Below are 115,343 nucleotides of genomic sequence, written 5' to 3'. Positions count from 1 at the left end.
GATGAATACAGTACGGCATCGCGAAGTAAAACGTATGAGCGAATGGCAATAAATACGTTGCAAGCGACGATTGCACAACTTGGTGGAACCTTACTTATTCGTTCAGGAAATCCATTAACTATCATAAAGAACATCATACATGACTTACATATTGCAGCAATCTATACACATGAGAGATATGATCCATCTGGTCGACACCTTATGAAAAAAATGGAGGAAGAACTATCTATTCCCGTATTCTTTCTTCAAGGTAGGTTGCTTACAACGCCTGGAACGATAATGACAAATCAAGAGACACCATACAAAGTCTTTACATCATTTTGGAAAAAGGTTCAACAGACTTCCATTTTACCACCACAAAAAAAACCTACACATATGGAGTGGTTCCATGGAGACGTAGATAAACCGTTTAAAGATCACGGTCTAACCTACTTTCAACCAGGTGAACAACAAGCATTGAAAAAATGGCGCCAATTTCTGTATGACAATATAGTAGATTATGAAACATATCGTGACTTTCCTGCAATTGATGCCACATCTATGCTTTCTGCTTATGTAGCGAATGGAGAAATTAGTGTCCGATTATTGTGGTATGAAGCAATAGAAGTTCTTCGAATTGATGACATAGAAGCGAATGACAAGCATACACATAAAAAGAAAAGCATCGAAACATTTTTAAAACAACTAGTATGGCGAGAATTTGCTTATCATCAATTATACTTTTTCCCTGAAATTATCCAGCAGCCATTACAAGCTAAATTTCGCCAGTTTGAATGGCTCCCAACGGATTCGTCATTATTTACACAATGGAAAGAAGGACAAACAGGTTATCCTATAGTGGACGCAGGCATGAGGGAATTAAAACAAACAGGCTATATGCACAATCGTGTGCGAATGATTACGGCATCCTTTCTTGTGAAACATTTGCTTATCCATTGGCGAGAAGGACAAGACTATTTTGAGAAACAATTAATTGACCATGACATCGCGAATAACACAATGGGATGGCAATGGGTTGCAGGAACTGGCTTTGATGCTTCTCCATTTTTTCGTATTTTCCATCCAGTTAAACAAGCAGAAAAATTCGATTCTGATGGTACATACATGAAAAAATGGGTTCCTGAACTACGCGATTTAGAAACAACCTATATCGCTAAGCCTTGGGAAGCACCCTCACATATACTAGCTCATGCACATATTCAGTTAGGTATCGATTATCCATATCCTATCGTCGAACATAATACTGCAAGAGAGCGCGCACTATTAGCGTTCGACAAATTAAAAACAAAGAAAAAGGAGTGATAATAGATGAGGATTTTTTGGACAAATGTCGTTGCACTTCTATTTGTCATAATGATGAATGCATTGGCAAATATTCTTCCAATCAATGGGATGACAACAGGAGAAATCTCTAATCAACTGGATATATACTTTACACCTGCAAGTTATGTTTTTAGTATATGGGGATTGATTTACTTTCTATTAGCAATTTGGGTGTTTGGTCAATTACCTAGAACAAGGAGAGATTTAGCGGTTTATTCAAGTTGTAGTGAGCTATTTTGGATTAGTTGTATTTTAAATATAGCATGGCTTCTAGCTTGGCACTATCAGTTTTTCCTCTTTAGTACAATCATTATGGTTTGTTTGCTGATTACAATGATCTTGTTATACAATTGTGCCAAAAAGGCCGAAGTATCACGTATCGATTCATTACCTTTTTCTATTTATTTAGGTTGGATATGTGTGGCAACATTCGCGAATATAAGCTATTACCTTGTTTATATTGGCAATAGCGAATTTCAGCTATATTGGACGATCGCATTCCTTATCCTTGCTACATGTATAGCACTTTATTTTCTATGGAAAAGAAAAGACATCTTCCTTACACTCGTATTCGTTTGGGCATTTATAGGAATTGGTGTGAAAAATGCTGGAGCACACCCGTCTATATCCATTAGTGCATATGCTTGCGCAGTGATACTAGCATTTTTCATTGGTATTGCATTGTTTCAAAAGAAAACCTAATTTGAAAGTATCCTCCTATAATGACTGATTCACTTCATTTAGGAGGATACCTGTCTCGTACTTACTTCACGGTTCTATTATCTTCTTTCCATCAAATTAATACCGATTCCCATACAGAGAACCCCCATTAAAAATAGGATAGATAAAGGTTGTGTAATATCAGCAATATCTTTTCCATAAATAGTAATCGACTTTAGTGCATCCATGGCATGTGTCATTGGAATCACTTTGGATAATGCTAAAACAATGGGGTTGTCGACAATTTCTATTGGCCAATATGCACCACCAAGCATAGCCATACTAACTGCTACAATCGGAACAATTGCATTTAATTGTGATGACTTATTCACAAGACCAATTAATAGCATTCCTAAAGAAACAATCGCAAATGTATACACACAGCAAATTGCCAATATCCCTAGCCAATTATCTCCTAAATGAAACTGAAAGAACCATTGAAAAGCTAAAAATACGAGAACGATTTGAACAATTCCAATAAAGAAAGCAAAATTTAGATAACCTAAGTAAATTTGCCATTTACGTAAAGGAGACAAAATCAATCGATCCCAACTACCTCTTTGTTTCTCCTCTGCCACCTCACTCAAGCTAAATACAATGGTATAAATCGCAAAGAATAATGTCATTCCAAACAATGCTTGTAATTTATTATCAAATAAGAAGATATCCCCTTCTACTTTACCTACATGTGACTCTACTTCAATCAATGGATTTTCTAGAGACTTCTCTACTTTTTGCCTCATCGCTTCATCGCCAGTCGCTGTTACTAAATCTTGAATCCGTATTTCTTCTCTATACATAGACTGAAGGTATTGGTCCAAAATTGCTTGATTCGGGTCTTCAGTACCAACAAGAAATGTATAGGACGACTGGTCTAAATATATAGCAAAACTGGTAATACCTAATGCCACTTGTTCTTTTGCTTTCTCCTTTTTTGTTTCTGTGAAACTAAATCCTTCTAGCTCGTTTAATTCATTTATGATGTCTTGCTTTTCCTCATCAGAAAAAACATTTGAAAAATAGGCAGATATAGGTGTTTCCGCTTGGTTACTAATTCCTCCAATGAAAATAACAAATACTGTAGTCATTGCTAACATCGATATGACCATAAAAGGCTTTCTGCGCAGTCGTTGCCATTGTAATAAGAAAATATTAATCATGCTGCCACCCTCCTATTCGGGAAAAGAACTACACTTAGAATAAAGATGAAGACAGTGATCCAACTTAGACGAATTACATATGGAACAATATCTGCAAAGGGAAGCCCTTGGCTCGCTAACATGTATGCACGTAATGTCATACCATTTGGTGTCCATGAACCAATCATTTGAATCACTTCTGGAAATGTGGTAATTGGTGTAAAACTACCGCCAAGTAATGCCAACACACTGACAATCCCACTTGTAAATGAACTAGACACAGCTTGAGATCTAAGTCTTAATGTTAATGCAATTAACAAACAGGCAATTGCACTTATTGCAAGGGCATAAAAGAATGTAATCAGTTCCATAATCCCGATTGTTTGCCAAGATATTGGTTGGAATGATTGCATAATGAGAGAAGAAAGCACAAATAGAACATTTACTTGAAAAAAAACTAACATGATAACAGCAAATAACTTCCCAATTAAAAATTGTAACGGATGTCTCCCTGACAAAATAATACGATCTAATACGTGTTGTGTTTGTTCAGAATAGGATTTTGCAGCCATTGTTGATGCGATAAAAAAGGCAAACATTACCGCCATACCAATTGAATAGTATTCCATAGAACTAACTGGCTCACCATTTGTAATTGTTTCTGTTTCTCTTTTAATCACTTCGTCACTTGTTGGACGTATCTCTGTAGACTGTGATTCCTTTGCAATTGCCGTCTCTAAATTAATAGATTGTGCAATCTGAGATAAAATATTTTCAACAATCGAGCTATCAAATACGGCATGTTCCCCCTTTTTGATAAGGAGATTTGCTGAATCTGCTTCTTGTAATAGGACATGTTTTAATGTTGTATATGTGAATCCTTCTGGTATCGTTATAATTGCATCTATTTCCTTTGCTGCGAGCTTTTCATCAGCAGTTTCCTTGTCTGTCAGTTCTACTGCAACAATTTCTGTTAAATCTTCTGTTAAAATCGTATGAATAATCGATGGAATCGCAATTTGATTACTTGCTTCTATTATTTGTTCCTTAGCAATCGTTGGAATCTCCTGCTCCTCCAAATAAGATACAAATTGCGCTTTTCCTTCATTAGAATTATCCTCTTCTACTAAAGCCACTTCTAACTCTCTTGTTGATTCGCCCCCTCCCAATACTCCTTTAAGTGCAAAACCTAAGATGAGCATAAGTATAAATGGCATAAGGAAAATAACCAAGAGCTCTGTGCGGTCTCTTAATAATAGTTTGATATCTTTCAAGAAAAAGTTGACCATACACACTCACCCCTAATCTCTCAATTTTCTACCAGTCAAATGTAAAAATACATCTTCCAATGATGGTACATGAATGGAAACAGACTGGATTGCTGCTTGGTGCTTTTCTGCCAGATGGAAAATGGTTGTTAATTGATTGGACTGTTTAGGAACAATTAACTTCAATCCTTTTTCTGTTTCAGTTACTTTTAACACATGTTCTCCAGCTCTTAATGCATCTTCAAAAGCACTAGATGATTCTTCAAGAACTAAATCGATTGTTTCTTCACTCGATAAGATACTAACAAGCTCATCTTTCGTACCTGTAGCAATGATTTTTCCATTGTCCATGATATAAATTCGATCACAAAGTTTTTCTACTTCTTCCATGTAATGAGATGTGTATAGAACAGTCATCCCCTTTTCTTCATTTAGCCGTTTGACCATCTCTAAAATATAATGACGTGATTGTGGATCAATCCCAACTGTCGGTTCATCCATAATAATAATGTCAGGCTCATGTAATAAAGCAACAGCAATATTAATACGTCGCTGCATACCTCCTGAATAATTTTTAACCAATTCTTTTTGTCGATCTTTCAAACCAACAATCTCTAACACTTCTTGTACTCTTGACTCTAAATGTTTCCCTTTTAAGCGATAGATTTTGCCAAAAAACTTCACGTTCTCATATGCGGATAATTCCTTGTATAAGGCAATTTCTTGTGGCACCATTCCTAATGTTGGCCTAATTATATGTGGATTTTTGATAATATCTTGTCCTTCCCAAAACACTTTGCCACTACTTGGTTTAAGTAGTGTTGCAATCATGGAAATTAATGTAGACTTCCCTGCCCCGTTCGGACCTAATAACCCAACAGATTCTCCCTCTTTCAAATAAATATTCACTTCGTCTACTGCTACTTTATTTTTATATACTTTACGTAAGCTTTCTGTTTCTAACATTTGCACACACCCTTTCTCATCTTTATCCTTCTTTATTGTATAAAAAAAAGAGCAGTATCCATACTGCCTTTAGTCATTCCTTATCAAATAAACAGTGACTAGAGTCATTTATATTTTGTACAATTAGAAAATATTGCATTTCCCCCTCTATACATATCCATTATGAATTGCATAGATGGCTAATTGGGTACGATCTCTTAATTGTAGTTTATCTAATAAACTACTAATATGGTTTTTTACTGTACCAATAGATAATGCTAATCCCTCTGCAATTTCTTTATTACTTTTTCCTTCTCCAAGTAAACATAAAATGTCGCGCTCTCTTTTGGTCAAGAAGATAGTTGTCTCTTTACTATATGTTTTTTTCTTTTCATTTAATAAATGTGGCACGACTTTTCTAGCTACCTCACCTGGCAATTGCAATCCACCTTTTAGACAATCTTTAATTGCGCGAATAAGCTCATCTTTATTGGCATCTTTCAGTAGATAACCGTGCACACCTATTTTTAATGCTTCAATCGCATAATCTTCATCATTAAATGTTGTAAGGATTAACACTTTCATATCTGGATACCGTTCTAATAATTGTTGTGCTGTTTTGATTCCATCAAGTTCTGGCATCCGAATATCTAATATCGCTAAATCGAAATAATACTTTTCTCTTAGTTGTAATGCTTCTTTCCCATTTGTTGCCTCACCTGTCACAACTAAATCTGGATCTGTTTCTAGCATCATTTTTATACCTTGTCTAACAATCACTTGGTCTTCTGCAAGTAAAATAGAAACCATTTTCTCTCACTCCTTAAGTGGAAAAGATCCACGTACTACAAAATTATGCTGATATATAAAGATATCTAATTCTCCTCCTATTTGTTGCAATCGATCTCTCATTGATTGAATGCCAAAGCCTTCTCGCCATTCGACATCTTCTGTAAGTGGATTCGTAACTTCAAATCGAAATGTCGCAGAACCAGGTGCTTCTAACAAAACAGTAGCTTCTTTTCCCGCGCTATGTCTCATGATATTCGTTAACGATTCTTGGATTGCTCTATATACAACAGTAGCTTGGTCTGGACTTAAAGTAATCGACAAGGCATTTTGGCGCATGGAAAAGGTAATAGAAATATATTGTTCTGCTTCGAGTTTCCGTATTAATTGAATGATTGCCGCAATACCTGTTACAGAATCTTCCTTTAGTGCTTTAACAGCTTTTCTCGTTTCTTGTAAGCTTTCTTGTGCCAATACTTTTACTTGATTCCATTCTTCCCTGCCATCTTTCAAATGTAAAATTTCTATTTGCATTAATAAGTTCGTTAATGTATGACCAACTCGATCATGAATCTCTCTACCTATATGTAGTCGTTCTTGTTGTCTTGTTAACTGATCATGTGTGATGGTATCACGTTTTAATTTTTTATATGTATGTAATAATGCTTGGTATCGTTGTTCTATGTCAGATAAATGGTGGAAATACTTATAATATTCATAGATTGCTATAATGAGAATCGTTGCAAGCAATAAGTAAAAAGATACGAGTGTAATAGATAGGAATTCCATTTGTGTTAAAAAACTCGCTAGCAACACAGCAATGGTGAAGGTATATGTAAATCTTCCTGAAGTCCATTTGAAACATGATACAAGTAACAGAAGGAACATCAACAACACAAATGGGTTCATCCAATCATGTGAAGAAAACAAGAACGCGAGTGTAATGCTAATTAACTGTATACATAATAAATAAATAGCTGCTGATTTCGCAACAGACATAAAAAAGAATGCAACGAAAAATAGTGCCATCATACTAAATAAATATGCACTAGTTTCTGAACCACCAGCTAACTCTACTGTAATGGCAGATAACCAAACAAGAATCCATAATAATAGAGATACCCAAATATTCGATTTCATTTCGTTCTCCTCCTTAGTTATAATATACCATAACGGGAAGTAGAGTTATTTTTATTTTGAAGCAAGGGGAAAATTAAACATTGTTTGGTTCCTTTATCTCAGTTGATTTGCTCCAGTCGCTACGTTTCTAAACGGGTGTTTTCGCTTTTGTATCATCCAGCTCCAACACCCAGAAACTAGGCGACTTCACAAATCGCCCTACGATAAGTCATCATCGACTCGTTCCTCGTCGTGATTCCTTTATCTCAGTTGATTTGCTCCAGTCGCTACGTTTCTAAACGGGTGTTTTCGCTTTTGTATATTTTTTAATAATTCCGACTATTTTACTGTTGACTTTTCCAATAAATAGATATATCATAACATTAATTGTTTATATAAGGAATTCTTATCCAGAGAGGTGGAGGGGCAGGCCCTGGGAAACCTCGGCAACAGGTCAAGTAATGGGCACTGTGCCAAATCCTGCGGAACAGCATACACTACTGTTACCGGAAGATAAGAAGTGAACGTCAGTTGAACTTCTTATCAAAAAGATAAGAGGTTTTTTCGTATAATGATAGAATTTTAGAAAGGGGAAAAGGTATGTCAACATCTGTAATTACGTATGACCATTACGAAGAAAGTCATTGGAATGAGTATATACCAGAAGAAGCTGACTCTCATAAAGGTGCATTGATGATACTTGAATCTGCATACCAAGCATACGGTGATGCTTTGATTTATGCTTGTAGCTTTGGTGCAGAAAGTATGGTCTTAATCGATTTGATTTCCAAAGTTAAAAAAGATGCAAAACTCGTATTCTTAGATACTGGTTTACATTTCCAAGAAACATATGATTTAATTGACCGTGTGAAAGAAAAGTATCCACTTTTACAAATTGAATTAAAACAACCTAGTTTGACACTAGAGGAACAAGCAGCTCAACATGGTTCAGCATTGTGGAAAAGAAATCCAGATCAGTGTTGCTATATTCGAAAAATCAAGCCATTAGAAGAAGTGTTGTACAGTGCAACGGCTTGGATTTCTGGATTACGTCGAGAACAATCAACAAGTCGAGCAAACACAAAGTTCTACAACAAAGATGAACGATTTAAATCTATCAAAGTCTGTCCATTAATATACTGGACATTAGAAGATGTATGGAATTACATTCGCGAAAATGACTTACCATACAACACATTACACGACCAAAATTACCCGAGCATCGGCTGTATCCCGTGTACGTCACCAGTGAATCCAAATAGTGATGAACGCGCAGGAAGATGGGCAAATTCCCAAAAAACTGAATGTGGCTTGCATACAACAGGATGAGTTTCGATTATTTTTTTACCTAATTCAAAGTAAAACAATAGGTTTAATAAATATAATAGGTTTAATTACAAATTAATGAAATAGAGGTGAGCATGTTGACATTACAAGTTGTCAATAGTCCATTTGATCAAAAGCAAACGGACATATTAAATCAAGTATTACCAACATTAACAAACGCTCAAAAAAACTGGCTCGCAGGCTACTTAGCAGCATCTCAAGCAGTTGAAACACCACCACAACAAGTGCCACAAGCAACTGTCACAAAGCAGCCAACACGTACTATCACCATATTATTTGGCTCAGAAACCGGAAATAGCCAACGTGTCGCTGAACAGCTTTCTAGTACCTTGAAAGATAAAAACTTTACTGTTCAATTATCAAGTATGGATGATTTTAAACCAAAGAAAATCAAAGACGTAGAAGATTTGTTTATTGTCACAGCAACACACGGCGAAGGAGATCCACCAGATAATGCAATTCAATTCCATGAGTTCCTTTTAGGTAGAAAGGCACCTAAGTTAGATGGGGTTAGATATTCTGTTTTAGCACTTGGAGATGAGTCGTATGAACACTTCTGCCAAACAGGGAAAGATTTTGATAAACGATTAGAAGAATTAGGAGCAACACGCCTTTACGACAGAATAGACTGTGACGTTGATTACGAAGAATTAGCTGAAGAATGGATTAAAGGTATCGTTGGAACAATTCAAGAAGACAATGCTAGCGCTGTTGCAGATGTAACAGCAGTAACGGCATCTTCCATTGAACAACCTATTTATTCAAAAGCCAATCCATTTTCAGCAGAAGTATTAGAAAACATTAATCTTAGTGGTCAAGGCTCGAACAAAGAAACGAGACATATTGAGCTATTACTAGAAGGATCGAATTTCACATATGAACCAGGTGATTGTCTAGCAATCTATCCGAAAAATGATCCTGCATTAGTAAAAGCGGTAATTGAAAAATTAAATTGGAATCCTGAACAAACTGTTCCAATTAATAAACAAGGAGAAATCCGCTCCATCCAAGAAGCACTTACTTCTATTTTTGAGATTACAAGATTAACAAAAGGTTTATTAGATAAAGCTGCTGGGTTCTTTAAAAACAATGATTTACTAAAACTTATTGCAGATAATGATCAAATTAAACAATATATTGATGGACGTGACTTACTCGATTTGATTGAGGATTATCCACCAGCAGATTTAGACCCAACAACCATGATTGATTGGTTGCGAAAAATTCCTGCACGTCAATATTCTATCTCAAGTAGCAACAAAGCAAATCCTGACGAAGTGCATTTAACTGTTGCTACAGTCCGCTACAATAGTTGTGGTCGAGATCGTGCTGGTGTCTGCTCTGGTGAAATCGCAGACAGAATAAAACCTGGTGATGTTGTAGATGTCTATGTACACAAGAATCCGAATTTCAAATTTCCATTTGATGAACAAACTCCTGTCATCATGATTGGCCCTGGTACTGGTGTCGCACCATTTAGAGGCTATATTGAGGAACGAGAAGAATTAGATTTAAAAGGAGATACATGGTTATTTTTCGGTGACCAACATTTCAGATCTGATTTCTTATACCAAGTAGATTGGCAAAATTGGTTGAAAAAAGGCTATCTTTCTAAATTGGATGTTGCATTTTCAAGAGATACAGAAGAAAAAGTCTACGTACAACATCGCATGGAAGAACGTGGTAAAGAACTATTTGAGTGGATAGAACGTGGTGCACATATCTATGTATGTGGAGATGAGAAGCGAATGGCGAAAGATGTGCATCAGACATTAATCCAAATTGTTCAAGACCATGCGAATGTAAGTAGAGAAGATGCAGAAGCATATGTAAATCAATTAAAACAACAGAAACGATACCAACGAGACGTGTATTGATGAGGGGGATATAGAAATGTCGAATAAGGAGCAAAAATTAGATCCAATCGAACAACTCAAAGAAGATAGTCGTTTTTTACGAGGAACGATTAAAGAAGGATTAAATGACCCAATTACAGCAGCTATCTCAGATGACGATACAAAACTACTAAAATTCCATGGTAGTTACCAACAAGATGACCGTGATATTCGTGAGGAGCGTAGAAAACAAAAGCTAGAACCCGCCTATGCATTTATGTTACGTGTAGCAATTCCAGGTGGGGTTGCGACACCAAAACAATGGCTAAGTGTTGATCAGTTATCACAAAAGTACGGTGATAATACAATTAAACTAACGACACGCCAAGCGTTCCAACTTCACGGTATTTTGAAATGGAATTTAAAAGAAACCATCAAAACAATTAATGAAGAAGCAATGACAACTATCGCTGCTTGCGGAGATGTAAATCGAAATGTGATGTGTAACCCAAATCCATATCAATCGGACGTGCATCAAGAAATACAAGACTGGGCACAAAAAATCAGTGATTATTTATCACCAAAAACAGGCGCTTATCACGAGATTTGGTTAGACAGAGAGAAAATCGTTGATTCTAAAGTAGAAGATGAACCTATTTACGGAAAAACATATTTACCAAGAAAATTCAAAATAGGGATTGCGGCACCACCTTCCAATGATATTGATGTATTTTCACAGGATTTAGGTTTTATTGCAATCATCGAAAATAATGAAGTAATTGGGTTTAATGTCGTAGTCGGTGGAGGTATGGGTTCCACACACGGGAATACCAACACGTATCCACAATTAGCTAAACTTGCGGGTTATTGCAAAAAAGAAGACGTCATTCAAGTTGCAGAAAAAGTTGTCACAATTCAACGTGATTACGGAAATAGATCTGATCGCAAAAATGCCCGATTCAAATATACGATTGACCGGTATGGATTAGATTGGTTCAAAGAAGAACTATCAAATAGACTAGGGTTTGCCTTAGATGATGCGAAACCATATCACTTTGACCATAATGGAGATCGCTATGGTTGGATCAAAGGTGGAAACAGATGGCACTTCACATTATATGTAGAGAACGGAAGAGTAAAAGACACGGAAGAATACAAGTTAATGACTGCATTACGCGAGATTGCTTCTATTCACACAGGGGATTTCCGTCTCACACCAAATCAGAATTTAGTCATCGCAAATGTCACGACACAAAAGAAAAAGAAAATTCAAGAAATTATTGATATCTATGGATTAACTGACGGTAAACACTATTCCGGGCTTAGAAGAAATTCGATCGCATGTGTGGCATTACCTACATGTGGACTAGCGATGGCTGAATCTGAACGATACCTCCCTTCTTTAATCGATAAACTCGATGAAATTCTAATTCAAGAAGGCATTCGTGAAGAGGAAATTGTCATACGTATGTCTGGTTGTCCAAATGGCTGTGCTCGTCCAGCTCTTGCTGAGATTGCCTTTATCGGTAAAGCACCAGGCAAATATAATTTGTATTTAGGCGGAAGCTTCATTGGTGATCGGTTAAATCAATTATATCGCGAAAATATTGGAGAAGATGAGATACTTGCAACATTACAAGAAATCATTCATGCATATGCTAATGAAAGAGAAGCAAATGAAAAGTTTGGTGATTTCGTTGTTCGTAAAGGTTATGTAGATGCAGTTTATGATGGTCGCAATTTCCATAGAGAAACGAAAGGAGTTTTATAATGTCTGTTATCACGGATCAAAAAATAGAGACAATTGTCGCACATGGTGGAGAATTAGTAAACCGAGAATTAAAAGGAGAGCAAAGAGAAAAAGCTCTAGCACAAGCAAAGAATTATCCATCCCTTACCATTGATGCATGGGGTGTTTCAGACTTAGAATTAATTGCAATTGGTGGGTTTAGTCCATTAACAGGCTTCCTCGGCGAAAAAGATTATAAAGAAGTTGTCGAGAATGTCCATCTTGCTGACGGCACTGTGTGGAGTATACCAATCACACTTAGTGTTACAGAAGTGCAAGCAGATGCGTTAACAATTGGCCAACCTATCGCATTATACGGTCAAGATGGTATTCTTTACGGCATTTTAGATTTACAAGAGAAATATCGTTATGATAAGCACAAAGAAGCACAATATGTCTATGGTACTACAGATGATAGCCACCCTGGTGTGAAGAAATTGTATGAAAAAGGCGACATTTATTTAGCAGGTCCGATACAATTGGTTAATCGCCCATCGCACCAAGGATTCGAGAAATTTTATTTAGATCCGATTGAAACACGACAATTATTCCAAGACTTAGGTTGGAAAACAATTGTTGGATTCCAGACAAGAAATCCTGTCCATCGCGCACATGAATATATTCAAAAGTGCGCACTAGAATCTGTTGATGGACTATTACTAAATCCATTAGTTGGGGAAACAAAATCAGATGATATCCCTGCAGATATTCGTATGGAGAGCTACCAAGCAATATTGAAACACTATTTTCCTGAGAATAGAACTAGACTTGTGATTTATCCTGCTGCAATGCGTTATGCAGGGCCACGTGAATCCATTCTACATGCGATTGTCCGCAAAAATTATGGGTGTACACACTTTATCGTGGGCCGTGACCATGCAGGTGTAGGCGATTTTTATGGCACATACGAGGCACAAGAGCTTATTTCTAAATACGAAGAAGAGTTAGGTATTACTATATTTAAATTTGAACATGCATTTTATTGCAACAAATGCGAGAACATGGCTTCGCAAAAAACGTGTCCACATGATAAATCAGAGCATGTACATTTAAGTGGAACGAAAGTACGTGAGAAATTACGCAATGGTGAGGCATTGCCACGTCAATTCTCTCGTCCAGAGGTTGCAGAAATATTAATTAGAGGATTACAAAGAGGTGCAGGTGAATGACAAAAGCAACAAACATTGTTTGGCATGACTCTGTTATAACCAAACAAGATCGCACGGAATTAAATGGACATAAAAGCCCTGTGTTATGGTTTACTGGATTGTCTGGTTCAGGTAAATCTACAATCACAGTGGAATTAGAGAAAGCTTTATTTCAAAAAGGCGTCCGAACATATCGATTAGATGGAGACAATATCCGTCACGGATTAAATAATAATTTAGGATTTAGTCCTGATGACCGTAAAGAAAATATCCGCAGAATTGGAGAAGTTGCAAAATTAATGAGTGACGCTGGACTTTTAACACTCACTGCATTTATTTCTCCATATAAAGAAGACAGAGAGCAAGTCCGTGACATTTTAAATGATGGGAATTTTGTGGAAATATATGTAAAATGTAGCTTAGAAGGCTGTGAAGCACGCGATCCTAAAGGGTTATATCAAAAGGCAAGAGCTGGTGAAATTAAGGGATTTACGGGTATCGATGCACCATATGAAGAACCAAGTAATCCTGAATTGATTATTGATACTGAACAACTATCTGTCGAAGAAGCTGTTAGTACAATTATTCATTATTTAAAAGTAAATAATCATATCTCAGAATAGATAGATACTCTAGAAACAAATTAGTGCCATACTATATTTGTTTCTAGAGTATTTTTTTTAGTAAATTAATTATATAAGAAAAGATTAAATATACTCTTATTCGGCAAAACTGTATGTAATTGAACTATGTGAGAGGGTTATTCAATGAACACACCAAAATTATCTTCCATTCAATTACTATTTCTTGTAATTATTTTCGAAGTTGGTAGTACAACATTATTTGCACTAGGTATTGGTGCAAAACAAGATGCTTGGATTGTTATTCTTTTCGCCTACATTGTTGGAGTCTTATTACTGTTATGCTACACCCAGATTCCAAGATATTATAATCAGAAGGACTTCGGCTATATTTTAACAGATATTATAGGTAAGCCATTTGCTATCGTACTATTATTTCTTTATAGCATGTACTTTCTTAGCCAATCCACACATAACTTTTATGAATTTGGTGCACTCATTAAATTAACCGCACTTCCATACACACCATTGTGGTTTATTTTGTATGCGTTTATCTTTGTTGTAATATACATCCTTCGTCTTGGATTTGAAGTATTAGCACGGACTGTTGAGATTTTTTTACCATTTTTTATTTTTTTCAATTTGTTAATCTATTCGTTTAATTTTTTTACCGGTGAATTAGACATGAGCAATTTACTACCTATATTAGGCGATGGAATAGTTCCGATACTCCATCAATTACCGACTGTTATTGCATTTCCATTTGGGGAGAGCGTAGTATTTCTTATGCTCTGGCACTATGTGACATACCAAAGGGACATGCGCAAAATATCAATCATCGGTATGACAATCGCTGCAATATTATTACTACTATCTATCATTATTATTATTGGTGTATTAGGTCCAAGATTTGCATCTCAAACGGATATTCCTTTTTTAGAAATATTATTATCGATACATGTAGGATTGATTTTCACCAATTTAGACAGTATCGGTGTGTTTATTTTATTCATTGGAGGATTCTATAAAACTGCAATCCATGTGTACGTATCTTCGCTTTTATTAAGTTGGATTTTCAAAAAGGTATCAAAAAATACACTTATTGTCATCATAGGTTTATTCCTACCGATCATTTCCTTACTCCGATTTGATAATTTGGATGATCAACGTTGGAAAGGGGTTGAGTCAGGAGTCTATGTTATTTTAATTTATACGTTGATTCCTACTCTCATCCTATTATTACTCGTGATAAAAAATAGAAAACAAAGGAATGAGCAAACATGAGTTTTGATTTTCAAGTACTAAAAGAAGATTACTTATTAGCTTTTCTCCTTATTGGTGGATTAAGTTATATTGTTATTTTATTATTCTTCATCATTGTGTACGTATTTCGAAAATCATAACGAATAGAGCCAAACCCTATAGGCTTGGCTCTAATGTACCACGAACTAGACCAGTATTTTCTATCTCACACACTACTTCTATCTCAAATTTTACATCTGAAAATACTTTTTCCCAATTATCTTTCACTTCATTCCATTTCTGTGGCTCATATTTACGTAACAAATCACCAAACCCTAAAAAGTCTGTTTGAAATTCTGATTGTGCTTTATTGAATAGTTCTTTCAATCGTTTTTCAATTTCTGACTCTGCTAATTTTTGAACTTTGAGAACTAACTTTTGAATATCGCGATGTGCTTTGAAATGATATGTTTTTTGTTGCTCCGCAAGTTCCATGTGTTGCCTTAATGTCACTTTAAATACAATTTCCCCATTATTCGTTATCTTAGGTATAACGGTTCTTTGATTTTTTATAATATTTAAAGAAATAGGAACACCTTTATCCTCTACGATTAAAGAGCCTAAATCACTATTCTCCAATCGATCTTCAAACCAATTATAACTTGTCGTCTCTTCATCATTCAAAAATCCGACTAATTCGTCTTTTTTAAAAATAGAACTACCTTTCAACTTTATTGTTGAATAGTTTTCTCCTGTCATTTGATTAAGTTCTAACACTCCTATGACAGGATTATTACCTTGTTGAATTGCTTCCTTGTAAAATTTCAATAAATTACTTGCGACAGCATCTGGACCAGCGTCTTGAAATAAATTATAAAAAAAGTTAGCAGGAATCATAGATATTCCTGATTGTGCACTTTCCATTAACTCCTTCGCTTTTGTTCCCTTTGCAATACCTATCCACACATAACTTCTTACTTGTTGATCACGTTGAAAAGATTCGAAAAGTGTTAAAATCCCTTTTTTTGCAACTTCTTCACTAATAATGATAATTTTGTTATGTGCATAAAAGCTACGTCTATCAATACTTTGGTCGACATTTCTGAGCAATTCTGTTATAGACTTACCTGTTGCCGATACTGTCACATATGGATCACCATTCTCCGTTGTGACTGGACTCTGTGCGGAAGGTCTTATAAATTGTGATGTTAACACATATTCACCTGAGTCAGGGTCAATATCGATTGCAAATGCTGTAACAAGTCCAATTTCCGTAAGTTCTTGTAAATCCCAACATCCTGTTAAAATGAATAACATACAAAGAGATAGTAATTTTCTCATCGCCTATCCCCTTCCTCTATAACGAGCTAAACTTTTAACAAGAGATCTAGGATGATGATATAGTGAACTAGACAATCTTAACGGATAATCTTTCCATTCACTGATGATAATTGGCGCAATTGGTGTCATATATGGTACCCCAAATGACTTTAATGAACATGCATGTGCAATAATAATTAGCGCACCTAACAATAGACCATATAAACCTAACGTACCACCTAGAATCAATAGAAAAAAACGCAAAATAACTATTGTATTACTTAGTGCTGTTACTACAAAACCAGTAATTGCGGTGAGTGCAACAACTATAACCATTGGTGCTCCAACTAATCCTGCCTGTACAGCAGATTCTCCAATAACTAATGCCCCAACAATACTTATCGCAGAACCTATTGGGCGTGGCATCCGTACACCAGCTTCTCGCAACAATTGAAAAATGAAAATCATGAGAATTGCTTCTAATAAAATCGGAAATGGTACCTTCTCCTCCGCCGCTGCCATAGTAGTAAGTAATAGTGTTGGAACCATTTCTTGATGGAAAGTAGATGCTGCAACAAAAATACCTGGTGTAAATAGTGTCAAAAATAGTGCAATCAATCGAAGTATCCTTACAAAAGATGCGATAAATTTATTGGAATAGTAGTCTTCAGGCACTTGTAATGATTCGACAAACAGATGGGGAACTGTTAGAACAAATGGCGTGTTATTACATAAAATAGCGACACGACCTTCTAGAATTTTCGCACATACCTTATCTGCTTTCTCACTATTTGCTACAGTAGAAAAAATAGAATTCGGATGATCTTCAATAAATTGTTCAATATAGCCAGATTCTAAAATACTATCTGTATCAATATGATTTAATCGTCTTCTCACTTCTGCAACTACTTCTTGACTGGCGACATTATGCATATAACCGATTCTTACCGTTGTTTGTGTTAACTTGCCTATTGTAAAATCTTCAAATAAAAGATCTTGATGATTAATTCTTCTTCTAATTAAAGAAGTATTTGTTGTTAAGACTTCATTAAATCCTTCTCTAGATCCACGTACTGTAGACTCCGTATCTGGTTCCTCTACACTTCTTGTCTCAAATTGGATGGTATTGACCAATATCATTTGATTACAATGATCCACTATTAGTGCAGTTAACCCTGCTAGAATTCCTTTTACTGCTTCATCAAATGTATCTACTATTTTTAAATTAGATGTGGTTAGTACTTCATTCTGAATATAAGAAAACATATCATTTATCTTCTCACTATTTATTTTTAATAATGGTGTCATTACTTGTAAATTAATGTTCTCTTCACTAACCATTCCATCAACAAATATTAATGTAGCTAGAACAGGAGATGCTGTTGGAATCAAGAACTCTCTTGATTTAATATCAGAACTTTGGTGGAAAATCTCTTCTAATTTTTCTTTGTTTTCTTGTACGGAAAAATGTACATTTCCGTAAGCATTACTTGTTGTTTGCTTTTGTCCAGAAGAAACCGTACGTTTTTTCCATTTCATTATATCCCTCATTCTTTTCTTAGATAATGGTAGTATGGATAAATGAAGGAAATACATACTTATTTTTGACTAAATTGAATCAAATTCTGGAAAGATGGAAAAAGAGCGCAGTTCTCTTACTACGCGGGAGATTGGCAGACCAACCACATTATAATAATCTCCAACCATTTCCTTCACAAACATCGCTCCAAGACTTTGGATTCCATATCCTCCTGCTTTATCGTATGGCTCCTTTGTAGTTACATATCTATCAATTTCTTCATCTGATAACTCCCAAAACGACACTTCTGTACATTCGACAAATGCTCGTTCATGTGCGCTATTACGAATATATACTCCTGTATAGACATGATGTGTGTGACCACTCAGACTTCTTATCATGTCTTTTGCCTCTGTCTTGTTAGAAGGCTTCTCAAAAATGGTCTGATTGTAGCTAACAACCGTATCTGCAGCTAAAATGACTTCTTTCTCATTGTCTAGTGAAATCTTTTTATTTTTCATTTTTGCAAGCTCACTTACTTTTTCTATTGGATTATTACCCGTTACAATCGACTCATCTAGATCTGGAATACGAATATGATAGGATAGTTGTGCTAGTCTTAATAATGCTTGTCTTCTTGGGGATGATGAAGCCAAAATCAACTTATTTTCCATGTTTATATTCTCCTTCTATTTTACCATTTTCGCTAAATCATTACTTTCTTTAACAAAATTAAAGAATTATTCGATATAGTGTGTACATTACGTTTTATTTGTTCTATATTTAGAATATACACTATTTAAAAAAAGGTTGAGATTCCTATGAAAATAAAGTCGCATAAATCAAAAATATTTTTACTTTTTTCTAATCAAAAAGGACTTACTTTAGTCGAATTACTTGCATCTATTGTCATACTTTCTATTATTATTGTCACATTCACTACTTTTTTTATTCAATCTGCGAAAACAACTTCTATGTCTAGCGATATCACGGATGCAACCTATGTTGCTCAAACAGAAATGGAAGAGATCTATCATCTGAGTACAACCACAACATATGACGACACAATACAACAATTAAATCAAAAATACGAACAATGTGCCAATGATGTAACAAATCTATGTACAACAATCGATGGATATCATGTACAAGTGACTTTTTATGATAGTGCAGATGTGATAGACACAGCGACAACTTTACTCAAAAATGTACTGATACAAGTTCATAATAGTTCGAATAAATTGGAAGCACAAATGGAAACAAAATTACTTTGGGACAAGTAGAAGGTGACAAAATGTATAAGAATGAAAAAGGAATTACATTAGTCGAATTACTCGCAGTCCTCGCAATCATGTCTGTCGTGATTGCTCTAATTAGCTCTGTCCATTTATTTGGTCAAAGACAATACATAGATCAATCCGAGACAATCGAGCATCAGAGTGAAGTGAGAGTTGCAGTGTCTCAAATAACAAAAGATATACGAAAAGTTAATAGTGATGCTGTTAATATAGGAACGAACCAATTTGTAATTGGAGATAATGCATATACATTAGAGGCTACGAAAATAAAAAGAAATGACACGATTATTAGTGAAGAAATTAGTGATTTTTCTATGTCCTTCGATGAGGATAAAGGGAGAATTGACCTAACTATTACTAGCTTAGCTGATAATAAGGGAAATCAACATTCGATAAGCACTTCCATTTACTTAAGAGAGTAGGTGATATGAATGAACAAAATGAATAATGAAAAAGGTGCTGCGTTATTATTGGTCCTTCTTGCATTGACTGTGCTTAGTTTGCTCGGGTTAGCTATCGCTGGTACAAGCCTTGCTAACATTAACTTAACAACAGTCGATCGTGAGCAACAAGCAACCTATTATATTGCAGAAGGTGGATTAACATTAGCATTAGCAGAAATCGAAGAACTAGTTATGAATATTGATACTACTTCTGAACAAGCTTTTTATACAGAATTAGAAAACCAAATACAACTTTTAAACAATATAGAGTATGCAAGCTTTGAAAAAAACTTCGATGAACAACCTATAGCCAAAATAAACATACAAAAACTTTCAGCAGAAGACAAAGGTACTTACTTAATTGAAGCAAAAGGAGAAATTGGTAAGCTATCTTATACACTAAATACAACGAAGCAAATCACATGGACTGGTCATGATTCTACTCTTCCACCCATTTATGATAATGCTTTATTATTTGTTAAAGAAAGTGTGCATATAAGTGGTGGAACTTTTCTAACTGGAGATATATACCTTGATTCAACTAAACCTAATACTTTTGTGATAGGTGAAAGTGGCGGTGTTAAAAATGGCTCCATTTACGTTCCACAAGAGGGCATTAATAATGTATTAAGTTATCCAGTTGGACAATACGGAGAGCCTCTTCCTCCTATTAAAGAAATGGAAAAAAGTTTTTATTGGGAGAAATATGATCAGTTAATAGAGAGTTTCCCCTCATTCCCATCTGCTCCATTTGCTGAGAATGAAACAATTGGAGATCAATATAATCGGTATAAAATTATAGAAAACCACAACTTTGAAGCTACTAGTTGGCAAGCTCAAAATTATGTATTGAGTCTTGATAATGATATTGCCTTCAATAATTTCAATGTAGGTCAGAATATTTATATTGATACAAATAATCAAGATAGGAATATTATCGTAAATAATATGAATCTTTCAAATACTCACATTACCATTCTTGGTAGTGGAACAGTGAACTTTTATGTGGAAAATAAATTAAATTTTTCTAATGCTTATTCAACTATCAATAATAATGGTGATATATCTAAAGTGAACTTTTATGTAAAAGGTGAAAATAATGAAGTGAATATTAGCCAAGCTACACAAGTATATGGATCTATTTTTGCAAAAAATGCGAACTTCAATTTTAATTCTGGTGGAGGATTTCAAGGGTTTATTGTTACTGGAGGAAATACAGTAAATTTCACGGATGGTACTTACTCCAATCTATTCTTAATCGCTCCGAATGCAGATGTGAATTTAGCCAGTGGAGCTAATATTAAGGGTACTCTTGTCATTAATAAATTTAATGGATTTAATGGCGGTACATTAACATACCAAGAGAAAGATTTATCCAAATTCCCTTTTTAAAACCTTTACAGGAACTATTTATGCATAATTAATTATCATATCTATCAATGGGAGGTAAATCATGGCACTCAGACAAAAGAAAAAATTAGGTGATGTCTTAAAAGAACATAAGCTCATCACAGAAGAAGAAATTTTAACCGCATTACAAAACAAACAGACCAAACAAAAACTTGGAGATGCGCTTGTAGAGCAAGGATTTATTACAGAAAAGCAACTAATGGAAGTATTAGAAATTCATTTATCAATCCAAAGTGTTTCCTTATATAACTTCCCTGTTAATGTTCAATTAGTTGAGATTGTAGATAAACAATTTGCACGAGATAACATTCTCATACCAATTCAGAAGCACGAAAATATTTTGACAGTTGCGATGAATGATCCATTAGATTATTATGCGATTGACTTTTTGGAACTATCTACAGGATTTATTATCAAGCCTGTCATTGCAACGAAAGACGATATACTTCAAGCAATAAATAAATACTACGATTTAGATAGTAATTTTGATCAAACGGATTCTGTTGATGAGGAAGCACCAGCCATTCGTGTGTTAGACCAAATTCTTCAAACAGGTGTGACACTAAAAGCAAGTGATATTCATATTGATCCATTTGAAACGAAAGTCTCTGTCAGATATAGAGTCGATGGTACGTTACGAACTGAAAAAACGTTACCTAAAAATATGTTGAATGCACTAGTTGCTCGTGTGAAAATATTGTCTAATTTGAATATAACAGAGACTCGTCTACCACAAGATGGTCGGATTCGTGTCATGATTGATGCCAAACCTGTTGATTTACGTATTTCGACATTACCCGCATCATTCGGGGAGAAAATCGTTATTCGTATATTAGATTTAACTAATATTTTTAAAACACTAAAAGAACTTGATTTCTCTGACGATACATTAAATAAGTATGCACAAGTCATCAAAAAGCCTTCTGGACTTATCTTACTAACAGGTCCTACAGGCTCCGGTAAATCGACCACATTATATGGTTCGATTAATGAGTTGAATACAGAAGACGTGAACATTATTACAATCGAAGACCCTGTCGAATATCAATTAGAAGGGATTAACCAAGTACAAGTAAATAGTACTGTTGGACTTACCTTTGCTGCAGGGTTACGCTCTATTTTGAGACAAGATCCTAACATCATTATGGTCGGAGAAATTCGAGATAGGGAAACAGCAGAAATCGCCATCCGTGCCTCCTTAACTGGTCACTTAGTATTTAGTACGCTACACACAAATAGCGCGATTGCTGCTATTCCAAGATTGTTTGACATGCAAGTCGAGCCATACTTAGTCGTTTCTGCATTATCTGCTATTATGGCACAACGTCTAGTAAAGAAAATATGTCCAGATTGTAAACAAGAACGCCCTGTCACCTCTTTAGAACAAGACATCTTATCACGACACGGGATTACTGTAGACCATCTTTATGAAGGTGTAGGCTGTAGTTCTTGCCGTCAAACCGGCTACAGAGGTCGAATCGCCATTCATGAGTTATTAATCGTTGATGATATGATTAAAAAAATGATGATGAATAATCAAGATATCTCTCTTATTCGCGATTATTTAAAAGAGAACAAGATGTGTTTCTTATTAGATGATGGCCTGCAAAAAGTAGCGAATGGTATCACAACAATTGAAGAAGTGTTGCGTGTTGCAACAGAAGAATAGGTAGGTTTGATTCAAATGATGCATATTGAACAATTACTCACACAAGCATTTGACCAAAAAGCGTCAGATATTCATTTAACAGTCGGTTCTGCTCCCATCTTCCGGATTGATGGGCAATTAAAGCCATTTGGTAGCACACTACTCATGCCAGAAGATACCGAAAGTATGGCAAAAGTAATTTTAAACGAGACAATGTGGACAAAGCTTCACAATGATAGAGAAGTAGATTTATCTTATAGTATCAAAGGTGTATCAAGATTTCGAATGAACATTTTTTTTCAAAGAAATTGTATTTCACTCGCTATAAGAACGATTCCGACATCGATTCCAACAATTGATCAACTGGACCTACCTGATGTTACGAAGACAATTGCCACATTACAACAAGGGTTAGTCTTAGTAACAGGCCCTACAGGTTCCGGTAAAAGTACAACACTTGCTGCGATGATTGACTATATGAACAAAACAATGAATCGTCACATTATTACGCTAGAAGATCCAATTGAATATTTACACCAACATAATCAATCTATTATAGATCAGAGAGAAGTAGGGTTCGACACAACTAATTTCCAAAATGGCTTAAGAGCATGTTTGCGACAAGACCCTGATGTGATATTAGTTGGAGAAATGCGTGACTTAGAAACCATCTCTACTGCAATCACAGCAGCAGAAACAGGACACCTTGTTTTGGGAACATTGCATACAACGAGTGCATCTACAACGATGAACCGTATTATCGATGTTTTCCCGTCACATCAAAAAGACCAAATTCGTGTGCAATTAGCAAGTGTATTAGAAGCAATTATCTCACAGCGACTGTTCCCACTTGCCAACCAACCAGGGAGAGTTGCTGCAACAGAAATATTACTGAATACACCTGCAGTCAAAAACTTAATTCGAAGTGAAAAAATGCACCAAATCCCTAACATTATGCAAACATCTCGAGAACAAGGTATGCACACAATGTCAATGGATATAAAGAATTTATTAAAAAAGGGCTATATCACAGATAAACACGCTGCTCCATATGTAATGGAGTCGCTCTAAATGAACGGTGGTGAACGAAATGAAGTATTTCACTTATCAAGCAAAAACAATGGAAGGTAAAGTGAAAAAAGGAAAAATCACTAGTGAGAATGAAGGAGATGCATTACGTCAGCTAAAAGCAACTGGATTAACTGTTTTTGCAATACGTGAGCTTAACCCATTCTTATACAAAGAAATATATATCGGTAATCCAATTAAAAACAAAGACTTTGTGATTTTTTTACGCCAATTCGCAACATTGATTGATGCTGGGATTACGCTTGTGGAATCTGTTGCTGTATTAGAAGAGCAGACAGAAAGTAAACCACTAAAAAAAGCACTGCAACAAATTAAAGCATCGTTAGAGGAAGGTGTTCCTTTGTCCGTTGCTTTAGAAGAATTCCCCAAACTTTTCCCTGAATTATTAGTAAGTATGGTTCACGCAGGAGAAGTAAGTGGTAATTTGGACGAAATTATTGATCGGATGGCAACATATTATGAGAAGCAATATATTTTGAAACAAAAAATCAAAACAGCCCTCACTTATCCGATTGTAATTGGAATTGTTGCTGTTGTGATTACTATTTTCTTACTAGCTGTTATTGTGCCAATATTTACAGATATGTTTCTCTCATTTGGACAAGACATCCCCGCATATACACAGATGGTGTTAAACATTAGTAGTTTTGTACAAACCTATTGGTGGGTACTTGTTCTTGCCGTTCTACTCCTAATTGTCATTTATAAAGTACTAGAAAGAAATGAAGAGACTGCTTACTACTTAGATGTCGCCAAATTAAAAATACCAATACTAGGTAAATTTATTCAGAAATCTCTATTAGCTAGAATGACACAAACATTAAGTTCACTTATTAATAGTTCTGTTCCCATTTTGCAAGCTGTTAGTATTACGGAACGTGTACTCTCAAACCGTGTTATCAAGCGAACATTGCATGAGAGTAAAGAAGCGTTAGAACGTGGGGAATCACTTGCTAAACCGATGAGTGAACACTGGGTATTCCCAAGACTTATCACACAGATGATTACAGTCGGAGAAAGAACAGGTGCTGTTGACGAAATGTTAAAGAAAGTGTCTCAATTTTATGAACAAGAATTAGAAGAAGCATCTGATAAATTAAAATCACTCATTGAACCAATCATGATAATATTCCTATCTTTTGTAGTTGGTGGGATTGTCTTATCTATCGTTATCCCTATGTTCAGCCTTTTTGAAAGTATATAATTTAAGAAAAATCAGTCAGTAAATATTTACTAGATTATGGTATAAAAATCACAAAAAATAATAGACACAATCGATTTTTATAGTATAATAGTAGTTAAGTAAATATGTGTATAGGAGCGATGAGAGTTTATCTGTATATGGGCACTTGGATAAACTAGAGCGAGTAGTGCAACCGACTGACAACATAGAATAACTTCTTTGCTGTGAGTCTTTTTTTATGAAAAAATAATAAAAAGGAGGAATAAAAATGACTCAAAAATTTAAGAAACTATTAAAGAACGAAAAAGGTTTTACACTAGTAGAATTACTAGCAGTTATCGTAATCTTAGGTATTATTTTGGCAATTGCGATCCCGGCGATTGGGAATATTATTGAAAATTCCAAAACAAGTGCTACTGAAGCAGAAAATGAGCTAATTCTTGATGCAGCTAGATTGGCGGATATTGATGAAGCTGTAGGTGATGATGATGAGATTACTGTTGGTGAATTAATAGATGGTGGGTATCTTACTGACAAAGAGTTAACATCAGAGGACAGTAGAAAAATAGTTAAAGATGAAAATGGTAACTTTACATTTGAATAAAAACTATTAAGTAGAATTTTAAGGATATATAGTTAATATTAACTACATCTACACTAGCAAGCCCATAACTAAATAAGAATAACAAGAATCCGAACAAACTAGATAAAGCGGAGGTAAAATACGTAGACTCCTGTGGGAACAGCACGAGCCGAAGATCCACTGTGTGAAGTGTTTTTCTTCACACAGTTAGCTGAGGCCGTGCCCACGGAAAGCGAAGTATTTTACCGAAGCGGTGTATATACTCAGACTATCATGTTCGGATTTTTTCTATCTAGTCACTAGCTTGCTTTAAACCATATATAGGAGATTAAAATGGAATTATATTATCAAATCATTTTCTTTATTTTCGGTAGTGTATTCGGTTCTTTTTTTAATGTTGTTGGGATTCGTGTGCCTGAAAGTAAGTTATTTGCATCGAATAGATCACAATGCCCCAAATGCGGAAAACAATTGCACTGGTACGAACTCGTTCCAATTGTTTCGTATGTCATACAACTAGGTCGTTGCAAAGGATGTCGCACGAAAATATCTCCCATTTACCCATCGATAGAACTATTTACAGCAATCCTATTTTCGCTTAGTTACACACACTTCGGATGGAGCATAGAACTAATTATTGCATTATTACTAGTGTCCCTTTCGTCGATTCTAATTGTGACAGACCTTCGTTATATGCTAATTCCAAATAAAATCCTACTATTCTTTTTGCCATTTTTTATTGTTTTACGAATCCTATCGCCACTTGATCCATGGTGGTCCTCCCTTATTGGTGCAATCATCGGCTTTGTGCTTATCTCACTGATTATTCTAGTAAGTAAAGGCGGAATGGGTGGAGGCGATTTGAAGTTATTCGTCTTAGTCGGTTTTATTGTAGGATATGAGCAGTTACTACTAGTATTTTTACTATCTACGTTACTTGGTACATTGTTCTCAGGCGTTTTATTACTAACGAAAAAGGTGAATAGAAAAAGCGCTATTCCATTCGGCCCATACATTTGTATCGCAACACTTATCACATATTTTTACGGTACGGATATCATTAACTGGTATATTACTTCATTTTTCTAAGGATGATTTCAATGAATTTTCTAAAAAAAGATCGCATTAATCTCGTTATCCATGAATCTACTATTAGGTATCTGATTCACTCTGGAACAACGATTGTTGACTATGGTGAGCTACCATTAGAACAAGGTATCATAGATGATGGTGTAATTGTTAAGCAAGATGCATTACAGAATCAGTTACTTACACTTGTTCAACAAAAAAAATGGAAAAACAAACATGTCGCGATATGTGTTCCAGATGCTTTTGTTACCATCCGTGAGGAAAAAATCCCTGCACAACTAAATCGTGAAGAAACAAAACAATATATTTTACTAGAAGCAAGAGATAACATTCGCTTACCTATCCAAAATCCATTAATTGATTTTGCAGATTTAGAAGAAGGGCCTGAGGATGGCTTTAGGAAAGTACTGTTATTTGCCTTTCCTAAAGACAAATTACAAAGCTATGTTGATGTATTTGAACATGTTCATTTAAAAGTAGCTATCGCTGATGTATCCTTCTTATCACATTATCGTGTATTCCATCAACTTCAATTAACAAAGGAACATCAACACCTTTTACTTATTCAATGGGGAATGCATCATTTAGTATTAACAGTATTCAATAAAGAGATACCAATATTTAACCGTCATATTCATATTGGCCATCAACGTCAAGCAATGGATTCAGATGCGTTATTACAAGAGTCGATTGAAGATCAATTATTAACCATCGACCGTTTTATTGATTTTTATCGCTACTCTATTATGAATGATACCGCACAAGTCACAGACGTACTTTTGGTCGGGGATCATCCAAAACGCCAAACATTGCAACAAATAATCCAAGAACGATTGAATATCCCGATACATCAATTATCCTTACCTAATGATTTAGCGTCCTATTATAGTGATGTATACGGCCTAACTCTTCGAAAAAAAATGTAATGAAGGGGACTACCTCATGATTGAGATTAATTTTACGGAGAAGAAAAAAACAGATGTCTCTATCTATCTCATTATTGCGATTGCACTCGTCGTTAGCCTTGGGATTGGTTTCTTCTTTTATGCCTACCAATCGATAATGGAATCAAAAAGTGAGACATTATTAGCAGAAAAAACAACAAATGATCGTACATTAGAAGATTTAAATCACTATCTTGTAACAGACCAACAAATAAAAACATTAGAAAAACAAATTGAGCAGTTACGAACCAATGTATTTCCTACTACTTTCATTTTACAGGATACAAAAGCAAGCTTGCCAAACGAAAATAGTACATTATTGTCTTTTAACTTTAAAAAGACGGAAGGCATTACAATGGAACTACAGCTAGAATCGTATCAACATATTGCGGAATTTAGCCGTGCACTGACAAATAAAGCATATATCGAACAATTGCAATTAGATGAAGTGATACGAAGTGGAGAGAACTATGTTGCAACCTTTTCATTTAAACTAGTAGAAGATTCTTTACCGGAAGAAGTTGATATGAAATGACGATTACATGGTCACATAAAAAAACATTTATCTTAGTTGTTAGTCTACTTCTTATTAGTGTTGTAGCTATTTCACTTTTTTATCAACAAATCTATCCTGAAAAGCAAAATCTCGATGAGTTGAAGCGTGAAGTCAAACAGCAACAAGCCATGATTGATGCCATTCACGCTCGAAAAGATGAGATCACTGAAGAAAGTGAAAAAGCGAGTATATTACAACACCAATTACCACTTGATAACGGAATTAGTGAATTACTTACACAATTACAAAAAGTAGAAGAAGTGACTGGAACGACGATTATTCAAGTACAAGAAGAAAAGCAAGATAGTGCAACAGAAACATCTGATGGCATTGAAGAGACAAAATATACGATGCAATTAGCTGCAGACGATTACACAATGATGCATGACTTCTTAACTAAACTATCGACAATGGAGAGAATTGTGGAAATAAGTAGTCTCACTTTCCAGCAACAAAATGATGAGGCTACACGTCCTGTCGAAATTGGCATTACAACATATCGTCAACCAAATATGAATATACATCTATTAAAAGAACCCACGGCAAATTAATTTTTTCGTGGGTTCTTACTCTTATATATAGAAGGATTACTTTATAATTCTGATACATGTACTTCTTGCAGCAATGACTCCACTTCTTCTTTTATACATAAAGTTTCTGAAAATGCTGTTGCACTACCACTTGCAATTGCATATGTGGCCGCATGCACACCATTATTTGTTTCATGCCATTTGTACAGAAATCCTGCAACAGCTGAATCCCCTGCACCTACAGAATGGACGACTTCTCCTTTTGGTGCGGTTAATTTATAGGACGCTTCCCCATTTACGTAAATAGCTCCATCCCCTGCCATCGAGATAAGCACATGTGCAATATGGTATTCTTCTTGCAAACGTTTAGCTAAACGAATAATATCCTTTTCGGTTTCAACCTTTTCCTGAAATAATTCAGCTAATTCATGATGATTTGGTTTCACAAAGAATGGTCCTGCTTTAATTGCCTCTGCTAATGCTAGTCCACTTGTATCTAGAAAAACTTTGACATTGTGTTCGTGTAACATTTTTACTAGTGTACGATACGTATCTGTTTGTAATGATTGTGGTAAACTACCTGCTAATACGACAATATCTCCATCTTGTAGTTTTTTTAGCATTTCTGTAAATTGCTCGTAGTGAGCATTTGTAATTGTAGGAGATTTCCCGTTTACTTCTGTTTCGATCTCGTTCGCTTTCCACTTCACATTAATTCGTGTATCTTCTTCTAATTCAATAAAGTGATGAGTAATTTTCTCCTCATTCAGAAAATCCGTCACGAACTTACCTGTAAATCCGCCCGCAAACCCTAATGCATCAGACGCGAGACCTAGGCGACGTAACACTCTTGATACATTAATTCCTTTACCGCCTGCTTCTTTATAATCGTATTTGCTTCTATTTACCTCACCTTGATGAAATTGATCTAATTGAACAACATAGTCCACCGCCGGATTGAATGTCACTGTATAAATCATTCTGTAACCACCTTTACTGTTGTTTTTTCGCGTAATTTATTTACTTGTTCCTCTGCTATTCCACTAGATGTAATGATTGCAGCTGCATCCAGTGATGCTACGTGTGCAAATGTCACTTCTCCTACTTTTGTATCATCGATTAACACATATGATGTTTGCGTTTGATTCATTGCTTGTTTTTTTACATTTGCCTCTTCTGGATCTGGAGTAGTAAATCCACGGGCAATACTTATTCCATTCATCCCAAGAAAACATTTATCAAATTGGTATTCTTTCAATGCATCCACAGCTTTTGTACCTACTAATGCTTGCGTACCTTGCTTTGCCTTCCCTGCTAGTACATATGTCTCCACACCATATTCCATCAATAACTGGACATGTGGAATCCCATTTGTTACGACAATGGTTGCTTTATCTTCTAAATATGGAATCATATGCATCGTTGTTGTACCTGCATCGAGAAAAATCGCGTCCCCATCATCGATTAAAGATGCTGCATATTTTGCAATTTGTTCTTTTTCTTTACTAAATTGGACTGCTTTTTCTAATAATGTAGGTTCTTCTTTCTTTTTCTTTAAGAGAGATGCCCCACCATGTACTCGTTTAATCATTTGTTTATTTTCTAATTCCGTCAAATCTCGCCTAATCGTTGATTCAGAGGCTTTTGTTATCTGACACAATTGTTGGACTGTAACCATTTCTCTTTCCTTCAATAATTGGATAATTAACTGTTGGCGCTCAAGTGTTAACATAGCTTCCCACCTTACATATGATCACTTGTACTCAATATATAACTAAACGCAATCAAAGTCAATCATTTTCAATCATAAACAATCAATAATGCCCATATCAATTCTAAGCCAATTCTGCTATGATAGTACTAAGAAAAGTTTGCTCAAAACTTCACCAACTAGCGCCAAACATATAGGAAGAAGGGTATGTAATGAAATATAGTTATGTATTTTTTAGCATTGTTTTTTTACTTCATATTATAAATACCGTATTCCCTAGCAATATTATGACATTTTCACTTGGCATCCTTGCATGTCTCGTGTTTGTTTATAGTTTTATTTATGCAAATAAATTGTTTAAACTATTAGGTGCTTCTTTTTTCCTAATTGGCTTCACATTATTTTGGACGACAGACCTTACCTTTATGCAACTTATTCCAATGTTTGCAGATAATCTCTCTATGTTGACATTGTTAGCTGTGTTACCTTGGATGAACAGTGCAGTTACTGCAGCTCGGTTCGATAAATTGATGCAAAATTTATTAAGAGGAAATGTCCAACATTTAGGTGCATTATACCAACGTAGTACAACGGCAATGATGGCATTAACAGCTTTTTTGAATGTATCCTCTGCAACAATTGCCCAAGATGTCTTAGTCGATAATTTAAAACCAATCCATAAAAAGTTGGCAAATAAATTTATTATGATGATTACATTACGTGGATACTCCCTTGCATTACCATGGAGCCCATTAGAAGTGTTGCTAGCAATGGCTATTTTTATTACAGGAGTGAATTATGGTACATTGCTACCATGGATGATTTTCATTACGATTATTATGTATATACTTGATAACGTTTGGGGGAGATGGTATTTCAAAAAGATACCTTACCCCGTGCAAACAGACGTTCATGTTTCTCATAAACCGATAAAGAAAAAGCTTGTTCAGCTCATTAGTGGGTTAGTCGGCTTCCTTTTGTGTGTCATTTTAGCAGGATTATTTTTTGAGATGGAATTTATTTTTATTGTTACGATTCTCGTCTTCCCATTTGCAACAATCTGGGCTTTTTTATTAAAACGATTGCGTAGTTATTGGACGATTGGTTGGAACAAATGGCGCAATAGCATGAACGGAATGCATAACTTTAATGTATTATTTGTCACATTAGCAATATTCACTGGCTGTCTGAATGCATCTCCAGCACTACAATTTATTCAAAAGCCGATACTATATGTCGCAGATTACCCATTTTTAATTTTAATGATGATTCAATTGCTATTCATGGTGATGAGTATGTTCGGAGTACATCCTATTGCTACAATGGGAGTGCTAAGTGGCATTAGTGCAATGCTTATTGATATCCTTAATCCATTAAGTCTTGCGATTGTTCTTGTCATTGCAGGTGTTTCGACAGTACCTGTTGGGACATATGGGCTTGTTGTTACGATTACATCTATGAGTCTACGTCAAAGTCCATATTTAATTACTTATTACAACTTACTGTACTCCTTTGTGTTTGGCTTTGTTGGTATTCTGATTGCATACCTTCTACTCTAAGCATAGTTGATAGCCTCTAAATAATGAATATGTTAAGATAAGTGACGAGGAGTGATGATAATGTATCGAAAAATAGAAGATTTTATAATAGAATGGGACGTTGCTGCAGCCGGTACATTGAGAGTACTAGAAGCAATGACAGATGAAAAACTAAATCAAGCGATTGTCGAAGGCCACAGCACTTTAGGTTGGTTAGGGTGGCATCTAGCTACAGCTCCTGCCTTTTTTGGCGGATTAGTAGGTTTAACATTACAATCAGGTAACCCAAAAGATGTTCCAACAAGCGCTAATAGCATTGTTGAAGCATATCGCCAAATTGCTGAAGATGTCAAAACAGAGGCATCTAAGCTTTCTGAAGCAGAATTAGTGGCAGAAATCGATAGCTTTAAAGGGAAAACGACACGTGGCGCTTTATTACGTGCATTAATTGACCATCAAACACACCACCGTGGTCAAATGACTGTATTATTACGCCAAGCAGGGTTAGAAGTTCCTGGTGTGATGGGGCCAACAAAAGAAGAGAGTAACTAATTTTTCTAATTGGTTTTTCGCTTTGTATTTGGTATAATCCATTTTATATGTTTAAAGCAGTTCGCAACCATCCTGCTTTATCAAAACTAGGAGGAAATAATATGTCAGAAAATTACTATTTGCCACGTTCCGGTCCTATGCCTCGACCGAATAGTGTAGAAGAAGCAAGACAAGTATTAAAACAAGAAGCATTCGACGCTCCAAATGTACAAAATATTACATTCCGTGCATTGGAGTTTACTGCTGTGTGCCCTAAAACAGGTCAACCAGATTTCGGGAAAGTGGAAATTTCTTATACACCGCAAAATAAATGCATTGAATCCAAATCGCTAAAATTCTATTTATGGTCATTCCGTGATCATGGTGCATTTTGCGAATCATTAGCTGCACAGATTGCTGATGATATCATGTGGGCAATTGAAGCGGCAACAGTCAAAGTGACCGTTTACCAAACAGCGCGTGGTGGAATCGAGTTAACAACAGAAGCAATCAGAGAATTTAGTTAATACACAAAATGCATCCCGATATGGTACGGGATGCATTTTATTGTGGATTTATTTATTACTTTCTTCGAATTCTTTCATAAACTGTACCAGTGCTTTCACACCATCGACAGGCATTGCGTTATAAATACTTGCACGCATTCCACCTACAGATCTGTGTCCTTTTAATGTTTCAAGCCCTTTTTCTTTCGCTTCTTTCACAAATTGAGCATCTAAATCATATCCAGGAATAGTAAATGGAATATTCATGATAGAACGACTATCTTCTCTTACTGGTGAAGAATAGAAATCTGATTGATCAATAAAGTCATAAAGAAGTGCCGCTTTTTCTTCATTTTGTTTTTGGATTGCTTTTATTCCACCTAATTCTTTAATCCATTCGAAGACTAATTTAGCCATGTAAATTCCGTAAGTAGGCGGTGTATTATAAAGTGATCCACTATCACTATGTGTTTTGTAGTCTAACATTGTCGGGCAAATGTCTTTTGCATTTCCAATTAAATCTTCACGAATAATTACGACAGTTAAGCCTGCTGGGCCAATATTCTTTTGGGCACCTGCATAAATAATACCAAATTTAGATACATCTATATCTTCAGATAAAATATTAGAAGACATATCTGCAACTAATGGTACACTTCCTGTGTCAGGTATTTCACGGAAACTAGTACCTTCTATTGTGTTATTTGTCGTAATATGCACATAATCTGCTTCTTTATCAATCATACTTTGATCGATTTTAGGGATAAATGTGAAATTCTCGTCTTCAGATGATGCAATCACATTTACTTGACCATATTTCTTTGCTTCTTTCATTGCCTTTTTGGACCAAGAACCTGTGTTCACATAATCTGCTTTTCCATTTTTCATGATGTTTAATGGAACCATCGCAAATTGTTGAGAAGCGCCACCTTGAACAAATAATACTTTATAATTCTCTGGAATATTCATGATTTCACGAAGTAGTTGTTCTGCTTCTTCAATAATTTCTGTGAATAAACCTGATCTGTGGCTCAGTTCCATCACGGACATGCCTGAATTACGGTAATCTGGTAATTCTGCTTGTGCCTTTTCTAGTACTGCTAATGGTAACATTGATGGTCCAGCTGAGAAATTGTATACTCTTTTCATGTAAAACCACACTCCTAAAAGAATTTTAAACAGAAATAGGTAAGGAAAAATCCTTACCTTTGCCCAGGCGAGCGGCTTCGAAACTATGTGCTCCCCTACGGTTATCCGTATCTCGCCAGTTACACATAGCTTTTTAACTTTGTGATAATTTTAACAATATTTTGATTTGTTTTCAATCCTTAAATGTGAAAAGTTTTGTTAACATTTTGAACTTTTCTTTTCTAATCTGAGTAATATGCTTTTCTATCGAATAAAATGTTATGATAGAATCATAACGTACAATTTTTTTAATTGAAGGATGAACAGAATGAAAACAATTATCTTTGATGTGGACGACACATTATATGATCAACTCTCACCATTTAAACAAGCAATTGCCACACACTTAGATGGCTTCATTGCAGAAGAAGATATTCTTCCATTATATTTATCAAGTAGAAAATATAGTGATGAAGTATTTGAAAAACATATGTCTGGTGAAATAACTGCACTAGACTTACAAATTTACCGAATAATGAACGCATGTGCAGATTTCCAAATTCCTTTGACAAAAGAGGATGCTATCTCATTTCAACAAACATATTATAACAAGCAACAGGAAATTCAATTGTTCCCAGAGGTGGAAGAATTATTTCATTTCTTATACGAGAAAAAATTTCAATTGGCCATACTAACAAATGGGGAAGATGCACATCAGGCGAGAAAAATAAAACAGTTACAACTTGAAAAGTGGATTCCTACACAACATATTTTTGTATCTGGTGCTATTGGTTATTCCAAGCCTGATCCTCGTGTCTTTCAACATATTGAAGACAGGTTAGCTATATCTAAAGAAGAGACCATTTATATTGGAGATTCTTATGAGAATGATATTGTCGGTGCAAAGCAAGTTGGTTGGAAAGCGATTTGGTTTAATCACAGACAACGTGAGATTGAGGGAAAAACAGTAGATGCAGATTATACAATTCATAAAGCATCTGATCTCCTTTCCATCTTTATATAAATGAGTATCTTGTTACAAATAGATTAAAAATTTTAATAATGAGCGTATTCATTATTCTTTGGAGTGACTTATATTGAACACAAAAAGAGTATTGCCTGTTCTTTTTGCAGTAATGTTTATGGTAATGGTTGGATTCGGGATCATTATACCTGTCTTACCTTTTTATGCGGAAGAATTAGGCGCATCACCAACAGAATTGGGTCTTTTAATGGCTACATATTCTATTATGCAATTTATTTTTTCTCCATTATGGGGTGGCGTATCTGATCGAATCGGTCGTAAACCTGTTTTATTAATAGGGATTGCTGGATTATCTTTATCATTTTTCATGATGGCATTTGCCTCAAGTTTATGGATGCTATTTGCTGCTAGAATTATCGGTGGTATGTTATCAGCAGCTAACATGCCTACTGTAACAGCATATGTAGCAGATGTAACAAGTGAAGAAAACCGTAGCAAAGGAATGGGCGTAGTTGGTGCAGCTGTAGGTCTTGGGTTCATTTTCGGTCCTGCAATTGGTGGTGTATTTTCTGAACAGGACTTAGCTATTCCATTCTTATTAGCTGGAGCTTCTTCGATTTTAACTTTCTTTTTAGTGATATTTGTATTGAAAGAAACAGTTAACCTACAAGAAAATGTATCAACAGCTAAGACAAAACGACCTTCTCTTATAAATGGGGTAAAAGGAAAATCAGCACCTCTCTTCATTTTACAAGGCTTTGTCTCGATTTCATTAGCTGGCCTTGAAGCTACATTCGCTTATTTCGCATTTGCGAAAGCTTCTTTAGGTACAGTAGAACTCGGATATATATTTATGATTATGGGATTCGCTGGTGCCATCGTACAAGGTGGATTAGTCGGTAAAATGACTAAAAAATTTGGTGAAGGTAATGTAATAAAAATTGGAATTATTACATCTATTATCGGATTTGGATTGATTCTATTTGTACAAAATTTCTTAACTGCGGCTATTTTTCTATCTGTGTTTGGTATTGGAAATGGACTGATACGACCAAGTGTATCTTCATTACTTACGAAACAAGCAACATCTGGCTACGGTCAAGTAACAGGCCTTCTCTCTTCTTTTGACTCATTAGGGAGAATTATTGGTCCCCCATTAGGTGGGCTACTATATGGGCTTGCAATTTATTTGCCGTATGTATCTGGGATGATTCTGTCCGCATTTGCTCTAATCGTTTACTTTTATTATGAAACAAAAGTGAAACATACTCATTTAAAAGTGTAGCTAATTAACTGTTTCATTATTTATATTGATATAAAAGCTCAAATACTTACTCCATATTTGTATTTGAGCTTTTTGTGATTCTCACTTATTTCATCCAAGCTTCCACTTCTGCTAAAGTTTCTAGCTCATCTATCCGATCAATGATACCTTCTAATGTGACAATGTCTTGCTTTTTAATCTTCACTTCCAGTTCCTTATGAATAGGGGCTATAAATTTTGTGATTAAACGAATCGCTGTATTGGCTAAGGCCTCTTGTTTTCCTTCTAGTTTGCCTTCTAGTTTGCCTTCTAGCTTCCCTTCTCTTATTCCTTCCATTATTCCTTCCTTCTTCCCTATCTCTCTACCTTCTTCACGCAAAATATCAGCTAAAGTCATCACTATTTCGCTCCCTTCGTTATATGTTTGTTCTATATACTGTATCATATCATGGAATGTTGTTTTTGTAAGCTGCTGGTCTACTTGAAATACATAGCGCAATAACGTCTCTAGATAGCGTAATCCTGTTTCTTGATCTTCAAGTTGTTGTAAATAATAAATGGCTCTTTTCAGAGTATTGGTCACATCTGTTTTATGACTATTGGAAATATCTCGCCATAATGTGAGGATGATTTTTAATTGAGCAATACCTTTCAATTCTGCGTCTTTATATGCGGAGACATCTATTAGTATATACTCAAAATCAGGAACATATGCCCACAGTTCTTGTGGCATGTCATCTGCATTTTCGATATGTTCACTTAAAGTAATCGGTGCACGCCATTTGTGCTTACTGTGGAAAAATACGACAGGTAAAACGAGCGGAACTTTACTAGCTTCAGACTGATTGTTTTTCCAGATTTCCAACATATACTGTAATAATTGAAAAATCACGGTTGGAGAAGGATAACTTTTGTGCTCGAGTAATAAGTACAAATAGCCAATACTCCCATTTATCTCTACTCGAAACAATAAATCTGAAAAAAACTCCTCCAATTCTTTTGTAATAAAACTGTCCTTTTGTGGTTCTAATGTGTTGGAATTGACGTATGCAGCAATGTCAGGTGGCAAATAATGTTCAATAAATGATTTCGTCACTTCGATGTTGGAAAACGTTTCTTTGAAGAATTTGTCGTGCGGATTGTGGACAGACATGTGGATTCACCTATTTCGTTATGGTATGATGCGATATACGAATGTATGTTCTACACATACTATACAACATCCCTCAAAATCTGTATAGCTATTTCCAGTAACTTTACATTAAGTTTACAAATCCAAAATGAGATTGTAGAGAATTCAATGCATCAGCGAAGATAAAGAAATCACGGTGAGGTACGGACCGATGATGATTTATACCAAAACTCCCTGTATACACATTCAGCAAGTCTATTTTTGTCGGAGCTGATGTCTAGTTTCTGCGCACCTATGCTAGACAATACAAAAAAGCCATACTAGCTACTAAAAAACTGTAACGAGTATGACTTTGCCTCAATCTAATTGATATGGCGTTTCTTGATACACATAATAATTTAACCAATTAGAAATAAGCATGTTAGAATGTGTTCGCCAACGTAGTCTAGGTGTTTGAGTTGGGTCGTCATTCGGATAGTAATTCACAGGTATTATCGGATTCAATCCTGCTGCTGTATCTCTATCAAACTCTTTTTGTAATGTAAATGCATCGTATTCCGGATGACCTGTTACAAAGATTTGTTTCCCATCTGTAGAAGCTACTAAATAAATGCCTGCTTCTTCAGATTCACTTAATATTTTAAGTCTTGGTTCTTTTTCGATATCTGTCTTTTTGATATCTGCTTCTCTAGAATGTGGCACAACAAATTCCTCATCAAATCCGCTCAACAATTTTTCTCTCGGGTCTGATAATGTATGTGTGAAAATACCAGATAATTTCTCATCCATTAAGTATTTGTCAATACCATAATGATAGTATAAGCCTGCCATTGCACCCCAACAAATGTGTAAAGTTGAAGTTACATTTGTCTTACTCCATTCCATTATTTCAGATAGTTCAGACCAATAATTCACGTCCTCATAAGCTAACTTTTCAATTGGTGCGCCAGTAATAATCAATCCATCATATTTATTTGCTTTTACATCCGTAATAGACTTATAAAATTGCTCTAAATGCTCTGCCGGTGTATTTTTAGATACATGTGTACTTGTATGCAATAACCCAACATCAATCTGGAGTGGACTATTTCCTAATATACGTAAAAGATGCGTTTCTGTTTGTTGCTTTAATGGCATTAAATTTAATATTAGTATTTTTAATGGTCTTATATCTTGCGTAAATGCACGACTTTCGTCCATCACAAATATATTTTCTTCTTGTAATTTATTTTTAGCTGGTAATAAATCTGGAATTTTAATAGGCATATGACGAAACTCCTTTATATAAAGTTCTTGATGTGTATATTTTATTTAGATTCAATAAGAACTATTTTACTCATTTCTGTTAAGAAAATAAAGAAAAAGTTACTCAATTCTAAACTTTCTGACTTTTATAGTTAGAAAATATCTAAATTTGATATCACTCACATGTACATCATTACTAATCCAAAGTAGGAAAAAGTGCCTTCATAAATAAAGGCACTTCCTAATATATCATGTCATCCATTTAGGTGGTGTATTTTTTCCCCAGTAAATGTCTGCAATCGTATAATGTTCTTCAAAATTATCTTTCGCTAAATGATAGTGAAATTGAAAATAGTATCCTTCTTTTGGGCGTTTCACTTGCTTCACATGAAATGTAGCAATGTCACTTTTTTCTTTCACATCATATAGATTAAATATTCGCTCGCCATAGCCTGATGCAGGATTCTCTGCGACAACTAAATATTGGCTTCGTTCTAAACCAAAATCTTCGTACATTTGATTCAATACTAATTCTAAGTTTGGCATCACAATCGTATCTAATTCCTCATCCATTCGATCTGCAATACGTTGTCCTAACTTTTCCATTATTTGATATTTTGCTTGATCTGTTAATACTTCCAGATATAATTCTTCATTACTGTCAACGATGGAGCTCTCTTCGACATACTCAACTTCTACTTGTGATGTATTCTCATTTAATACATTATCATCAGGAGAGAATTCGCCTTTGTCTGTGTCGTTTATATCCGCATCTAAATAAATTGGAGGCACATATAAACCCAATGTAAGTATTGTAACTAATACTACGGTTATTTTTTTCATCCACCATTTCATTTTAATCGAGCTCCCTTACATCATCTTATTAAAATTTTACCATTTATAAGTTATTTGTCTATACGTACAAGTAGATTTCTTTAAATTTTACACAATTGTAATTTTTACACTACATTTTTTCTAAGTTTTCGTCGAACAAATTGCTTCTAGCATGAATAATTATTAGATTTCTTCAAATAGTAAATATAGCGAAGTTTCGATTGGAGTGAGAGTAGATTAAATGAAACAACAACATCTTGATCAACTAGAACAATATGAGAAGGATTTTGATCATGCCATCGCAGAGAATATTACTAAAGATGTCGCATATTATCGTACATTATTATCTAATATCGTTATGATTGGTGCCCCAAATGAGGATTGGGTATTGATAGATACTAGCCTAAAAAGATATCATAAAAGAATTATTCATGCCTGTGAAACAAGATATGGCACAAAAGCTCCTAAAGCAATTATCCTAACACATGGACACTTTGACCATGCTGGTTCTGCAAAAAAACTTGCAGATTATTGGAATGTCCCTATCTTCATTCATGAAAGGGAAATGGATTATGTAACAGGTAAACAATCTTATCCACCTGGAGATCCAACAGTCGGTGGTGGATTCATATCATTGTTATCAGCTATATTTCCAACAAAACCAGAGCATTTAGAAAAAATGGTACAGCCATTACCTAAGAATGGAGAAGTGCCGTATTTACAAGATTGGAAGTATATAGAAACACCCGGGCACACAAAAGGACACATCAGTCTATATCGCAAGAAAGATGGCATATTAATTGCAGGTGACGCCATATCTACTGAAAAGCCCGAGTCTTCTTGGTCTGTTATATTTCCATTACAACATGTGTACGGACCACCAGCTTACTTCACAGAAGATTGGCATATTGCAGAAGAATCTGTACGAAAATTAGCCCAATTACAACCAAACATGATTATTGCGGGACATGGTCTACCTATGAAAGGAACAGTAATGCAAGAGGAATTAGAGAAATTAACATCAAATTTTATGGAATTAGCTCTACCTAAACACAAAAGAGGGCACTAATTAATCATTTAGTGCCCTCTCTTTGTATTTGTCTAAGTTTATTCTATATTTTCAGGTTGTTTATATCTTACGAAGAAAGAAACAATCAATCCAACTAATGTAAGAATCGATAACCACAGAAATGCGGTATTTGAACCAACTATACCTGGGAAAGCCTCTCCGCTTTTCTCAGCAATAGATTCCGATGTTGTTAATACAGTTACTAATACAGCTGTTCCTATCGATGCAGACACGTTTTTTAAAGTGTTATCCATTGCTGCACCGTGTGCGATTAATCGATTCGGTAATTGGTTCAATCCTGCTGTCGCAATTGGCATCATAACCATGGACATACCGAACATTCGAATCGCAAATACAATGGTCATGTACGTAGTAGTTGTTTGGTCATCTAAGTTAGAAAACATAAATGTTCCAATTGTCATTAAAACAAGACCTGGTATTACTAACCACTTTGCCCCTACCTTATCAAAGATTCTTCCTGTAATTGGGGACATTAACCCTGTAATGAGTGCACCTGGTAAGATAACTAGTCCTGCATCTACAGGTGTAAAATCACGAGCATCTTGCATGTATAGTGGTATTAACGTTTCTACAGCGATAAGACCCATAAAGGAAATCATCCCTATAACGATAGTAAAAGGGAAAATGGAATATTTGAATACTCGGAATTCTAACATCGGATGCTCTAATTTCAATTGTCTTATAATAAATAGAATTAACGATAATAATCCAATCGCTAATACTGCAATCGTAATAGGTGAATCGAAACCTACATTCCCCGCACTTGTAAAGCCATATAGTAAGCCACCAAAACCAAATGATGAAAGAATGATGGAAAGGACATCCACTTTTGGTTTAGATACTTCAGTAACGTTTTTCATTACAAAATACGCAATAACGATATCAATAATGGCAATAGGTAAGATGATAAGAAATAACACTCTCCAAGAATATAATTCCGTTATCCAACCAGATAATGTTGGACCAATTGCTGGTGCAAATGAAATGACTAAACCAACTAATCCCATCACACTTCCACGTTTATTGACAGGGAATATCATTAAGAATACTGTCTGCATTAATGGTAGCATTACCCCTGCTCCTGCAGATTGAATGGCTCTCCCTGCTAACAATATAGCGAAGTTTGGCGCTAATGCCGCAACCAATGTTCCTAATGCAAATATACTCATTGCTGTAATAAATAATTGCCTTGTAGTAAAACGATCAATCAAAAATGCACTAATAGGTATCATAATACCATTGATTAACATAAATATTGTCGTCAACCATTGTGCTGAATTTGGAGTAATCCCCATCTCATCCATAATTGGCGGAATGGCTGTAATCATCAATGTCTGATTTAAAATAGCAATAAAAGCTCCTGCTAGTAATAATGCAACAATTGTCCCACGCTTTTCAATTTTTGTAGTCATCCGTTACACCTTCCTTCCTGTAAGCAACTAACACTTATGATGATAAAATAACATACTATTTCTAGTCCCGAAGGATATTGTATGCTTTTTTGTATAAAAAAGCAAAAATTAGAGACTATCACGAGTCTCTAATTTAACCAGCCTTTTTCATTTACTTTAGACAGTGCTTCTACCCGATTATCTACTTCTAATTTATCTAATATGACCGAGATATAATTTCTCACTGTACCATGAGAAAGAAATAGTTCTTTCGCAATGGTTTTTGTAGGTTTACCTTTTGCCATTAGACGCATCACATCTATTTCTCTTGATGTGAGGGGATTTGATTCTGTAAATGCGAGATCTACTAACTCAGGTGCATATATTTTCTTTCCATTCATTATTTTTCGAATCGAATCTGCTAATTCTTCACTTGGACTATCTTTTAACAAATACCCACGTACACCTGCTGTTCGTGCCCTTTCAAAATAACCTGGCCGTGCAAATGTTGTTAAAATAATTACTTTACAAGTCGTATCCTTCAAATGCTCCGCCGCATCTAAACCTGTCATAACTGGCATCTCAATGTCCATAATGCAAATGTCCGGATTTTCCTCTTCTACTAACCTAATAACTTCTGCTCCATTATTGGCTTTCCCTACAATTTGCATGTCCTCTTCTAAATCCAGTAATGCGCCAAGAGCTCCTAGTAACAATTGCTGGTCTTCCGCTAATACAATACGAATCATTCATTTTCCTCTCCTTGTTTAATTACATTTGGAATAACAATGAACAACTTCATTCCTTTCTTATCTGGGACAAACTCCATCTTGCCATTAACAAATTCTAACCTCTCTTGCATACCGTACAATCCATTTCCAAATGATAAATTAGCTGGAATGCCTATACCGTCATCTTTTACTTCCAAGAAAAAGCTATCCTCTGTTTCTATTAGCTTGATATAACAATTTTTCGCCTCACTATGTTTTACAATATTTGTAACAGATTCTTTTAAACACATACTTAAAACTGTCTGAATAAATAATGGAATGTGGTCAATTTGATGTGGTAAATCTATCCGCATTTTAATATTACCTGCATGTAGTAGTTGCTTCACGTGCGCTAATTCGTCCAAGATTCGGATGCTTTTCATATTAGAAACCATCTCTCTAACTTCTTTTAATGCTTGGCGAGCGATTTTTTGAATATCATCCAGTTCTATTTCTACACTAGTTGGTTCTTTACTAATTAATTTTTTCGCTAATTCACTTTTAAGGCCAATCATGGATAATTTCTGCCCTAATGTATCGTGTAAATCTCTAGCAATACGATGCCTTTCTTCTATAATCGCAAGTCTCGCAATTTTACGATTGGCATCTTCTAATTTCCCTTCAAGTTCATCTTGTTTCAACCTGTTATATCTATTTATAGGAATTAAAATAATGCCCAATATTGTCATAATTAAAAACGGCAATTGACCAATTATTGTCCCATAATCAATCAGAAATACACCGATAATCGCAAGTACTGTAGTAGTTAAATGGATAACATAAAATGTTACAAACGCTGCTTTTCTTCGCAAATTACCTATGTAAAAGGCAATAAACAATGCAAAATATACATAACTGAACAAAAATACCATCGCTAAATTAATAACAAGTTCCATACTTAATCCTACATATTGAAAAGAGCCCTTTGAAGTAAAAGTAATCCAGTAAATCGCAAAAAAGAGCAATGTTAGTACAATGCCTAGCCCTATTTCAATCAATGATGTAGAACGAAATATAAAGTAGAACGGCAAAACACAAAAAATTATCCATATATATAAACTGAGACCCGTATTTTTAGGGAAAATATGATACCAATTTTGCATTTTCTCCACCTCAGATTGAAATAAGTTTCTATTATAAGAATTTCCATTCACATATATTTATCTTAGCTTATCTTCTAAGATAGGAAAAGAAAAAATATATAATAATGCTTCAACAAACTAATGAAATAAAAATGGCTGGTCGATAGTTCAGTACATTCCTGAACTAATAACCAGCCAAATTAAAATCATTTAACGAAGTGTTTGTGTTTGCTTTGTTGGTGTAGCAATGGTTTTCTTCGTACGTAAAACATTGCTTTTTTTCAACTCTTTAAAACTAATAAATGTTTTTTGATCTTCATCATATAATCTAAATCGAATCGACTCTAAACTTGTTTTTAATGTAATGGTTGTCGCCTTTTGCAATGGTGGTGTTTCGGTATGTGCTTTTTCTAAATTATAATTAGGAACTCGTGGCGCTAAGTGATGCACATGGTGATATCCAATATTCCCCGTCATCCACTCTAACCATCTAGGTAGCTTATAATACGAGCTTCCATCAACTGCTGCTTTTACATAATCCCATTCTGACTCATGTTCAAAATACGAATCTTCAAATTGATGTTGAACATAAAACAACCAAATCCCTAACACTCCTGCAACATAAGCAATCGGTAATTGAACAAATACGATTGCTTCCCAACCTAATGTAAAGTACATAACCGTATACACAATTAATAAAGATATATTAATGATATACGTATTGATTCGTTCTTTCTTACGTGCATCTTTTCGATTTACTCTATTCTCATACAAAAATAATAAGAATGGACCTAACCCAAACATAACAAGTGGATGACGATATAATCGGTATTGTAACTTTTCAAAACGACTTGCATTTTTATATTCTTCCACTGTCATTATCCAAATATCGCCTGTGCCTCTTTGGTCTAAATTACCACTTGTAGCATGATGAATGGAATGTTCCCTTTTCCATTTTTCAAAAGCAAAATGAGTTAAAACTCCAGTAATGGTACCTAAAATTCGATTCCATTTTTTATTTTGGAAAAATGATTGATGTGCGCAGTCATGGAATATAATAAACGTACGAACCATGAAACCTGCTGCCAAAATAGAGAACGGCAAACTTAACCAAATGGAAATAGATAAACTCTGATATGCGAAAAACCATAATATAAAAAATGGAACAATTGTATTTGCTATTTGAATCAAACTTCTTTTTGTCTGTGAGGTAGCATATGGCATTACGTCTTTACGAAGTTGTGCTTGTTTTTGCTTGCTCATGTTCATCCCTCTTTCCGATACTTTTACTACTTTAAAGTAATTGTACCGAAAAGATGCACACTTTCGTAAGACACAGATGTCAGTAAATCAATATGACAAATGTCATATTGATAGTTATCTTCTATGCATCATTTTGTAATCTGAGCTTTTCTATTACTAAAATCAATGTCTTTATAATACGTATTCTTCACTAAAATATTTGGACCAAGGCAATGTACCTGTGGACAGTGACAGTTTAGCGATTGAGCTGTTTTTGACTGCATCCATTTACCATAAGCATCTGGCAAGGATGTTGTTTGTATATTACCTAAAGATGGTTCTTCTTGGTCACCAAAATCAGTCACAATTATTTCCCCACTAAATATATTTACATTTAAGCGTGATCTCCCATCTGGATCATTACGCACTGTCACATTTTTCTCTTTGTACAATCTTTGCATTAAAGCTAATTCCTCTTTGCTTTTATTACAAGGATATATTGGTAGTGTTCCAAACAACATCCAAATATCCTGATTTCGATGGTTGAGCAACCGAATAATTCCTTCTTGCATTTCCTGTAACGTTAATGTCTCTAAATTACTTGCAAAATCAACTGGATACATTGGATGTACTTCATGTCGGCTACATCCCATTTCTATGATATGGTCATGGATGGATTCTAAATATGGGAAAGTTCTTTTATTAAGCATCGTTTCCGCAGATACCATCACACCATTTTCAGCTAATCGTTGCGAATTCTCTACCATTCGTTCAAAGTATTTCTTCCGATTACTGCTCGTCGGCTTTCGCTCCATATTCACAAAACCAGTCTCTGCAAATTCATCAGGCGTTCCCCAATTATGAGATATATGTAAAACATCTAAATACGGAATGATTGCTTCATAACGTTCATATGGTAATGTTAAGTTAGAATTAATCTGTGTCCGAACTCCACGCTCATGTGCATAACGAAGTAATGGAATGACATATTCCCTCACTGACTTTTTCGACATCATTGGCTCTCCACCAGTAATACTTAATGTACGCAAGTCAGGAATTTCGTCTAACCTTCTTTTTAATAGGTCAAATGGTAATGCTTCTGGGTCTTTATCCCTTAATGTATATCCAACTGCACAATGTGCACACCTCATATTACACAAATGTGTAGTGGTAAATTCTACATTTGTCAATCGCATTTCTCCGAATTCTTTTACGTCCATATATGCTTCCCAAGGATCATATTGGGGTGTAATTGCTTGTAATGTATCATTTGATGTCATCTTGAACATCCTTCCTTCTTACTTCCGTTTTATTTCTGTCTAGTTACAATATAAAGCTAGACTAGTATTAGTTTAGCAAAAATATTAATTCTTTGCTAAAAAGAGTAATTCCAATAAATTTACATAAATGTAATATTAAATTAATATATTCCAATTATACTAGATATTAATATAGATACATCCATACTAAGTACCCTATTATAAACTATAATTATCCAAACACACTTTCTATTTATTCAGAGTACTGTATGTATTATCAAATTAACTTAGGAGGTATGAAGTGAGAAACACTATTATCGATATTGTAGAAGGAACTATTTTAACCACATGCGATACAAAAATTGAAGTAATAAAACAGTTATTTGAAAGTAACTTTCCAATGACCACTATGATTATAACAAGTGATTTGCAACCAGTTGGAATTATCAGTCGTAAACAACTCGATAAACATTTTCGCTCGATGCATGAATATAATCTATTTATGGGAGAACCAGTATCTTCATTCATGCAGAAAAATTTCCTCTCATTTGAAATGTCTAGGCCTCTTGAAGATTTAGTGATAAAGGCAATGAATCGACCTACAGAAGAGATGTATGATGACATTGTAATTACAAATCAACAAACAATACTTGGCATTGCATCTATTCGTTCGTTATTACTAACAGTTGTTCCTTATTGATTTCAATATGGCATTGCCTAATCAATGAAAGACATTTCTCTCACTGATTAGGCATCCACCTATTAGATTGAATGTTTTTATCAAAATATCGGATTCGCTAAACCCCTCCATACACTTTGCATGCACATTAATGGTAAGCGATTACATTTTAACGTAAGAATCTCTATAATCATTTGGAGAATCTCCAGTTAGTGATTTAAATATTCGCCAAAAATGGACATGACTCGTATATCCTACTAACTTAGCAATATGTGCAATTTTTTTATCTGTTTCAATTAACAATCTTTTCGCTTCGTTCACTCGAATCGCGTTGACATATTCTATAAAACTACAGCCTGTAGACTGTTTAAACATTCGACTAATATATTGTTGATTAAGGAAAAATTGATTGGATAGATGAGCTAAGGTTAAATCTGTATCGTAGTTTGCATTAATATACATGATGATCTCATTAATCACAGTATAATTCGTTCTGTTACCATATTTATGTAATCTCGTGTTTGTTTCCACATACTTTAATCTATCACATTCAATCAGTAACTGTGATAACAATAGCCTCAAATAGTATTCATTGCGACCTTTTGTTGTATGATATTCTGATAACATTTTTTCGAACAACAATTTAATAAAGTGGCTTTGTTCTTTTGTGATTGCTAACATAAGAGGTCCATGATGAAATAGTTTGATAATAAGTGGAATATCTTCTTTAAAAGGAAAGCTCTCTTTAAAATTCAGCACAATACGTTGATACCTTTCATCGTTTACTTTCGATTTATGAAGTACATTCTTGTTGATGAATAATAAATGGCCACTTTTAGCAACCCAATCTGTTCCGTTAATTGTAAAAGCCTTTTCCCCTTCGATCATATAGAATATCTCGTAATCTTGATGTAGATGGTAGTTGTTCATATCTTTACTATTCTCATATCCACGAGCATAATTTAGGTAAAATGATTGATTTCTTAACGAAACATTTACTTTCTCCACCTTTTCTACCTCCTCTATTAACTCCTCATAGATAAGAATACAGAATTTTCTGTTAATAAAAAAGATGATGATGACCTATTACTATAGTATGAAATCTCATTAACTTTTACATTGATTGTAATTATTTCATCATTTATTATTAATTAGGAAAGTACTCTTCCCATTTGATTAATCATTTCATATAATTATCTCTGGAATAGTAAAATTTACATACTTTATAGATGAGGAGCACAAAAGCACATGAAAGAAATTATTGTGTATACATTTGATCGTACCATTAACCAATCAATTGATGTTGTCTTTGATTATGTGAATGATGACGAAAAGATTAAACTTTGGAATCAATTTATTATTAATAACATTTACGAAAATGATACAAAAGTACTGGATGTAGGAACAAAATTTACTTCAATACAAAAAATAGACAAAAAAGAAATATCTGTGGATTGTATCATCACAGAATATGAAGCACCATATAAAATTACGATAGAAGCAACTTCCAAAGAAGGGACAAGTATAACAAAGTACCTTCTTAGTAGAGACGGTCATTTTACAAACCTAAGTATCATTGTAAGTATTATTCCTAGCAACTGGTACTATAAAGTAATGACAAAATTATTCGGCTGGGCTACAAAGTATATATATGAAGAAGAATTTAATAGATTAGAAGCGTATTTAGAAGAAAACGTAGAACTAGAGTATCGATAATGCAAAAATCCGAACAGAGATCATGTTTGCACATGTGTACTGTTCGGATTTTTATCTATTATTCGTATTCTTTGTCGATTGTTTTTTCACTTCTTACTGTATCTATATGTCTCACCATTCCCTCAATCTGATCTCGTTTGTCTTCTAAGAATGGTGGTAGAGATAGCTTTTCTCCCAATGTTTCGTAATTTTCATCCCCCATAAATCCAGGGCCATCTGTTGCTAGTTCAAATAATATTTGTGGAGCTACGCGAGTGTACAGTGATTTAAAGAAGAAGCGATCCACATAACCAGATGTTTGGAAACCAAATTTTCTGTAATGTTCATCCCATTCTAATAATGTCTCTTTATCCTCTACACGAAATGCCGCATGGTGTACAGTTCCGTATCCTTGCAATGCATTTGGCAATACTTTATTCTCTTCTACAATTACCTGTGCACCATTTCCGCCTTCCCCAACTTCAAATAGATGTTTGCCTTCTTCGACTGCTATCTCATTAAACTGTAATACTTTTTCCATTACTTGTTTAAAATAAGAAAAGTCCTGAATCCTTACAAATATTGGACCTAATCCAGTAATTGCATATTCTAAAGGGATTGGACCATTCGCCCAAGGTGTACCTGATTTTACTCCTTTATTATGCTCATCAGAAATTAATTGGTATTGTTGATCATCAAAATCCACAAAGGACAATGTCTTTTTACCAAACAACTCTTTTATCCCACTGTGACGAACTTGGAGACGATCAAAGCGTTTTTCCCAATAGTCTAAAGCTTTGTCACTCGGTACTCGAAAAGAAGATTTATAAATTTCATTCGTTCCATGTGACCCTTTTGGAATACGGGGAAAATCAAAAAAAGTCATGTCTGTACCTGGACTACCTTTATCATCTGCAAAAAATAAATGGTATGTTTGAATATCATCTTGATTGACTGTCTTCTTAACAAGACGCATTCCTAATATATATGTGAAAAATTGATAATTTCTTTCTGCACTACTAGTGATTGCTGTGATGTGATGAATTCCTTTTAACCCTTTCATTCGCTCATCTCCTAATTATCTCGAATTCAAGATAAATATAACATAGTCATTTTTATCTGTCAATGAAGCAATATTTCTTAAGCTATGTATATGATACATTACTTACACAACTTCAACAGTAATTAGTTCTGTTGAAGTTGTGTTTATTTATCATCTATTTCCACCAATCAGCAAAAACATCAATTGGATCTTCTCGTTTATGTCTTGTTTTTATATACCAATTTTCTATCGTTTCTGCGTCTTGTTCACTCACTTCTCTACCTTCCAAATAATCATCAATCGCTTCATAGGTAACACCTAAAGCAACCTCGTCTGGCAATTGTGGCTTATCACTTTCTAAGTCGGCTGTTGGCGTTTTTAAATAAAGGTGTTCTGGACAACCTAACATTTTCAAAATCGCTCTACCTTGTCGTTTATTCAAACGATATAATGGGACAATATCGGCTGCTCCATCCCCATACTTTGTATAAAATCCTGTAACTGCTTCTGCTGCATGATCTGTACCGACAACGACGCCCTGAAGTGCTGCAGCCAGATCATATTGAACCTTCATACGTTCACGAGCTTTTGTGTTTCCTTTTATAAAGTCACTAATTGATCCTATTGACTCTATTATTGCTTTTTCACTTGCATCTACCGCTTCTTTAATATTAACTCTAATTGTCCTACTTGGCTGAATAAATTGAAGGGCATCGATACAATCCTCTTCATCTGCTTGTTCCCCATATGGCAAACGAACAGCGATAAATTCATAGGTTGTGTCCTTTCGTTCTTCATTTAATTCATTTACTGCAGCCTGACAAATATATCCTGCTAGTGTGGAATCTTGGCCACCTGAAATCCCTAGAACTACACTACGAAGAAAAGTATGTTTACTTAAGTATGCTTTCACAAAATCAACACTTCGTCTATATTCAACTTTTGGATCAATTTCTGGTGAAACTTTAAGATCTGAAATAATTTGCTTTTGTAACTTACGCATCGTATCACTCCTTTATTAAGATTCAACCATTCCTTTTACTCTTGTTTTCACTTCTTTGATTCGTTCCATTTTGTTTTCCCAACATAGTTCACTTAAGTCTACTGGGTATTCTTCTGGTTTCATTGTTCGCTTATATTCTTCCCATAATAAGCCTAAATTTTCATTGGCATAATTTTGAATTTCTTCAAGACTAGGTGATTCATATGTGACTACCCCATCTAATACCACATCTTCATGGAGATCTTTTGCTGTGAAATCTGTAACAAACTTACTAATATATGTGTGAATAGGATGAAACATTTTCAACCTTTCTTCGTCTTGAGGTCTTTCATTATCTAGTGCAATATAATCACCTTCCGAGTGACCATTTACATTGTTAATTATACGATACACTCTTTTACTACCTGGTGTCGTTACCTTCTCTGGATTTGCAGAGATTTTAATTGTATCTACCATTTTTCCATTTTCTTCAATGGACACTAATTTGTAGACACCACCTAATGCAGCTTGATCGTATGCTGTAATTAATTTCGTCCCTATTCCATACATATCAATTTCTGCACCTTGGGCTTGTAAATTTAAAATAGTATATTCATCTAAGTCATTCGAAGCTATGATTTGAGCATCTTTAAAACCAGCTTCATCTAACATTTTCCGAGCCTTCTTTGATAAATATGCCATATCACCACTATCAAGACGTATACCTTTAAAATTAATTTTTCCTTCAAATTCTTTTGCTACTCGAATCGCATTTGGGACACCGGAACGAAGTGTGTCATATGTATCTACTAAAAAGACACAATCTTCGTGAGTACTAGCATATTTTCTAAATGCTTCATAATCGCTTCTATATGCTTGCACCATCGAATGCGCATGCGTGCCTGCTATTGGTATACCAAAAAGCTTCCCAGCACGGACATTACTCGTTGCTGAAAACCCACCAATATATGCCGCTCTAGTTCCCCATATTGCCGCATCCATCTCATGTGCTCGTCTTGTGCCAAACTCCATCACCACATTATCTCCAACAACATGTTTAATTCTTGCAGCTTTTGTTGCAATTAATGTTTGATAATTCACAATGTTAAGTAATGGTGTTTCAATTAATTGTGCTTCTGCTAATGGTGCTTCCACTCGGATTAACGGTTCATTTGCAAAAACAACTTCTCCTTCTCTCATGGAGCGAATCGTGCCACTAAATTTCATTTGTCTTAAATAGTCGAGGAAATCATCTTCATACCCACCAATTTCTTTCAAATAGGTTAAATCACTTTCTGTAAATCCAAAATTATTAATAAAATCTAATACCCGTTCTAATCCAGCAAATACCGCATATCCATTATCAAATGGTAATTTGCGAAAATAAAGTTCAAAAACTGCCTTTTTATTTGCCATACCATCGCGCCAATACGTTTCAGCCATATTTACTTGGTACAAATCTGTATGTAGCATTAAACTATCGTCTTCATATGATGTCATTAATCTTTCCTCCAAATTCCTTCACAGTTGCTCCTAGTGCATCCGCAAAATGTCCAAGTGCCCAATCGTGTCCTTTTTCATTAAAAGAAGCTACTGCGTCCTTATAAATAACAATATCGAATCCTTTATTATATGCATCCATTGCTGTGTGTAAGACACATATATCTGTACATACACCTACTAGATGCAGTTCAGTAATTCCGCGTTCGCGAAGTAAAGACTCTAAATTGGTTCCTAAAAATGCAGAATATCTCGTCTTATCCATATAATATACATGTTTTTCTTGGCTATTCTTTTCATATACCCTTTTTAATTCCCCATATAACGTTCTTCCGTGTGTATCTCTAATATTGTGAGGAGGAAATAATTTTGTTTCTGGATGATAGGAATCATTCTTATCATGTACATCGACAGCAAAAACAGTCATTTCTTTTGCTTCAATAAATGCATTTGTAATCGCAGTAATTGTTTTTTCAATGAATTGACCTGGTTCACCACAAGTTAATGCACCATCACTAGCCACAAAATCATATGTATAATCAATATTAATCAAAGCTCGCTTAGACATTACGACACTCTCCTTTTGATTACTAACTAATTAATAGTATATTATAGCAAACCTTTCATTAATTTTCAGATTTTTTTACATATATAGTTAGTCATTATATGATAGAATTTAGGAAAACACTGGAGGTGGAACAATTGACAACAAAGCCAAAAGTAGTCTTAGCTGGTGGTTCTGGATTTATTGGTGAGTATATCAAACAGAAATTAGATGCATTAAACTACGATGTTGTAATGATATCAAGAAGAAAGCCTGCAATTACATGGAATGACAAAGAAGGGATGACGGAAGCATTAGAAAATGCAGAAATGGTCATCAATCTTGCTGGAAAGTCGGTAAATTGTCGATACAACGAGAAGAACAAACAAGAAATAATGACTTCAAGAGTAGGAACAACAAGACTATTAGGGGATGCAATCAATCGTTGTAGTACTCCACCGAAATTATGGATCAATGCAAGTACAGCAACTATTTATCGTCATGCAGATGATAGACCGATGACAGAAGAAGATGGTGAATATGGTACAGGATTCTCTGTCGATGTAGCTAAAAAGTGGGAAAAGGCATTTTTTAGTTTTCAATTACCACACACACGCCAAGTTGCATTACGAATCGCCATCGTACTCGGTCCAAATGGGGGTGTAATGACTCCATACAAAAACTTAGTAAAATTTGGCCTTGGCGGCATTCAAGGAAATGGTCAACAGATGTTTAGTTGGATACATATTGAAGATGTATTCCAAATCATGATGTTCTTAAAAGAACGAAATGATTTATCTGGTGTATTTAACTGTTCCTCTCCAAAACCAGTTCCTAATTATATATTTATGAATGCAATGAGACAAAAGCTAAACCGTACATACGGATTACCTACACCAAAACCATTATTGGAGATAGGCGCTACATTCATTCGTACCGAAACAGAACTAGTATTAAAAAGTAGATGGGTACTACCAGAAAAACTACAACAAGCAGGTTATGTATTCCAATACCCATCCATTAGTGGCGCATTAGGGGATTTATTATAAAAGGAAGAATGCGAAAAACGCCAGTGAGTATATTATTCACTGACGTTTTCTTTTATTTGTTACACTTATAAATTATTAAAGAACACACGCAAAATATCTGTCCCTGCGACGATTGTTCCAATCGAGCTTCCTAAGTTTGCAAGAATAATAATTAATAAAATACGCGTTACTTTATTAGACCAAAATCCTTTTAATGTATGAACATCATCTGCTAATGCCTCAAAGTCTGATACATGTGGTTTTTTCACTAATGCCTGTACAAATCCTGCAAACCAACCTGCTGCCATCAATGGATTTAATGAGGTAATTGGTGCTGCAATGAATGCAGTTAAAATTGCTAATGGATGCCCAAGTGCGATAATAGCACCTAATGCAGAAAAACCACCATTCCAAAGTAACCAACTCATGATCTGTTGCCAACCTGCCATAGGATTTGTCACAAATGTATATGCAATTAATCCAATGATTGCAAAAGGAATTACCCACCCAATCACTTTAGGTGCCTTAGATTTTGGTGGTACTTTTGTTAATGTTTGAAGATTATGGTCTTTATGTAGTTCTTGCTTGATTCCCGGCACGTGTGCTGCACCTAATACTGCCACAATCTTCTCACCTGGTGCACGCTTAATCTTTTCCGCTAGATATTGATCGCGCTCGTCTATTAGTGGTGTTTTTAATTTAGGGAAACTCTCTGTGAATTCACTTAATACACTATCAATCGCATCTTGTGTTTTCATTTTTTCTAATTCTTCTTCTGTAATAGATTCTTTCGAAAATACGCCAGCTAATACTTGTGTTAGTAACATCATCTTTCCTTTCATCCCGATGTTACCCCAAATACGCGAAAAAGTTATTTGGATATTTCGATCAGCTAACACGAGTTCTGCACCTATCTCATTCGCTGATTCAATCCCTTGAATCATTTCTTGACCTGGTTTGATATCAAATTGTGCAGCCATTCTTTTTTGGAAAGAAGATATTGCCAAATTCATTAATAATAAGGAAGCTTTCTTCTCTTTAATAATTTGAAATATATCTGTATCTTTCCATTTATTTCCTTCTACAATGGAATCATATCTTTGTTTATCTAGTTCAATACATACCGTATCTGGCTGTTCATTCTCGATGATTTTTTTAACTAATTCCGCACTCTGTTTCGAAACATGTGCAGTACCAATTAATATAATTTCTTTCCCATTCAATTCTATTCTTGTGATTTGTTCATTCTCATTCGTCATCCACTTATCCTACCTTTTTAACGAAATATACTTCTTATTATATAGTATCTATTCATGCATGCATAACGATTTCAACGTGGTAATGTTAATTTATATTTGTATTTTTCCCCATGATAAGCGGTTCTTACATATTCAATCGGCTGCTGATCATTTACATAAGTCAGGCGTCTAATTAATAAAATCGGCGCTCCTTCTGTTACTTTTAAATATTTCTGGTCTTCCTCATTAGCTAATGCAGATTCGATTTCTTGATCGCCATGCGTAATAGGTAATTGCAAGTTCTTTTCTACATACTGATAAAAGGATGTCGTAAAATCATTCTCTCGTAACTCACCAACCAAATACTTTGGAATATACGCAATTTCAAAGGCTATTGGAACATTATCAGCCATTCTAATACGCTTTAATTGATACACTTCGCTATTTTCTTCGATGTGTAACTTTGCTGCTAATTGGCTATTTGCTTGTACACTCTCTAATGAGATGATTTTGGAACTTGGTATCTTCCCTTTTTGCTCCATTTCTTCACTAAAACTGGTGATTCCTTTAAGTGTATGTTGAATTTTCTGTTCTGCAATAAATGTGCCTTTCCCTTTCATTCGTACTAAAAGACCCTCTTGCGCCAAATTATTAATCGCTTGTCTTACAGTCATTCTACTAATATTGTATTTCTCTGTATACATTCGTTCTGATGGCAATAATTCGCCTTGCTTTAATATCCCATTTTGAATTTGTTCTCTAATCTCTTGTTCTAATTGATAATAAATAGGTAATGGAGAATTCTTGTCAATCATAGACAACTCTCTTTCTAATTATAAAATGATTACATTTATTTTAACAAAAGGATTCAATCCTGTACACTTGTTTAAATGTATAGACAACTATATATGTCTATGTTATAGTTAAGGAAAAAGGGGTGATGCATGTATGTCCAAAACACTCATTCATAATGCAACAATCTATACGGAACAGCAAATTATCGAAAACGGATCGTTAGTAATAGATAATGAAAAAATTGCTACAATTACGAATCAAACCATTTCATCAGAAGCAGTAGATACTATAATCGATGCGAATGGGTTAACCTTAATCCCTGGTTTTATAGACTCACATATTCACGGTGGCTACGGGGTAGATGTGATGGATGCAACAAAAGAAGCTTTAGAGACGATTGCAGTTCATTTGCCACAAGAAGGAACAACTAGCTTTCTTGCAACTACCATTACCCAATCTATCGATAACATTACTGATGCATTGAAGAATGTTGCTATGTTTCCGAATCAAGCAGGCCAAGCTGAAATTATCGGTGTCCATCTAGAAGGACCGTTTATTGAAGCAAAAAAAGCAGGTGCCCAACCACTACAACATATTCTGGCACCATCCATACAACAATTCACAGAATGGCAAGAACAAGCAAATGGCCTAATCAAAACAATTACATTGGCACCAGAACTAGAAGGAATGAAACAATTTATCCAATTTCTATCTAATCAAGGAATCACTATCTCTGCCGGACATACGGATGCAACATTCAAGGATATGCAACTGGCCGTAGAACAAGGTGTCACACAACTTACCCACTTATGTAATGCGATGAACGGCATGCATCACAGAGATGTAGGTGCTGTAGGTGCAGCGTTACTTTTAGATAATTTAGTTGCTGAGATTATCGCAGACAAAATCCATGTATCAAGCGCGATGCTCCATATTCTATATCAACAAATAACTAAGAACCGACTCATCCTTATCACAGATGCGATGCGAGCAAAAGGACTTCCTGATGGGGACTATGAATTAGGTGGGCAAGCGGTAAATGTAACGAATCAAGTAGCCACATTAGAAAATGGCACACTAGCTGGAAGCACATTAAAGATGAATAAAGCTGTCAAAAATATGATAGAAGTAACAGGAGCAGATATAAGAGATATCATGCAAATGGCGTCCATTAATCCAGCAATACAAGCGAAAGTAATCGATAGAAAAGGAACAATTAAAGAAGGAAAAGATGCTGACATCTTATTAATAGATAAGGAATGGAATATTCATTTTACATTCTGTAACGGAAAATTAGCATACAAGAGGTGATAACATGAATGTGATAAAAGCACAAGACTATGCACATATGAGTACATTAGCCAGTGATTTAATTATAGAAGAGATAGAAAAATCCGCATACTTCAAACTCGGATTAGCAACAGGATCTTCACCTGTTGGATTATATAAAGAACTCATTGAAGCATACAAAAAAGGAACACTTTCTTTTGAAAATGTGACATCGTTTAATCTAGATGAATATGTAGGACTAAAAAGTGATGACCCGAATAGTTATCATTATTTCATGCAACAACATTTATTTAATCACGTGAATATTCAAAAACATAAAACCTTTATACCGAACGGGATGGCAAATGACTTACAGGAAGAATGTAGACGATACGAAGCATTAATTGAAGAAGAAAAAGGGATTGATCTTCAAATTCTTGGTATCGGAGAAAATGGTCACATTGGATTTAATGAACCGTCTACACCATTCACAGAAAAAACACATGTCGTTTCATTAGATGAATCTACTCGTGAAGCTAATGCGCGTTTTTTCAATTCAAAGGAGAATGTCCCTACACAAGCTATTACTGTTGGCATTCATACAATTATGAAAAGCAAAAAGATTTTACTTTTAATTTCAGGAGAATCAAAAAAAGAAGCCTATGAGCGCTTAATGGATCCACATATAAGCACATACTTCCCAGCATCCATTTTACACGAACACCCAGATTGCACAGTAATTGTAGACACAGAAACAGTAATGGGGTAACAAAAGTGAAAGGGCCCGATAAGAAACGTAGTGACTGGAGAGAATCAACTGAAATAAAGGAATCACGATGAGCTTGCGAATCGATGATGACTTATTGTAAGTTGATTTGCGAAGTCACCTAGTTTCTGGGCACTTGAGCTAGACGATACAAAAGCGAAAGGGCCCGTTTAGAAACGTAGTGACTGGAGTGAATCAACTGAAATAAAGGAATCACGATGAGCTTGCGAATCGATGATGACTTATTGATGGTTGATTATCGAAGTCACCTAGTTTCTGGGCACTTGAGCTTAGACGATACAAAAGCGAAAGGGCCCGATAAGAAACGTAGTGACTGATACAAAGTGATTAGTACAAATGAATTCTTTAATTACAAAAATCCAAACGATTCGAAGGCTATTTACCGTATCGTTTGGATTTTACGCGTATTAGAAGTGAGATATAATTTTAAAATTCGATATGTGCTATGCAACCGCTTCGGCTATGATTTCGTCTTTAGCTTACGAACCATTATGAGCAATATTTATGTGCACACCACATTGTTTCTACCATTATTTTCTTATGGCATTTCAATTGAAATTTCTTTAATTACTTGTGGCTCATCAGGTAAATCATTGTTTCCTCTCGGCACCTCAGAAATTTCTTTAGCCACATCTAATCCACTAATTACTTGTCCAAATGCAGCATACTCTCCATCTAGATGAGGCGAATCTCCAACCATAATAAAAAACTGAGAACCTGCAGAATCAGGGTCTTTACTTCGCGCCATAGAGATGACACCTTCTTTATGTTTCAAAGGATTCTCTATTCCATTACTATCAAACTCACCTTCAATGGAATATCCTGGTCCACCAGAACCATCTCCATTCGGGTCTCCACCTTGGATCATAAAATCAGGAATGACACGATGAAATGTCAATCCATGATAAAATTCAGCATTTGCTAATTTGATAAAATTTTCTACTGTTTTAGGTGCAATTTCTGGGTACAGTTCTACAATAATTTGTTCGCCACTTTCCATTTCAATTGTTGCAACAGGATAATCCTTTTCAGGTATATCCACTTGTTCATAAGAATCACCTTCAACCTGTGATTGTCCACTTTGTCCGCATGCCGTTAACAAAAGCGTAATGAAAAACATAATAAAAAGTACTAACTTTTTTCTCATAATACATGTCCCTTCTTATCTTTATATTCACATTAGTTATACCATATATATGAAGAATCTGCACAAATCCAATAAATGATCCGATTATCATTAGCCTAAGAGCCAATGATAATCGGATTCATATTTTTACGTATGTTGTTGAATAACATTTCGCAATATGTCTGCTACACCCGTACTTCCATTCTTTAATTCGTTATCTGTTAATGTGATACGAACAAAACTTTCATCCATATCTAATGCCTCAGCAAATAAGCTTCCAATCCCTTTTACTTTTCGATCTATTTGGATTACAAGCTCTACTCTATCTTCTTTCACAAAGAATACCACTTCTAATTCATCTAAGTCTCCACGGAACTCTCTAATTGGTTTAAATTCAAACTCTTGTACATATCCATGTCTTTTTGAATGTTCCATTTCTACTTTTCTAAGTTCAAAGCCTAAATCTGATGTAATTGCTTGTAATACTGTGTCCATATAAGGGTGTGGGGAAACTTGTAAATAGTCCCTGTCATTTGGATCGATTGCTTGTGGAATATCTAATCCCGTTTGTACCCACACCCTTGTTCTGTTAATCGTTGGTGGTGTATGGATTGGCAATCGAAATTCAAAATCAATCACTTTATCTTCCTCTGCTCCAATCTCAAATGATTCATTTAAGGCAAATCTATGCAAAACCACTTTATCATAATATTTCTTATCGTCCTTTTCGCGTAGTGCTTCTGTCATGACAAAGAGGTTTATACGTTCTACTTGTTGCTCAATTCGTCCACCTTTAATGACTACTTTCCCCTCTAACATTTCTCCTGGGGATACATGATCATGTAGTAACTGTGTATCAACTTCCGCACTTCCAATTCCTGCACTTGCTAATAACTTCTTAAACATGCATATCCTCCTTATCATCAATAGCAATTACTATAAGATGTATCGTTTATTTTTCGTACTCTATAGTTTACGAGGATGTCTTCAAATAGTTTCATTAAAATGATTTTTTCTCCATTAAAGGATACTTTCTAATACTATATCCTTTCCAAAGTAAAGTACTATCAATGTTAAAAGAATAAAAATGATTTTTTCTGTACTACTACCTGTTCTTGTTGTGATTGGAAATCGAATATTCCATTTAATTGGATATAATAATTGAATCCCTTTTTTTGTAGCTGCGTCTAATATGTAATGACTAATCATCCCAATTGCAACACCTACTATAATGGACTTATCCGAAGTCAATTTTCCTAAAATTATACAAATAAGAAATAAAAACAAGATACTATGTGTAAACGTTCGATGTCCAAATACTCGATTAATTATTTTGGAGACTATTCGAAAGCGTCTCCCTATTTTACTGCCACTATGGCAAATATCTGGAAGTAATGCTCCTACTACACCTGCTGTAATAAGTAATAGAGGATCATATTCTGTAAACTGTACTACCGTAGTTGTAGAAGCAATACCTGCCATTACATGTGTTTTCCCTGTCATGTAGCTCTCCTTGATGTAAAAAAATAGTGAGGGTTTATTTTATCACAACTCTACATCTAAAGAAACGCATAGCAATTGGCTCTCCCCATCACTATGCGTGTATTATTATTCTTCTATTTCACTATATTCTCTTTTCTTGATATCTGTTGTCGCTGCATTTTTCACTGCAATATTATCTAACATTCCTTTTAAATCAACACCTGATACATCTTTTAACGTTTCAGGCAATTGACTCATTAATTTCGTTACATAGCTACTCATTCTTGTCGCTCCATCACCTTGGCCATTGCCATTATCTACAACAGTTACTTTATCTATCTTACTAACTGGTTCGGCAATCTTCGCCGCAAATTCTGGTAACATTTTAATAACCATTTCCAAAATTGCTGCCTCTCCATACTTCTCCATTGCTTCAGCTAATTTTTCTTTTGCTTCCGCTTCTGCTAAACCTTTTTGTCGAATTGCATCTGCTTCTGCTTCCCCATCTAATCGAATTTGTGCGGCTTCCGCTTCTGCTTGTTTGACACGGGTTACTTTATCAGCTTCTGCCTTTTGCTCTGTAGCATAACGTTCTGCCTCTGCTTTTTTCGATATTTCCGCTTCATACTGACGTTGTTTACGAAGTACTTCTTTCTCATCAATCTCAATCTGTTTATTTTTCTCTACTAATTGAATCTGCATTTCTTCTTCTTTTACTTTTTGTTCTGCTTTTGCTGATTGTAATTTATATGCCATATCTGCTTCTGCTTTAGCTGTATCTTGATCTCTTTTGTATGCAGCAATCTTTAACTCTTTTTCCTTCGTCGATTCTGCAATTTGTGTTTCACTTAATAATTCCGCACGTTTACTTTCTTGTTCTGCTTCTGCTTTCTTTATTCTTGCATCTCGCATTGCATTTGCCTCTGCTATTTGTGCATCTCTTTTTACTTCCGCAATTCTTGGTTTTCCTAATGCTTCTAGGTAACCATTATCATCTTGGACATCTTTGATTGTAAAAGAAACAATTTGTAGACCCATTTTCTTTAAATCTACAGCAGCTTGCGTCTGTACCTCTTGAGCAAAACGTTCACGATTCTTATATATTTCTTCAACAGTCATTGTACCTAATATTGCTCGTAAATGGCCTTCTAATACTTCTTGTGCTTCTTTACGTAATTCTGAATTATCTTTTCCTAGAAATTGTTCCCCAGCAGTAGCAATACCTTCTGTCGTACTCTGCACTTTAATAATTGCTGTACCATCTGCCATCACCGGCACACCATTTTCTGTATATACATTAGGTGTGGAGATATCTAAACTATGTGAACGCAAACTAAGATTTTCTGCACGTTGAAATATCGGTAAGATAAATGCTCCACCACCACGGACTATCTTAATTCCACCTCCATCATCCGTTCTATGTACATTTTTGTTTCCAAGAAAACTACCTGTTACAATCATGGCATCGTCTGCACCAACTGTCTTATATCGAACTGCGAACAAAATAGAAAAAGCAATAATAATACCTAACACCGCACCAATAATTATAATAAAGTCCACTATGCATCCTCCTCTTTTTTATTCCATTTCACTAACTAGTAAAATCCCTTCTTTCACTTCTACAACAACAATTCTCTTGCCTTGCTTTATTTCAGCAGCATCAAAACTAGCCGCCACTTCACTGTAACTACCATTATTTGTCGAAATGTAAACTTCGCCCATACCAACATTAGGTATTGTCGTAATCACTTCTCCTATTTTCCCTTCTAAATCTTTCATAGAAAGTGAAGTAGAAGATTCTGCATTTGACATTGGGATGACTAGAAAATAATAAATAACAAAATAGGCACATAGACCAATAAGAATACTTACTGCGAGAACATAAAATTCAGTAATAGCTGTATACTTTGTTAATAAGACACCAGATCCTCCAACGACAGATAGTGTTCCAAACAAAAGAACCGGATTAAAAAAATCACCAAAGATATCAAAAACACTCTCCAATAGACCACCTAACACACCTTGAAATAGGATAGAGATAAGAGCAATTGCTAAACTACCCCATAATAAGCTCCAATACAAATCTACCGCTCCAATTCATCAACCTCCCTTCTACCTCTTCTATTCATACATACGATTCAACTACCAAAAAGTTCCCTAATATTATATTATTTAGCTAAAAATTAGGTATTTTAGTTTTTTTATCCTAATAGCCATTTGCATAAAAAACATCGAAGCATGATTACAATAAAGTAATCATGCTTCGATGTTTGGCTTCTCTTCTATTTTCCACTCGAATTAACATAGTACAAAAAATCTCACTTACTCTTATCAATACATTCAATTAAGCGATGTTCAATGTCAAATGCAATTTCTTTCAGTTCAGGGTCTTCTACCATTCGAATTAATTCAGATGGTCTTGGCATCCCAATTTTCGTTTCTTCCTCTTCTTTATAAACAACTATTTTACACGGTAAGAAGTAACCAGCTAATTTATTTTCTGTTAGTACTTTTTCCGCCTCTACTGGGTTACAAACTTCTAACACAATGTAGTCTGTATTATATGACAGTCCTTTTTCTTGAAGCTTATCTTTTATATCAAATTGCCATAACACACCAAAATTCTCACTTTTTAAATTTATTTCTAATGACATAATTGTTTCTTCAATCGATTTATTTGATGAAACAGTATAATGAAACATGGATTTTCTCCTTTCTATATTCAAACTGTTATTACTCCTTACATTCCACCTAATTCATATGCTCAAACAATTAAAGAATATCTGCCCAAATCTTAATTGCTGTCGCAAGAATTAAAATGGCTAAGATTACTTGCAATACCTTTGTATTTACTTTCTTTCCTACAATTGCACCTAATGGGGACGCGATTAAACTCGCTATAATCATCACAACCGCGGGGAGATATTCTACTTGACCTGTGGACACCTTTCCTATTGTTGCCCCAATAGAAGAAATAAATGTAATGGCTAAAGATGATGCTATTGTTATTCTCGTAGGAATTTTTAATATAACAAGCATGATTGGCACAAGTAAAAATGCCCCTGCTGCTCCTACAATACCTGCACTAATACCAGATACCTCATGTGCCGTAAATGCGGTAAAGCCTAATAATGGAGGTATATAAAAGCATGGGATACTTGATGATTGAACCACCTATCCCTAACATTCCCGAAATAAAGGAACCAATAAATCCAATCATAAAAATTGCTATTATAAATGAAATGTCCATAAAACCCCCAAAATACCTATAAGGGTAATTTGTCAAATGTAATTTCTCTTATTCAAACACAGGTACATATTAAAATAGTCTCAAAATTAATTAAAAAATGAGATACCCAGTCTAATTTTCAAATTAGACATAGGTACCTCATTCTTTTTCTTCATATATTAATTAACTATTTTGTTGAACTGTTTTTTCATATGCTTTTTTAGTTTTTGCTAATTCTTTTGTATTCCAAATCTGACCAATTTCTTCAAGTGACTTATTCTTTGTTTCTGGCACAATTGTCATAACGAATACAAAACAGATCACATTAATTACCGCAAACATCCAGAAAGTAAAGGCACTTCCCATATTATTGATTAATACTGGAGTAAATTGCCCAATTGCCCAGTTAGCTCCCCATAAGAAGATTGTAGCAATACCTACAGCTTTTGCACGTAAATGATTCGGGAATATTTCTGGAATCATAATCCAAGGAATTGGTCCCATTGATACACAAAATGCTGCTGTAAAGCCTGCAATAGCAATGATTAACAATATCCCTGCATTTGCTGGTTCAAAATAGAACACACTTCCTATTAAAATCATAAATATTGCCATAAAGCTTGAGCCAATAGCCATTAACTTCTTACGACCAAGTTTGTCAATCAATAGAATTGCTACAATTGTAAAGACAACTTGCACACTACCGATAATACTTGTCGCTAAAAACTCCGTATTATTCTCAAATCCTACACTACGGAATATATCTGGTCCATAGTAATTCACTGCATTCATCCCAATTACTTGGTTAAATAATGCTAAGAAAATACCTACACCCATTGCCATTCTTAACCCAGGTTTCACTAATTCTTTCACAGAACCACTTTGTTCTATTTTAATCGATTCTCTTATTTCTTTTGCTTCTTTCTTTGCAATTTCTTCTCCATTTATACGTTTTAATATTTCATACGCTTCTTTTTCTTTACCTACTTGGATTAAATAACGTGGACTCTCAGGAATGAAGAACAATAGTATCATAAATAAAATACCTGGAATCGTACCATAACCTAACATCCATCTCCAACCTACATCTAATCCCCATTCGTATGTTCCACTATTTGCAACACCATAATTAATATAAAATGTTGCACAAATACCTAGAATCGTAAATAGCTGATAAAGAGAACCTAATCGACCTCTGATTGCTGGTGGCGCACACTCACTAATATATGAAACCGAAATTGCTGATGCAAATCCAATTCCAAATCCTCCAATAATTCTTGCAAGCACTAGTGTAGTTACACCCAGTGCAAAAGCAGACCCTAATGCAGAAATGATAAATAGTATCGCTGACACCATTAAAATTTTCTTACGACCATACTTGTCACTCAAGAATCCTGATAAACCAACACCAATTACCCCACCGATCATTACACAAGAAATAACCCAACCTTCCATTGCTGGACTTAAATTATATAAATCTTGCAAATAACCAATTGCTCCTGAAATAACCGCTGTATCAAAACCATATAATAACCCCGCCATACCAGCAGCACATGCAACTAAAATAACATACCATAATGAATGTTTCTTTGCCATAGTAACTCCCACCTTATCTAGTTCATTCTATTGTTGTTATCGTTTTCTTTTATGATCTATCCAAACAATTAGTAGAACGTTTACATACAGAGAATTAAAAATAATCCCCTACTTACTTTTATCATTTTTCACATCCTGCATTCCGCTTACATTTTTGTTTGGATTACTCACTTTTAATAACTTAACTAAACTTTAACATGTATTTCTAGTAATCTTTCTAATAACTATCTTCACTTTTTTGTGATTATCTAGATTATTTTGTGATTCTTTACATAACAAAAAAACCTACACCAAATTGATGTAGGTCTTTATATCCATTTATTATTCGAAAGGATCATTCTCATGGTTGAAAGGATGGTTTTGATCTCTTTTCATTTTTGCTTCTACTTTACTTAATTGGTTTTTCGCAAAGTCTCGTCCACCAATTCCAAAAGAAATTGCAAATGCCACCATTAAGCCACCTAAAATCAGAATGAAAGCAGTATTTACAATTGATGTTGCAAATTTTAATTGATCAAGTGTCATAAAGACTGCAAATACAATCACAACATATTTTACTATCGTTGCAGTGAACTGACTATGTGTATACTTATAAATAAACTTAGCCAAAACTGAACCTAATAAGATTCCTCCTCCGAGAATTAGCAATGCACTTACTAAGAAAGGCAAATAAATAATTAGTGCATTTCCAATCTGATTTAGCACCTCTAATTGTAAGACACTTAATGCTTCTACTGTGAAGAAAAGAATTACTAGTACTTTAACAACTGTTCCAACCACTTTCGCAATATCAAAAGGTACTTTGTTTTCAGCATTTTCAATCCCAATTGAAGAAAATATATTATTCACACCTGTGCCTTGAAGAAGTCCTTCTAGTAAGTTACCGAGCATTTTTCCTAAATAATATCCTACTATCACTAAGACAATTGCAATAAAAATATTAGGAATCATCATTAATACACTATTGAGTACTTGTGTAATTGGTACTGAAATAGATTGGATTTCTAATGCTTCCAATGCAATAGTAATTACAGGAATTAGGATAACTACAAATAGTATATTTGCAAGTATCGATGATAATGTATACGTTGTTGTATGATTATAACTAGAAGTAGGCTTTACTTTACTAAACCATTTATCTACATTCACACTCACTAAAAAACGTTCCGCTAGTTCTTTTACTAGTTTTGCGATGACATAACCAATAATTAGAATGATAGCTGCTGCAATTACATTTGGTAAGAACCCTAGTAATTTATCCATCATATTTGAAATTGGTCCTGATACAGATTCCATATTAAGTGCATCTAATATAGCTGGTAAGAACAGTATAAATACCAATAAATAAATCACTTTCGCAATCGCTTTTAACACTTTCTTTCCATGATCCGCATCTTCTACGAAATTGGTTCTTCCAATTGCTTTGTGAACGCCTAATTTTACAAAGAGCTTCTCTACAATCCCTTTCGCAATAGCTGCAACTACCCATGCTAATACAAGCAATAACAATGCTGCTAACACATTCGGGATTGCTTGTATTACATTGTTAAACATGTGCGCAAAAGAATTTCCTAAATCATTCATGTAATCATCTCCTTTTTTATACTTGCAATACTTATACCTTTATCAGGAGAATATAAACATGTTTTTTATGAGGTAAAATTAAATAAGACAAGCAACTTTTTTGGTAAAATGCTTGTCTTCTTATTCATATTGCTTGCGATAATCAGTAGGAGACATACCGACTTCTTTCTTAAATACGCGACTAAAATAGTTCGGGTCCTTGTAACCTATAGTAATAGCAATTTCTTTTAATGAAAGGTTATTATCTAACAAATAAGTTTTCGCTTTAGATATTCTCCATTCTGTTACATACTCAATAAAGGATTGCCCCACATGCTCTTTAAATATTTTACTAAAATAATAGGAGCTTAATCCTACCTCATTTGCAACATCTTCTAGTGTAATCGACCGCATATAATTATTCTGTATGTATTGTTTTGCTTCCGTAATGATTCCTAGCAGGCCATTTGATCGCCATGATTTAATTTGCATCGTAATATTGGCCAGATGAGCTTTTGCTGCTTCCTTTATCTGTGTTGCCGTCTCTAGCTGGCTAAAATTAATTGTTAAATCTTTCTGATAACCTAACTCTTGCATCGATCTAGATAAAACAATAAAAACATTTTCCGTTTCTTTCTTGATTCGATCTACTTTATAGGTTACAAATTGTTGCATTGTTAAAAAATACGTATCAAAGGCTCTGACTGTTGCTTGTACATCCCCTCTCTGGACAGATTCTAATAATTTTTTTTCTAATTCTAAAGGGACGTTCTCTACCTTGGTGTCTTCTGTATTCTCATTATAGATGGAGTAACTAGCATGTACATTCTGCTGGGCTGCTTCCAACGCATAGATGGCTTGCTCATAAGACAAAGAAAATTGCTCAAAATTTGGAACGATCTGTCCCGCTCCCATTATCACTTGTATATCGGACATAATAGGATGCACGCTCTTCAAAAATGCTTTGACATATGATTCTCTTTCTTCTTCTTGTTCTCCATCCATAAGTACATATAGTGGAACCTGGAAACCTGTAAGTGGACCGATAAAGGACTTTCGTATTTGTTCAGATGCAACTTGTCTGACAGTCTCATACCAATGATTTTTCTCTTCTTTCGTCGGATAGAATGTAGATGATTGAAAAGAAAGGACAACGACAAAGCCTGCTTGTTCCTCAATATGCAACCATTCTTCCCAGTCTGCTTCATTGAATGTATGAATATGATCCAACATTAAAGAAGTAATAAAATCTGTTTCCACAAGAGAACTTGCTCTTTCTAGTCGATTATGTAACGCTTCTTGTTCTTTCTTTTCGTCATTCTCTTTACGTATTTCCTCTGTCAGCTGGCCGAAAGCATCTAATAATTCTGAAACTTTACTTGGTTTTAACAAGTAAGACTTGACTCCATATCGCATCGCTTCTTGTGCATACTGAAAGGTATCATAAGCAGATACCATAATTATTTTCGAAGATAGCTGTGTCGTAATTTCTTTTGTTGCTTTAAGGCCATCCATGACAGGCATTTGGATATCCATAAATATAATATCTGGTTCCTTTTCTTTAGCTAACTCTACAGCTTTTCTCCCATTACTAGCTTCTGCAACGATTTCTATATCATCAAGATGCCGGAGAAGCATCATTTTAATCCCTTCTCGTTCAATTGCTTCATCATCGACTAACATTACTTTCCACATCTCGAGTCTCCTCATCATGTAATTGAATTTGAATGGTTGTTCCTTTATTTAAGGTAGAATAAATTTGGAATTTGCTTCGTGCATCGAATAAGTGCAATCGATCAATGACATTTCGTAAACCGATGCCTGTCGAATGACCTGATCTCTTCGGCTCTTCTTCTATTGTTGATAAATCTGGCTTGATAATCTGTTGAATTAATTCATCAGACATACCCACACCATTATCAATCACTTCTATTGTCACAACTTTATCCTCGCGATAAATCACTACACGAATTTCCGCGCCTTCCTCCATTTGTTCGATTCCATGCATGAACGCATTTTCGACAAGTGGTTGTAATGTCAAACACGGAATGAACACATCGCTACAATCCTGATCCATTGTAATATCAAAATTCACTCTATCCCCAAATCGTGTTTGTTGAATAAAGAAATATTCTTTGACGACATTTACTTCATCAATTAATTTCGTATTTCTATCTATATTGCCAATATTATATCGTAACAATGTAGAGACAGCTGTAATCAAATCATTTGTCCGTTCTGCACCTTCTATATATGCTGTCTTCGAAATCACATTTAATGTATTAAAAAGAAAATGTGGATTAATTTGATTTTGCAAACTTTTCAATTCCATTTCTTTTAACAGTTGTGCTAAACGAGATTTCTCTTCCATTTCTAAAATGGATTTTTTTACATTATGCTTCATCTCATTAAATGTCGTGGACAAGATTTTTAATTCATCTTTTTGAGATACTTGTATATCCTTTCCCTCGTAATTCCCTGATGAAATTTCCTTTGCTGCACTAGTTAACCTTCTTATTGTTCTTGTAATACCATCCGAAAACCAGATAGCGAATAAAATACTGACTAAAAGTAATGCAATAAAGATTGTTGTACCTAAATGTTTTGTAGCTTGTATTTTGCTATTCTCTATTTCTATCCTTGTTTGATAATTCGTCAGGGATTGATTGAGAAGTTCTAATGTCTTCTCATGGATATATGTTGCAGTTTTATCTGCTTCACTAAGCGAATTCGAATATTGTTCAATATCCTCTCTTTCTACACCAATCACTGTCAAATCCGTGAATTCTAAAAAAGTCGACAGTAAATGATAATAGTTTTGTTCATCTATAAGAGAGGCATTCTCCATATCGAGCTGATCTTGTAAGGAGAGTAACTGTACTTTATCTTGTTCATAATAATTTAAATTATCTACAGTCGGTTCATGTACATATATTTGTAAGGATTGGTACACTTGATCTGTTTGCTCTGTTAATTGATTTAATAAATAATACTGCTGTGAGCTCTCATTGTGCAAATCCATTAGCTTATCCATGCTCATATCTCTGACAAAAAAAATAACACTTGCTAATACAATGACAACAATAAAATAAACGAGAAGCTTTGTTCTTATTTTAATCATTTTCTATCACTTATCCGTTTCAAATCCTCATTTCTTACAATCGTCGTATCTGTATAATAGACATCATCCACTTGCTCTTTTGCTAATATAGAAAGCATTAATTCTACACTTCTATATCCCATTTCGTATGGTTTTTGACCAACTAAAGCGTCGACTTTGCCATCTTCTAATAACTCGATGTTCTCTGGAAGAGTGTCAAATGCAATCATATATAGCTCTTCATCTGAAATTTGAAGAGATTCACTAGCTTGGACCATACCAATTCCGTCCAACGCACTCGTTCCATATAAAGCCGTTATTTGTGGGTATTCTAGTAGCATTTTGTGTGCTTTCTCTTCTGCAACCACTCTTGTAATGGTAGATTCTTCAATTGACACAACTTCAATTCCCTCTTCTCCCTCTATTGCATCCATAAATCCTTCTACTCTTAATTCATGGTGTGCATTTCGAAAGCTCCCAGTAATAATTCCAACAATAGCTTGTCCATTTGTATCTTTCAGGAGTGTCTGACCTGCAAGTTGCCCTGCTTTATAATTGTCTGTTCCAATATACGTTAATCGTTTACTACTAGGCGCATCTGTATCAATAGTAATGACTGGAATACCATTCTCTGTTGCCTTATTAATAAGCGGAATGAACTCTTCTGTTAATGCTTGCACAATAATACCATCCACTTTTGACTTGATAGCAACATCTAATAACTTTGCCTGTTCTTCTGGATTGGAGCGTTTTGGTCCTTTATATTCCACATATACATCATAGTTTTCTTCAGCAGCCTTCGCACCTTCTCCAACTAAGCGCCAGTAATCATGGTCCATCTCCTCACCAATTAATACAAAATGATATGCTGGAAACTCTTTCTCTTCTTTTCCTTCTAGTTGTTGATTGTATCCTTTGATTAAAGTGGAATAATAGAAAGCCACAACAATAGAGATTACTAGAAGTACTATTAGAACCGTATACATAAATATTGTTGTTTTTTTCATTGTGATTCCCCTTACTGTGTAAAATAGTTACCAATTAAAAGACCAATCCATGCGCTACAGATTCCAAGAATATATGTCATTACAATATACAAGATTGCTACCTTTTGCTCTTTTTTGTCCAATAATTTGATGATGTCCAATTTAAATGTAGAAAACGTTGTGAATGCTCCCATAAATCCAGTACCAAATAATACAGTTATTCTTTCACTTAAATGACTTCCAATAATCAATCCAAGCAGAAAAGAGCCTACTATATTCACAACAAATGTAGCTATAGGTAATTTCACGTTTAGCTTACCCAATTGTTGGCTAACCCAGTAACGCGAAATAGCACCAAAAAAACCTCCAATGCCAATAAAACAAATAATCTCTATCATTTACAATCACCAGACTTCAAACTTTTATAGTACCCTAAATAACTGCAAGCTAGCCCTCCAAATAAGCTAATACATACATAGAGAAAACTGAGTAGGTAATGATGTAATTCCATCAGTTGGATAACCTCTACACTGAATGTTGAAAATGTAGTAAATGATCCTACTAAACCAGTAGTAATAGCTATTTGATACGTTCGATTCCATTGCACTTTTTCATGAAAAAGTCTAGTTACTAATGCCAGTACATAACAACCAATCAGATTCACTATTAACGTACCATAAGGAAAAAGAGTATCACTATGTACAAATGGCAAACTGACTGCATACCTTAACAAAGCCCCAACAGTACCAGCAATACCAACATAAAAATAAACCATAAAGAAACCCTTTCTAGATTAAAATAAAAGCGACAATGCCCGGTTAGAAACGTTACTTAAACATAATTCAATACTGTATTTTTAAAACTTTCATACACATATTTCCATAATTGCGACTCCGACTTATATCTTGTCTGTAACGTATGGAACATCTCTTTCTGTGCATCAGCGAAAGTTGGATCTTCTTTATCAGGCAATGCCTCTCTATATGCATCAACTATTTGTTGCACCTCTTCTGCTCTTGGTCCCCACTTCCCAACTAGTTCACCTTTGTCATTTAACAATAAAACAATTGGGATCGCTCTCCCACCATTTGTAAGATGACGATCAATTAAATTCGTGTCAGCATCACGTAATGCGACACGAACTTCTTTATTGGCCGCTTCTGTAACCTTTCGAATGACAGGATTAATCATCATGGCATCCCCACACCAATCCTCAGTAATAATTAGAAAATGAAGAGAAGAGTGTTTTAGTTGTTCAATAAATTCGTCTTCGGGTAACTGAAATTGTTGATAGATTTGATTGCTTTCTTCTTTTAATACGCTCATTCCATTCATATATCTTTGTATTGTTTGTCCTTCTTCAAAAAATTGTTGTTCTGTTTTCAATAGATACACCACTTTCTTGGTAATTTACCTTATTATTTCTTTAATCATAACGAAATGTCATTATGTAAGCAATTAACTTTAACTAAATATAGTTTAATGTTAAACTACATTAGAAGGACGAGGTGTAAAACTAGTGGATACAAATTTATTTAGATTAATTCATATGATTCAACAAATGAATAATGAGAATATCATTCAATTTACGAAAGCGTATCCACACATGATAGGTATCTCTCCCATTCTTGCGCTAGTAGAATTAAAAGTAAATGGCCCATTAAAACCAATTGAGCTTGCAGACAAACTTGGTTTTACCAAAGGTGCAATCACCAATATTACTACTAAATTATTATCTTTACAGTTTGTAGATAAGATACAAGATGAGAATGATAAACGATCATTTGTCCTTTCTATCAACAACAATGGTATCAGAGCATTACAAAATGCTCAGCAAATTGGGGAAAATATATTCATAACCCATTTTGAAGTATTAACAGATGAAGAATTGCAGCAATATTTACACATTCAAAAAAAGCTTATACATGGTATGGAAAAGAGAAAAATGAAAAGTTCAGAATTGCTGTAATCACTTCAAAAAAAAGGATAAGGGAGAAAAATTCATGAACAGATTAGAAAACAAAGTAGCTATTATTACAGGGGCAGCAAGGGGTATGGGTGCAGCACATGCACGTTTATTTGTAGAAGAAGGCGCAAAAGTCGTTATTGCTGATATCCTAGAAGAAGACGGAAAAAAACTAGCTGAAGAACTTGGCGAAAATGTAATTTTTGTTAAATTAGATGTAACAAATGAAGCAAACTGGAAAGAAGCGGTAGCAGAAGCTGAAAAAGCATTCGGTCCTGTAGATGTTTTAGTAAATAATGCTGGTATCACTATGAACAAACCAATTGAAGAAACAACTGAAGAAGACTACCGTCGCATTATTAACATTAACCAAGTGTCTGTATTTTTAGGAATTAAGTCGATTATTCCTTCCATGAAACAAGTAGAAAATGGATCAATTATTAATATTTCATCTATTAATGGTTTAGTTGGTGGAGCTGTTGGTTACACAGATTCTAAATTTGCTGTTAGAGGTTTAACAAAATCTGCAGCACTTAGTTTATCTAAATACGGAATCCGTGTGAATTCCGTACACCCAGGAGTTATTGAAACACCAATGTTGATGCACGGGGATGCAAAAGAAGCAATTAAAGAATTCTCTAAACACATTCCTCTACAACGTGTGGCAAAACCAGAAGAAGTATCTAAAACAGTTCTATTCTTAGCATCTAGTGATTCAAGCTATAGCACTGGCTCTGAATTTGTCATTGACGGCGGGCTTACTGCACAATAAATCTTATAGAACAACCGAGTAGACAGTTAATAATTCTGTCTGCTCTTTTTTTGTTATACTTGAAAGAAGGGGGTAGACAATATTGAGCACTTGTATTCATTTATTAGATGGTTTAGCACAAAAGAAATTACTAGATACGAAACAATTCACACCATTGGAATTAACAGACTATTATATTAATCGAATTGAGAAATATAACGCTTCATTAAATGCGATTGTACATACTATGTTTGAGGAAGCAAGAAGACAAGCAGAAGCAATCACACTTTCTCAAAGCCCTGTTGCAGGTCTACCATTTCTAATCAAATCATTAAATGCGATTAGAAACCAACCATATACCAACAGTTCTTTGTTACAACAAGGAGTCACCGCGGAAAGCAATGATCCATTAGTGGATAAGTATGAGCAAGCAGGCCTAACCATTGTTGGAATTTCTAATTCACCTGAATTTGGCTTACTGCCTACAACAGAACCGAAATTGTATGGAGCAACTAAAAATCCATGGCAATTGGATTTTTCACCAGGTGGTTCTAGTGGTGGTGCTGCGGCTGCCGTTGCAGCTGGACTTGTTCCTTTTGCGCATGCAAGTGATGGTGGTGGTTCCATAAGAATCCCTGCTTCAGCATGTGGACTATTCGGTTTAAAACCTAGTCGTGGATTATTACCATATTCTCCTTATATCAATCACTATTCCATCAGTCATGCACTCACGCGTTCAGTTAGAGATAGTGCAGTATTATTAGACATTATTGTGAATAAGCAAAACAACCAATTATATCCAATACATAAAACGGAGGAAACATTTTTATCTCAATTACATCATATGCCTAAAAAATTAAGAATTGGGGTAAAATACGATCATCCATCCTTAAACTTTGATGAAGAAACCATTACTAATTATAAGCAAACCATTCTTTTGTTAGAGCAATTGGGACATGAAGTAATTGAAGTCATGCCTCCAATTGATATGGAACAATTAGCCCATCATTTTATCCATATTTGGATGGCTACAGGAGCTGTTGCTATTAGACATTCAGGACAATTTGCACAAAAGCCTATCACTACATTTAATGTAGAACCATTAACCTATGATATTCTTACATTTGCAGAGAAATTATCTGCAGTCGAATACGAGAATTCTCGAGTCTATGTGCACACAGCAGCTCAACAATTCTTACAGTTTTTTAATGATATCGACATATGGATGACACCGACTTTAAATCAATTACCAAAAAAAATAGGTGCAGATGCAACATATAACGGTAATGCCTATGAAACCATGTTACAAAATATGTTGAATTATAATCCATATATGCCCATTGCAAATGCTACCGGACAACCAGCAATGAGTGTTCCTACATCTTTTTCATCAAATGGATTACCTATAGGTACGCATTTCTTTGGTAAACAAGGCGAGGATGGCTTATTACTACAATTAGCTTGTCAAATAGAAGAAGCACAGCCTTGGAATAACTATTATGCTACCATCTTTAATGAAGATTAATCTATATTTGTATTTCAATACGAGCATTATCACAGTATCATATAGAGGATAACTTGAAAGAAAGTGATGGGATCATCATGGAAAAAATTCATCGAAGATTTTGGATATTAGTAACGATTGTTGCAATTTCAGGATTTAGTCAAGGGATGCTTCTCCCTTTAATTGCCGTTATTTTTGAGAATAGTGGTGTGTCATCCGTCACGAATGGTCTTCATGCCACAAGTCTGTATATTGGCGTATTGTTAGCGTCCCCTTTTATGGAACAACCACTTAGAAAATATGGATATAAACCAATTATTGTATTCGGTGGCTTACTTGTTTGTATTTCTTTACTAATGTTTCCATTATGGAAAAGTATTGGATTTTGGTTTTTATTACGCTTATTAATCGGCATTGGAGATCATGCAGTGAATTTTGCTGCACAAACATGGATTACAGCTTTTTCACCAGAACACAAGCGGGGTCGGAATATTGCTATTTATGGCTTGTTCTTTGGAATTGGTTTTGCGGTAGGACCATTAATGGTACCGCTAATCACGATACATCAAGCATTACCATTTATTTTATCTTCCATTATTAGTTTAATTGGATGGTTGTTTTTACTTACTTTAACTAATGAAAAACCTGACTATGATGTGTATCTGAATTCAACAAAAGATACTTTTAAACGATTTTACCAAGCTTGGAAATACGGGTGGATTGCTTTCCTTCCTCCATTTACTTATGGATTTTTAGAAACTACACTAAATGGTAATTTTCCTATCTACGGCTTGCGGATTGGCTTAGAAGTGAATCATATTTCTACCTTATTAGCAGCATTCGCTATTGGAACCATAGTATTTCAACTACCTCTAGGGATGTGCAGTGACAAATTTGGAAGAGGCAATACACTTACCGTTGTTTTATTTCTTGGGTGTGCGCTTTTTCTAACCGCAAGTTTCTTGGAAACCTATTACTATGGTCTAATTATCTGTTTGTTTATGGCTGGAATGTTCGTTGGTTCGACATTTTCTTTAGGCATTGCTTATATGACAGATATTACGCCAAAGCATTTATTACCAACAGGGAATTTGTTGTGCGGGGTCTTTTTTAGCATCGGAAGTCTAATCGGTCCTACGCTCGGTGGTGCATTCATCCAACTATTCAAAAGTGCAAGTATCTTTCATATCATTAGTTTTCTATTTTTCATCGTATTTGTAGTTATAGGTATACAAAATACCATTCACTTACGGAGACATCATTAGTCAATAAGGGGAGATATAATGAGGAAAATTATACTTATTGGTTCAGGTGGTGCAGGTAAATCTACATTGGCACGTCAATTAGGTCATAAGCTCAAAATAAATGTTTACCACCTCGATGCTTTGTATTGGAAACCTAACTGGGTTGGAATATCTAGAGATGAGCAAAGAAGCATTCAAAAAGACTTAGTGAGTAAAGAAGAATGGATTATTGACGGCAACTATGGTGGTACAATAGATATAAGGCTCCATGCAGCCGATACAATCATTTTGCTTGATCTTCCTAGGATAATTTGTGTCTATCGTGCTTTGAAAAGAATGATTCAGTACCGAAATAGAACTAGGCCAGATATGGGGGAAGGCTGCAAGGAAAGAATTGATGTACACTTTCTAAAATGGATATGGAACTATCCAAAAACGAAAAGACCAGAGATTCTCAATAAGCTGGAACACTTAAAAGAGGTAAAACAAGTTGTTATTTTGCAATCACCAAATGAGGTGAAAAAATTTTTAGATAACATTTAATACGTCAATATTAAAACGAACCTTGATTTTGTAACAAGAATAAGCATTGAATTCCAGCAATTCAACGCTTATTCCCTACTTAAATTATACAGAAGAGCTCTTTTCTTTTATAAAGTAGTTCATTCTGGAATTGCTTGAATCATCTCTACTCTATTTCCGAAGGGATCGCGAAATTCAAATCGATCATAGCCTGGAATAGGAACAGATTCTTGGAGTTCAAGTCCCTGTTCTTGAATAATGGCATGCCAATGTTTGCAATCTTCTACTTCATATGCAAGATGTGCCTTTGTCGTATAACGATCAAAACCATCTTCTGTTCCCACATGCACTTCTTGTGTACCTACCTTTAGCCAAAATCCACCTCTACCTTGTAGTGATGTTGGTTTTTCTATTTCTTCTAAACCGAGTACTTGACAATAGAATGCTTTCGCTTTTTCTTCCTCTCCCTTCGGTATTGTAATTTGCACATGATGGATTCCTTTAATCATCAAACTCCTCCATTTCGTGTATTAATTTTTTTCAAGTAAATAATGTAAGCCTTCTCTATTTTAACACAAAAAGAACACACTCCAAATTTATGGAAATGTGTCCACATTCTCTCTATACTTACCTACAAATTATCAACATTATTTTTCATATTTACACTATTTTTACAATTGGAATTATGATGAGGTCCATGCTCCACCATTTATATGAATCGTTTGACCAGTCATATAAGATGATTCATCTGACGCTAACATGACATATGGCCACGCATGTTCAGATGGTTGACCTGGTCTATTAAACAAACCACCTTTACCGAATTCCGCAACAGCTTCCTCATCAAACGAAGCTGGAATTAATGGTGTCCATACAGGTCCTGGGGCAACAGAATTTGCTCGAATACCTTTGTCAGCTAAATTTAATGCAATACTTCTTGTAAAAGCAGTAATAGCACCTTTAGTTGCGGTATAATCTATTAAAATTCCATTTCCTTTAAAGGCATTAATAGATGAAGTTGTTATAATGGTATCTCCATTTTTCATGTTTTTTACAGCAGCTTTTGTTAAATAAAATTGAGAAAAGAAATTTGTTTGAAATACTTCTTCAAATTGTTCATTAGAGATATCTAGCAAATCTTCTTTCACATATTGAATCGCTGCATTGTTGACTAAAATGTTAATTTTCCCTAACTGCGATACAGTTTCTTCCACTAATTTCTCGCAATGATTGGGATCTTTAATATCTCCTGGAAGAAGAATACACTTTGCCCCTTCTTTTTCGACAAGCTTTTTTGTTTCTTCTGCATCATCATGCTCATCTAAATAGGAGATTGCCACATCTGCTCCTTCTTTTGCATAAACAATTGCAACTGCTCGACCGATTCCACTATCCCCACCAGTTATTAATGCAACTTTGTTCGCTAATTTTTCTGAGCCTTTATAATGAACTGGTTGATGAGGCCTTGGTTTCATTTCTGATTCAATACCTGGTTGACGAGCTTGTTTTTGTTTTGGCATCGGGCTATTTGGTAATTCTGACATATCCATAATTATTTCACTCCTCTACTATTCTGCTTCTTCTAGGTCTTGTACATTTACTTGAAATGTATCTTCTGATTCTTTTGTGAAGCGAACTAGTGCTTTTTGCGCTTGATCATCTACATCTACAATGTATACTTGTTTACCATCGTAATACACTTCTTTCATCACTGGATCATCTTTAATATCTTTCGCTCGCATTAGATTCATCCTATACACCTCCAAATTCTCATAATAAAATGAATATATGCAAACTATACCTTTTAGAAAAGAAATTAAACATTATTTACTTAATCGCAATTTATTTGTAAAATTTATGTAATATACTAAAGGTATAAAATCTGTTTTCGGAGTGTGAAGTATGACGCAACCTATTAGCAATATCCCAATACCCGCCATATTAGAAATAAGAAATCATGCTTTAGTTGATTTAGATGTAATTTTACAAAGAAATCATTTTCAAAATGTGTATATACTATTTGATTCATTTACATTTGACCATTACAGTCAAAAAGTAAAGCAATTATTAAAACATACACACGCTGATTGCATCCTATTAGATTCCAATGTAGAAATTCACACATTAGTGACGATGTCGTACTCTATTGGACCATATGATGCAATGATTGCTATAGGCGGAGGAATGTGCATAGATTATGGGAAATATATTGCCTATCTCAAAAGAATTCCCTTTATCAGTATGCCAACATCTGCTTCTAATGATGGATTCGCTAGTAGTAATTGCTCCTTACTTGTTAATGGCAAGAAAACAACTGTTCCCGCGAAGGTGCCTTATGGCATTATTGCGGATTTAGAGATTATTAAGCAGGCACCTAGCAGTCTGATTTTGGCAGGTGTAGGGGATTTAATGTCGAATATCACTGCATTATACGATTGGGATTTTGAAGAACAACATCAAGTAGCCCCAGTCAATCATTTCGCTGCAATGCTAAGCAAAAAAGCAGTGAATAGTTTCATTCGGACACCAATGGATGATATCAAGCAACCTATTTTTCTAAAAGAACTAGTCAGCTCCCTTACAATGGGTGGAATAGCTACAGTCATTAGTGGTAACAGTTCACCTATTAGCGGTTCCGAACACCTCATCTCACATGCATTAGATAAAGTTTCTGAAAAACCTCAGATGCATGGTGTCCAAGTCGGTGTAGCAACATATCTGATGTCAATGGTACAAACACACCGGAGCGAGCGAATGCGAAAAGTATTTACCCGTACTGGCTTTTTTGAACATGTGAAGGAACTTGGAATAAAGCGCGCGGAATTTGAACTAGCAATTACTAAATCTTATTCTATTAAGCCAAATCGTTACACTTATTTACATGAGGAAATCTACCGCCAACAAGCATTAGAAATCAGTAAAACAGACCCGATTATGCAAGCTATATTGCATGCGTGATTCACTTGTAATTCCATTGATTCAATATTAAGATGGAATGAGAATTACATATACATGAAGACAACTTATTACATGCAAAAATGAAAATAGTAAAGGGGAATAATCATGGAATTAGTATACACAGGTAAAACAAAAGATGTTTATGCATTAGAAGATGGCAATTATTTATTACAATTTAAAGATGACGTAACAGGTGTAGATGGTGTTTTTGATCCTGGTGCTAATAGTGTTGGATTAACAATAGAAGGTGCAGGAAGAGCTGGGTTAAAATTAACCAAACATTTTTTTGAGATTTTAAAAGAAAAAAAAATTCCGACACATTACATTGATGCAGATATCAATCAAGCGACAATGACTGTGACACCTGCTGAAGTTTTTGGAAAAGGGCTTGAAGTGATTTGCCGTTATAGAGCTGTTGGAAGCTTTTTGCGTAGATATGGTCTTTATGCAGAAGAAGGACAAGCGCTTGATGGGTTTGTTGAAGTAACATTAAAAGATGACGAACGCGAAGATCCACCAATTTCAGAAGATGCATTAGACATGTTAGGCATCCTTACAAAAGCGGAATATAAGGAATTAAAAAGCCTTACACAGCAAATTGGTAATGTAGTAAAAGAAGAATTAGCAAAGAAAAACATCGAATTATATGATATAAAATTTGAATTCGGCCGTGCAGGAGAGAACAAACAAATTGTTCTCATTGATGAAATTTCAGGTGGCAATATGCGCGCATATAAAGATGGAAACTATATTGAGCCATTAGAGTTAGAAAAGATGTTCTTATAATCGCTTTTATCCTTCCATTTATTAGGGATATAAGTTCAATTATTTAACTTTTCCACTTATAGCCTTTACAATGGTTGTTGTAAACAATTAGTGAAAGGGTGAATAATATGAACGTTTTAATAGTTGGAGCAAACGGACAAATCGGCAAACATGCAGTGAAGTTGATTGCAAATGATGATTCGATGACAGCAAAAGCAATGATTCGAAAACAAGAGCAAGCTGCCTATTTCCACGAACAAGATGTAGATACAGCTATTGTAGATTTAGAAGACTCTGTTGATAGAATAGTGCATGCACTAGAAGATATAGACGCTGTTGTATTCGCAGCAGGTTCTGGTCCGAAGACAGGTAAAGATAAGACGTTGATGATTGACCTTGATGGTGCAGTGAAAACAATAGAAGCTGCAAAACAATCAGGTGTAAAACGATTTATCCTAATCAGTTCATTTGATACAAGCCGGGAAGCAATTCAAGCTGCTAATGAAGATTTTGCACCATATATTGTTGCAAAACACTATGCGGATGAATGGCTATTAGCTTCAGGTTTAGACTATACCATTATCCATCCTGGAGCACTTACAAATGACCCTGGTACAGGCAATGTCACACTAGCATCAAAAGTAGAACGCGGCGAAGTTCCTAGAGAGGATATCGCTAAAGTGATTTATGAATCATTAAAGCATCCATCTACTATTGGAAAAAGATTTCAAGTTGTGACTGGTGATACAGCAATTACTAAAGCAATAGAAAGTGTTTAATACAATAACTAGATTACTAGATAAAGACTTCCGTCTAAATATATAGACGGAAGTCTTTTGTTTCATATAAAAACAAAGATTTATATAATACCTAGGCTAAACTCCTCATTTTCCTATTTTTCATTGACAACGCTTTCACAAGATGATTAAATTTTAAGGTATATAACGAGATTTGTCGAAATTTCAGCTATCCAAATAAGCATAAAAAGTATATTCGCCACATTTACTCACATGGTGGTGATAGGAGGTAATAAAGTGAAATTCAAATGGAAAATGACATTACTTGTATTTGTATTATTTATCTTGTTGCCACAAATCGTATCCGCTGATTTTAAACAACTTAGTGGTGACCTTAGACTACACGATCCTAGTATAATTAAAGAAGGAAATACATGGTGGGCATTTGGAACTGGTGAAGGAAAAGGATTAAAAGTTCTAACATCTAATGATGGTTCGCATTGGTCCCAAACACCTTCTATATTTCCACAACCTCTAAATTGGTGGAGTAATTACGTACCTAATTTTGTCGAACACCAATGGGCGCCAGATGTCGAATATTACAACGGAAGATACTGGGTGTTTTATTCCGTATCTTCATTCGGATCAAATACCTCACTAATTGGATTAACTTCTACTGAATCTATTCAATCAGGTAATTGGCGAGATGATGGCTTAGTTATTCGTTCTACTTCTGCTAACAATTATAATGCGATAGACGGAGATTTAATAATTGATAAGAATGGCGAACCTTGGCTCTCTTTTGGTTCCTTTTGGAGTGGAATTAAATTAACAAAGCTAGACCCTAATACAATGAAACCAATTGGAAATTTATACTCTATTGCTGCACGCCCAGATCACCCTGAACACGCAATTGAAGCACCTAGCATTACATACAAAGACGGCTATTACTATTTATTTGTTTCCTTTGATAAATGTTGTAGTGGTGTAAATAGCACATACAAAATTGCATATGGTCGCTCTACTAACATTACAGGCCCTTATTTAGATAAGAATGGAATAGATATGTTGCACGGTGGCGGTACTATCTTAGAAGATGGATTAGGACAATATGTGGGTACTGGACACCAAGATATCTTGAATAATAATATACTAGTAAGACATGGCTATGATACACAAAATAATGGGGTACATCGAATGTTAATCAATGATTTATACTGGGATGCTTTTGGTTGGCCAACGTTAGATGCTCATTTAGCGGCAGTAAAAAGTGGCTCCATCTATAAATTAGTCAACCGTGCTTCTGGTAAAGTAGCAGAAGTATTAGCTAAGAGTACAAGTGATGGTGCTGATGTCATACAATGGACAGATAATGGTGGCTTGCATCAACAATGGCGATTAAATGACTTAGGAAATGGCTATTATTCGATAATCAATGTCAATAGTAACAAAGCGTTAGAGATATTTGAATGGAGTAACAATAACGGTGCAGATGCTGTACAATATTCCTACTTAGGTGGAGAAAATCAACAATGGCAAATACAACAAATAGGCAATGGATATGTTAAAATTATCAATCGACATTCAGGAAAAGTTCTAGATGGCTATGGAACAACAAATGGCTCAGATATTCTTCAATATGACGATCATAACGGTTTGAATCAACAATGGCAATTAGTAAAAGTGAATTAATTATTATTCCATGAGACGAAGAGCTGTGTGTTAAACAGCATCCTTCGTTTCTTTTTTATATAAGGCAATTTGCTTTTTACAAGAGTTTTTATACTATTTTTTATAATTTTCGTTTAATTATCTTTTATAAACGAACATTAAAATGTTTACATTCAATAAAAGTTCGTATATAATGATTATCGGTAACACAAATCCAATTATATTACATTCGTATATTCTTAGAAAGATGGTCTAAGAGTCTCTACTAGGAACCGATATATCCTAACTACGAATGGGTAGCATACGTCTACCCATTTATAGTTAGGATTTTTTAGTCTACACATTATTACACATAGTTGGAGGAAGAAAAAATGGATAACGTATTTGATTATGAAGATATTCAGCTAGTACCTAATAAATGTATTGTAAATAGCCGTGCAGAATGCGACACTTCTGTAACATTGGGAAACTACACATTTAAATTACCTGTAGTACCTGCAAATATGCAGACAATTATTGATGAAAAAATTGCAATTTATTTGGCGGAGAATCATTATTTTTATGTCATGCATCGCTTTGAACCAGAAAAGCGAGCATCATTTATTCAAGAAATGCACAGCAAAAACTTATATGCATCTATCAGTGTAGGAGTAAAAGAAGAAGAATACTCATTCATTGAAATGTTAGCTAATGAAGAATTAGTACCTGAATTTATTACAATTGATATTGCACATGGCCACTCTAATGCAGTAATCGAGATGATTCGACACATCAAGAGACATTTACCAACAAGTTTTGTTATTGCTGGAAATGTAGGGACACCTGAAGCAGTTCGAGAACTCGAAAATGCTGGTGCTGACGCAACAAAGGTTGGAATCGGGCCAGGTAAAGTGTGTATTACAAAAGTGAAAACAGGCTTTGGAACAGGTGGTTGGCAATTAGCCGCTTTACGTTGGTGCGCAAAAGCTGCTAGTAAACCTATTATCGCAGATGGCGGTATCCGTACACATGGGGATATTGCTAAATCCGTTCGCTTTGGTGCATCCATGGTCATGATTGGCTCTTTATTTGCTGGTCACGAAGAGTCTCCTGGTGTGACAATCGAAAAAGATGGTCAATTGTATAAAGAATATTTTGGCTCAGCATCTGAATACCAAAAAGGCGAAAAGAAAAATGTCGAAGGTAAGAAAATGCTTGTCTCTCATAAAGGAGCTCTTCAGGATACATTAACGGAAATGGAACAAGACTTACAATCTTCTATCTCTTATGCAGGTGGAAAAACATTAGATGCCATTCGTTATGTAGATTATGTAATAGTAAAAAACTCTATCTTTAATGGAGATAAAATTTAGGCAAAAAGGAATATTACTTTTTATGAAGTAGTCCTAATAAAAAAAAGCAGTTCCATCAAGGATGCACATTGTCATCGTGTACTCCAAAATGAAACTGCTTTTCGTATTTATTTAAATTTCCATTACGCCACCTTTTGACGCATTTGTTACAAGCTTAGAATATCTACCTAACCAACCATTCTTAATTTTCGGTTCAAATGGTTTTAAAGATTTTCGACGTTCTGCTAATTCTTCATCAGAAACATCCACATTTAATGTACGGTTTGGTAAATCAATTTTAATAATGTCACCATCGTTTACAAGAGCAATTGGTCCGCCTTCTGCAGCCTCTGGAGAAATGTGACCGATAGAAATACCACGTGAAGCTCCTGAAAAACGTCCATCTGTAAGTAGAGCTACTGTTTTACCTAATCCTCTACCCATAATGGCTGAAGTTGGTGCAAGCATTTCTGGCATTCCTGGACCACCTTTAGGACCTTCATAACGAATAATAACCACATGCCCTTCTTTCACTGTTCCATTATCGATCGCTTCTTGTGCCTCATCTTGAGATTCAAACACAATCGCTTTTCCTTCAAACGTCTGAATAGAAGGATCTACTGCACCTACTTTAATTACCGCACCCTCTGGAGCAATATTACCAAATAAAATGGATAGACCACCTACAGGGCTATAGGGATTATCAATTGAACGAATTACGTGGTTATTTGTAATCTCATAATCTTTCACCAATTCGCCCATTGTCTTTCCAGTAATCGTCATACGTTCAGGATGAATCGCGCCTTCGATTTTTGTTAATTCATTAATAATCGAACTCACTCCACCTGCGCGATTGATATCGTCCATTGAGTAGTCTGATGCTGGCATAATTTTTGCTAAATATGGCACACGTTCAGCTACTTTATTGATATCCTCAATATTGTATTCGATTCCTGCTTCACGAGCAATCGCTAATGTGTGTAACACTGTATTCGTCGATCCACCCATAGCCATATCTAATGCAAAAGCATCATCAATCGCTTCTTTCGTAATAATATCGCGAGGTTTCACATCTTCTTTTACCATACGTACAAGATGCTTTGCTGCTTCGTAGATAAGGTCTTTACGTTTCACACTTGTTGCAACAATCGAACCATTACCAGGTAAAGCTACACCTAACATTTCCATTAAACAGTTCATCGAGTTAGCTGTAAACATACCTGAACAAGAACCACATGTTGGACATGCGTTTGCTTCAATATCATTGAATTCTTCTTCTGTCATCTTACCTGCTTTATATGCGCCGACACCTTCAAATACAGATGTTAATGAAAGTTGTTTTCCATCAGAACTTACTCCCGCTTCCATTGGTCCACCTGAAACGAATACAGAAGGAACATTGGTACGAGCTGCTGCCATTAACATACCTGGTGTGATTTTGTCACAGTTCGGAATATAAAATACCCCATCAAACCAATGTGCGTTAATTACTGTCTCAGCACTATCTGCAATTAACTCACGACTTGGTAAAGAATAACGCATACCAATATGCCCCATTGCGATTCCATCATCTACACCTATCGTATTAAATTCAAAAGGAATACCGCCAGCTTCAATGATTGCTTCCTTTACGACATCCGCAAATCCACGCAAATGCACATGTCCAGGTATAATATCAATATAAGAGTTACATACACCAATAAAAGGTTTCCCTAAATCCTTTGCTTTCACTTTACCTGTAGCATATAGAAGACTACGGTGCGGTGCACGATCTACCCCAATTTTAATCATGTCACTTCTCATTTCCCTACACTCCCTCTATGTATCTATTGTTCAATTATATTAAAATAACTTTGTTTTACATATTTTAAAACGTATGTTGTCTACTGTCAATAGTGTTGTATGACAAATTTAAATTTTACAAAAAAGACATCACTTTTCACTGTGATGTCTTCTCTTCCTTCTCGATTCCAAGCTCGCGTATTGCATGTAATATATGGATTCTCATCGCACTTCTAGCACCTTCTGGATTGCGATTCTTCATAAATTCCATAATCATATGATGGTCATTGATTGTATCTTTAATCGCCATTTGCTTCTTTTTAGATAAAATGACCCCTTTATCAATTGCTTGATAGATGACAGGCATAAGCTTTTCCATAAATTCATTATGTGTCGCTTTCACAATAGATTGGTGAAATTTTTGTTCTACAACGGTTCGATCTTCATTATTTTTTATTTTTTGCTCAATTTGTTTGCCATATTCTATGATTCTCTTTAATTCAATATCACTCGCTCTAAGTGTTGCATAATAAGCAGCTTCAGGCTCAAATATTAATCGCATTTCGTATAAATCTGTTGCGTTTATTTTTGCCTCTGTTAGAAAACTTAACGATTCTAAATTATCTGTATCAATATCTTCTTTTATGTATGTTCCTTTTCCGCGTCTAATCTCTAGAATACCATTTGTTACTAATATACGAATTGCTTCCCTAAGCGTTGTTCTACTAACATGAAGTTGTTCAGAAAATTCATTTTCATTCGGCAACTTGTCCCCAGGTAAAAAGCGCTTCTCTATCGCAATCATTGCCATAATATCATCCGCTACACTATCTGATAATCTTTTTTGAATCATGATTTCTCACCTAATTTTTCTTTTAAGTATAGCACAATGTTGGAGATGTTCACTATGTTTCTTCGTACCCTGAATGAATCGAAACAATTAAAAGATGACAAAACATCTATTTCTATTACAATGACGTAACGTATAGATGACACCATTTCCCCACCCAAATGTTGTCAAGCGTCTTTCATTGGTAATATCTATACATTTTGATGAATATAACCAATGAATTCTCTGTTAAGGTATTATCATCACGGCTTTTTCTCCTACATTATCTATCTACCAAATCCATCCACAAATATTACAGAAAAACCCGTGCTAGAATGATAGAGAACAAAACAAAAGGAGTGAAGAAAACATGATTAAAAAAATAGGTATTAGCGCATTGCTCATTTCAACAATCGTATTTGGTAGTGGTTTTTCGCATAATATAAATGTAAAAACAATCGATACGAATAACAATTCGCATTATTTCTATAATAAAGAGGAAATCCAATCCTACCTTCAACAATGGTTAACAAAATATACAGAAAACAAAGTAGAAGTGAACACAGATTCACATTATCAACAAGAGCAAACAAATAGTAATACAACGACAGAAACGCCCAAAGAAGAGTCAGTGACACAAGAAGATGAGTCAACGAATAAAGAACAAGTAAGTAGTGAATTAAATCAATTTGAATTAGAGGTCATTGAGCTTACCAATGCTGAAAGAGAGAAAGCTGGATTATCTCCATTAGAGTTAGATGAAGCATTAAGCAAAGTTGCTAGAGAAAAATCGAAGGATATGGCGGAGAATAATTATTTTAGTCACCAAAGCCCAACATATGGTTCACCATTTGACATGATGAAACAATATGGCATTAGCTACCGAACAGCTGGGGAGAATATTGCAAAGGGACAACAATCACCAGAAGAAGTCGTACAAGCTTGGATGAATAGTGAAGGACACCGTAAAAATATTCTAAATCCAGACTTTACACATATTGGGATTGGATATGTGGGCAATGGAAATGTGTGGACACAACAATTTATTGCAAAATAATGGCTTATATTAACAAGAACTATTTTAATAATAGTTCTTGTTTTTATTACTTCTTTCCTCATCTAAAACAAATCCTCTCACTTTAGAAAACATACTTTTTACTAAAATAATGCATTTATAGAATATGAATACGTATACATACAATATATTACCTTCACACATTTCGGATACCTTTTCAATAACTTTATATGAACCATTTTAGTGTGAAGAATAAAGGGGGAAATAGGGAAATGACAAAGGGGAAATGGTTGATTGTTTATATTGGTATTATTGCAATGGCACTATTTTTAGTAGCTTGCAATAATGGAGAAGAAACGGAAGAGGATGACGCTACAGAATTCCTAACAATGCTAACAGGTGGAACAAGCGGTACGTATTATCCTTTAGGTGGGGAAATGGCTACAATTATTAAAAATGAAACTGGGATTCAGACAGATGCACTCTCTTCTAATGCCTCAGCAGATAATGTTGTCGCACTACAAAATGAGGAAGCAGAACTTGCATTTGTGCAGACAGATGTGGTTGCTTTTGCTGTAGAAGGAACGAATGCTTTCGAAGATAATCCTGTCAAGAATGTACAAGCAATTGGTGCATTATATCCTGAAACGATTCAAATTGTCACGACAAAAAATACAGGAATTGATTCTGTAGAAGATTTACAGGGGAAGACTGTATCTGTTGGGGCTCCTGGTTCTGGGACATACATTAATGCAGAACAAATTCTAGAAATACATGGGATGACAATGGATGATATAGAGACACAACACTTAGACTTTGGTGAGTCTACAAGTGGCATCCAAGATGGAAATATCGATGCAGCATTTATCACAGCTGGTACGCCAACTGGAGCAGTAGAAGGGCTTGGTGCTAGTGTCGATATTTCTATTGTTCCAATTGAAGAAGATAAAATAGAGGCACTTGTAGAAAAATATCCATATTATGCAAAGGACACTATTCTAGGTGGTACGTATGGTGGACTTGATCAAGATATTACAACAGTGGCCGTTGGTGCAATGCTTGCTGTAACAGATTCCTTATCAGAAGATGTGGTATATGACATTACAAAAGCAATATACGAAAACGCAGATAGTATATCACATAGTAAAGGTGCGTTTATTACAAAAGAAAATGGTGCTCTTGGTATCGGTATTGACTTCCATCCCGGTGCAGAAAAATACTTTAAAGAAGTCGGCGTCTTAGAATAATATTCAAAACAAGTCGACACACAACTAGATGATGTTGCTGTCGACTTGTTTCACATCACAGAGAAAGTGAAGTGAATACATGTGCTAAGTGATAAAAATGAGAAATAAAATCCTATTATTTGTTGTTATATGTATGCTCGGACTAACATTCCTCCTTACAACTCCATCCCAGACTGCATTGCTTTTTTATAAAGAAAATACATCCAATATAGAAGCATTTCTACCGCTAGAACCTGGAGATTGCTTTACTATTATATTTACACATTCTATTCATCTAACAGATGTCGAGGAAAAATACATGATTACAAACGAAATGGAAATCGTTCAAACAGATATGATCTATGAGCAATTTGGAATCGGAATGCCATCTAATGCGGAAGGCCAAGCGACATTTGACTATCAAAATGGGACATACCATTTATCTAATTTAAATCAACACTTTGAACATATGAAAATTCGTAATGGAAAAACAGTCTCAAACCATCGTCTCCAATGGTACAAAGATAACCATACACATATGGTACATTTCAATGACTATTTTGCCCCTGGCGACTGGTTTACTGTCAAAGTAGAGAAATTATCCTTTCTCCAATACCTGAAAGGAGTGAGAATTGATGCCGACCAATCATCATGATCGTACCCAATTAACAGAAGTAGAACAACAAGTATTATTAGAAAAATACGATACAGAAGCAAGTAAAAGTCATTTCACTGGGAAGCTCGGATGGCTTGTCTTCATTATTTTAGTAGCATTCTCTTTCTTTCATCTCTATACAGGTTTTTTCGGATCATATACTGCTTATATTCAACGCACTGTCCATCTAGGCTTCGCGTTAACACTTATTTTTATGTTATTTCCTATAAAAAAGGGAATCAAAAAGACTTCTATTCCATGGTATGATTGGATATTCATTTGCCTATCTATTATGGTGACATCCTATTGGCCATTATTTTATGAAACGTTAGTACAACAAATCGGTGGCATTCATCTTGGTCAAGCTATTATTGGGGCTATAGCCATTCTACTTGTTCTAGAAGCCGCTCGCCGTGCAGTAGGGTTACCAATTGTCATCATTGCATCCGCATTTTTGATGTATGCTTTATTTGGTCCTTATATGCCAGGAATGTTCGTGCATCGTGGGCTTAGTTTACAACAATTAATCGACTCTATGTTTTTCACTACAGAAGGAATTCTTGGTACCCCTCTTCAAGTCTCGTCTACTTATATCTTTTTGTTTCTATTATTCGGTGCATTTCTTGTACAAACTGGTGTCGGATTATATTTTAATGATTTAGCATTGGCCATTGCTGGTCACCGAATTGGTGGACCTGCAAAAGTAGCGATATTCTCTAGTGCACTCAATGGAACGATATCAGGAAGCTCTGTCGCAAATACCGTTACATCAGGTTCTTATACCATTCCTATGATGAGACGCCTAGGTTATAAGCGGAACTTTGCAGGAGCAGTAGAAGCAGCAGCATCAACTGGTGGGCAAATTATGCCTCCAATAATGGGTGCGGCAGCATTTTTGATGATTGAATTTGCTGGTAAACCTTATTGGGAAATCGCCAAGGCGGCTGTCATACCTTCCTTGCTCTTCTTTACAGGAATTTGGGTGATGACGCACTTTGAAGCAAAACGACTTGGTCTCGTTGGTCTATCTCGAGACGAACTACCAGAGAAAAAAAGAGTATATAAGAAGCTATATCTTTTACTTCCTATTATTGTTATCATCTTTTTCCTGTTCCATGGTTTTAGTATCGAAAGAACGGCTATATATGGCATACTTACCGCTATTCTTGTTAGCCTTCTTTCAAAAGAAACTAATATTTTATTAAATAACAAAGGAAAACTATCATTAGACAAATTATCCAAAGCGTTAACAGATGGCGCACGAACTGCATTAGGTGTTGCCGCAGCCACAGCAAGTGCAGGGATTATTGTTGGTGTAGTGACAAAGACAGGACTTGGCTTAAAGCTCGGGAATGGGCTTGTAGACATGGCTGCAACGATGACAAGTAACCCAACTATATTAATTTTACTCACATTATTCTTCACAATGATTACATCTATTTTACTTGGAATGGGATCGCCTACCACGGCTAACTATATAATTACGTCAACTGTCGCACTACCTGCAATTATGGCATTAAGTGATTCTTATGAATTATTCATTCCGGTACTTGCTGCACACATGTTTGTCTTTTTCTTTGGAATCGTTGCCGATATTACACCACCTGTCTCGCTCGCCGCATTCGCAGCAACAGGCATCTCCGGTGGTGAACCCATCCGAACCGGTTTTATTGCAACAAAACTTGCAATTGCCGCATTTATCATTCCATACATGTTCGTCTTTCAACCACAATTATTAATGATTGATGTAACTTTTACAGGCATAACATGGATTATTATTACTGCATTCGCAGGAATGATTGCAATAGGAGCTGGGTTAATCGGATTTTGGTATAGAAAGCTTCATTGGATAGAGCGACTAATCGCATGTATAACAGGCCTTTTGCTTATGTATCCAGAGGGCAATACAGATATCATTGGATGTCTTATCTTCGTCGTTCTAATCTCTATACAATTGTTCAGTAAAAATAATACCTGATTATAAAAAACAAGAATCCCCAAGTGCCTGTATCTTTAAGAGCACTTAGGGATTCTATTATTATAGATACTTTATTCATTTCCGAGTAATTCTTTTGAAAGCTTCACTACGTATGCTAATTTATTCCATTGTTCTTCTTCTGTCAAAATATTTCCGTGATGCGTAGAAGCAAATCCACATTGTGGGCTTAAGCAGATTTTGTCTTTCGACACGAATTGACTCGCTTCTTCTATACGTGCTTGAATCAATTCTTTGTCCTCTAGTTCACCGAATTTTGATGTGAATAATCCTAATACAACATGTGGTCCATCTTCTTTTGCAATATGACGTAATGGCTGGAAATCACCCGAACGATCATCATCATATTCTAAGAAGAATCCATCTACTTTTTCTTTTGCAAAAAGTGTCGGTGCGATATGTGCATAACTTCCTTCAAATGCCCATGTCGAACGATAGTTACCTCTGCAAAGGTGTGTTGTAATAATTAAGTCTTCCGGCTTATCCTCTAATACACTGTTCACAACATGTAACGATAAATCAATTAATTCTTGTCTCGATAAATTTTCAAATGCAAACAATTGCTCTGCATTTAATCCTGCAATATACACATCATCAAATTGCAGATAACGACAGCCTGCATCATAGAATGCTTTTACTACATCACGATATGTATCAATCACATCTTGTGTATAATCTTCTAAGTTTGGATACACTTCTTGGTTACGAATACCTGCATGGAACAGTTGGTTAGGACTTGGTATCGTTTGTTTCGCTACTGCACGGTCTCCAACAATTTCTTTAAATTCAATGAAATCTTTAATGAATGGATGATTTGCATTAAACGAAACTTTACCAATATTTCGTACATCATATCTTTCAGTCTCCACACCATGAAATTGAAGTCCTTTTTCCGGAACATATCCTTCAAATCCATTCAAGTGCTCCATAAAGTCAAGATGCCACCATCCACGACGAAATTCGCCATCTGTTACTAACTCTAGCCCTACTTCAATCTGTTTATCTACAATTCTTTCAATCTCTTTTGTTTGTACTGCACGTAACTCTTCATAGGATATTTTACCTGCCTTGAAATTCTCATTTGCTTCTTTTAAACTCTCTGGTCGTAATAAACTTCCCACATGGTCTGCTTTAAATGGTGCTTTAATTATTGTTTTTGTCATAGTTAATCAATCCTCTCTATTTTTTGTTTTAAGGTATTATTGCAAAAGAACGCACTGGAAACCCAGTTGCCTTTTCTGGTTTTGCTACTATATTAAATATAATACCGCCTTTTGGAGGTAGTTTATCTAAATTTGTTAATAACTCCACTTGATATGTATCTTGCTCAAGTACATAATATTCGCCAATTAACGATCCGTTTGCTCTTGCATCCTTTGCAGAGTCTGTATCAAACGTTTCATGACCAATTGCTTTCACGTTTCTCTCTTCGAAGAGATATTTCAATGCATCCAATCCCCATCCAGGAGCATGTGCATTACCGTCTGTATCTTTATTCTCGAATTTCTCCACATCTGGCCATCGTTTGCTCCAATCTGTTCTTAATGCAACAAATGTACCTTCTTCTATTTGTCCATATTCTTCTTCAAACAATTGAATATCATGGACTGTTACCGTATAGTCATGGTTTTCTGCTGCTTCTTTGGATTTATCAATCACAACAAGAGGTAATACTAACTCTTTTAATTCCAATTCTTCTAGCCAACGTTGATTCGGCACAAAATGAATCGGTGCATCTATATGTGTTCCATATTGTCCTGCAAACGAAAATTGTTGTACAAAGAAGCCATCTTCATGCGTAAATAATGGGTTAATCTCTGCTTTGGGCAATGCAAAAAAATGTGGTGAATCAGGCCCAAACGTGTGTGTTAAGTCAATCCATTGCTTACTTTTCAATTTTTGCAAAGCATCTAATAATTCTTGTTGGTTACCTTGTATCGTCATTCTTCTCCCCCCTTCACATGCTAAAGTGTATAGGACACTTACCGTGAATTCTGTCTGTATACTTTATTTTTTTTTAAAAACCAAAAAACCCTTTTCTAAATAAGAAAAGGGGCAAAATGTCAGCTACAATCTGTCTCTCTTCTTATCTTCAAGCATTACACTTCTGGAATTGGCACGGTACATACAGATAGTCCGTTGCCGAGGCTTCAAAGGGCCAGTCCCTCCACCTCTCTTGATAGGAAATTTATGGTATTTAATTTAAATATTAGAATACACCTAACTATGGCATGATGTCAAGTATCATTTTTTTGACTAATCCAATTATTTAGCTAATTTAATACTTTGGCCTAGTTCTGCAGATTGATTTGCAGCAATTGCTACTTGTTGTGTTTTCCATGCATCTTCATATGTTGATAAAATCTGTGAGGAGTCAGACGTTCTAACCGCATGAATAAATGCTTGTGATTCTTTTTCATATGGTGAGACAGATGAGTCATTAGAATAGTCTCTTATCTCATCCTGATTAACTTCCTGCAAACCTTGTTGATTAAGACGTAAAATGCCACGATCTGTATAAACATCAAGTCCATTCTGATAATCTATTGGTAATATACAGGTGTTATGGATAGTAACAATAGCACCACTACTCATCTTTAGCGTGACAGTGCCTACATCAGATACATTTATTTCAGCCTTAGCTGGTTGCATTCGTTTGGCGAAATCCGCTCTGACTTCTTCCACTTCACCTAATACATATCTAACTAAATCGACAATATGTGTGGTTTGCTCTACAAATTGGCCTCCTGATGTCTCATTTTTTCTCCACCAACTCACCTCAGGCATTGTACCCATCCAATAACCGATTGCCATACCAATTGTACAATCTTGTAATAATTCTTTTGCCTTCCTTGTTCCATGTAAATATCTAAAGTGGTAACCGACAGATGTCAATAATTGCTTCTCTTTTATCTTGTTAAGTATCGTTGTAGGTATTTCTATATTTGTCGATAATGGTTTTTCCACAAAAAATGGTATACCTCTCTCTACCAACAATTCTTCTATTTCGCCGTGTGCAAACGGTGGTACACAAATATAAGCAGCATCAATCTGTTCATTATCTAACATTTTCGTCAATTCATTATATGCTTTCGCCTGCGGATAGTCTTTAGCTATTTGCTCTGCTTTTTCTAGAGATCTACCACAAACGCCACGTATCACGACATCTTCCATCTCATTTACGATAGATGCATGTAATCTAGCAAAAGAACCTGTACCAATTATTCCAATATGTATTGTCATGTAATCTCTCCTCTTTGTCAGCGATTAATTACTTTCTCCAAAACGTCGTACAATCCACCTTATCTATTATGTTAAACGTTATCATTTTATCTAGCAAGGAATAATCTACCTTAGCAGTCCATAGGATACGGATGAGTTTCTTTGTTTTGTAAGAAATTATTAAATTTCTCCATTTTCTCCCTCTTTGCTATTTTACTAATGTAAGAGAGTGAAGTATCGCTTACATTAGTACTGATGTTGTAAAAAATAATAGAAAGTGAAACGTATTAGTCTCACTTCCTATCTTCCGTTTTCTTATATGCTATTATTTCACAAAAACAGGTAATTTCTCTAAGAAAATGAAGTCTTCTCGGTTTGCCGCATCTCCTTCTGCAAGAATTGCTGCTTTCGCTACTACTTCAGCACCTGCTTCTTGTACAAGTTCTTCTAGAGCTTGTATAGATTCACCCGTGCTAATCACATCATCGACTAAAGCGACTTTTTTTCCTTGTAATACTTTCGCATCTTTTCCATCTAAACAAAGAATCTGTTCACTAGTTGTTGTAATCGAGTTCACTTTATGAACAATCGGATTCTCCATATATGCTTTCACACTTTTACGTGCGATGATATATTCCTTTTTGCCAATTACTCTGGTTAATTCGTGTATTAATGGAATTCCTTTTGCTTCTGCTGTCACAATGTAATCTACTTCAGGCAATTTCTCGGCTAATAACGGAGCCACGTGACACACGAGTTCTGTATCTCCTAGAATAACAAAACTAGCAATACTTAAATGATCGTTAATTGGAATGATTGGTAATTTTCGTTCAAGACCTTCAATAGTTAGTGTATATACTTCTGTCATGATGCTCCCCCTTGTTTAAAATCCTAATAGATTCATTAGAAATTGTATTACTACACCTGATAACATACCAACAAATGGATCTGTTATTGCTGTGACAACCATAGTAATAGCTCCAATAATTCCTTCTGAACCTTCACCTGTAGTTAATGCCGCAGCTGCATTTCCTGGTAGTGTTACAATCGCACCTAATACGAATAAAAAACCAGCAATAGAAGCTGTCGGAATAAATTTACCGATTTTAGGTAGTAATTTAAGTAGTAAGATAATCGCCATAATTGCCATCATTAATACTCCAGACCAGACTGGATTTGGTGCACTAGCGGTAGCAGAAATAACGACTTCCACTGGACCTCCACCAAAAAAGGATGATGCCATATCAGCCAAACTACTAATCATTGCAAGTGTATCCACATTTACATCTTTACCAGCAATATCACTATTTATGTTTCCAAAGGCTATATTTGCACCAATATTAAGACAAACCATTGCTAATGCCCCTCGGATAACCATTGGATTAATAACAAACCTCGTCCGCTTAAAACGGTCGTCTACAAATGGTTTCTTCGCATCCTTATCAGTATCTTTGCGAACAAAGAATGCGACAATACTAGATAAGACAACAGATATAGTAATCGTATAAACTAAATCTTGTGTAGCAATATACGTAATTAATCCAGTGATAAAGGAAACAATTCCTGGTGTCTTATCATCTTTTGCCATGTCCCAAGCGACTTTCGTCAACATGATTCCAACACCAGCCATCATACCGTTAGTAATTACCGGACCAATCCATTCCATTATCCATTCTAACGCTCCGAATGCGCCAATAATGAACATGATAAGAGCCCCAAAGAAAATCATCGATAATCTTTCACGTAAATTTTTCCCCATTGCACCTGCTACTGTAATCGTTTCAGCTTGGAAAGATATAACGGCAACAGATCCTGTGAAGCTATTTCCTAAAGCTCCCACAAGAAAGGCCATCGCAGTCGGAACAGACGCAAAGCCAAAGGCAAGTGCTAGTAGCCCTTGCGGCAATCCATTTAACACACCACTAAGTGCAGCTAAAATATCTTTTAATATTTCCATCCTTCTCCTACCTTTCTGTTTCTACGGAGCAATATCAATACACTATGCTACAGAAATAGGAGATTATCAGAGAGTAGACGTCTGTTAAATTCAATGTAAATACACTCGCCACTTTGTAAAGAAGCTTTTTTTAGACAAACGTACACTATATTTCTGATACAGTTCCATTTATAGATAATTAATCAAATAATTTCAAAATCAATTAAAAAACGCCTATGATTGCCATAGACGTTGTATTATTTCATATGTTACAAAAAATAGAATGTTTCTAACATCCTACGTCCATAGTAGAGCAATTATCGGTTGCTCCGTAGAAACTCCCAGACCATATTACTAGGATTATACGATATTTTATTTACCTAAAGTAATGTACCACACTATATGAAAAGTGGCAAGAGGAAGAATTTGGCGTCAATATTCAGTGAGTACATTACTTTTTTAGTTACAGAAGTATGTCTTACATATAATAACAATCAAAGTAATTCCACATCTTATATCTGTTCTTGTTTATTTATTCCTGCCCATATTATTGCTGGTACAATAAGAATAGCAAGTAAAGATGTCGCAATAGAAAGTATTGCAAAATTAGTATAAGCTACAATTACGCCAGAAATACCTCCACCGATTGCACCTGAAAAAGCAATCCACACATCTACCATCCCTTGTGTCTTCGCTCTTGTAGTTGTAGAAGTTGAATCAACTAGAATGGCTGTACCACTAATTAGGCCAAAATTCCAGCCTATCCCTAATAAAAGAAGTGCAATAGTAATAGATCCAATAGAGTCAATCGAACCGAAAGCCGCTAGCCCTCCTGCTATAAGAAGTGTCACTACGGAAGCATACGCCATTTTGGCACGTCCCACTCTATCGACAAGTACACCCGTTACTAATGATGGTAGATACATTCCGATGATATGCAGACCAATTACGAATCCAACCGCATGTAATGCATGATGATGGTTACCCATAAATATTGGTGTCATTGTCATAATTGCCACCATCACAAACTGTGTGGTAATCATGACAATGGCCCCTGCTATGATACCTCGACGATTGCTAAAATCTGAATTTGTTAATCCTTCATTATTATGTACATCAACTAATTTCTTCTCATTTTCGGCGATGGCTTTTGCGACAATAAATGGGTCTGGTCGAAGAAAAATAAATAAGACTACACCAGCAACAATATAAGCGCATGCTGCTAATATAAAAGGTCCAGCTAAGGCAGGAATCCCCATACCCGTAGCAACCTCTCCCATCACATCCACTAAATTAGGTCCCGCAACCGCTCCAAAAGTCGTAGATACAAGCGCTAGACTAATAGCCTTTGCTCTTTGTTTCGCATTGGCTAAATCTGTACCTGCATATCGAGCTAGTAAATTTGTCGCTGATCCCGCGCCATAAATAAATAGTGCTAAGAAAAGTAATACGATATTTTCAATCATCGCAGCAAGCACAACACCAATTGCTCCGAGGCCACCAACAAGGAACCCTGATGCTAATCCTGAACGTCTTCCAAATTGGTTAGATATTTTCCCTATGAGTAATGCCGCTCCTGCTGATCCGAAAGTAAACAATGCTGTTGGTAGTCCTGATACACTATCTGTTCCTAGTATATCTTTTGCTAATAGAGCACCTACAGTAATACCCGCCGCAAGACCTGCCCCACCAAAAATTTGGGACAAGATAACAATAATCAATGTCTTTTTGTACAATTTTTGTTGTTTTTCTTCTGAATCCATATATTCTTGATATTTCTCTGTCATTGCATCTACTCCTTCTTATTTTTTTCATACAATACTGCAATTATATTAATTTAATATATCAAATATCACGAAAATTAATCCAATGGCGACTTGAGTATATCATAGGACAAACGTATCCTATCTCGACACCATATACCATTTTCAAAAATCTTATCCTCATAGTGTCGAGTAAAATAATCACTTTCCACACCAATAATTCTAAAACCGCATTTTTGATAGAAAGCTAATTGCTCTATACTTGAATTCCCTGTTCCTACTTCAATCGTGTTATAACCCTTATTTTTTGACTGACGAATTGCATCCTTAAGCAATTGCTTTCCAATCCCTCGACCTTGTTCATTCTCAGAAACAGCTATATTTACTAATTCAACTGTTCTTGGACTTATGGGTAGCAAGATATATACACCTATTATTTCTCCATTACTATCAGCTACATAACAAAATCCTTTGTTCAAATAGTTATCTACTAATTTTTGAGAAGGATCAGCGAGTAATAATAAATCTATAGGTGGTGCTTCATCAACATTCCATTCTCTAATTCTCATCGTAATTCTCCTCAAAGTAATATTTGGAACCATGACTGCCTTTGTCGATAGGCCTTCAACATTTCTTATTTCTCATATTGTTTAATTCTTGAATAATGATGGGTAACTCTTTTAAGTCTTCAATGACAAAATCTGCATCCACATGATCCCACTGTATATCTTTTTTCCATATTCCTAACATTCCTATATTTTTTGCACCTTTTATATCATTTTTAGGATGGTCGCCTACATACATACTTTCACTCGTAGAAACACCTAATTGTCTTAATGACTTATTAAATATTTCTGGGTTAGGCTTTTTTATCCCTTCATATTCGGAAACAAGTATTGTATCAAAGTATTTTTCAATCCCTAAAGATTTTATATTATCTATTTGGAATTGTCCTTTTCCATTTGTGATGATTCCTAATCGAATGGAAGCATCCTTTAAGGCTTCTAACATACCAATCAGATTGGGAAAAGGGATGCAGCTATTATGAAATTCCGCTACATAATCATCAAGTAGCATTTGCCAAGTTATCTTTCTAATAGTGTACTCTTCAACAAGTTGTTGATACACTTTATCCTTCCAAACATATCCTCGACAATCCAATGCTATAAATCTTGAAATATATTTTTCTTTAGGAATATGACCAAGCCATTCCTTCCATCTATCATATTGATTGTTGATAAACTTTAGTACTGAGGCATCTCTATCGAGTAAAGTGCCATCTAAATCAAATATAACTGCTTTGATCACATTACATATCCTCCCATATACGCTAGATAGTTTTAGTCCGAAAAGTATCCTGAATTTATATAATAATAGTTGTAAATCTAATTTATAGTTATAGCAGGATCACTTCTCCAGTCGAAGCATTCACACCATATCGACAATCCATTTTCCCACACAAAATATATTTTTGCTCTGTAATGTCATAAACATAATAAGGCTTTAGTTCAATGAAACCTTTCAATTTTTCATATGCTTCTTCTATTGTAATCGTTACTTGATCAGTGAGTTCGAATTGATCAAACGTTTCAAGTATCGGTTTACTATCCATATAATTCACAACCTGTAGACTATTCGAATCAATTATCACCTTCATTTTTCTTTGAAACAAACGATAATTTTGTATTTTGGTCTTTAATACAGCTTGGATATAACCTTTATCTCGATAAAGGAATTTTACTACCCAATGACCTGATTCATTTGGATACTCTTGTGCTAGTAAATTCCTAATTGCTAGTATACATTTGTCTTGTTCGATGTTTGTAATCGGTCGTGAATCTGGAGAAGGTTCCTTTGACAATACTTGTTCTATTGAAATATCTTCCGTCCAATTGATTTTGTTTCGTTTAAATGGTTTCTCAACTGATGCATGCCAATATAACGTTTCATCTAGCTTTTTTCCGTTATTTTCTACGGAATAATATTCAAAAGGTATCGTTGATATACCATCATTTTCTATAAATAATTCTTCAATAACATATATATAATCTAGCTTTTTCTGCTCATATATAGGATATTCTATCATTTTTAATTGTTCTCTTTTCACAAAGTCTAGATTACCTAAAGAAAGGGCATATTCTTCTTCCTCTACTTGTTCTCTGAAAGGAAATGAACCGTGTATAGAGAACAAGGTTAACTTTCCTTCTTGATTGATTTTAATATCAATATAGCCTGATGGCGCTATATCGACACCATTCATACAAGCTGTAAAAAGAAGTTCTCCTTTCTCTTCTTTTTTCAATTGAAAGTGTTCTTTATATATTAATCCTGTATGATTTTCAACCCATTTTATAATCTCTGCCTGATTATAATGAGTAAAGCTAATACCATCTACTGCATACGACTGATCATTTACAAAAATAATCCGTTCATATTGATGACTTTTTAAGTTGAAATTGATGGATGCTGTACCATCAGGAATTACATCTTCCTCTTCTTGTACCACATTCTCAGGAAACCACTCCATCGATAATCCATATACCGTCTCATTGAACATATTTACATTTCGATAAAAATGATATTCCTTTAAAAAATAATGATGTAGTCCAAATTTTTCTTTTGTTATATGAATAATCTCCTGTATTTTCTCATGCATCTCATTTGACCTTCTTTACTTCATATTCTGAAAATCCCGTGACTTCTATACGAATATTTCTTACTCATCCAAATTACTTTCCATATACATTCTAGCGCTAGTAGAAGCTATAAATTGAATACTATATGTATCTCCGATTTCTTGCTGTACTTTCTTCGTTAATGCTATACCTTTATGATTAAACTCATTCTCTAGTTCTATGCCGTTAGGAATGAATGCATCCACTTTCCAATCAATCCATTCCCCATATGTTGTAGACCACGACAATAATTCCTTCTTTAAATCAACTGAAATAGGTACTTCATTACTATCTATATTACACTTACATTTCTTACACCAAAATGGATCTTCCCCAACATCTCCTTCGATGATTAAGTCCTTTGTTCTTCCTTTCTTACAGCAACAATTCAATTATTCCCAATTCCCTTCTTTTATTAATTTTGTACCTCATATTCCAATATTAATTCTCTTAATTGATTCGCAGTTTCCGCTGATGTTACATAGATTTCCTCTTCTGCAATCATATACATTAGAATGCTCTTTTCATTTTCTCCTCCTAACCATAAATGAATCGCATGGCTAGGTAATTCGCCTTTATATTCCACTATTATATCGTAGTCAGGAATGGTATCAAGGACATTTGATGTTCTCTTCACTGCAGTTCTTATTGCTTTTTCATTACTTTAATCTCTAGTTTATTATTGATAGAAATTTCGTTAGAGTCACTTATTGACCCAATTCCATCAGAATCAAATATTCTAATTTCTTTCATTTCTCATTTACGAAATAAGTTCTTTATTTGTGTCACTTTGTTGTGATAATTCGAAAATTGCTTTGAGATGATAAAAGATTGACACAAAAACCGTCTAGGCAGTATACTGAATTGAAAATAATGGTAGGGGATTGGGCCACTTAATGAACATGATTCAGGAGGACTTATAATGTCATATTTGTACTTAGCACTTGCAATAATAGGAGAAATTATTGGATCTTCCCTATTAAAAGCATCAGAAGGATTTTCAAAATTATATCCCACAATAGGTGTGATTATCGCTTTTATAGGTTGCTTTTTCTTTTTATCTTTGTCTCTTAGAACGATTCCATTAAACACCGCATATGCATTATGGGCTGGATTAGGACTTGTTTTGACGACAATTATTTCCGTACTTATTTGGAAGGAAAAAATTAATATGGCAAGCATCGCAGGAATTGCACTTATTCTTGCAGGTGTTGTCATATTGAACCTATTTGGACCTGGCCATGGGGAAGCTAATCAGGAGAATGCAGAAACTATTGCAATGCAGAATACCCACAACCACACGTAGGGGATGTGGGTTTTCAAGTCCACAAAAAAGGAGCAGAAGAAAAAGGCATATCCTTCTCCTCTGCTCTAAAGGTTTGATTCATAGTTACTTTTACTCTCTCGTAATCACACCCAACAAACGAAAATCATATAAAAGTGAAATTATTTTATTGGTATCCATATTTTCTTAGAATAAGTAAGTAGTAATGTACATAAAGGGGATAGCAAATACTACATATAAAATATTTTTAGGCATAAACATATTATAAAAATAAAATATTATTGTTATCCAAGTGCCTACAATTAAAGATCCAAGTGCTTTTTCAATATTAAGAATACTCCTATCCTATCAAATTGTGTTAAAATTTGTAATCCTCTAGCTCATAGTAATCCCACATCTTAACAAATGGGAATGTCCCTTCAAGGACATACCAAAACAATGGTCCTGTTGTTTAATTGGTTCCATTTCAACCATGTATACAAGTTGCTAGATGGATTTTAACGGTACTTTCTATGTAATTGTAATAGACCCCCCTATCCACCATATTATAATAGTTCATTGCTGCGAACACTTGTTATATTGCTCTTCATTTCCTTTCCTATATAGCCTTAAGAAAAACCTTACAAATTTAAATTTGCTCCTTCTTTTTATAATATTGATTCACAACGTAGGGGATTAAATGCAGATTAAAAAGGATGTTTTTTATGTGAAGATTGCTTCAATCAAAGATTAAACTGATTGAATGAAATGGTGCGTATTCCATAAAACAGTGACTCGAATTAGCTTTTTTGTACACTTTCCACCCATTTCTTCTGTTCATAGAAAAAGATACATTAATTATTAGATTAAAATATATCTGATATGATAATCTAAATTTAATAACCTAAGGGGATGATAAAATGACTGAATGGGATGCTTCACTTTATGATAACAAGCACAATTTTGTTTCAACTTTCGGGGAAGACCTTGTTTCCTTATTAAATCCACAAAAGGGAGAACATATTTTAGACGTTGGTTGTGGTACGGGAGATTTAGCTTATGATATTTCAACAAAAGGGGCTTCTGTTACTGGCATTGATGCTGCACAATCTATGATTGACGTGGCAAAAGAAAAGTATCCTGATATCGATTTTAGCGTGCAAAATGGTGAGAATTTTTCTTTTAACCCTCATTTTCATGCAGTGTTCTCAAATGCTGCGATTCATTGGATGAAAAATCAGCAAAAGGTAATTCAAAATTGTTATGACGTTCTTCTTCCTGGTGGTCGTTTCATCGCAGAATTAGGTGGAGCAAATAATATACGATCGATTGTTAATGCCATAAAGGAGGCATCGAATCGCCTATCCATATTATATGATGTCACTTTATTTCCTTGGGTATTTCCAACAAAAGGAAAAGTAGAAGCATATCTTATCAACGCTGGTTTTAACGTAATTACAATCAAGCATTATGAGCGACCAACACCCTTAGTTGGAGAAGATGGGCTTCGAAACTGGCTTGAAATGTTCAGTAACAATATGTTCAAAAATCTTACAACTGAAGAAAAAGAAGCAATCTATAATGAATGTGAATGTATTTTACGTCCACAACTTTATAAAGAAAATAGTTGGATTGCTGATTATTGGCGTATTCGTTTCATTGCACAAAAACCTTAATACAAAACAGCTTAGATATTCTATATATCTAAGCTACTTTTATTTTTTATATCTAACGATACACAATTGTATAAATTTAGGGATTGGTAGTAAACTGGAACTAGTTTTTTTTATAAACAACTGTTAAACCTGATATACCCAGGCCTTGATAAGGATATCCGTTTATTATTCAGCCTTCTTTTTCTTCACAACAGAAGTTAATACTATTATGTTGATTATTAATATAATCTGTCTTTCAATTACTTAACTAATCATTTTAGAATGACTTTATTTATTCTAATAGATTATTTCCAGAGCAATTTAACTCATTCATTTTCTTTTTTTTCATAGTAATAAAGTTGCACAATTAAGTGTAACCTATCCAGTTAGGTCATTGATAGAATGATGGGGTATATGCATAAAGAAGTAGGATTAACCCAAGATAGTGAAACGTACTATCAATTCGATCTGAAAATGCCTGATGAAGCAGAGAAAAAAGGTTTTTGAATGGAAGAATGAATATAGATCACAAATAATGTCGAACAAGTCTATTAAACTTACATATATGCTATAATAAACACAACAATAGATTGACTTCATATGAGGGGTGGCGTACCGATTTACCCTTTCTTGGATGCTTATTCAGGAAAGGAGGTGACGCCTATGGATATCGAAAACGTTTTGACAATCATGATTTCGTTTTTGTCACTAATGATCTCTTTTGGGATGTTAGTTGCGTTTATCATGTCCAATAAAAATGATAAAAAATAATCCCTCATATGCTTTGCTCGGCTCTGAGGGATTATTCTCTTAAGTGTCCGCCCCTCTAATCAGGGTTCGGTCTATTGTAACCGTAGACGTGGGAGCGTCTGCGGTTTTTATTATGATATGACTCTTTATTTATATTATACCCGATTACAGGATTTTAAACAATCTTTACTTTTAGTATGACTTTGGTTGCTAAATACTTAATATTTTCACTAGTATTTATTTGTGTTTGAAGGGATTTATCTTAATCATTTTTCCTTTTAAGGTATGCAGTCTTTTTGTTTTATAATAAGTTATATAAATCCATAGCTGACACTCGATAGCTTCATTAATAGTGCTTTGTATTCCTTCTTGCTGCTCTTCACTTAGTGTCCCCCCACAATCAATCTCTTTCCTTTCCCAAATGTCCCCAATCCTTTACCACACCTAACTCCAACCCACTTTTACAAATAACGGTGCATAATTATTGTTTTTCCGTAATAGAGAAAAGACTGAAAGGAAATAGAAAAAAGAGCAGAGGAAAAAGGATATCCTTCTCTTCTGCTCTAAACCTTTATATATCAAGTTTTATTCGATGCGGAACCACTTCATTTTTCCCTCAAATCTTCTCCAAAGGTCTCTCTCAAATGCTCTTTCCTCTCCCATTCACGGAAAAACATTAATACTTTCGGAAAGAGATTAAGACTTATGGAAAAACATTAATTGTGGGTGACAACATAATCATCCCCTCAACTTCCAATCACTCCACAGTAACTGACTTAGCTAAGTTACGTGGTTTATCGACATCACAATCACGGTGTAATGCAGCATAATAAGATAACAACTGCATTGGAATCACACTTACTAATGGAGTCAGTAATTCATGTACTTGTGGTAATACGAATGCATCACTGTCTTTTTCTAAGCCCTTCATACTTACGACACAAGCATTTGCTCCACGTGCTACAACCTCTTGTACATTACCACGGATGGACAAATTAACATTTTCTTGCGTAGAGATTGCAACAACTGGTGTACCTTCTTCAATTAATGCAATGGTACCGTGTTTTAATTCCCCACCAGCAAATCCTTCTGCTTGAATGTATGAGATTTCTTTTAACTTTAATGCCGCTTCTTGTACTACATAATAGTCAATTCCACGACCGATAAAGAATGCATTGCGAGCTGTTTCGAACATTTCTTTTGCGATACGCTCGAATTCTTCTTTCTGATCTGTCAAAGTCTCCATTGCACTTGCAACAATACCTAACTCTTGTAATGGATCAAATGATAAATCCATTCCTTTTGCTCTTGCAGTATCTACAGCTAAGATTGCTAATACTGCAATTTGTGCAGTGTATGCTTTAGTTGAAGCAACTGCAATTTCAGGACCTGCATGTAAATGTAATGTATAATTTGCTTCACGAGAAAGGGTAGATCCTGGAACATTTGTAATTGTTAATGATTTGTGACCTAATGCCTTAGTTTGAACTAATACCGCTCTACTATCTGCTGTTTCACCACTTTGTGAAATATAGATAAATAGTGGTTTCTCAGAAAGTAATGGCATATTATAAGAAAATTCACTAGAAATGTGTACTTCTACAGGAATATTCGCTAAGCGCTCAATAAATTGCTTTCCAACAAGACCCGCATGGTAACTAGTACCTGCTGCAATAATGTAAATACGGTCTGCTTCTTTCATCGCTTGACGAATATCATCATCTAATTTAATCGTATCATCTTCTGCTTGGTATTCTTGAATGATTTTGCGAATAACAAATGGTTGTTCATCAATTTCTTTTAACATAAAGTGTGGGTACGTACCTTTTTCTGTATCTGATGCATCAATTTCTGCAACATATGCTTCTCTTTCGACTTTTGCACCATCTAACTTTTGGATTTCCACACTGTCTTTTTTCACGAGAACAATTTCTTTGTCTTCGATTTCAACATAACGGTCTGTTTCTCTTAATGTTGCCATCGCATCACTTGCTACTACATTAAAGTCTTCACCTAATCCGATTAAGAGTGGACTTTTATTCTTCGCTACATAGATGACATCTGGATTTTGTTGATCAATTAATGCAATCGCATATGAACCTTTTAATAAAGATAAACCTTTACGAAAAGCTTCTAATACATCATTTGTTTCTTTATACATTAGCTCAATTAATTGCACAACAATCTCTGTATCTGTTTCGCTCTTTAATGTCACACCTTGTAGATACTCATCGCGGATTTCATAATAGTTCTCAATCACACCATTATGAACTAAAGTAAAACGTTCTGAAGCACTTTGATGTGGGTGAGCATTCTCTTCACTTGGCTCTCCATGTGTTGCCCAGCGTGTATGACCGATCCCTACATTCGCCATGACAGATGCGTCTACTTTTTCACGTAAAACAGCAATACGTCCCTTAACTTTGAAGATATTCATTCCATCTTCATTTAATACAGCAATTCCCGCTGAATCGTATCCTCTATATTCTAACTTTTCTAGACCTGTTAATAATACTTCCTTCGAATCTCTTTGTCCTATAAATCCTACAATACCGCACATAGTGTTGTTTCCTCCTAATAGATAAGGGGCAAACAAACGAACCAACTCTTCTTTTGACGGGGCGTTATGCTTGCCCCTTTCTCGTTTTTTTTGATTACATCTTGTCATTATTCTTGTACAAAAAGTTGCCTTTCTTGTTTTCGAATAAAAACATAACGATTGAGATGTACAATCGGGAGGTATCCGCCGATCTGATTCGATAATCCTCCACCTCGTCAGCTTCCTTATGAAGCCCTGGCGCTTGTGTTACTTCAAATCTATTCGATGCCCCTTTCTATTTTTTGACTATGTCACATTTTTATCGTGACCAATACATTTTACTTGAAAAAGAACATTCATGCAACAATATTTGTAAAATGTCTTACTTTAAACATATGCAATCATGTAGAGATTGTGTGTAATCAAATAAAAAAAGAGAAGCTATCATTAGCTCCTCCTCTATATATTTTACTCTTCTATTCCAATTACTGCTTCGATGACTTTGACTACTTCATCTGTATATTTATTACAATCTTCTAATGTTGGTGCTTCTACCATTACTCTTACAAGTGGCTCTGTACCAGAAGGTCGAACAAGCACACGACCTTGATCACCCATATCGTTTTCTACTTTTTCAATTGTTTCTAATACTAATGGGTTTGTCATTACTTCATTCTTGTTCATTACTTTAATATTCTTTAATACTTGTGGGTATTTCTTCATTTCACTAGCTAATTCAGATAATTTCTTACCTGTTTCGCGCATGACATTTACTAATTGAATACCTGATAACATCCCGTCACCAGTTGTATTATAATCTAAGAAAATAATATGTCCGGATTGTTCTCCACCAAGGTTATAGCCACCTTTTCGCATTTCTTCCATAACATAGCGGTCACCTACTGCCGTTTTGTTACTTGTCATATTATTTGCTTCCACTGCTTTATAAAAACCGATGTTACTCATTACAGTAGATACAATGGTGGAGTGACGTAATTGATGTTTTTCATTCAAATATTTACCGATGATAAACATAATTTGGTCTCCGTCCACGATTTCTCCATTTTCATCTACTGCTATAAGACGATCCCCATCCCCATCAAAAGCAAGTCCAAGGTCTGCACCTTTTTCTACTACTAATGCTTGTAACTTCTCAGGGTGAGTCGATCCAAACCCATCATTAATATTCAGTCCATTAGGAGATGAACCAATTGTTGAGATATCTGCTTCTAAATCGGCAAATAAATGTGGTGCAAGACCAGATGTTGCGCCATGAGCACAATCCAAAGCGATATGTAACCCATCAAATTCATTATCAATGGATTCTTTTAAATATTGAAGGTATTTCTGTCCACCTTCAAAATAATCATTGATTTGACCAATTTCTGCACCAATTGGACGTGGTAAATGATCTTCTTCCTTATCTAGTAATGCTTCAATCTCTGCTTCTTGTTCATCTGATAACTTAAATCCATCTCCACCAAAGAACTTGATCCCATTATCTTCTACTGGGTTATGTGAAGCAGAAATCATAATTCCTGCTTGTGCATCCATTACTTTTGATAAATATGCTACACCTGGTGTAGAGATAACACCAAGACGCATGACTTCTGCTCCTATAGATAATAATCCTGCTGCAAGCGCGCCTTCCAACATATTACCGGATATTCTCGTATCACGACCGATTAATACTTTTGGTTTGCTTGTCTCTTTTGTTAACACATATCCGCCATAACGTCCTAATTTAAATGCTAATTCTGGTGTTAAATCTTGATTAGCTATCCCTCTAACACCATCTGTACCAAAATATTTACCCATTAATTATTCTCTCCTTCAATCCATATTCCAAGTTTATTCGATCTCTATTGTTGCTTCATTCAACTCTAAACTTACTTCAATGTTCTCTAGTACTTGCGCATCAGTCACATTCTTAATTGGCAATGTATATTGACCAGGGGTTGTACTATTTATTTCTACCGCCAGTTCCAAATCATCTTTTGTGATTTTCTCTAAGTCAGAAGGATATCCCTTTAGAGTTACATTTATAGACCCTGAAGAAGGATCTATAAATGTAGGATCTTCTTCCTCTGAAGTCGTTGCAATCGTTACACCTTCTAGTACTTTCTCTTCTATTTTTTCTACTTGTAATGTAACATTTACCGCGTTTGCAGATGCCTTTCTTACTTCATTCGGTAGGTTTAACTCTACTTCAACTGTACCACTTTCATTCACTTTACTTAAATCAATCGGTGCTGTCTTTATTTCTTTTAACTGTTCTAAATCAGCTTCTGATGCAAAAATTTGTACTTCTTCTTGTTCCAATTTCATTGATGTAATACGAATGCCTTCTGGAACTTCATTCTCTGTCTCTAATGAGATTGGAACATTTTTGTTTGGACTTTTCACATCCACAGTCATATCAACAGTAGGTGGATCAATTCTTACATTAAGTTCATTTCCTTGGTTATCGTATACTTTGACTGGAACATCATCAAGAGTTACCGATTCGTCGAAATCACTCACATCGACAAAAGCTTTCACAATTGCGATGCGATCAACAATACCTTTTGAACTCGTTACAGTTACTTTCTCAGGATCTACATATACATTTCCTACTTCAAATCCTGCCGCAATCTTATCTCGATTAATAATATCGATGCTTACAGAATGTTCTTCACTCGATTTCTCTTCTATAGACACTTCCACCTCTTGAGGTTCAATGTACATATTCAATTGATCACTAACTCCTGAATACTCCAATGGAACAATATGTGTCCCAACACCTAAATTCTCTAAATCAACAAACACTTCAAAATTGCGTTGCATTGCAGTTGCTGTTACCAAGCTGACAGATCCTTGTAAGGAAACCTTTACTGTCTCTGGTACTCCACTTACAACGAATTTCTCTGAATCAATTTCAGTACTTACTGGTATATCTTCTAATGTTCTTGTTTCATTGGATGTACCAAAGATAGAACCATAACCATCATCTTCATCAGTAAACTTCTCATCAAATGCTACGACAACAAACAATAACACTGCAAGTAGTAAAGAAATCAGTCGAATTGCCCATGGGTTTTCTAACCATTTGTTCATTTTTTCTTCCCCCTCCAATTCCAACCTTTTGGTGTAGAGGATTTAAATTTGGTTATCAATTCTTTCTCTAATAATTCAGCTAAACGATCAATTGTAATATCACGATACAATTCACCATTTCTAGTACATGAAATATTACCTGTCTCTTCAGATACGATGATAGTAATCGAATCTGTTACTTCACTTATACCTAATGCTGCTCTATGTCTTGTTCCTAGTTCTTTTGAGATAAATGGACTTTCAGATAATGGCAAATAACAAGCTGCCGCAACGATTTCATCTTTGTTTATAATAACAGCACCATCATGTAATGGTGTGTTCGGTATGAATATATTTGTTAATAATTGATTCGTTAATTTCCCATTGATAGGAATACCTGTGGAGATGAAGTCACCCATCGCCGTTTCTCTTTCAATCGTTATTAACGCACCAATTCTACGCTTCGCCATGTAATTACATGAATCTGTAATTGCTTTAATCGATTGATGAAAAATTTCATCCTCCGATGTAGAATTCCTTGAGAAAAAGCTTCCTCTTCCTAACTGCTCAAGTGCTCTTCTTAATTCAGGCTGGAACAAAATAATGATTCCGAGTGGTCCCCACATAATGACCTGCCAAATAATCATACGCACTGTAGCCAAATCTAACATAACACTTATAAGATAAAAGAATATAACAACGAAGATTCCTTTTAATAATTGTATCGCCTTCGTTCCTCTTATAAGCATTAACAACTTATAAAGGACATACCAGACAATAGCTATATCTACAAAGATCTTCAATATTTCTAACAAAGTCAAGTCACTACTAAACATACCAACACAACCTTCTGTCCATCTGAATCCTCTTCCTATTTTATAATTGTAGTAAGCATATTTATTATAGCATAAAGTGAAACTTATCAGAAAATTAACGTATGTAAAAAGACGACAAGCAACGGAGGAGCTATTCCTAAACGATACAAACAGAAGAAAGCGACCTAAATATTCTAAAGGTCACTTGTCTTCTTGTTATTCATCAAATACATCAAATACTTCTGCTGTCATTTCTTTAATCTTGTACCATAACCAGCTAAATACTTCGTCAACTTGCTTAATTTCACCTGTAACACTTCCTGCAGAAGCTGTGAGATGCTCTCCATTTATAATAATCACATCTCCTTCTACAGCCCCATCAACTCGCACATTTCCATTCTTCACTTCTAAATCCTCATGAATGATGATACCTTCTGGAACAATTACCGTGTCATTTTCTACAACTAAATTCATACCTTTAGGATACGTCAAGGCATGATCTTGATTCCATGTCGTTAGTAGACTACTTGACATAAAAATGAAAAATATTGCCGCAGCAGTTAACAATGGATGTACCCTAACCCAACGCTTCACTGTTGTTCGTTTTGTTTCTTTCGGTAGACCATTCATTACTTTCATTGTAAAATCTTGTGATGGTTGTAAATCTATATTCGCTGTTACTAATGCAACAGTTTGCTTCAATTCACGAAAATGTTGTTGGCAATCCTCACACGAATTCAAATGGGAGCGTAGTTTTTCTTCATCATTAGATGCCAGGTCACCATCTAAATATTGATGCATTAACTCTACTACTTCTTCATTACAGTTCATCTTACTCACACTCCTTTACACATTACGAAGCTTTTTACGTAAAGCCTCTCTTCCCCGATGAATTCTTGTTTTTACTGTACCTACAGGGATTTCCAATATTTCACTGATTTCTTTCAATGACAATTCATCGATGAATCGTAATGCAATAATACTACGGTACTTTGCTGGTAATGCCATGATTTCTTTTTGGATATAGCTCTGCGTCTCTAAGCTTTCGACTTCATCCTCTGGTAACCTATTATCATCAGGAATTTGCGAATACAGCGTTAATCCCTCTCCACCTTGAATCTCGGCATCAAGATAATAATCTGGTTTCTTTTTCCTCATTCGGTCAATAGCTAAATTTGTCGCAATTCGATACAACCATGTCGCAAATTTTCGATTTTCGTCATATGATTGTATGTTAATATATGCACGAATGAAGGCTTCTTGTGCAATATCCTCTGCTTCATGTTTATTACCGACCATACGAAAGCAAATTGCAAATACTTTTCCTTGAAAGTGTTCTACAATTTCTTCAAAGGCAGATTGGTCTCCCTTTTTTACTAATTTAATACTCTTTACTATTTTCTCTTCAATCATCTTTTATACCTCCGCTAAATTTGCGGTCATCTACTATACGAAACACCACAACATAAGGTTTCATTTATGTATCATTTATTTTTTAAAAAATATGGAGAAATAGAACAATTTCATACTCTTCATTTTGTCTGTGTATTTAGTCCATTTCATATGCAATTAGATGAAATACTATCTTTATTAATAATAATCATATGCAATATATAATTATAACAAGTTTTCTTGATTTTTTGTCTATATTTTGAAAAATTAACAGATTAAATTAGCATAGTTTCTATTTTCAGATTGATTTGGTATAATATGGATTTTGATAGTGTTTTTTAATAATATTGCAGAAATAGTATTTACGTATATTTTGGGATAAGACATTTACAAAACAAAGTAAAGTAAAGTATAACAAAAGTGGGCTATGAATGGACTAACAAGAGCTTTATTCTTTTGAAAGCGTGGAGGATTAGAGGAATTTTCAAATAAATATAGAATATATATACTAATTAAGAAAAAGGAGGGTTACAATAAGTAAACAGCTAAAAAGGTCATCTACAGACAAAGCATTAATGGGAGTTTGTGGAGGAATTGCGAATTTTTTGGGATTTCTTCATTTGTTACAAGATTAATTTTTTTCATATTCCAAGCACTAAGCGTAGTATATATAATCTTAGCATATTTCCTTCCAGAGGATAGATCATTGTAGAAAAGTAGAACAATTTGCGTAGACACTTAGTATCTTGGGTGTTGGAGCTAGATGCCATTATGTTAGCTCATTAAATTTTGTTCACAAGTGGCAATTTTATAGTTTTCCAAACAAAAAAAGGCATGTATAATACATACCTTTTAATATATGGAGCCTAGCGGGATCGAACCGCTGACCTCCTGCGTGCAAAGCAGGCGCTCTCCCAGCTGAGCTAAGGCCCCATGAAATGGTGAGCCATGGAGGATTCGAACCTCCGACCCTCTGATTAAAAGTCAGATGCTCTACCAACTGAGCTAATGGCTCTATTCATTTTTAAAATAAAAAAATGGCTGGGCTAGCTGGATTCGAACCAACGCATGACGGAACCAAAAACCGTTGCCTTACCGCTTGGCTATAGCCCAATAAAATAAGTGTATAAGCATAGTATATACACCAGATTAAAAAATATTCAATGGTGGAGGGAGTAGGACTCGAACCTACGAACCCGATGGGAACGGATTTACAGTCCGTCGCGTTTGGCCAACTTCGCTATCCCTCCAAATATTTCCCTGGTGCCGGCCAGAGGACTTGAACCCCCAACCTACTGATTACAAGTCAGTTGCTCTACCAATTGAGCTAGACCGGCAAATGGTGGAGGATGCAGGGCTCGAACCTGCGACCCCTTGCTTGTAAGGCAAGTGCTCTCCCAGCTGAGCTAATCCTCCGTTGTAAAAAGTATACAAGTGCATGCTTTGTAACAGAATGTTTTGAGCTTAGCACCTAATATAAGTAATGGTGACCCGTACGGGATTCGAACCCGTGTTACCGCCGTGAAAGGGCGGTGTCTTAACCGCTTGACCAACGGGCCTATATAAATAGACAATTTCCAGAGCTTCCAGCCGGACTTGAACCGGCGACCCCTTCCTTACCATGGAAGTGCTCTACCGAACTGAGCTATGGAAGCAAATGGCTCCACAGGTAGGATTCGAACCTACGACCGATCGGTTAACAGCCGATAGCTCTACCACTGAGCTACTGTGGAATAAAATAAATCATGCTTCACAAAGCTTACATATTAAAACTTTATGGCCTGGCAACGTCCAACTCTCGCAGGGGCAAGGCCCCAACTACCATAGGCGCTGGAGAGCTTAACTACTGTGTTCGGCATGGGAACAGGTGTGACCTCTCCGCTATCGTCACCAGACAACGGTATATATTATACCTTAAAAACTAGATAAGAAGAAAAACAAGATCAAACAAGAAAAGTTAGTTAAGTCCTCGATCGATTAGTATTCGTCAGCTGCACATATCACTATGCTTCCACCTCGAACCTATCTACCTCATCGTCTCTGAGGGATCTTACTCACTTACATGATGAGAAGTCTCATCTTGAGGGGGGCTTCATGCT

At 35.1% G+C, this 115,343-nt stretch carries 111 protein-coding genes, 9 tRNA genes, 2 rRNA genes, 2 pseudogenes and 6 riboswitches (1 of these 130 running past the window's edge); of the genes and pseudogenes, 49 read left to right on the top strand and 75 right to left on the bottom strand.

All coding sequences use genetic code 11. The features are described 5' to 3' along the window. Positions 1-1,302, top strand: the 3' portion of a protein-coding gene (locus ACFOZ1_RS00620; protein ID WP_390194787.1) for a cryptochrome/photolyase family protein. 105 nt of this gene lie to the left of the window's left edge; 1,302 of the gene's 1,407 nt are visible here — the last part of the coding sequence; its start codon lies off the left edge, out of view; its stop codon occupies positions 1,300-1,302. Between the two features lie 6 nt (positions 1,303-1,308). Then, on the top strand, positions 1,309-2,025 hold the full coding sequence (locus tag ACFOZ1_RS00615; protein WP_390194785.1) for a TspO/MBR family protein: 717 nt from the start codon (positions 1,309-1,311) through the stop codon (positions 2,023-2,025). A 77-nt stretch (positions 2,026-2,102) separates the two neighbouring features. Here ACFOZ1_RS00615 and ACFOZ1_RS00610 read toward each other — a convergent pair whose 3' ends face one another. The 5 genes from ACFOZ1_RS00610 to ACFOZ1_RS00590 all read right to left on the bottom strand — a co-directional run bounded on the left by ACFOZ1_RS00610 (position 2,103) and on the right by ACFOZ1_RS00590 (position 7,324). Beyond that, positions 2,103-3,203, bottom strand: coding sequence for an ABC transporter permease (locus tag ACFOZ1_RS00610; protein WP_390194783.1), 1,101 nt, complete (start codon positions 3,201-3,203; stop codon positions 2,103-2,105). After that, the gene (locus ACFOZ1_RS00605; protein ID WP_390194781.1) at positions 3,200-4,471 is read right to left on the bottom strand and encodes an ABC transporter permease; all 1,272 of its coding nucleotides are present in this window, start codon (positions 4,469-4,471) and stop codon (positions 3,200-3,202) included. The genes ACFOZ1_RS00610 and ACFOZ1_RS00605 overlap by 4 nt, the downstream gene beginning before the upstream one ends. A 12-nt stretch (positions 4,472-4,483) precedes the next feature. Further along, positions 4,484-5,416 carry an ABC transporter ATP-binding protein gene (locus ACFOZ1_RS00600; RefSeq protein WP_390194779.1) on the bottom strand — a complete coding sequence of 311 codons (933 nt, stop codon included), beginning with the start codon at positions 5,414-5,416 and terminating at the stop codon, positions 4,484-4,486. A gap of 147 nt (positions 5,417-5,563) precedes the next feature. Further along, positions 5,564-6,205: a response regulator gene (locus ACFOZ1_RS00595; RefSeq protein WP_390194777.1), complete on the bottom strand. Its 642-nt coding sequence runs from the start codon at positions 6,203-6,205 to the stop codon at positions 5,564-5,566. A gap of 6 nt (positions 6,206-6,211) precedes the next feature. Next, positions 6,212-7,324 carry a sensor histidine kinase gene (locus ACFOZ1_RS00590; protein WP_390194775.1) on the bottom strand — a complete coding sequence of 371 codons (1,113 nt, stop codon included), beginning with the start codon at positions 7,322-7,324 and terminating at the stop codon, positions 6,212-6,214. 382 nt (positions 7,325-7,706) lie between these two features. Continuing rightward, positions 7,707-7,823, top strand: a riboswitch (SAM riboswitch). 80 nt (positions 7,824-7,903) lie between these two features. Here ACFOZ1_RS00590 and ACFOZ1_RS00585 point away from each other — a divergent pair. The 7 genes from ACFOZ1_RS00585 to ACFOZ1_RS00555 all read left to right on the top strand — a co-directional run bounded on the left by ACFOZ1_RS00585 (position 7,904) and on the right by ACFOZ1_RS00555 (position 15,406). Next, entirely contained in the window at positions 7,904-8,632 is a 729-nt protein-coding gene (locus tag ACFOZ1_RS00585; RefSeq protein ID WP_390194773.1) for a phosphoadenylyl-sulfate reductase, read from the top strand. A gap of 95 nt (positions 8,633-8,727) precedes the next feature. After that, on the top strand, positions 8,728-10,527 hold the full coding sequence (locus ACFOZ1_RS00580; RefSeq protein ID WP_390194771.1) for an assimilatory sulfite reductase (NADPH) flavoprotein subunit: 1,800 nt from the start codon (positions 8,728-8,730) through the stop codon (positions 10,525-10,527). Positions 10,528-10,543: 16 nt separating this feature from the next. Next, positions 10,544-12,256, top strand: coding sequence for an assimilatory sulfite reductase (NADPH) hemoprotein subunit (gene cysI / locus ACFOZ1_RS00575; RefSeq protein ID WP_390194769.1), 1,713 nt, complete (start codon positions 10,544-10,546; stop codon positions 12,254-12,256). Then, the gene (gene sat / locus ACFOZ1_RS00570; protein WP_390194767.1) at positions 12,256-13,443 is read left to right on the top strand and encodes a sulfate adenylyltransferase; all 1,188 of its coding nucleotides are present in this window, start codon (positions 12,256-12,258) and stop codon (positions 13,441-13,443) included. Before cysI ends, sat begins: the two co-directional genes overlap by 1 nt. Continuing rightward, entirely contained in the window at positions 13,440-14,045 is a 606-nt protein-coding gene (gene cysC / locus ACFOZ1_RS00565; protein WP_390194765.1) for an adenylyl-sulfate kinase, read from the top strand. Before sat ends, cysC begins: the two co-directional genes overlap by 4 nt. Positions 14,046-14,189: 144 nt before the next feature. Continuing rightward, entirely contained in the window at positions 14,190-15,287 is a 1,098-nt protein-coding gene (locus tag ACFOZ1_RS00560; protein ID WP_390194763.1) for a GerAB/ArcD/ProY family transporter, read from the top strand. Next, a complete protein-coding gene (locus ACFOZ1_RS00555) occupies positions 15,284-15,406 on the top strand; it encodes a hypothetical protein (protein ID WP_390194761.1) in 123 nt (40 codons plus the stop codon). The genes ACFOZ1_RS00560 and ACFOZ1_RS00555 overlap by 4 nt, the downstream gene beginning before the upstream one ends. Before the next feature lie 16 nt (positions 15,407-15,422). On the opposite strand, the gene ACFOZ1_RS00550 is transcribed toward ACFOZ1_RS00555, so the two are convergent. The 3 genes from ACFOZ1_RS00550 to ACFOZ1_RS00540 all read right to left on the bottom strand — a co-directional run bounded on the left by ACFOZ1_RS00550 (position 15,423) and on the right by ACFOZ1_RS00540 (position 18,758). Further along, the gene (locus ACFOZ1_RS00550) at positions 15,423-16,586 is read right to left on the bottom strand and encodes a Ger(x)C family spore germination protein (protein WP_390194759.1); all 1,164 of its coding nucleotides are present in this window, start codon (positions 16,584-16,586) and stop codon (positions 15,423-15,425) included. A gap of 3 nt (positions 16,587-16,589) precedes the next feature. Continuing rightward, positions 16,590-18,104, bottom strand: a complete 1,515-nt coding sequence (locus ACFOZ1_RS00545; RefSeq protein WP_390194757.1) for a spore germination protein — start codon at positions 18,102-18,104, stop codon at positions 16,590-16,592. Positions 18,105-18,173: 69 nt separating this feature from the next. Further along, positions 18,174-18,758 carry a Maf family protein gene (locus ACFOZ1_RS00540; RefSeq protein WP_390194755.1) on the bottom strand — a complete coding sequence of 195 codons (585 nt, stop codon included), beginning with the start codon at positions 18,756-18,758 and terminating at the stop codon, positions 18,174-18,176. Positions 18,759-18,905: 147 nt separating this feature from the next. On the opposite strand from ACFOZ1_RS00540, the gene ACFOZ1_RS00535 reads away from it, so the two are divergent. The 11 genes from ACFOZ1_RS00535 (at position 18,906) to pilO (ending at position 28,878) form a co-directional block, all read left to right on the top strand. After that, positions 18,906-19,367, top strand: a complete 462-nt coding sequence (locus ACFOZ1_RS00535; RefSeq protein ID WP_390194753.1) for a prepilin-type N-terminal cleavage/methylation domain-containing protein — start codon at positions 18,906-18,908, stop codon at positions 19,365-19,367. Positions 19,368-19,378: 11 nt separating this feature from the next. Beyond that, positions 19,379-19,804 carry a PilW family protein gene (locus ACFOZ1_RS00530; RefSeq protein WP_390194752.1) on the top strand — a complete coding sequence of 142 codons (426 nt, stop codon included), beginning with the start codon at positions 19,379-19,381 and terminating at the stop codon, positions 19,802-19,804. Between the two features lie 9 nt (positions 19,805-19,813). Then, positions 19,814-21,217, top strand: coding sequence for a DUF7305 domain-containing protein (locus ACFOZ1_RS00525; protein ID WP_390194750.1), 1,404 nt, complete (start codon positions 19,814-19,816; stop codon positions 21,215-21,217). A gap of 61 nt (positions 21,218-21,278) precedes the next feature. After that, positions 21,279-22,904 carry a GspE/PulE family protein gene (locus ACFOZ1_RS00520; RefSeq protein ID WP_390194748.1) on the top strand — a complete coding sequence of 542 codons (1,626 nt, stop codon included), beginning with the start codon at positions 21,279-21,281 and terminating at the stop codon, positions 22,902-22,904. Between the two features lie 15 nt (positions 22,905-22,919). Continuing rightward, the gene (locus ACFOZ1_RS00515) at positions 22,920-23,954 is read left to right on the top strand and encodes a type IV pilus twitching motility protein PilT (protein WP_390194746.1); all 1,035 of its coding nucleotides are present in this window, start codon (positions 22,920-22,922) and stop codon (positions 23,952-23,954) included. A 19-nt stretch (positions 23,955-23,973) separates the two neighbouring features. Beyond that, the gene (locus ACFOZ1_RS00510) at positions 23,974-25,176 is read left to right on the top strand and encodes a type II secretion system F family protein (protein ID WP_390194744.1); all 1,203 of its coding nucleotides are present in this window, start codon (positions 23,974-23,976) and stop codon (positions 25,174-25,176) included. A 103-nt stretch (positions 25,177-25,279) separates the two neighbouring features. After that, positions 25,280-25,363, top strand: a riboswitch (cyclic di-GMP riboswitch). Between the two features lie 60 nt (positions 25,364-25,423). Further along, positions 25,424-25,759, top strand: a complete 336-nt coding sequence (locus ACFOZ1_RS00505) for a prepilin-type N-terminal cleavage/methylation domain-containing protein (protein ID WP_390194743.1) — start codon at positions 25,424-25,426, stop codon at positions 25,757-25,759. A gap of 312 nt (positions 25,760-26,071) precedes the next feature. Further along, on the top strand, positions 26,072-26,827 hold the full coding sequence (locus tag ACFOZ1_RS00500; RefSeq protein ID WP_390194741.1) for a prepilin peptidase: 756 nt from the start codon (positions 26,072-26,074) through the stop codon (positions 26,825-26,827). A gap of 11 nt (positions 26,828-26,838) precedes the next feature. After that, positions 26,839-27,753, top strand: a complete 915-nt coding sequence (gene pilM, locus ACFOZ1_RS00495) for a type IV pilus biogenesis protein PilM (RefSeq protein WP_390194739.1) — start codon at positions 26,839-26,841, stop codon at positions 27,751-27,753. 16 nt (positions 27,754-27,769) lie between these two features. Beyond that, positions 27,770-28,306, top strand: coding sequence for a PilN domain-containing protein (locus ACFOZ1_RS00490; RefSeq protein WP_390194737.1), 537 nt, complete (start codon positions 27,770-27,772; stop codon positions 28,304-28,306). Further along, on the top strand, positions 28,303-28,878 hold the full coding sequence (pilO, locus tag ACFOZ1_RS00485; protein WP_390194735.1) for a type 4a pilus biogenesis protein PilO: 576 nt from the start codon (positions 28,303-28,305) through the stop codon (positions 28,876-28,878). The genes ACFOZ1_RS00490 and pilO overlap by 4 nt, the downstream gene beginning before the upstream one ends. 41 nt (positions 28,879-28,919) lie before the next feature. Here the strand turns inward: pilO and pfkB are convergent, their stop codons facing one another. Together pfkB and ACFOZ1_RS00475 are read right to left on the bottom strand one after the other, a co-directional pair. Next, positions 28,920-29,837: a 1-phosphofructokinase gene (gene pfkB / locus ACFOZ1_RS00480; RefSeq protein ID WP_390194734.1), complete on the bottom strand. Its 918-nt coding sequence runs from the start codon at positions 29,835-29,837 to the stop codon at positions 28,920-28,922. Continuing rightward, a complete protein-coding gene (locus ACFOZ1_RS00475) occupies positions 29,834-30,589 on the bottom strand; it encodes a DeoR/GlpR family DNA-binding transcription regulator (protein WP_390194732.1) in 756 nt (251 codons plus the stop codon). Before ACFOZ1_RS00475 ends, pfkB begins: the two co-directional genes overlap by 4 nt. Before the next feature lie 191 nt (positions 30,590-30,780). Here ACFOZ1_RS00475 and ACFOZ1_RS00470 point away from each other — a divergent pair, with 191 nt between their 5' ends. From ACFOZ1_RS00470 to queF, 3 genes are all read left to right on the top strand, one after another. After that, positions 30,781-32,127 (top strand): hypothetical protein, encoded by a 1,347-nt coding sequence (locus tag ACFOZ1_RS00470; protein WP_390194731.1) that lies wholly within the window; start codon positions 30,781-30,783, stop codon positions 32,125-32,127. 60 nt (positions 32,128-32,187) lie between these two features. Further along, the gene (locus ACFOZ1_RS00465; RefSeq protein ID WP_390194730.1) at positions 32,188-32,658 is read left to right on the top strand and encodes a DinB family protein; all 471 of its coding nucleotides are present in this window, start codon (positions 32,188-32,190) and stop codon (positions 32,656-32,658) included. 101 nt (positions 32,659-32,759) lie between these two features. Further along, positions 32,760-33,164, top strand: a complete 405-nt coding sequence (gene queF / locus ACFOZ1_RS00460; RefSeq protein WP_390194728.1) for a preQ(1) synthase — start codon at positions 32,760-32,762, stop codon at positions 33,162-33,164. Positions 33,165-33,212: 48 nt separating this feature from the next. Here queF and serC read toward each other — a convergent pair whose 3' ends face one another. Continuing rightward, the gene (gene serC / locus ACFOZ1_RS00455) at positions 33,213-34,292 is read right to left on the bottom strand and encodes a 3-phosphoserine/phosphohydroxythreonine transaminase (protein ID WP_390194727.1); all 1,080 of its coding nucleotides are present in this window, start codon (positions 34,290-34,292) and stop codon (positions 33,213-33,215) included. Between the two features lie 54 nt (positions 34,293-34,346). Beyond that, positions 34,347-34,425, bottom strand: a riboswitch (ZMP/ZTP riboswitch). A 174-nt stretch (positions 34,426-34,599) separates the two neighbouring features. On the opposite strand from serC, the gene ACFOZ1_RS00450 reads away from it, so the two are divergent. Together ACFOZ1_RS00450 and ACFOZ1_RS00445 are read left to right on the top strand one after the other, a co-directional pair. Then, the gene (locus ACFOZ1_RS00450; protein ID WP_390194725.1) at positions 34,600-35,295 is read left to right on the top strand and encodes an HAD family hydrolase; all 696 of its coding nucleotides are present in this window, start codon (positions 34,600-34,602) and stop codon (positions 35,293-35,295) included. A gap of 73 nt (positions 35,296-35,368) precedes the next feature. Next, complete coding sequence (locus ACFOZ1_RS00445) at positions 35,369-36,541, top strand: MFS transporter (RefSeq protein WP_390194724.1); 1,173 nt, start codon at positions 35,369-35,371, stop codon at positions 36,539-36,541. Between the two features lie 85 nt (positions 36,542-36,626). Here ACFOZ1_RS00445 and ACFOZ1_RS00440 read toward each other — a convergent pair whose 3' ends face one another. The 3 genes from ACFOZ1_RS00440 to ACFOZ1_RS00430 form a co-directional block, all read right to left on the bottom strand. After that, complete coding sequence (locus ACFOZ1_RS00440) at positions 36,627-37,673, bottom strand: Rpn family recombination-promoting nuclease/putative transposase (protein WP_390194722.1); 1,047 nt, start codon at positions 37,671-37,673, stop codon at positions 36,627-36,629. A gap of 336 nt (positions 37,674-38,009) precedes the next feature. Then, on the bottom strand, positions 38,010-38,918 hold the full coding sequence (gene metA, locus ACFOZ1_RS00435; protein ID WP_390194720.1) for a homoserine O-acetyltransferase MetA: 909 nt from the start codon (positions 38,916-38,918) through the stop codon (positions 38,010-38,012). 228 nt (positions 38,919-39,146) lie between these two features. Further along, positions 39,147-39,752 carry a YpjP family protein gene (locus ACFOZ1_RS00430; protein WP_390194719.1) on the bottom strand — a complete coding sequence of 202 codons (606 nt, stop codon included), beginning with the start codon at positions 39,750-39,752 and terminating at the stop codon, positions 39,147-39,149. Positions 39,753-39,972: 220 nt separating this feature from the next. On the opposite strand from ACFOZ1_RS00430, the gene ACFOZ1_RS00425 reads away from it, so the two are divergent. Next, positions 39,973-40,800, top strand: coding sequence for an MBL fold metallo-hydrolase (locus tag ACFOZ1_RS00425; protein ID WP_390194718.1), 828 nt, complete (start codon positions 39,973-39,975; stop codon positions 40,798-40,800). A 38-nt stretch (positions 40,801-40,838) separates the two neighbouring features. Here the strand turns inward: ACFOZ1_RS00425 and ACFOZ1_RS00420 are convergent, their stop codons facing one another. From ACFOZ1_RS00420 to yfkAB, 5 genes are all read right to left on the bottom strand, one after another. Further along, positions 40,839-42,233, bottom strand: a complete 1,395-nt coding sequence (locus ACFOZ1_RS00420; RefSeq protein WP_390194717.1) for a DHA2 family efflux MFS transporter permease subunit — start codon at positions 42,231-42,233, stop codon at positions 40,839-40,841. A 128-nt stretch (positions 42,234-42,361) separates the two neighbouring features. Continuing rightward, a complete protein-coding gene (locus ACFOZ1_RS00415) occupies positions 42,362-42,961 on the bottom strand; it encodes a response regulator (protein ID WP_390194716.1) in 600 nt (199 codons plus the stop codon). Further along, entirely contained in the window at positions 42,958-44,085 is a 1,128-nt protein-coding gene (locus ACFOZ1_RS00410; RefSeq protein WP_465253835.1) for a sensor histidine kinase, read from the bottom strand. The genes ACFOZ1_RS00415 and ACFOZ1_RS00410 overlap by 4 nt, the downstream gene beginning before the upstream one ends. A 189-nt stretch (positions 44,086-44,274) precedes the next feature. Further along, positions 44,275-45,327, bottom strand: a complete 1,053-nt coding sequence (gene desA, locus ACFOZ1_RS00405; RefSeq protein WP_390194714.1) for a Delta(5) desaturase DesA — start codon at positions 45,325-45,327, stop codon at positions 44,275-44,277. 128 nt (positions 45,328-45,455) lie between these two features. After that, positions 45,456-46,586: a radical SAM/CxCxxxxC motif protein YfkAB gene (gene yfkAB / locus ACFOZ1_RS00400; protein WP_390194713.1), complete on the bottom strand. Its 1,131-nt coding sequence runs from the start codon at positions 46,584-46,586 to the stop codon at positions 45,456-45,458. A 280-nt stretch (positions 46,587-46,866) separates the two neighbouring features. On the opposite strand from yfkAB, the gene ACFOZ1_RS00395 reads away from it, so the two are divergent. Beyond that, positions 46,867-47,265, top strand: coding sequence for a CBS domain-containing protein (locus tag ACFOZ1_RS00395; RefSeq protein ID WP_390194711.1), 399 nt, complete (start codon positions 46,867-46,869; stop codon positions 47,263-47,265). A gap of 141 nt (positions 47,266-47,406) precedes the next feature. Here ACFOZ1_RS00395 and ACFOZ1_RS00390 read toward each other — a convergent pair whose 3' ends face one another. Continuing rightward, the gene (locus ACFOZ1_RS00390; protein WP_390194709.1) at positions 47,407-48,252 is read right to left on the bottom strand and encodes an AraC family transcriptional regulator; all 846 of its coding nucleotides are present in this window, start codon (positions 48,250-48,252) and stop codon (positions 47,407-47,409) included. A 240-nt stretch (positions 48,253-48,492) separates the two neighbouring features. Between ACFOZ1_RS00390 and ACFOZ1_RS00385 the strand changes: the two genes are divergently transcribed. Then, positions 48,493-48,960: an SRPBCC family protein gene (locus ACFOZ1_RS00385; RefSeq protein ID WP_390194707.1), complete on the top strand. Its 468-nt coding sequence runs from the start codon at positions 48,493-48,495 to the stop codon at positions 48,958-48,960. 58 nt (positions 48,961-49,018) lie between these two features. Here the strand turns inward: ACFOZ1_RS00385 and ACFOZ1_RS00380 are convergent, their stop codons facing one another. The 4 genes from ACFOZ1_RS00380 to ACFOZ1_RS00365 all read right to left on the bottom strand — a co-directional run bounded on the left by ACFOZ1_RS00380 (position 49,019) and on the right by ACFOZ1_RS00365 (position 53,031). Continuing rightward, a complete protein-coding gene (locus ACFOZ1_RS00380) occupies positions 49,019-50,002 on the bottom strand; it encodes a ring-cleaving dioxygenase (protein ID WP_390194706.1) in 984 nt (327 codons plus the stop codon). 154 nt (positions 50,003-50,156) lie between these two features. After that, positions 50,157-50,984, bottom strand: coding sequence for an ammonia-dependent NAD(+) synthetase (gene nadE, locus ACFOZ1_RS00375; RefSeq protein WP_390194704.1), 828 nt, complete (start codon positions 50,982-50,984; stop codon positions 50,157-50,159). A 15-nt stretch (positions 50,985-50,999) separates the two neighbouring features. Beyond that, a complete protein-coding gene (locus ACFOZ1_RS00370) occupies positions 51,000-52,463 on the bottom strand; it encodes a nicotinate phosphoribosyltransferase (RefSeq protein ID WP_390194702.1) in 1,464 nt (487 codons plus the stop codon). Continuing rightward, positions 52,450-53,031: a cysteine hydrolase family protein gene (locus ACFOZ1_RS00365; RefSeq protein WP_390194700.1), complete on the bottom strand. Its 582-nt coding sequence runs from the start codon at positions 53,029-53,031 to the stop codon at positions 52,450-52,452. The genes ACFOZ1_RS00370 and ACFOZ1_RS00365 overlap by 14 nt, the downstream gene beginning before the upstream one ends. Positions 53,032-53,165: 134 nt before the next feature. On the opposite strand from ACFOZ1_RS00365, the gene ACFOZ1_RS00360 reads away from it, so the two are divergent. Beyond that, complete coding sequence (locus ACFOZ1_RS00360) at positions 53,166-54,056, top strand: TIGR01777 family oxidoreductase (protein ID WP_390194698.1); 891 nt, start codon at positions 53,166-53,168, stop codon at positions 54,054-54,056. Between the two features lie 65 nt (positions 54,057-54,121). On the opposite strand, the gene ACFOZ1_RS00355 is transcribed toward ACFOZ1_RS00360, so the two are convergent. Both ACFOZ1_RS00355 and ACFOZ1_RS00350 read right to left on the bottom strand, forming a co-directional pair. After that, positions 54,122-55,294 carry a TraB/GumN family protein gene (locus ACFOZ1_RS00355; protein ID WP_390194697.1) on the bottom strand — a complete coding sequence of 391 codons (1,173 nt, stop codon included), beginning with the start codon at positions 55,292-55,294 and terminating at the stop codon, positions 54,122-54,124. Between the two features lie 71 nt (positions 55,295-55,365). Then, positions 55,366-56,088, bottom strand: a complete 723-nt coding sequence (locus ACFOZ1_RS00350) for a GntR family transcriptional regulator (protein ID WP_390194695.1) — start codon at positions 56,086-56,088, stop codon at positions 55,366-55,368. A 133-nt stretch (positions 56,089-56,221) separates the two neighbouring features. Between ACFOZ1_RS00350 and nagA the strand changes: the two genes are divergently transcribed. Both nagA and nagB read left to right on the top strand, forming a co-directional pair. Beyond that, positions 56,222-57,379, top strand: a complete 1,158-nt coding sequence (gene nagA, locus ACFOZ1_RS00345) for an N-acetylglucosamine-6-phosphate deacetylase (protein WP_390194693.1) — start codon at positions 56,222-56,224, stop codon at positions 57,377-57,379. A gap of 4 nt (positions 57,380-57,383) precedes the next feature. Continuing rightward, positions 57,384-58,106, top strand: coding sequence for a glucosamine-6-phosphate deaminase (nagB, locus tag ACFOZ1_RS00340; RefSeq protein WP_390194692.1), 723 nt, complete (start codon positions 57,384-57,386; stop codon positions 58,104-58,106). A gap of 556 nt (positions 58,107-58,662) precedes the next feature. Here nagB and ACFOZ1_RS00335 read toward each other — a convergent pair. The 15 genes and pseudogenes from ACFOZ1_RS00335 to ACFOZ1_RS00265 form a co-directional block, all read right to left on the bottom strand. After that, positions 58,663-59,271 carry a peptidylprolyl isomerase gene (locus ACFOZ1_RS00335; protein ID WP_390194690.1) on the bottom strand — a complete coding sequence of 203 codons (609 nt, stop codon included), beginning with the start codon at positions 59,269-59,271 and terminating at the stop codon, positions 58,663-58,665. 126 nt (positions 59,272-59,397) lie between these two features. Beyond that, positions 59,398-60,156 carry a sporulation protein gene (locus tag ACFOZ1_RS00330; RefSeq protein WP_390194689.1) on the bottom strand — a complete coding sequence of 253 codons (759 nt, stop codon included), beginning with the start codon at positions 60,154-60,156 and terminating at the stop codon, positions 59,398-59,400. 114 nt (positions 60,157-60,270) lie between these two features. Then, entirely contained in the window at positions 60,271-60,753 is a 483-nt protein-coding gene (locus ACFOZ1_RS00325; RefSeq protein ID WP_390194687.1) for a metal-dependent hydrolase, read from the bottom strand. Between the two features lie 105 nt (positions 60,754-60,858). Further along, a complete protein-coding gene (locus ACFOZ1_RS00320; protein ID WP_390198003.1) occupies positions 60,859-62,295 on the bottom strand; it encodes a flotillin family protein in 1,437 nt (478 codons plus the stop codon). A 15-nt stretch (positions 62,296-62,310) separates the two neighbouring features. Next, positions 62,311-62,814 (bottom strand): NfeD family membrane protein, encoded by a 504-nt coding sequence (locus ACFOZ1_RS00315; RefSeq protein ID WP_390194685.1) that lies wholly within the window; start codon positions 62,812-62,814, stop codon positions 62,311-62,313. Between the two features lie 236 nt (positions 62,815-63,050). Next, positions 63,051-63,434, bottom strand: a complete 384-nt coding sequence (locus tag ACFOZ1_RS00310) for a DUF302 domain-containing protein (RefSeq protein ID WP_390198000.1) — start codon at positions 63,432-63,434, stop codon at positions 63,051-63,053. A 70-nt stretch (positions 63,435-63,504) separates the two neighbouring features. Then, a pseudogene (locus tag ACFOZ1_RS00305) lies at positions 63,505-63,982 on the bottom strand (sulfite exporter TauE/SafE family protein). 162 nt (positions 63,983-64,144) lie between these two features. Next, positions 64,145-65,557, bottom strand: coding sequence for a sugar porter family MFS transporter (locus ACFOZ1_RS00300; protein WP_390194684.1), 1,413 nt, complete (start codon positions 65,555-65,557; stop codon positions 64,145-64,147). Between the two features lie 321 nt (positions 65,558-65,878). After that, positions 65,879-67,141, bottom strand: a complete 1,263-nt coding sequence (locus tag ACFOZ1_RS00295) for a mechanosensitive ion channel (protein ID WP_390194682.1) — start codon at positions 67,139-67,141, stop codon at positions 65,879-65,881. Positions 67,142-67,261: 120 nt separating this feature from the next. Then, entirely contained in the window at positions 67,262-68,815 is a 1,554-nt protein-coding gene (locus tag ACFOZ1_RS00290; protein ID WP_390194680.1) for an AraC family transcriptional regulator, read from the bottom strand. Then, on the bottom strand, positions 68,790-70,241 hold the full coding sequence (locus tag ACFOZ1_RS00285; RefSeq protein WP_390194678.1) for a sensor histidine kinase: 1,452 nt from the start codon (positions 70,239-70,241) through the stop codon (positions 68,790-68,792). Before ACFOZ1_RS00285 ends, ACFOZ1_RS00290 begins: the two co-directional genes overlap by 26 nt. Beyond that, on the bottom strand, positions 70,238-71,227 hold the full coding sequence (locus tag ACFOZ1_RS00280) for a sugar-binding protein (protein ID WP_390194677.1): 990 nt from the start codon (positions 71,225-71,227) through the stop codon (positions 70,238-70,240). The genes ACFOZ1_RS00285 and ACFOZ1_RS00280 overlap by 4 nt, the downstream gene beginning before the upstream one ends. Before the next feature lie 11 nt (positions 71,228-71,238). Continuing rightward, entirely contained in the window at positions 71,239-71,604 is a 366-nt protein-coding gene (crcB, locus tag ACFOZ1_RS00275) for a fluoride efflux transporter CrcB (protein ID WP_390194675.1), read from the bottom strand. Then, positions 71,601-71,981: a fluoride efflux transporter CrcB gene (gene crcB, locus ACFOZ1_RS00270; RefSeq protein ID WP_390194673.1), complete on the bottom strand. Its 381-nt coding sequence runs from the start codon at positions 71,979-71,981 to the stop codon at positions 71,601-71,603. The genes crcB (ACFOZ1_RS00275) and crcB (ACFOZ1_RS00270) overlap by 4 nt, the downstream gene beginning before the upstream one ends. A gap of 56 nt (positions 71,982-72,037) precedes the next feature. After that, on the bottom strand, positions 72,038-72,592 hold the full coding sequence (locus ACFOZ1_RS00265; protein WP_390194671.1) for a thioredoxin family protein: 555 nt from the start codon (positions 72,590-72,592) through the stop codon (positions 72,038-72,040). Positions 72,593-72,725: 133 nt separating this feature from the next. Here ACFOZ1_RS00265 and ACFOZ1_RS00260 point away from each other — a divergent pair, with 133 nt between their 5' ends. From ACFOZ1_RS00260 to ACFOZ1_RS00240, 5 genes are all read left to right on the top strand, one after another. After that, a complete protein-coding gene (locus ACFOZ1_RS00260) occupies positions 72,726-73,175 on the top strand; it encodes a MarR family winged helix-turn-helix transcriptional regulator (RefSeq protein WP_390194670.1) in 450 nt (149 codons plus the stop codon). Between the two features lie 34 nt (positions 73,176-73,209). Further along, positions 73,210-73,944 (top strand): glucose 1-dehydrogenase, encoded by a 735-nt coding sequence (locus tag ACFOZ1_RS00255; protein WP_390194668.1) that lies wholly within the window; start codon positions 73,210-73,212, stop codon positions 73,942-73,944. Positions 73,945-74,026: 82 nt separating this feature from the next. After that, complete coding sequence (locus tag ACFOZ1_RS00250; RefSeq protein WP_390194666.1) at positions 74,027-75,448, top strand: amidase; 1,422 nt, start codon at positions 74,027-74,029, stop codon at positions 75,446-75,448. Positions 75,449-75,525: 77 nt separating this feature from the next. After that, positions 75,526-76,692: an MFS transporter gene (locus tag ACFOZ1_RS00245; protein WP_390194664.1), complete on the top strand. Its 1,167-nt coding sequence runs from the start codon at positions 75,526-75,528 to the stop codon at positions 76,690-76,692. Between the two features lie 18 nt (positions 76,693-76,710). Beyond that, on the top strand, positions 76,711-77,214 hold the full coding sequence (locus ACFOZ1_RS00240; RefSeq protein ID WP_390194662.1) for a DNA topology modulation protein: 504 nt from the start codon (positions 76,711-76,713) through the stop codon (positions 77,212-77,214). Positions 77,215-77,333: 119 nt separating this feature from the next. Here ACFOZ1_RS00240 and ACFOZ1_RS00235 read toward each other — a convergent pair whose 3' ends face one another. From ACFOZ1_RS00235 to ACFOZ1_RS00225, 3 genes are all read right to left on the bottom strand, one after another. Then, a complete protein-coding gene (locus ACFOZ1_RS00235) occupies positions 77,334-77,702 on the bottom strand; it encodes a VOC family protein (RefSeq protein WP_390194661.1) in 369 nt (122 codons plus the stop codon). Positions 77,703-77,876: 174 nt separating this feature from the next. Beyond that, positions 77,877-78,743, bottom strand: coding sequence for an SDR family oxidoreductase (locus ACFOZ1_RS00230; RefSeq protein ID WP_390194659.1), 867 nt, complete (start codon positions 78,741-78,743; stop codon positions 77,877-77,879). An 18-nt stretch (positions 78,744-78,761) separates the two neighbouring features. Next, complete coding sequence (locus ACFOZ1_RS00225) at positions 78,762-78,944, bottom strand: H-type small acid-soluble spore protein (RefSeq protein ID WP_390194658.1); 183 nt, start codon at positions 78,942-78,944, stop codon at positions 78,762-78,764. A gap of 151 nt (positions 78,945-79,095) precedes the next feature. Here ACFOZ1_RS00225 and ACFOZ1_RS00220 point away from each other — a divergent pair, with 151 nt between their 5' ends. The 6 genes and pseudogenes from ACFOZ1_RS00220 to guaC all read left to right on the top strand — a co-directional run bounded on the left by ACFOZ1_RS00220 (position 79,096) and on the right by guaC (position 84,676). Beyond that, positions 79,096-80,151: an iron-containing alcohol dehydrogenase family protein gene (locus ACFOZ1_RS00220; RefSeq protein WP_390194656.1), complete on the top strand. Its 1,056-nt coding sequence runs from the start codon at positions 79,096-79,098 to the stop codon at positions 80,149-80,151. 105 nt (positions 80,152-80,256) lie between these two features. Beyond that, positions 80,257-80,937 carry a phosphoribosylaminoimidazolesuccinocarboxamide synthase gene (locus ACFOZ1_RS00215; RefSeq protein WP_390194654.1) on the top strand — a complete coding sequence of 227 codons (681 nt, stop codon included), beginning with the start codon at positions 80,257-80,259 and terminating at the stop codon, positions 80,935-80,937. Between the two features lie 107 nt (positions 80,938-81,044). Continuing rightward, the gene (locus ACFOZ1_RS00210) at positions 81,045-81,695 is read left to right on the top strand and encodes an SDR family oxidoreductase (RefSeq protein WP_390194653.1); all 651 of its coding nucleotides are present in this window, start codon (positions 81,045-81,047) and stop codon (positions 81,693-81,695) included. A gap of 273 nt (positions 81,696-81,968) precedes the next feature. Further along, positions 81,969-82,895, top strand: a pseudogene (locus ACFOZ1_RS00205) (glycoside hydrolase family 43 protein); the annotation flags it as partial. 36 nt (positions 82,896-82,931) lie between these two features. Beyond that, a complete protein-coding gene (locus tag ACFOZ1_RS00200; protein WP_390197997.1) occupies positions 82,932-83,345 on the top strand; it encodes an RICIN domain-containing protein in 414 nt (137 codons plus the stop codon). Positions 83,346-83,533: 188 nt separating this feature from the next. Then, positions 83,534-83,633: riboswitch (purine riboswitch) on the top strand. A gap of 62 nt (positions 83,634-83,695) precedes the next feature. Next, positions 83,696-84,676, top strand: coding sequence for a GMP reductase (gene guaC, locus ACFOZ1_RS00195; protein ID WP_390194651.1), 981 nt, complete (start codon positions 83,696-83,698; stop codon positions 84,674-84,676). Between the two features lie 111 nt (positions 84,677-84,787). Here guaC and ilvD read toward each other — a convergent pair whose 3' ends face one another. Both ilvD and ACFOZ1_RS00185 read right to left on the bottom strand, forming a co-directional pair. After that, positions 84,788-86,458: a dihydroxy-acid dehydratase gene (gene ilvD, locus ACFOZ1_RS00190; RefSeq protein ID WP_390194650.1), complete on the bottom strand. Its 1,671-nt coding sequence runs from the start codon at positions 86,456-86,458 to the stop codon at positions 84,788-84,790. Between the two features lie 136 nt (positions 86,459-86,594). Then, the gene (locus tag ACFOZ1_RS00185) at positions 86,595-87,290 is read right to left on the bottom strand and encodes a FadR/GntR family transcriptional regulator (protein ID WP_390194648.1); all 696 of its coding nucleotides are present in this window, start codon (positions 87,288-87,290) and stop codon (positions 86,595-86,597) included. 346 nt (positions 87,291-87,636) lie between these two features. Here ACFOZ1_RS00185 and ACFOZ1_RS00180 point away from each other — a divergent pair, with 346 nt between their 5' ends. The 4 genes from ACFOZ1_RS00180 (at position 87,637) to ACFOZ1_RS00165 (ending at position 92,140) form a co-directional block, all read left to right on the top strand. After that, positions 87,637-88,323, top strand: coding sequence for a CAP domain-containing protein (locus tag ACFOZ1_RS00180; RefSeq protein ID WP_390194646.1), 687 nt, complete (start codon positions 87,637-87,639; stop codon positions 88,321-88,323). Positions 88,324-88,553: 230 nt separating this feature from the next. Beyond that, positions 88,554-89,528: a TAXI family TRAP transporter solute-binding subunit gene (locus tag ACFOZ1_RS00175; RefSeq protein WP_390194644.1), complete on the top strand. Its 975-nt coding sequence runs from the start codon at positions 88,554-88,556 to the stop codon at positions 89,526-89,528. A 97-nt stretch (positions 89,529-89,625) separates the two neighbouring features. Then, positions 89,626-90,162, top strand: a complete 537-nt coding sequence (locus tag ACFOZ1_RS00170) for a DUF1850 domain-containing protein (RefSeq protein ID WP_390194642.1) — start codon at positions 89,626-89,628, stop codon at positions 90,160-90,162. Further along, a complete protein-coding gene (locus ACFOZ1_RS00165; protein WP_390194641.1) occupies positions 90,143-92,140 on the top strand; it encodes a TRAP transporter permease in 1,998 nt (665 codons plus the stop codon). Before ACFOZ1_RS00170 ends, ACFOZ1_RS00165 begins: the two co-directional genes overlap by 20 nt. A 71-nt stretch (positions 92,141-92,211) precedes the next feature. Here ACFOZ1_RS00165 and ACFOZ1_RS00160 read toward each other — a convergent pair whose 3' ends face one another. The 11 genes from ACFOZ1_RS00160 to ACFOZ1_RS00110 all read right to left on the bottom strand — a co-directional run bounded on the left by ACFOZ1_RS00160 (position 92,212) and on the right by ACFOZ1_RS00110 (position 102,391). Beyond that, entirely contained in the window at positions 92,212-93,321 is a 1,110-nt protein-coding gene (locus ACFOZ1_RS00160; protein ID WP_390194639.1) for a 5-methyltetrahydropteroyltriglutamate--homocysteine S-methyltransferase, read from the bottom strand. A gap of 28 nt (positions 93,322-93,349) precedes the next feature. Beyond that, positions 93,350-94,102 (bottom strand): cyclase family protein, encoded by a 753-nt coding sequence (locus ACFOZ1_RS00155; RefSeq protein ID WP_390194637.1) that lies wholly within the window; start codon positions 94,100-94,102, stop codon positions 93,350-93,352. Between the two features lie 139 nt (positions 94,103-94,241). Next, positions 94,242-94,344, bottom strand: a riboswitch (SAM riboswitch). 79 nt (positions 94,345-94,423) lie between these two features. After that, positions 94,424-95,401 (bottom strand): Gfo/Idh/MocA family protein, encoded by a 978-nt coding sequence (locus ACFOZ1_RS00150; protein WP_390194635.1) that lies wholly within the window; start codon positions 95,399-95,401, stop codon positions 94,424-94,426. Positions 95,402-95,705: 304 nt separating this feature from the next. After that, on the bottom strand, positions 95,706-96,248 hold the full coding sequence (locus ACFOZ1_RS00145) for a phosphoribosyltransferase family protein (RefSeq protein WP_390194633.1): 543 nt from the start codon (positions 96,246-96,248) through the stop codon (positions 95,706-95,708). 15 nt (positions 96,249-96,263) lie between these two features. Continuing rightward, on the bottom strand, positions 96,264-97,337 hold the full coding sequence (locus tag ACFOZ1_RS00140) for an NCS2 family permease (protein WP_390194631.1): 1,074 nt from the start codon (positions 97,335-97,337) through the stop codon (positions 96,264-96,266). A 265-nt stretch (positions 97,338-97,602) separates the two neighbouring features. Continuing rightward, positions 97,603-97,704: riboswitch (purine riboswitch) on the bottom strand. A 124-nt stretch (positions 97,705-97,828) separates the two neighbouring features. Next, entirely contained in the window at positions 97,829-99,103 is a 1,275-nt protein-coding gene (locus ACFOZ1_RS00135) for an MFS transporter (protein ID WP_390194630.1), read from the bottom strand. Between the two features lie 74 nt (positions 99,104-99,177). Then, complete coding sequence (locus tag ACFOZ1_RS00130) at positions 99,178-99,648, bottom strand: GNAT family N-acetyltransferase (protein WP_390194628.1); 471 nt, start codon at positions 99,646-99,648, stop codon at positions 99,178-99,180. A 55-nt stretch (positions 99,649-99,703) separates the two neighbouring features. Next, on the bottom strand, positions 99,704-100,387 hold the full coding sequence (locus tag ACFOZ1_RS00125; protein WP_390194626.1) for an HAD family hydrolase: 684 nt from the start codon (positions 100,385-100,387) through the stop codon (positions 99,704-99,706). 88 nt (positions 100,388-100,475) lie between these two features. Then, the gene (locus ACFOZ1_RS00120; protein WP_390194624.1) at positions 100,476-101,735 is read right to left on the bottom strand and encodes a hypothetical protein; all 1,260 of its coding nucleotides are present in this window, start codon (positions 101,733-101,735) and stop codon (positions 100,476-100,478) included. A 60-nt stretch (positions 101,736-101,795) separates the two neighbouring features. Then, positions 101,796-102,146, bottom strand: coding sequence for a hypothetical protein (locus ACFOZ1_RS00115; protein WP_390194623.1), 351 nt, complete (start codon positions 102,144-102,146; stop codon positions 101,796-101,798). Positions 102,147-102,169: 23 nt separating this feature from the next. Continuing rightward, a complete protein-coding gene (locus tag ACFOZ1_RS00110; protein WP_390194621.1) occupies positions 102,170-102,391 on the bottom strand; it encodes a YhfM domain-containing protein in 222 nt (73 codons plus the stop codon). A gap of 285 nt (positions 102,392-102,676) precedes the next feature. Here ACFOZ1_RS00110 and qacH point away from each other — a divergent pair, with 285 nt between their 5' ends. Together qacH and ACFOZ1_RS00100 are read left to right on the top strand one after the other, a co-directional pair. Next, positions 102,677-103,060, top strand: coding sequence for a quaternary ammonium compound efflux SMR transporter QacH (gene qacH, locus ACFOZ1_RS00105; RefSeq protein ID WP_390194620.1), 384 nt, complete (start codon positions 102,677-102,679; stop codon positions 103,058-103,060). A gap of 878 nt (positions 103,061-103,938) precedes the next feature. Next, complete coding sequence (locus tag ACFOZ1_RS00100; RefSeq protein ID WP_390194618.1) at positions 103,939-104,694, top strand: class I SAM-dependent methyltransferase; 756 nt, start codon at positions 103,939-103,941, stop codon at positions 104,692-104,694. Positions 104,695-105,660: 966 nt separating this feature from the next. Here the strand turns inward: ACFOZ1_RS00100 and ACFOZ1_RS00095 are convergent. The 7 genes from ACFOZ1_RS00095 to sigW all read right to left on the bottom strand — a co-directional run bounded on the left by ACFOZ1_RS00095 (position 105,661) and on the right by sigW (position 113,265). Further along, positions 105,661-105,828, bottom strand: a complete 168-nt coding sequence (locus tag ACFOZ1_RS00095) for a YolD-like family protein (protein WP_465253839.1) — start codon at positions 105,826-105,828, stop codon at positions 105,661-105,663. Positions 105,829-106,180: 352 nt separating this feature from the next. Next, positions 106,181-107,983 (bottom strand): glutamine--fructose-6-phosphate transaminase (isomerizing), encoded by a 1,803-nt coding sequence (gene glmS, locus ACFOZ1_RS00090; RefSeq protein WP_390194616.1) that lies wholly within the window; start codon positions 107,981-107,983, stop codon positions 106,181-106,183. 447 nt (positions 107,984-108,430) lie between these two features. Further along, positions 108,431-109,780, bottom strand: a complete 1,350-nt coding sequence (glmM, locus tag ACFOZ1_RS00085) for a phosphoglucosamine mutase (protein WP_390194614.1) — start codon at positions 109,778-109,780, stop codon at positions 108,431-108,433. Between the two features lie 33 nt (positions 109,781-109,813). After that, entirely contained in the window at positions 109,814-111,058 is a 1,245-nt protein-coding gene (locus ACFOZ1_RS00080) for a CdaR family protein (protein WP_390194612.1), read from the bottom strand. Next, positions 111,055-111,873 carry a diadenylate cyclase CdaA gene (cdaA, locus tag ACFOZ1_RS00075; RefSeq protein ID WP_390194610.1) on the bottom strand — a complete coding sequence of 273 codons (819 nt, stop codon included), beginning with the start codon at positions 111,871-111,873 and terminating at the stop codon, positions 111,055-111,057. The genes ACFOZ1_RS00080 and cdaA overlap by 4 nt, the downstream gene beginning before the upstream one ends. 195 nt (positions 111,874-112,068) lie before the next feature. Continuing rightward, positions 112,069-112,683, bottom strand: coding sequence for a zf-HC2 domain-containing protein (locus tag ACFOZ1_RS00070; protein ID WP_390194608.1), 615 nt, complete (start codon positions 112,681-112,683; stop codon positions 112,069-112,071). A 15-nt stretch (positions 112,684-112,698) separates the two neighbouring features. Next, a complete protein-coding gene (gene sigW, locus ACFOZ1_RS00065; RefSeq protein ID WP_390194606.1) occupies positions 112,699-113,265 on the bottom strand; it encodes an RNA polymerase sigma factor SigW in 567 nt (188 codons plus the stop codon). Positions 113,266-113,777: 512 nt separating this feature from the next. Between sigW and ACFOZ1_RS00060 the strand changes: the two genes are divergently transcribed. Beyond that, a complete protein-coding gene (locus ACFOZ1_RS00060) occupies positions 113,778-113,879 on the top strand; it encodes a PspC domain-containing protein (RefSeq protein WP_390197993.1) in 102 nt (33 codons plus the stop codon). A gap of 225 nt (positions 113,880-114,104) precedes the next feature. Here the strand turns inward: ACFOZ1_RS00060 and ACFOZ1_RS00055 are convergent. The 11 genes from ACFOZ1_RS00055 to ACFOZ1_RS00005 all read right to left on the bottom strand — a co-directional run. Beyond that, a tRNA-Ala gene (locus tag ACFOZ1_RS00055) sits at positions 114,105-114,177 on the bottom strand. 6 nt (positions 114,178-114,183) lie between these two features. Then, positions 114,184-114,259, bottom strand: a tRNA-Lys gene (locus ACFOZ1_RS00050). Positions 114,260-114,282: 23 nt separating this feature from the next. Beyond that, positions 114,283-114,357, bottom strand: a tRNA-Gln gene (locus ACFOZ1_RS00045). A 51-nt stretch (positions 114,358-114,408) separates the two neighbouring features. Next, a tRNA-Tyr gene (locus ACFOZ1_RS00040) sits at positions 114,409-114,494 on the bottom strand. 11 nt (positions 114,495-114,505) lie between these two features. Continuing rightward, positions 114,506-114,581 (bottom strand) — tRNA-Thr (locus ACFOZ1_RS00035). Between the two features lie 3 nt (positions 114,582-114,584). Then, positions 114,585-114,660: transfer RNA gene (locus ACFOZ1_RS00030), tRNA-Val, on the bottom strand. A 68-nt stretch (positions 114,661-114,728) separates the two neighbouring features. Further along, positions 114,729-114,803: transfer RNA gene (locus tag ACFOZ1_RS00025), tRNA-Glu, on the bottom strand. Positions 114,804-114,825: 22 nt separating this feature from the next. Further along, positions 114,826-114,899: transfer RNA gene (locus ACFOZ1_RS00020), tRNA-Thr, on the bottom strand. A 3-nt stretch (positions 114,900-114,902) separates the two neighbouring features. Then, a tRNA-Asn gene (locus tag ACFOZ1_RS00015) sits at positions 114,903-114,977 on the bottom strand. A 46-nt stretch (positions 114,978-115,023) separates the two neighbouring features. Further along, positions 115,024-115,139, bottom strand: a 5S ribosomal RNA gene (rrf, locus tag ACFOZ1_RS00010). A 62-nt stretch (positions 115,140-115,201) separates the two neighbouring features. Further along, positions 115,202-115,343: ribosomal RNA gene (locus ACFOZ1_RS00005) — 23S ribosomal RNA — on the bottom strand; the annotation flags it as partial.

It is taken from the genome of Gracilibacillus marinus, from assembly GCF_042651725.1.
GTDB lineage: Bacteria > Bacillota > Bacilli > Bacillales > Amphibacillaceae > Gracilibacillus > Gracilibacillus marinus.
This window is presented reverse-complemented; position numbering and strand designations above follow the sequence as displayed.

Excerpts from the sequence above, each read along its gene's own strand:
- ACFOZ1_RS00615 (WP_390194785.1), top strand. The coding sequence starts at position 1,309 with ATGAGGATTTTTTGGACAAATGTCGTTGCACTTCTATTTGTCATAATG.
- ACFOZ1_RS00610 (WP_390194783.1), bottom strand. The coding sequence starts at position 3,203 with ATGATTAATATTTTCTTATTACAATGGCAACGACTGCGCAGAAAGCCT.
- ACFOZ1_RS00605 (WP_390194781.1), bottom strand. The coding sequence starts at position 4,471 with ATGGTCAACTTTTTCTTGAAAGATATCAAACTATTATTAAGAGACCGC.
- ACFOZ1_RS00600 (WP_390194779.1), bottom strand. The coding sequence starts at position 5,416 with ATGTTAGAAACAGAAAGCTTACGTAAAGTATATAAAAATAAAGTAGCA.
- ACFOZ1_RS00595 (WP_390194777.1), bottom strand. The coding sequence starts at position 6,205 with ATGGTTTCTATTTTACTTGCAGAAGACCAAGTGATTGTTAGACAAGGT.
- ACFOZ1_RS00590 (WP_390194775.1), bottom strand. The coding sequence starts at position 7,324 with ATGAAATCGAATATTTGGGTATCTCTATTATTATGGATTCTTGTTTGG.
- ACFOZ1_RS00585 (WP_390194773.1), top strand. The coding sequence starts at position 7,904 with ATGTCAACATCTGTAATTACGTATGACCATTACGAAGAAAGTCATTGG.
- cysI (WP_390194769.1), top strand. The coding sequence starts at position 10,544 with ATGTCGAATAAGGAGCAAAAATTAGATCCAATCGAACAACTCAAAGAA.
- sat (WP_390194767.1), top strand. The coding sequence starts at position 12,256 with ATGTCTGTTATCACGGATCAAAAAATAGAGACAATTGTCGCACATGGT.
- cysC (WP_390194765.1), top strand. The coding sequence starts at position 13,440 with ATGACAAAAGCAACAAACATTGTTTGGCATGACTCTGTTATAACCAAA.
- ACFOZ1_RS00560 (WP_390194763.1), top strand. The coding sequence starts at position 14,190 with ATGAACACACCAAAATTATCTTCCATTCAATTACTATTTCTTGTAATT.
- ACFOZ1_RS00555 (WP_390194761.1), top strand. The coding sequence starts at position 15,284 with ATGAGTTTTGATTTTCAAGTACTAAAAGAAGATTACTTATTAGCTTTT.
- ACFOZ1_RS00550 (WP_390194759.1), bottom strand. The coding sequence starts at position 16,586 with ATGAGAAAATTACTATCTCTTTGTATGTTATTCATTTTAACAGGATGT.
- ACFOZ1_RS00545 (WP_390194757.1), bottom strand. The coding sequence starts at position 18,104 with ATGAAATGGAAAAAACGTACGGTTTCTTCTGGACAAAAGCAAACAACA.
- ACFOZ1_RS00540 (WP_390194755.1), bottom strand. The coding sequence starts at position 18,758 with ATGGAAAATAAGTTGATTTTGGCTTCATCATCCCCAAGAAGACAAGCA.
- ACFOZ1_RS00535 (WP_390194753.1), top strand. The coding sequence starts at position 18,906 with ATGAAAATAAAGTCGCATAAATCAAAAATATTTTTACTTTTTTCTAAT.
- ACFOZ1_RS00530 (WP_390194752.1), top strand. The coding sequence starts at position 19,379 with ATGTATAAGAATGAAAAAGGAATTACATTAGTCGAATTACTCGCAGTC.
- ACFOZ1_RS00525 (WP_390194750.1), top strand. The coding sequence starts at position 19,814 with ATGAACAAAATGAATAATGAAAAAGGTGCTGCGTTATTATTGGTCCTT.
- ACFOZ1_RS00520 (WP_390194748.1), top strand. The coding sequence starts at position 21,279 with ATGGCACTCAGACAAAAGAAAAAATTAGGTGATGTCTTAAAAGAACAT.
- ACFOZ1_RS00515 (WP_390194746.1), top strand. The coding sequence starts at position 22,920 with ATGATGCATATTGAACAATTACTCACACAAGCATTTGACCAAAAAGCG.
- ACFOZ1_RS00510 (WP_390194744.1), top strand. The coding sequence starts at position 23,974 with ATGAAGTATTTCACTTATCAAGCAAAAACAATGGAAGGTAAAGTGAAA.
- ACFOZ1_RS00505 (WP_390194743.1), top strand. The coding sequence starts at position 25,424 with ATGACTCAAAAATTTAAGAAACTATTAAAGAACGAAAAAGGTTTTACA.
- ACFOZ1_RS00500 (WP_390194741.1), top strand. The coding sequence starts at position 26,072 with ATGGAATTATATTATCAAATCATTTTCTTTATTTTCGGTAGTGTATTC.
- pilM (WP_390194739.1), top strand. The coding sequence starts at position 26,839 with ATGAATTTTCTAAAAAAAGATCGCATTAATCTCGTTATCCATGAATCT.
- ACFOZ1_RS00490 (WP_390194737.1), top strand. The coding sequence starts at position 27,770 with ATGATTGAGATTAATTTTACGGAGAAGAAAAAAACAGATGTCTCTATC.
- pilO (WP_390194735.1), top strand. The coding sequence starts at position 28,303 with ATGACGATTACATGGTCACATAAAAAAACATTTATCTTAGTTGTTAGT.
- pfkB (WP_390194734.1), bottom strand. The coding sequence starts at position 29,837 with ATGATTTATACAGTGACATTCAATCCGGCGGTGGACTATGTTGTTCAA.
- ACFOZ1_RS00475 (WP_390194732.1), bottom strand. The coding sequence starts at position 30,589 with ATGTTAACACTTGAGCGCCAACAGTTAATTATCCAATTATTGAAGGAA.
- ACFOZ1_RS00470 (WP_390194731.1), top strand. The coding sequence starts at position 30,781 with ATGAAATATAGTTATGTATTTTTTAGCATTGTTTTTTTACTTCATATT.
- ACFOZ1_RS00465 (WP_390194730.1), top strand. The coding sequence starts at position 32,188 with ATGTATCGAAAAATAGAAGATTTTATAATAGAATGGGACGTTGCTGCA.
- queF (WP_390194728.1), top strand. The coding sequence starts at position 32,760 with ATGTCAGAAAATTACTATTTGCCACGTTCCGGTCCTATGCCTCGACCG.
- serC (WP_390194727.1), bottom strand. The coding sequence starts at position 34,292 with ATGAAAAGAGTATACAATTTCTCAGCTGGACCATCAATGTTACCATTA.
- ACFOZ1_RS00450 (WP_390194725.1), top strand. The coding sequence starts at position 34,600 with ATGAAAACAATTATCTTTGATGTGGACGACACATTATATGATCAACTC.
- ACFOZ1_RS00440 (WP_390194722.1), bottom strand. The coding sequence starts at position 37,673 with ATGTCTGTCCACAATCCGCACGACAAATTCTTCAAAGAAACGTTTTCC.
- metA (WP_390194720.1), bottom strand. The coding sequence starts at position 38,918 with ATGCCTATTAAAATTCCAGATTTATTACCAGCTAAAAATAAATTACAA.
- ACFOZ1_RS00430 (WP_390194719.1), bottom strand. The coding sequence starts at position 39,752 with ATGAAATGGTGGATGAAAAAAATAACCGTAGTATTAGTTACAATACTT.
- ACFOZ1_RS00425 (WP_390194718.1), top strand. The coding sequence starts at position 39,973 with ATGAAACAACAACATCTTGATCAACTAGAACAATATGAGAAGGATTTT.
- ACFOZ1_RS00420 (WP_390194717.1), bottom strand. The coding sequence starts at position 42,233 with ATGACTACAAAAATTGAAAAGCGTGGGACAATTGTTGCATTATTACTA.
- ACFOZ1_RS00415 (WP_390194716.1), bottom strand. The coding sequence starts at position 42,961 with ATGATTCGTATTGTATTAGCGGAAGACCAGCAATTGTTACTAGGAGCT.
- ACFOZ1_RS00410 (WP_465253835.1), bottom strand. The coding sequence starts at position 44,085 with ATGCAAAATTGGTATCATATTTTCCCTAAAAATACGGGTCTCAGTTTA.
- desA (WP_390194714.1), bottom strand. The coding sequence starts at position 45,327 with ATGAGCAAGCAAAAACAAGCACAACTTCGTAAAGACGTAATGCCATAT.
- yfkAB (WP_390194713.1), bottom strand. The coding sequence starts at position 46,586 with ATGACATCAAATGATACATTACAAGCAATTACACCCCAATATGATCCT.
- ACFOZ1_RS00385 (WP_390194707.1), top strand. The coding sequence starts at position 48,493 with ATGAAAGAAATTATTGTGTATACATTTGATCGTACCATTAACCAATCA.
- ACFOZ1_RS00380 (WP_390194706.1), bottom strand. The coding sequence starts at position 50,002 with ATGAAAGGGTTAAAAGGAATTCATCACATCACAGCAATCACTAGTAGT.
- nadE (WP_390194704.1), bottom strand. The coding sequence starts at position 50,984 with ATGCGTAAGTTACAAAAGCAAATTATTTCAGATCTTAAAGTTTCACCA.
- ACFOZ1_RS00370 (WP_390194702.1), bottom strand. The coding sequence starts at position 52,463 with ATGACATCATATGAAGACGATAGTTTAATGCTACATACAGATTTGTAC.
- ACFOZ1_RS00365 (WP_390194700.1), bottom strand. The coding sequence starts at position 53,031 with ATGTCTAAGCGAGCTTTGATTAATATTGATTATACATATGATTTTGTG.
- ACFOZ1_RS00355 (WP_390194697.1), bottom strand. The coding sequence starts at position 55,294 with ATGACGAATGAGAATGAACAAATCACAAGAATAGAATTGAATGGGAAA.
- ACFOZ1_RS00350 (WP_390194695.1), bottom strand. The coding sequence starts at position 56,088 with ATGATTGACAAGAATTCTCCATTACCTATTTATTATCAATTAGAACAA.
- nagA (WP_390194693.1), top strand. The coding sequence starts at position 56,222 with ATGTCCAAAACACTCATTCATAATGCAACAATCTATACGGAACAGCAA.
- nagB (WP_390194692.1), top strand. The coding sequence starts at position 57,384 with ATGAATGTGATAAAAGCACAAGACTATGCACATATGAGTACATTAGCC.
- ACFOZ1_RS00335 (WP_390194690.1), bottom strand. The coding sequence starts at position 59,271 with ATGAGAAAAAAGTTAGTACTTTTTATTATGTTTTTCATTACGCTTTTG.
- ACFOZ1_RS00330 (WP_390194689.1), bottom strand. The coding sequence starts at position 60,156 with ATGTTTAAGAAGTTATTAGCAAGTGCAGGAATTGGAAGTGCGGAAGTT.
- ACFOZ1_RS00325 (WP_390194687.1), bottom strand. The coding sequence starts at position 60,753 with ATGACAGGGAAAACACATGTAATGGCAGGTATTGCTTCTACAACTACG.
- ACFOZ1_RS00310 (WP_390198000.1), bottom strand. The coding sequence starts at position 63,434 with ATGTTTCATTATACTGTTTCATCAAATAAATCGATTGAAGAAACAATT.
- ACFOZ1_RS00300 (WP_390194684.1), bottom strand. The coding sequence starts at position 65,557 with ATGGCAAAGAAACATTCATTATGGTATGTTATTTTAGTTGCATGTGCT.
- ACFOZ1_RS00295 (WP_390194682.1), bottom strand. The coding sequence starts at position 67,141 with ATGAATGATTTAGGAAATTCTTTTGCGCACATGTTTAACAATGTAATA.
- ACFOZ1_RS00290 (WP_390194680.1), bottom strand. The coding sequence starts at position 68,815 with ATGTGGAAAGTAATGTTAGTCGATGATGAAGCAATTGAACGAGAAGGG.
- ACFOZ1_RS00285 (WP_390194678.1), bottom strand. The coding sequence starts at position 70,241 with ATGATTAAAATAAGAACAAAGCTTCTCGTTTATTTTATTGTTGTCATT.
- ACFOZ1_RS00280 (WP_390194677.1), bottom strand. The coding sequence starts at position 71,227 with ATGAAAAAAACAACAATATTTATGTATACGGTTCTAATAGTACTTCTA.
- crcB (WP_390194675.1), bottom strand. The coding sequence starts at position 71,604 with ATGATAGAGATTATTTGTTTTATTGGCATTGGAGGTTTTTTTGGTGCT.
- crcB (WP_390194673.1), bottom strand. The coding sequence starts at position 71,981 with ATGGTTTATTTTTATGTTGGTATTGCTGGTACTGTTGGGGCTTTGTTA.
- ACFOZ1_RS00255 (WP_390194668.1), top strand. The coding sequence starts at position 73,210 with ATGAACAGATTAGAAAACAAAGTAGCTATTATTACAGGGGCAGCAAGG.
- ACFOZ1_RS00245 (WP_390194664.1), top strand. The coding sequence starts at position 75,526 with ATGGAAAAAATTCATCGAAGATTTTGGATATTAGTAACGATTGTTGCA.
- ACFOZ1_RS00240 (WP_390194662.1), top strand. The coding sequence starts at position 76,711 with ATGAGGAAAATTATACTTATTGGTTCAGGTGGTGCAGGTAAATCTACA.
- ACFOZ1_RS00235 (WP_390194661.1), bottom strand. The coding sequence starts at position 77,702 with ATGATTAAAGGAATCCATCATGTGCAAATTACAATACCGAAGGGAGAG.
- ACFOZ1_RS00230 (WP_390194659.1), bottom strand. The coding sequence starts at position 78,743 with ATGGATATGTCAGAATTACCAAATAGCCCGATGCCAAAACAAAAACAA.
- ACFOZ1_RS00225 (WP_390194658.1), bottom strand. The coding sequence starts at position 78,944 with ATGAATCTAATGCGAGCGAAAGATATTAAAGATGATCCAGTGATGAAA.
- ACFOZ1_RS00220 (WP_390194656.1), top strand. The coding sequence starts at position 79,096 with ATGACGCAACCTATTAGCAATATCCCAATACCCGCCATATTAGAAATA.
- ACFOZ1_RS00215 (WP_390194654.1), top strand. The coding sequence starts at position 80,257 with ATGGAATTAGTATACACAGGTAAAACAAAAGATGTTTATGCATTAGAA.
- ACFOZ1_RS00210 (WP_390194653.1), top strand. The coding sequence starts at position 81,045 with ATGAACGTTTTAATAGTTGGAGCAAACGGACAAATCGGCAAACATGCA.
- guaC (WP_390194651.1), top strand. The coding sequence starts at position 83,696 with ATGGATAACGTATTTGATTATGAAGATATTCAGCTAGTACCTAATAAA.
- ilvD (WP_390194650.1), bottom strand. The coding sequence starts at position 86,458 with ATGAGAAGTGACATGATTAAAATTGGGGTAGATCGTGCACCGCACCGT.
- ACFOZ1_RS00185 (WP_390194648.1), bottom strand. The coding sequence starts at position 87,290 with ATGATTCAAAAAAGATTATCAGATAGTGTAGCGGATGATATTATGGCA.
- ACFOZ1_RS00180 (WP_390194646.1), top strand. The coding sequence starts at position 87,637 with ATGATTAAAAAAATAGGTATTAGCGCATTGCTCATTTCAACAATCGTA.
- ACFOZ1_RS00175 (WP_390194644.1), top strand. The coding sequence starts at position 88,554 with ATGACAAAGGGGAAATGGTTGATTGTTTATATTGGTATTATTGCAATG.
- ACFOZ1_RS00170 (WP_390194642.1), top strand. The coding sequence starts at position 89,626 with ATGAGAAATAAAATCCTATTATTTGTTGTTATATGTATGCTCGGACTA.
- ACFOZ1_RS00165 (WP_390194641.1), top strand. The coding sequence starts at position 90,143 with ATGCCGACCAATCATCATGATCGTACCCAATTAACAGAAGTAGAACAA.
- ACFOZ1_RS00160 (WP_390194639.1), bottom strand. The coding sequence starts at position 93,321 with ATGACAAAAACAATAATTAAAGCACCATTTAAAGCAGACCATGTGGGA.
- ACFOZ1_RS00155 (WP_390194637.1), bottom strand. The coding sequence starts at position 94,102 with ATGACGATACAAGGTAACCAACAAGAATTATTAGATGCTTTGCAAAAA.
- ACFOZ1_RS00150 (WP_390194635.1), bottom strand. The coding sequence starts at position 95,401 with ATGACAATACATATTGGAATAATTGGTACAGGTTCTTTTGCTAGATTA.
- ACFOZ1_RS00145 (WP_390194633.1), bottom strand. The coding sequence starts at position 96,248 with ATGACAGAAGTATATACACTAACTATTGAAGGTCTTGAACGAAAATTA.
- ACFOZ1_RS00140 (WP_390194631.1), bottom strand. The coding sequence starts at position 97,337 with ATGGAAATATTAAAAGATATTTTAGCTGCACTTAGTGGTGTGTTAAAT.
- ACFOZ1_RS00135 (WP_390194630.1), bottom strand. The coding sequence starts at position 99,103 with ATGACAGAGAAATATCAAGAATATATGGATTCAGAAGAAAAACAACAA.
- ACFOZ1_RS00130 (WP_390194628.1), bottom strand. The coding sequence starts at position 99,648 with ATGAGAATTAGAGAATGGAATGTTGATGAAGCACCACCTATAGATTTA.
- ACFOZ1_RS00120 (WP_390194624.1), bottom strand. The coding sequence starts at position 101,735 with ATGCATGAGAAAATACAGGAGATTATTCATATAACAAAAGAAAAATTT.
- qacH (WP_390194620.1), top strand. The coding sequence starts at position 102,677 with ATGTCATATTTGTACTTAGCACTTGCAATAATAGGAGAAATTATTGGA.
- ACFOZ1_RS00100 (WP_390194618.1), top strand. The coding sequence starts at position 103,939 with ATGACTGAATGGGATGCTTCACTTTATGATAACAAGCACAATTTTGTT.
- glmS (WP_390194616.1), bottom strand. The coding sequence starts at position 107,983 with ATGTGCGGTATTGTAGGATTTATAGGACAAAGAGATTCGAAGGAAGTA.
- glmM (WP_390194614.1), bottom strand. The coding sequence starts at position 109,780 with ATGGGTAAATATTTTGGTACAGATGGTGTTAGAGGGATAGCTAATCAA.
- ACFOZ1_RS00080 (WP_390194612.1), bottom strand. The coding sequence starts at position 111,058 with ATGAACAAATGGTTAGAAAACCCATGGGCAATTCGACTGATTTCTTTA.
- cdaA (WP_390194610.1), bottom strand. The coding sequence starts at position 111,873 with ATGTTTAGTAGTGACTTGACTTTGTTAGAAATATTGAAGATCTTTGTA.
- ACFOZ1_RS00070 (WP_390194608.1), bottom strand. The coding sequence starts at position 112,683 with ATGAACTGTAATGAAGAAGTAGTAGAGTTAATGCATCAATATTTAGAT.
- sigW (WP_390194606.1), bottom strand. The coding sequence starts at position 113,265 with ATGATTGAAGAGAAAATAGTAAAGAGTATTAAATTAGTAAAAAAGGGA.